At 51.3% G+C, this 115,343-nt stretch carries 99 protein-coding genes, 6 pseudogenes and 1 riboswitch (2 of these 106 cut by a window edge); of the genes and pseudogenes, 76 read left to right on the top strand and 29 right to left on the bottom strand.

What is annotated here, in order from left to right:
* The 3 genes from ABV298_RS21720 to ABV298_RS21710 form a co-directional block, all read right to left on the bottom strand.
* A protein-coding gene (locus tag ABV298_RS21720) for a M20/M25/M40 family metallo-hydrolase (RefSeq protein ID WP_353718259.1) crosses the window boundary here: on the bottom strand, window positions 1-934 show its 5' portion. It extends 290 nt beyond the left edge of the window; 934 of the gene's 1,224 nt are visible here — the first part of the coding sequence; its start codon is at window positions 932-934; its stop codon lies beyond the left edge, outside the window.
* 61 nt (window positions 935-995) lie between these two features.
* A complete protein-coding gene (locus ABV298_RS21715; protein WP_353718258.1) occupies window positions 996-1,307 on the bottom strand; it encodes a MerR family transcriptional regulator in 312 nt (103 codons plus the stop codon).
* Window positions 1,308-1,348: 41 nt separating this feature from the next.
* A complete protein-coding gene (locus ABV298_RS21710) occupies window positions 1,349-1,777 on the bottom strand; it encodes an SRPBCC domain-containing protein (RefSeq protein WP_353718257.1) in 429 nt (142 codons plus the stop codon).
* A 486-nt stretch (window positions 1,778-2,263) separates the two neighbouring features.
* Between ABV298_RS21710 and ABV298_RS21705 the strand changes: the two genes are divergently transcribed.
* A complete protein-coding gene (locus tag ABV298_RS21705; RefSeq protein WP_353718256.1) occupies window positions 2,264-3,223 on the top strand; it encodes an acyltransferase in 960 nt (319 codons plus the stop codon).
* 1 nt (window position 3,224) lies between these two features.
* On the opposite strand, the gene ABV298_RS21700 is transcribed toward ABV298_RS21705, so the two are convergent.
* Both ABV298_RS21700 and ABV298_RS21695 read right to left on the bottom strand, forming a co-directional pair.
* Window positions 3,225-4,337 carry an alpha/beta hydrolase gene (locus ABV298_RS21700; protein WP_353718255.1) on the bottom strand — a complete coding sequence of 371 codons (1,113 nt, stop codon included), beginning with the start codon at window positions 4,335-4,337 and terminating at the stop codon, window positions 3,225-3,227.
* Window positions 4,338-4,499: 162 nt separating this feature from the next.
* Entirely contained in the window at window positions 4,500-4,709 is a 210-nt protein-coding gene (locus ABV298_RS21695; protein ID WP_353718254.1) for a hypothetical protein, read from the bottom strand.
* A 136-nt stretch (window positions 4,710-4,845) separates the two neighbouring features.
* Between ABV298_RS21695 and ABV298_RS21690 the strand changes: the two genes are divergently transcribed.
* Complete coding sequence (locus ABV298_RS21690) at window positions 4,846-5,019, top strand: hypothetical protein (protein WP_353718253.1); 174 nt, start codon at window positions 4,846-4,848, stop codon at window positions 5,017-5,019.
* Between the two features lie 6 nt (window positions 5,020-5,025).
* Here ABV298_RS21690 and ABV298_RS21685 read toward each other — a convergent pair whose 3' ends face one another.
* Window positions 5,026-5,490 carry a response regulator gene (locus ABV298_RS21685; RefSeq protein ID WP_353718252.1) on the bottom strand — a complete coding sequence of 155 codons (465 nt, stop codon included), beginning with the start codon at window positions 5,488-5,490 and terminating at the stop codon, window positions 5,026-5,028.
* 385 nt (window positions 5,491-5,875) lie between these two features.
* On the opposite strand from ABV298_RS21685, the gene ABV298_RS21680 reads away from it, so the two are divergent.
* From ABV298_RS21680 to ABV298_RS21650, 7 genes are all read left to right on the top strand, one after another.
* Window positions 5,876-8,167 carry an Rv1355c family protein gene (locus tag ABV298_RS21680; protein WP_353718251.1) on the top strand — a complete coding sequence of 764 codons (2,292 nt, stop codon included), beginning with the start codon at window positions 5,876-5,878 and terminating at the stop codon, window positions 8,165-8,167.
* 6 nt (window positions 8,168-8,173) lie between these two features.
* Window positions 8,174-8,866, top strand: a complete 693-nt coding sequence (locus ABV298_RS21675) for a hypothetical protein (RefSeq protein WP_353718250.1) — start codon at window positions 8,174-8,176, stop codon at window positions 8,864-8,866.
* Window positions 8,857-11,034: a 7TM diverse intracellular signaling domain-containing protein gene (locus tag ABV298_RS21670; RefSeq protein ID WP_353718249.1), complete on the top strand. Its 2,178-nt coding sequence runs from the start codon at window positions 8,857-8,859 to the stop codon at window positions 11,032-11,034. Before ABV298_RS21675 ends, ABV298_RS21670 begins: the two co-directional genes overlap by 10 nt.
* Window positions 11,031-12,122, top strand: coding sequence for a hybrid sensor histidine kinase/response regulator (locus tag ABV298_RS21665; protein ID WP_353718248.1), 1,092 nt, complete (start codon window positions 11,031-11,033; stop codon window positions 12,120-12,122). Before ABV298_RS21670 ends, ABV298_RS21665 begins: the two co-directional genes overlap by 4 nt.
* Window positions 12,123-12,128: 6 nt before the next feature.
* Window positions 12,129-12,518, top strand: a complete 390-nt coding sequence (locus ABV298_RS21660; protein ID WP_353718247.1) for a response regulator — start codon at window positions 12,129-12,131, stop codon at window positions 12,516-12,518.
* Between the two features lie 389 nt (window positions 12,519-12,907).
* Window positions 12,908-13,096 (top strand): hypothetical protein, encoded by a 189-nt coding sequence (locus ABV298_RS21655; RefSeq protein ID WP_353718246.1) that lies wholly within the window; start codon window positions 12,908-12,910, stop codon window positions 13,094-13,096.
* A 143-nt stretch (window positions 13,097-13,239) separates the two neighbouring features.
* Window positions 13,240-13,389 (top strand): hypothetical protein, encoded by a 150-nt coding sequence (locus tag ABV298_RS21650; RefSeq protein WP_353718245.1) that lies wholly within the window; start codon window positions 13,240-13,242, stop codon window positions 13,387-13,389.
* Between the two features lie 22 nt (window positions 13,390-13,411).
* Here ABV298_RS21650 and ABV298_RS21645 read toward each other — a convergent pair.
* The 4 genes and pseudogenes from ABV298_RS21645 to ABV298_RS21630 all read right to left on the bottom strand — a co-directional run bounded on the left by ABV298_RS21645 (window position 13,412) and on the right by ABV298_RS21630 (window position 18,242).
* Window positions 13,412-14,117 (bottom strand): annotated as a pseudogene (locus tag ABV298_RS21645) (L-ribulose-5-phosphate 4-epimerase).
* A gap of 6 nt (window positions 14,118-14,123) precedes the next feature.
* A complete protein-coding gene (gene araA, locus ABV298_RS21640) occupies window positions 14,124-15,614 on the bottom strand; it encodes an L-arabinose isomerase (protein WP_353718244.1) in 1,491 nt (496 codons plus the stop codon).
* On the bottom strand, window positions 15,614-17,278 hold the full coding sequence (locus tag ABV298_RS21635; RefSeq protein WP_353718243.1) for a ribulokinase: 1,665 nt from the start codon (window positions 17,276-17,278) through the stop codon (window positions 15,614-15,616). Before ABV298_RS21635 ends, araA begins: the two co-directional genes overlap by 1 nt.
* A gap of 262 nt (window positions 17,279-17,540) precedes the next feature.
* Complete coding sequence (locus ABV298_RS21630) at window positions 17,541-18,242, bottom strand: NUDIX domain-containing protein (protein ID WP_353718242.1); 702 nt, start codon at window positions 18,240-18,242, stop codon at window positions 17,541-17,543.
* Between the two features lie 219 nt (window positions 18,243-18,461).
* Between ABV298_RS21630 and ABV298_RS21625 the strand changes: the two genes are divergently transcribed.
* The 14 genes from ABV298_RS21625 to ABV298_RS21560 all read left to right on the top strand — a co-directional run bounded on the left by ABV298_RS21625 (window position 18,462) and on the right by ABV298_RS21560 (window position 37,309).
* Window positions 18,462-19,049, top strand: a complete 588-nt coding sequence (locus tag ABV298_RS21625) for a sigma-70 family RNA polymerase sigma factor (RefSeq protein WP_353718241.1) — start codon at window positions 18,462-18,464, stop codon at window positions 19,047-19,049.
* A gap of 72 nt (window positions 19,050-19,121) precedes the next feature.
* Entirely contained in the window at window positions 19,122-20,147 is a 1,026-nt protein-coding gene (locus ABV298_RS21620) for a FecR domain-containing protein (protein WP_353718240.1), read from the top strand.
* Between the two features lie 168 nt (window positions 20,148-20,315).
* Window positions 20,316-21,809 carry a TonB-dependent receptor plug domain-containing protein gene (locus ABV298_RS21615; protein WP_353718239.1) on the top strand — a complete coding sequence of 498 codons (1,494 nt, stop codon included), beginning with the start codon at window positions 20,316-20,318 and terminating at the stop codon, window positions 21,807-21,809.
* Window positions 21,730-23,931 (top strand): SusC/RagA family TonB-linked outer membrane protein, encoded by a 2,202-nt coding sequence (locus ABV298_RS21610; RefSeq protein WP_353718238.1) that lies wholly within the window; start codon window positions 21,730-21,732, stop codon window positions 23,929-23,931. The genes ABV298_RS21615 and ABV298_RS21610 overlap by 80 nt, the downstream gene beginning before the upstream one ends.
* Before the next feature lie 15 nt (window positions 23,932-23,946).
* A complete protein-coding gene (locus tag ABV298_RS21605) occupies window positions 23,947-25,686 on the top strand; it encodes a RagB/SusD family nutrient uptake outer membrane protein (protein WP_353718237.1) in 1,740 nt (579 codons plus the stop codon).
* Window positions 25,687-25,720: 34 nt separating this feature from the next.
* Complete coding sequence (locus ABV298_RS21600; protein WP_353718236.1) at window positions 25,721-26,950, top strand: metallophosphoesterase family protein; 1,230 nt, start codon at window positions 25,721-25,723, stop codon at window positions 26,948-26,950.
* Window positions 26,951-27,098: 148 nt separating this feature from the next.
* Complete coding sequence (locus ABV298_RS21595; protein ID WP_353718235.1) at window positions 27,099-27,680, top strand: sigma-70 family RNA polymerase sigma factor; 582 nt, start codon at window positions 27,099-27,101, stop codon at window positions 27,678-27,680.
* Window positions 27,681-27,768: 88 nt separating this feature from the next.
* Window positions 27,769-28,848 (top strand): FecR domain-containing protein, encoded by a 1,080-nt coding sequence (locus ABV298_RS21590; RefSeq protein ID WP_353718234.1) that lies wholly within the window; start codon window positions 27,769-27,771, stop codon window positions 28,846-28,848.
* A gap of 197 nt (window positions 28,849-29,045) precedes the next feature.
* Window positions 29,046-32,489, top strand: coding sequence for a TonB-dependent receptor (locus ABV298_RS21585; protein ID WP_353718233.1), 3,444 nt, complete (start codon window positions 29,046-29,048; stop codon window positions 32,487-32,489).
* A 27-nt stretch (window positions 32,490-32,516) separates the two neighbouring features.
* Complete coding sequence (locus ABV298_RS21580) at window positions 32,517-33,914, top strand: RagB/SusD family nutrient uptake outer membrane protein (RefSeq protein WP_353718232.1); 1,398 nt, start codon at window positions 32,517-32,519, stop codon at window positions 33,912-33,914.
* Complete coding sequence (locus ABV298_RS21575; protein ID WP_353718231.1) at window positions 33,878-34,117, top strand: RagB/SusD family nutrient uptake outer membrane protein; 240 nt, start codon at window positions 33,878-33,880, stop codon at window positions 34,115-34,117. The genes ABV298_RS21580 and ABV298_RS21575 overlap by 37 nt, the downstream gene beginning before the upstream one ends.
* 119 nt (window positions 34,118-34,236) lie before the next feature.
* Complete coding sequence (locus ABV298_RS21570; RefSeq protein ID WP_353718230.1) at window positions 34,237-35,079, top strand: endonuclease/exonuclease/phosphatase family protein; 843 nt, start codon at window positions 34,237-34,239, stop codon at window positions 35,077-35,079.
* A 130-nt stretch (window positions 35,080-35,209) separates the two neighbouring features.
* Window positions 35,210-35,881, top strand: coding sequence for a DUF4369 domain-containing protein (locus ABV298_RS21565; protein WP_353718229.1), 672 nt, complete (start codon window positions 35,210-35,212; stop codon window positions 35,879-35,881).
* Between the two features lie 18 nt (window positions 35,882-35,899).
* Window positions 35,900-37,309 carry an amidohydrolase family protein gene (locus tag ABV298_RS21560; RefSeq protein WP_353718228.1) on the top strand — a complete coding sequence of 470 codons (1,410 nt, stop codon included), beginning with the start codon at window positions 35,900-35,902 and terminating at the stop codon, window positions 37,307-37,309.
* Window positions 37,310-37,392: 83 nt separating this feature from the next.
* Here ABV298_RS21560 and mtgA read toward each other — a convergent pair whose 3' ends face one another.
* The gene (mtgA, locus tag ABV298_RS21555) at window positions 37,393-38,079 is read right to left on the bottom strand and encodes a monofunctional biosynthetic peptidoglycan transglycosylase (protein WP_353718227.1); all 687 of its coding nucleotides are present in this window, start codon (window positions 38,077-38,079) and stop codon (window positions 37,393-37,395) included.
* Window positions 38,080-38,203: 124 nt separating this feature from the next.
* On the opposite strand from mtgA, the gene ABV298_RS21550 reads away from it, so the two are divergent.
* Complete coding sequence (locus ABV298_RS21550) at window positions 38,204-39,490, top strand: DUF2851 family protein (protein WP_353718226.1); 1,287 nt, start codon at window positions 38,204-38,206, stop codon at window positions 39,488-39,490.
* Here the strand turns inward: ABV298_RS21550 and ABV298_RS21545 are convergent.
* The 4 genes and pseudogenes from ABV298_RS21545 to ABV298_RS21530 form a co-directional block, all read right to left on the bottom strand.
* Window positions 39,480-39,677, bottom strand: a complete 198-nt coding sequence (locus tag ABV298_RS21545; protein ID WP_015811882.1) for a hypothetical protein — start codon at window positions 39,675-39,677, stop codon at window positions 39,480-39,482. The two genes, ABV298_RS21550 and ABV298_RS21545, sit on opposite strands and share 11 nt — an antisense overlap.
* 84 nt (window positions 39,678-39,761) lie before the next feature.
* Entirely contained in the window at window positions 39,762-41,177 is a 1,416-nt protein-coding gene (locus tag ABV298_RS21540) for an HD domain-containing protein (RefSeq protein WP_353718225.1), read from the bottom strand.
* Between the two features lie 233 nt (window positions 41,178-41,410).
* Window positions 41,411-41,782: a globin gene (locus ABV298_RS21535; RefSeq protein WP_353718224.1), complete on the bottom strand. Its 372-nt coding sequence runs from the start codon at window positions 41,780-41,782 to the stop codon at window positions 41,411-41,413.
* An 83-nt stretch (window positions 41,783-41,865) separates the two neighbouring features.
* A pseudogene (locus ABV298_RS21530) lies at window positions 41,866-42,640 on the bottom strand (AMP nucleosidase).
* A 50-nt stretch (window positions 42,641-42,690) separates the two neighbouring features.
* On the opposite strand from ABV298_RS21530, the gene ABV298_RS21525 reads away from it, so the two are divergent.
* On the top strand, window positions 42,691-43,140 hold the full coding sequence (locus tag ABV298_RS21525) for a type I restriction enzyme HsdR N-terminal domain-containing protein (protein WP_353718223.1): 450 nt from the start codon (window positions 42,691-42,693) through the stop codon (window positions 43,138-43,140).
* Window positions 43,141-43,226: 86 nt separating this feature from the next.
* Here the strand turns inward: ABV298_RS21525 and ABV298_RS21520 are convergent, their stop codons facing one another.
* Window positions 43,227-43,835, bottom strand: a complete 609-nt coding sequence (locus tag ABV298_RS21520) for a YceI family protein (RefSeq protein WP_353718222.1) — start codon at window positions 43,833-43,835, stop codon at window positions 43,227-43,229.
* Between the two features lie 41 nt (window positions 43,836-43,876).
* Complete coding sequence (locus tag ABV298_RS21515) at window positions 43,877-44,335, bottom strand: MarR family transcriptional regulator (RefSeq protein ID WP_353718221.1); 459 nt, start codon at window positions 44,333-44,335, stop codon at window positions 43,877-43,879.
* A 261-nt stretch (window positions 44,336-44,596) separates the two neighbouring features.
* On the opposite strand from ABV298_RS21515, the gene ABV298_RS21510 reads away from it, so the two are divergent.
* Genes ABV298_RS21510 through ABV298_RS21500 form a run of 3 tightly spaced genes read left to right on the top strand, consistent with a single transcriptional unit; the run spans window position 44,597 to window position 47,782 of the window.
* A complete protein-coding gene (locus ABV298_RS21510) occupies window positions 44,597-45,172 on the top strand; it encodes a Maf family nucleotide pyrophosphatase (RefSeq protein ID WP_353723224.1) in 576 nt (191 codons plus the stop codon).
* Window positions 45,173-45,181: 9 nt separating this feature from the next.
* The gene (locus ABV298_RS21505) at window positions 45,182-46,711 is read left to right on the top strand and encodes an alpha-amylase family glycosyl hydrolase (RefSeq protein ID WP_353718220.1); all 1,530 of its coding nucleotides are present in this window, start codon (window positions 45,182-45,184) and stop codon (window positions 46,709-46,711) included.
* Window positions 46,712-46,771: 60 nt separating this feature from the next.
* The gene (locus ABV298_RS21500) at window positions 46,772-47,782 is read left to right on the top strand and encodes an SMP-30/gluconolactonase/LRE family protein (protein ID WP_353718219.1); all 1,011 of its coding nucleotides are present in this window, start codon (window positions 46,772-46,774) and stop codon (window positions 47,780-47,782) included.
* Here ABV298_RS21500 and ABV298_RS21495 read toward each other — a convergent pair whose 3' ends face one another.
* Complete coding sequence (locus ABV298_RS21495) at window positions 47,783-48,319, bottom strand: hypothetical protein (protein ID WP_353718218.1); 537 nt, start codon at window positions 48,317-48,319, stop codon at window positions 47,783-47,785.
* A gap of 11 nt (window positions 48,320-48,330) precedes the next feature.
* Window positions 48,331-48,849, bottom strand: coding sequence for a hypothetical protein (locus tag ABV298_RS21490; protein ID WP_353718217.1), 519 nt, complete (start codon window positions 48,847-48,849; stop codon window positions 48,331-48,333).
* Window positions 48,850-49,063: 214 nt separating this feature from the next.
* Here ABV298_RS21490 and ABV298_RS21485 point away from each other — a divergent pair, with 214 nt between their 5' ends.
* Entirely contained in the window at window positions 49,064-49,567 is a 504-nt protein-coding gene (locus ABV298_RS21485) for a GtrA family protein (RefSeq protein WP_353718216.1), read from the top strand.
* On the opposite strand, the pseudogene ABV298_RS21480 reads toward ABV298_RS21485, so the two are convergent.
* From ABV298_RS21480 to ABV298_RS21465, 4 genes and pseudogenes are all read right to left on the bottom strand, one after another.
* A pseudogene (locus tag ABV298_RS21480) lies at window positions 49,568-50,750 on the bottom strand (acetyl-CoA C-acyltransferase).
* Window positions 50,751-50,876: 126 nt separating this feature from the next.
* The gene (locus ABV298_RS21475) at window positions 50,877-51,128 is read right to left on the bottom strand and encodes a DUF6814 family protein (RefSeq protein ID WP_353718215.1); all 252 of its coding nucleotides are present in this window, start codon (window positions 51,126-51,128) and stop codon (window positions 50,877-50,879) included.
* Between the two features lie 39 nt (window positions 51,129-51,167).
* Window positions 51,168-52,704: pseudogene (locus ABV298_RS21470) on the bottom strand (MFS transporter).
* Window positions 52,705-52,835: 131 nt separating this feature from the next.
* Window positions 52,836-53,129, bottom strand: coding sequence for a hypothetical protein (locus ABV298_RS21465; RefSeq protein ID WP_353718214.1), 294 nt, complete (start codon window positions 53,127-53,129; stop codon window positions 52,836-52,838).
* 288 nt (window positions 53,130-53,417) lie between these two features.
* Here ABV298_RS21465 and ABV298_RS21460 point away from each other — a divergent pair, with 288 nt between their 5' ends.
* The 15 genes and pseudogenes from ABV298_RS21460 to ABV298_RS21390 all read left to right on the top strand — a co-directional run bounded on the left by ABV298_RS21460 (window position 53,418) and on the right by ABV298_RS21390 (window position 72,132).
* Window positions 53,418-54,155, top strand: coding sequence for a carbohydrate-binding family 9-like protein (locus ABV298_RS21460; RefSeq protein WP_353718213.1), 738 nt, complete (start codon window positions 53,418-53,420; stop codon window positions 54,153-54,155).
* 280 nt (window positions 54,156-54,435) lie between these two features.
* Complete coding sequence (locus ABV298_RS21455) at window positions 54,436-55,539, top strand: lactonase family protein (protein ID WP_353718212.1); 1,104 nt, start codon at window positions 54,436-54,438, stop codon at window positions 55,537-55,539.
* Window positions 55,540-55,841: 302 nt separating this feature from the next.
* Window positions 55,842-56,384, top strand: coding sequence for an RNA polymerase sigma-70 factor (locus ABV298_RS21450; protein WP_353718211.1), 543 nt, complete (start codon window positions 55,842-55,844; stop codon window positions 56,382-56,384).
* 69 nt (window positions 56,385-56,453) lie between these two features.
* A complete protein-coding gene (locus ABV298_RS21445) occupies window positions 56,454-57,491 on the top strand; it encodes a FecR domain-containing protein (protein WP_353718210.1) in 1,038 nt (345 codons plus the stop codon).
* Window positions 57,492-57,622: 131 nt separating this feature from the next.
* Window positions 57,623-61,078 carry a SusC/RagA family TonB-linked outer membrane protein gene (locus ABV298_RS21440; protein WP_353718209.1) on the top strand — a complete coding sequence of 1,152 codons (3,456 nt, stop codon included), beginning with the start codon at window positions 57,623-57,625 and terminating at the stop codon, window positions 61,076-61,078.
* Between the two features lie 14 nt (window positions 61,079-61,092).
* Window positions 61,093-62,082, top strand: a complete 990-nt coding sequence (locus tag ABV298_RS21435; RefSeq protein WP_353718208.1) for a SusD/RagB family nutrient-binding outer membrane lipoprotein — start codon at window positions 61,093-61,095, stop codon at window positions 62,080-62,082.
* Window positions 62,015-62,668: a SusD/RagB family nutrient-binding outer membrane lipoprotein gene (locus tag ABV298_RS21430; RefSeq protein ID WP_353718207.1), complete on the top strand. Its 654-nt coding sequence runs from the start codon at window positions 62,015-62,017 to the stop codon at window positions 62,666-62,668. Before ABV298_RS21435 ends, ABV298_RS21430 begins: the two co-directional genes overlap by 68 nt.
* A gap of 245 nt (window positions 62,669-62,913) precedes the next feature.
* Window positions 62,914-64,137 (top strand): aminotransferase class V-fold PLP-dependent enzyme, encoded by a 1,224-nt coding sequence (locus ABV298_RS21425; protein ID WP_353718206.1) that lies wholly within the window; start codon window positions 62,914-62,916, stop codon window positions 64,135-64,137.
* Between the two features lie 51 nt (window positions 64,138-64,188).
* Window positions 64,189-65,440 (top strand): annotated as a pseudogene (locus ABV298_RS21420) (amidohydrolase/deacetylase family metallohydrolase).
* A gap of 106 nt (window positions 65,441-65,546) precedes the next feature.
* Window positions 65,547-67,277 (top strand): c-type cytochrome, encoded by a 1,731-nt coding sequence (locus ABV298_RS21415; protein ID WP_353718205.1) that lies wholly within the window; start codon window positions 65,547-65,549, stop codon window positions 67,275-67,277.
* 127 nt (window positions 67,278-67,404) lie between these two features.
* On the top strand, window positions 67,405-67,836 hold the full coding sequence (locus ABV298_RS21410; RefSeq protein ID WP_353718204.1) for a cytochrome c: 432 nt from the start codon (window positions 67,405-67,407) through the stop codon (window positions 67,834-67,836).
* 117 nt (window positions 67,837-67,953) lie between these two features.
* Window positions 67,954-69,429: a cytochrome c class I gene (locus tag ABV298_RS21405; protein WP_353718203.1), complete on the top strand. Its 1,476-nt coding sequence runs from the start codon at window positions 67,954-67,956 to the stop codon at window positions 69,427-69,429.
* A 38-nt stretch (window positions 69,430-69,467) separates the two neighbouring features.
* Window positions 69,468-69,935, top strand: coding sequence for a RidA family protein (locus tag ABV298_RS21400; protein ID WP_353718202.1), 468 nt, complete (start codon window positions 69,468-69,470; stop codon window positions 69,933-69,935).
* 297 nt (window positions 69,936-70,232) lie between these two features.
* The gene (locus ABV298_RS21395) at window positions 70,233-70,844 is read left to right on the top strand and encodes a sigma-70 family RNA polymerase sigma factor (protein ID WP_353718201.1); all 612 of its coding nucleotides are present in this window, start codon (window positions 70,233-70,235) and stop codon (window positions 70,842-70,844) included.
* Between the two features lie 109 nt (window positions 70,845-70,953).
* Window positions 70,954-72,132 (top strand): acyltransferase, encoded by a 1,179-nt coding sequence (locus ABV298_RS21390; protein ID WP_353718200.1) that lies wholly within the window; start codon window positions 70,954-70,956, stop codon window positions 72,130-72,132.
* 21 nt (window positions 72,133-72,153) lie between these two features.
* On the opposite strand, the gene ABV298_RS21385 is transcribed toward ABV298_RS21390, so the two are convergent.
* Window positions 72,154-72,537: a hypothetical protein gene (locus ABV298_RS21385; RefSeq protein ID WP_353718199.1), complete on the bottom strand. Its 384-nt coding sequence runs from the start codon at window positions 72,535-72,537 to the stop codon at window positions 72,154-72,156.
* A complete protein-coding gene (locus ABV298_RS21380; RefSeq protein ID WP_353718198.1) occupies window positions 72,527-73,024 on the bottom strand; it encodes an ImmA/IrrE family metallo-endopeptidase in 498 nt (165 codons plus the stop codon). The genes ABV298_RS21385 and ABV298_RS21380 overlap by 11 nt, the downstream gene beginning before the upstream one ends.
* A 294-nt stretch (window positions 73,025-73,318) precedes the next feature.
* On the opposite strand from ABV298_RS21380, the gene ABV298_RS21375 reads away from it, so the two are divergent.
* The 7 genes from ABV298_RS21375 (at window position 73,319) to ABV298_RS21345 (ending at window position 85,079) form a co-directional block, all read left to right on the top strand.
* On the top strand, window positions 73,319-74,416 hold the full coding sequence (locus ABV298_RS21375) for a FecR family protein (RefSeq protein ID WP_353718197.1): 1,098 nt from the start codon (window positions 73,319-73,321) through the stop codon (window positions 74,414-74,416).
* Between the two features lie 206 nt (window positions 74,417-74,622).
* Window positions 74,623-78,057: a SusC/RagA family TonB-linked outer membrane protein gene (locus ABV298_RS21370; protein WP_353718196.1), complete on the top strand. Its 3,435-nt coding sequence runs from the start codon at window positions 74,623-74,625 to the stop codon at window positions 78,055-78,057.
* 21 nt (window positions 78,058-78,078) lie between these two features.
* Window positions 78,079-79,641 carry a SusD/RagB family nutrient-binding outer membrane lipoprotein gene (locus tag ABV298_RS21365; RefSeq protein WP_353718195.1) on the top strand — a complete coding sequence of 521 codons (1,563 nt, stop codon included), beginning with the start codon at window positions 78,079-78,081 and terminating at the stop codon, window positions 79,639-79,641.
* 169 nt (window positions 79,642-79,810) lie between these two features.
* The gene (locus ABV298_RS21360; protein ID WP_353718194.1) at window positions 79,811-81,085 is read left to right on the top strand and encodes an amidohydrolase/deacetylase family metallohydrolase; all 1,275 of its coding nucleotides are present in this window, start codon (window positions 79,811-79,813) and stop codon (window positions 81,083-81,085) included.
* A gap of 17 nt (window positions 81,086-81,102) precedes the next feature.
* On the top strand, window positions 81,103-82,890 hold the full coding sequence (locus tag ABV298_RS21355; RefSeq protein ID WP_353718193.1) for a CocE/NonD family hydrolase: 1,788 nt from the start codon (window positions 81,103-81,105) through the stop codon (window positions 82,888-82,890).
* A 53-nt stretch (window positions 82,891-82,943) separates the two neighbouring features.
* Window positions 82,944-83,876 carry an RraA family protein gene (locus tag ABV298_RS21350; protein WP_353718192.1) on the top strand — a complete coding sequence of 311 codons (933 nt, stop codon included), beginning with the start codon at window positions 82,944-82,946 and terminating at the stop codon, window positions 83,874-83,876.
* 96 nt (window positions 83,877-83,972) lie between these two features.
* On the top strand, window positions 83,973-85,079 hold the full coding sequence (locus tag ABV298_RS21345; protein ID WP_353718191.1) for a bile acid:sodium symporter family protein: 1,107 nt from the start codon (window positions 83,973-83,975) through the stop codon (window positions 85,077-85,079).
* A 288-nt stretch (window positions 85,080-85,367) separates the two neighbouring features.
* On the opposite strand, the gene ABV298_RS21340 is transcribed toward ABV298_RS21345, so the two are convergent.
* Window positions 85,368-85,871, bottom strand: coding sequence for an N-acetyltransferase family protein (locus ABV298_RS21340; protein WP_353718190.1), 504 nt, complete (start codon window positions 85,869-85,871; stop codon window positions 85,368-85,370).
* A 142-nt stretch (window positions 85,872-86,013) separates the two neighbouring features.
* Window positions 86,014-86,109: riboswitch (TPP riboswitch) on the top strand.
* Between the two features lie 71 nt (window positions 86,110-86,180).
* On the opposite strand from ABV298_RS21340, the gene thiS reads away from it, so the two are divergent.
* From thiS to ABV298_RS21280, 12 genes and pseudogenes are all read left to right on the top strand, one after another.
* The gene (gene thiS / locus ABV298_RS21335) at window positions 86,181-86,423 is read left to right on the top strand and encodes a sulfur carrier protein ThiS (protein WP_353718189.1); all 243 of its coding nucleotides are present in this window, start codon (window positions 86,181-86,183) and stop codon (window positions 86,421-86,423) included.
* Between the two features lie 38 nt (window positions 86,424-86,461).
* Window positions 86,462-88,369, top strand: coding sequence for a phosphomethylpyrimidine synthase ThiC (thiC, locus tag ABV298_RS21330; protein ID WP_353718188.1), 1,908 nt, complete (start codon window positions 86,462-86,464; stop codon window positions 88,367-88,369).
* Window positions 88,369-89,805: a thiamine phosphate synthase gene (locus ABV298_RS21325; RefSeq protein WP_353718187.1), complete on the top strand. Its 1,437-nt coding sequence runs from the start codon at window positions 88,369-88,371 to the stop codon at window positions 89,803-89,805. The genes thiC and ABV298_RS21325 overlap by 1 nt, the downstream gene beginning before the upstream one ends.
* The gene (locus ABV298_RS21320; protein ID WP_353718186.1) at window positions 89,799-90,566 is read left to right on the top strand and encodes a thiazole synthase; all 768 of its coding nucleotides are present in this window, start codon (window positions 89,799-89,801) and stop codon (window positions 90,564-90,566) included. Before ABV298_RS21325 ends, ABV298_RS21320 begins: the two co-directional genes overlap by 7 nt.
* Window positions 90,556-91,675: pseudogene (gene thiH, locus ABV298_RS21315) on the top strand (2-iminoacetate synthase ThiH). The gene ABV298_RS21320 and the pseudogene thiH overlap by 11 nt, the downstream one beginning before the upstream one ends.
* 125 nt (window positions 91,676-91,800) lie before the next feature.
* A complete protein-coding gene (locus ABV298_RS21310) occupies window positions 91,801-92,844 on the top strand; it encodes a HesA/MoeB/ThiF family protein (RefSeq protein WP_353718185.1) in 1,044 nt (347 codons plus the stop codon).
* A 5-nt stretch (window positions 92,845-92,849) separates the two neighbouring features.
* Entirely contained in the window at window positions 92,850-93,656 is an 807-nt protein-coding gene (locus ABV298_RS21305; protein WP_353718184.1) for a helix-turn-helix domain-containing protein, read from the top strand.
* 73 nt (window positions 93,657-93,729) lie between these two features.
* On the top strand, window positions 93,730-94,671 hold the full coding sequence (locus ABV298_RS21300) for a nitrilase family protein (protein ID WP_353718183.1): 942 nt from the start codon (window positions 93,730-93,732) through the stop codon (window positions 94,669-94,671).
* A gap of 99 nt (window positions 94,672-94,770) precedes the next feature.
* Window positions 94,771-95,910 (top strand): ATP-binding protein, encoded by a 1,140-nt coding sequence (locus tag ABV298_RS21295; RefSeq protein ID WP_353718182.1) that lies wholly within the window; start codon window positions 94,771-94,773, stop codon window positions 95,908-95,910.
* 116 nt (window positions 95,911-96,026) lie between these two features.
* Window positions 96,027-96,911 (top strand): sulfite exporter TauE/SafE family protein, encoded by an 885-nt coding sequence (locus ABV298_RS21290; protein WP_353718181.1) that lies wholly within the window; start codon window positions 96,027-96,029, stop codon window positions 96,909-96,911.
* Window positions 96,912-96,969: 58 nt separating this feature from the next.
* On the top strand, window positions 96,970-97,437 hold the full coding sequence (locus ABV298_RS21285; protein ID WP_353718180.1) for an NADH-quinone oxidoreductase subunit A: 468 nt from the start codon (window positions 96,970-96,972) through the stop codon (window positions 97,435-97,437).
* Window positions 97,438-97,764: 327 nt separating this feature from the next.
* Complete coding sequence (locus ABV298_RS21280) at window positions 97,765-98,052, top strand: helix-turn-helix transcriptional regulator (protein WP_353718179.1); 288 nt, start codon at window positions 97,765-97,767, stop codon at window positions 98,050-98,052.
* Here ABV298_RS21280 and ABV298_RS21275 read toward each other — a convergent pair whose 3' ends face one another.
* Window positions 98,053-98,796, bottom strand: a complete 744-nt coding sequence (locus ABV298_RS21275; RefSeq protein ID WP_353718178.1) for a hypothetical protein — start codon at window positions 98,794-98,796, stop codon at window positions 98,053-98,055.
* A gap of 129 nt (window positions 98,797-98,925) precedes the next feature.
* Between ABV298_RS21275 and nuoB the strand changes: the two genes are divergently transcribed.
* From nuoB to carB, 5 genes are all read left to right on the top strand, one after another.
* The gene (gene nuoB, locus ABV298_RS21270; RefSeq protein ID WP_353718177.1) at window positions 98,926-99,456 is read left to right on the top strand and encodes an NADH-quinone oxidoreductase subunit NuoB; all 531 of its coding nucleotides are present in this window, start codon (window positions 98,926-98,928) and stop codon (window positions 99,454-99,456) included.
* 8 nt (window positions 99,457-99,464) lie between these two features.
* Window positions 99,465-100,007: an NADH-quinone oxidoreductase subunit C gene (locus ABV298_RS21265; protein ID WP_353718176.1), complete on the top strand. Its 543-nt coding sequence runs from the start codon at window positions 99,465-99,467 to the stop codon at window positions 100,005-100,007.
* Window positions 100,008-100,104: 97 nt separating this feature from the next.
* The gene (locus ABV298_RS21260) at window positions 100,105-101,784 is read left to right on the top strand and encodes a hypothetical protein (RefSeq protein WP_353718175.1); all 1,680 of its coding nucleotides are present in this window, start codon (window positions 100,105-100,107) and stop codon (window positions 101,782-101,784) included.
* 72 nt (window positions 101,785-101,856) lie between these two features.
* Window positions 101,857-103,698 carry a hypothetical protein gene (locus tag ABV298_RS21255; protein ID WP_353718174.1) on the top strand — a complete coding sequence of 614 codons (1,842 nt, stop codon included), beginning with the start codon at window positions 101,857-101,859 and terminating at the stop codon, window positions 103,696-103,698.
* A 207-nt stretch (window positions 103,699-103,905) separates the two neighbouring features.
* The gene (carB, locus tag ABV298_RS21250; protein ID WP_353718173.1) at window positions 103,906-106,749 is read left to right on the top strand and encodes a carbamoyl-phosphate synthase large subunit; all 2,844 of its coding nucleotides are present in this window, start codon (window positions 103,906-103,908) and stop codon (window positions 106,747-106,749) included.
* Between the two features lie 77 nt (window positions 106,750-106,826).
* On the opposite strand, the gene ABV298_RS21245 is transcribed toward carB, so the two are convergent.
* Both ABV298_RS21245 and bshA read right to left on the bottom strand, forming a co-directional pair.
* Window positions 106,827-107,084, bottom strand: a complete 258-nt coding sequence (locus ABV298_RS21245; RefSeq protein WP_353718172.1) for a DUF4834 family protein — start codon at window positions 107,082-107,084, stop codon at window positions 106,827-106,829.
* A 124-nt stretch (window positions 107,085-107,208) separates the two neighbouring features.
* Window positions 107,209-108,351 (bottom strand): N-acetyl-alpha-D-glucosaminyl L-malate synthase BshA, encoded by a 1,143-nt coding sequence (gene bshA / locus ABV298_RS21240; RefSeq protein ID WP_353718171.1) that lies wholly within the window; start codon window positions 108,349-108,351, stop codon window positions 107,209-107,211.
* Between the two features lie 181 nt (window positions 108,352-108,532).
* On the opposite strand from bshA, the gene ABV298_RS21235 reads away from it, so the two are divergent.
* The 8 genes from ABV298_RS21235 to ABV298_RS21200 all read left to right on the top strand — a co-directional run.
* The gene (locus tag ABV298_RS21235; protein WP_353718170.1) at window positions 108,533-109,414 is read left to right on the top strand and encodes a geranylgeranylglycerol-phosphate geranylgeranyltransferase; all 882 of its coding nucleotides are present in this window, start codon (window positions 108,533-108,535) and stop codon (window positions 109,412-109,414) included.
* Between the two features lie 88 nt (window positions 109,415-109,502).
* The gene (locus tag ABV298_RS21230) at window positions 109,503-110,198 is read left to right on the top strand and encodes a hypothetical protein (protein ID WP_353718169.1); all 696 of its coding nucleotides are present in this window, start codon (window positions 109,503-109,505) and stop codon (window positions 110,196-110,198) included.
* A gap of 138 nt (window positions 110,199-110,336) precedes the next feature.
* Complete coding sequence (locus tag ABV298_RS21225; RefSeq protein WP_353718168.1) at window positions 110,337-110,906, top strand: phosphoribosylglycinamide formyltransferase; 570 nt, start codon at window positions 110,337-110,339, stop codon at window positions 110,904-110,906.
* 3 nt (window positions 110,907-110,909) lie between these two features.
* Window positions 110,910-111,821 carry a hypothetical protein gene (locus ABV298_RS21220; protein WP_353718167.1) on the top strand — a complete coding sequence of 304 codons (912 nt, stop codon included), beginning with the start codon at window positions 110,910-110,912 and terminating at the stop codon, window positions 111,819-111,821.
* 24 nt (window positions 111,822-111,845) lie between these two features.
* Window positions 111,846-112,889, top strand: coding sequence for a hypothetical protein (locus ABV298_RS21215; protein WP_353718166.1), 1,044 nt, complete (start codon window positions 111,846-111,848; stop codon window positions 112,887-112,889).
* Window positions 112,890-113,090: 201 nt separating this feature from the next.
* Window positions 113,091-113,732 (top strand): porin family protein, encoded by a 642-nt coding sequence (locus tag ABV298_RS21210; protein WP_353718165.1) that lies wholly within the window; start codon window positions 113,091-113,093, stop codon window positions 113,730-113,732.
* 89 nt (window positions 113,733-113,821) lie between these two features.
* On the top strand, window positions 113,822-115,219 hold the full coding sequence (locus tag ABV298_RS21205; protein WP_353718164.1) for a glycosyltransferase family 39 protein: 1,398 nt from the start codon (window positions 113,822-113,824) through the stop codon (window positions 115,217-115,219).
* A gap of 86 nt (window positions 115,220-115,305) precedes the next feature.
* On the top strand, window positions 115,306-115,343 hold the 5' end (the start) of the coding sequence (locus tag ABV298_RS21200) for a DEAD/DEAH box helicase (protein WP_353718163.1). 1,297 nt of this gene lie beyond the right edge of the window; 38 of the gene's 1,335 nt are visible here — the first part of the coding sequence; it begins with the start codon at window positions 115,306-115,308; its stop codon lies off the right edge, out of view.

Here is a 115,343-nt window from a genome sequence, read left to right as displayed (position 1 = left end):
CCGTCACAAATTCCGGATCGGCCGTTTCCTTGTCGAGACTTTCCAATAAATCGGATATCAATGCGAGTATCCTCGCTTCTCCTTCGTAGTTGATCTTCTCAGGATCGTCGGATATTTTGTGGTAATCCCCATGACTGCCGGTGAAGAACTGCACTACCGGAATGTTTTTCAGGTAAAAGGAGGTGTGGTCCGAAGCCCCTACCCCGGACGAGTCAACGGTATATTTCAGGTTCTGCCGTTTAGCCAGGTCCGGGATCAGCTTTCCCCAAACGCTGCTCGTGCCCCAGCCGGAAACGATGATGCCCTTCCGCTCATCCAGCCGTCCGATCATATCCATATTGATCATCGCTGAAAAAGTATTCAGAGGCAATGTTGGCTTCTCTACGTAGTGCTTGGAACCAATAAGGCCCAATTCTTCACCGGAGAATGTGATAAACAGGAAGTTGTGCTTTTCCTTCACATTATTTCCCGCAAAATAGCGGGCCAGTTCCAGCACGCCAGCGGTTCCGGAGGCATTGTCGTCGGCCCCGTTGTGGATTTTGTTCTTACTGTCGGGAGATAGCGAGCTTCCCTGAAAACCCTTGCCTAAATGGTCGTAATGCGCTCCGATCACAATGGTCTTCGGCGCGCCGTTATCGAGAAACCCGGCCACGTTCCTGCCTGTGAGATCATGTGCTTCTCCATCGATACCGAATGTAACTTCGAAAGGCTGGAAATAGCCTCTGGTACCGGCAGGTTTCAATCCCGCCGCCTTGAATGCTGCGACAATGTAATTAGCGGCCCTTATCTCCCCCAGGCTGGCCGTCCCTCGCCCTTCCAGATCGTCGGAAGCCAGGAATTCGATGTGTTTTCGAATAGCTCCGGCCTGAAAACGTTGCCCGAATGATTCCAGGACAAAGGCAACCGCCAATATCGTTGAAAAAAGGTATTTCATTTTGAAACAATCACTCCGGTTCCGGCTTCTGTGCCCCATGTCTGTTGTGAATAACCGGCGGTCAGAGCACTTCGTGAATATCTGTTAAAAACTTCCTTACGCGCATCAGCCGCTGGATCAGCAGCTGGGCTTCCTCCTTACGGCGCAGCTGTTCGCGCGTGCCCTTGATGGTACGCCCCTGCTTGTCGCGCTGGTGCATGATTTTCCGGATGATCTCGATATCGCGCTCGGTGTAGCGCCTGCGGTTCCGCGAATCGCGTTTGGGATTGAGCTGCGGAAATTTTTTCTCCCAGAACCGGAGCGCCGACGGTTCGCAACCTACCATTTCGGCAACTTCGTTGGTGTCGTAATATAGTTTCGTATTGGGTTCCATAGTCCTCGATGCGGTTACTACAAAGATAATCGCCCGGGCTGTTAAACCCTGTTTTCCGACAGATTTTTGATTTTCCCCAGCGCTGCGCTTGCAAACTGTTCCGAAGAAGCATGGTAGTCGCGGCCGTCGGGCAGCACCGAAAAGTCTCCGATTTCCAGTTCCAGCCAGGTACCCGTTCCCTCCTCAGTCAGCCGGTAACTGTATGTGATATTGTAATGCGAGGGCGGCAGTTCCCATTTCGAAACGTAGAGCGAGAAAACAAGCGATTCATTGGGTTCGTATCCGGTAACCGTAAGGCGCGTCATTCCCGACCAGTCGATCACTTTTCCATGTTCCAGGTAGTAATCCTCGAAATCGGCGGGAAGATCGTCCCATTGTCGGATGTACTTGGGCGCGACCAACACCTCCCACACCTTTGCCACAGGGGCTTCGATGAATATTTTTTTGCTGACGGTAAGCTCCTGTGCCATAAACCTGTATTTGTGTTTCAATTTATGATTCAGGCAAAAAACCATGCCGCGTGCCGGTTATCACTATCCCCCTGTTGTGAAGGAAAAACACTTTTCAGTATCTTTCGTTTTCAATTGCGATCAAGACACACAACCGGCTGTAATATGTACGCACACAACGCACTATCAATCAGGACACTGCACCCATACCCCCTCGTTAAGGCACCCGATATTTTTCAACACCTGACACGGTTCCTGAAATAACTGTGTCAAATCATTAAGCAACAGACAGTCAATCTACAATTCTGATCGGTATGGGGCAGGAACATCGCCTTAGCCGCGCGACCAACGAAGCCAAATTAAACAGCATCCAGGTTTTGAGGGGCGTCGCCGCATTATATGTCACGATTTATCACCTGAAGGACGTCATGAACGAGGGTGACACTTTCCGGAAGGAAACCGACTTTATTTTCGGGTCGGGGCCGGCCGGCGTAAGCCTCTTTTTTTGTGATCAGTGGTTTTATTATGGTGTATATCACCCGCAATACCGTACTTTCGGGGCGGAACGTTCTGCGCTTTTTTCTCAAACGGCTGATCAGGATCTGGCCTGTATATGCGATCGTTACCCTGGCCTACTGTTTTCTGCAAAGCCGCCTTTCGATCAGTCCCGAGTGGCCGTCGGAACTTGTCAAAAGCCTCCTTTTCATCCCGTTGTCCGATACCCCGGCGCCTTTCTACGGCTATGCCACGCTCAATGTGGGATGGAGCCTCAATTATGAGATCTACTTTTACCTTCTGATAGCGGTTTCGATGTTTTTCCAAAGGCTTCGCTGGTATGCGTTTTTCCTGATGATCGCCGTTACGCTGGTGGGCATTCCTACCTATTACGGTGTTTTCACCTTCAAGGCCGATAAAATGGCCGATCTGGGCGCTCCCTACCTCAACATGGTCACCAATCCGATTATTTGGAACTTCGTATGCGGCGTATTTCTGGGACTGGCGTATTACCATCGTGCGCTTCACGAACGCATCGGCGCGTTCCTTGCCGTCAGGATGATGGCTCCCGCCATTCTTTGCCTGGCGGTCTGGCAGTTTCTGTCGGGCTTTCTCGGCGGTTTCGGGCCTTTCGAATGGGGGATCGGGTCTATGGCGATTTTTGCGGTATTCGTTTTCCACTACCAGCACCGCATTCAGAAATTCCCCTCCTGGCTTGTCAGGCTGGGCGATATGTCGTTTTCCATATATCTGCTGCACGTTCCGGTTGTAGTTGGCCTCGGTTTTCTTTTCCGGAAAATAGGGTTCCCCGTGTACAGCGAAGGCACCGCGATGTTCTTTCTTTCGCTGACCCTTACCCTCGTGGCTTCACGGTTGTCGTACGAATACCTCGAAATAAGGCTTACCTCCTACCTCGGCCAATGGATGAATGCCGGGAAAAAACTCGCGGTGCCGGAGCATATGGGCCGTTAGGTCAGTGCAGCGCCACGTCTTCCACCGTCTTGTAGGCGTCGTTCGTAATTTGCCGCGGGTCCTGCGACCACAACCGTTTCATAAACTGCGCATAGCGGCTCACCACATATTCTTCGGGAAAGCTCAGGTGATGACCTTCCAGGTTTTCGTAATTCAGTTCGAACGGTATTTTGAATTTTTTCAATTGATCGGACGCCATTTTTGCCCCTTCCATCGGCAGATAAGTCGGGCATGAAAGAAATGTCCCTCTGTAATAGGGCAGCACATTATCGCCTATCCGTTGAAAAAACACCGTCGGCATGGCATTCGAAGCATTGATATAGTCGCTTCTGAATATGCCGTACCCGAGTTGTGTAAGTAACGCCCGCACCCGGAACGGGCTGTTCTCGGCTTGTGGGTCGAGCCGGCCCAATGCTTTGGTAATACCCGGTTGAAGCGCCTCGAAATCGGCCTCGTTCATATACACGAGTGCGGTTACGGTGATCGCTCCCGCACTGCTGCCTGCGAGCATGATCTGCCGGGTGTCGATGCCGAATTCCTCCGCACGATCTACGAAATAGTGAATGGCCGCGTAAGTATCCTGCACCGACCGGTAGACGGCCCGCACGGCTTCCGTGCTGTTGCCCCCACAGGCATTCTGTTCGCTGGCGCCGTTGAACCCGAGCCGGTAATTGATCGCCGCCGCCGCGTACCCCCTTTGGGCCAGCCCGCGGGCCTTCCCCATTTCGTTGCCCAAATCACCAAAAAGGAATGCCCCTTCATGGACCGTCAGCACAAACGGACGGTATTTAAGGGAATCGTTCGCCGGCGCGACAAACTCGTAGTTCAGATCTACTTTTTGTCCGCGGTAATCCGTTGCAGTCGCAAATACGCCTTTGCTGATGTCCAGGCTGGCATCGTCGAAAATCCGGTCGGCGCCGAAACGCGCGGTGCGGGCAAGCAGGGAATCCGGATTTTTGGCGGGGATCGTATCGATAATCACCGTATCCGGCTTATTGGGGACCGTTGTGTCGCAGCCACCGTCGACAGGCCCCGGCTCGGGAGCCGGGTAGCGGCAACTGATACCTAGCCCGATCAGAACAACCAAAGTATATGTCCGGTAAAGTGGCTTCAAGTTTACAGAGATTAATATTGCTGGTACTGGCTGATTCTATTCAAACTAACGCAGCAAAGCCGGACGTCGATAGTCCGGCTTTGCTGCATTTCTTCCGGGGCTATTTGCATGCGAAATTAATCGCTTTTCGCTTCGGATGTAACCGGCCCCTGTGCGATCGACTCAATTATTTATGTTTTTTCTGATCCTGCTCGAATCTGTGCGGGTATCCTGTTCGGGCTGATGGTAAAAATATCCCTCCGTTTTGTTCTTTTTGGCCACATCCGACTGCTCTGTTTTTTGATCGGACGCCTGCATGCGCCGCCCGCATGAAATTACCAGCAGGAACAGGATAACACCTGCCGCGGTCCCGATGATTATGCTCTTTTTCATGATTGATACCGGTTTTGTTTGTCGATTTTCAAAAACCGCTCATTTACAAAAACGATACCAGAGCCCGGAAACCGGCGACGCGAACACTTCTGGTATGGTTTTTACAAAATCCGGGAATCACCCACTATATGAAGTCATGGATATTATCATTCTTTTGAAAGTAATCGGTAACCTTCTTTTCGCGGCGATACTCCTGCTGGCGGTTGCTTTCTCTATGGCATTTTCGCTGCTGACGTACATGTTCCGCGGCTCCCGGCCGTCGCTGGCGGGCATCAGGGACCTTTTCAGGAAAATGCACCCGTCCCGCTGAGCCTGTCTAGGAAAGCAGGTTCTGTCGGAGAAGAAATTCCAGCTGCCCGTTCACATCGATCAGCTTTTCGATCAGTTCCTTGTTTTCTTCCCGCAAATGGAAGATCTCGTAGGCGTTTTTAATGATGATCCGTAATTGCTGTTCGTCCCAGGGCTTGTTGAGATAGTAATAAATATGCCCCTTGTTCACGGCGTCGATCACCGCTGTAATGTCCGTATAGCCCGTCAACAGGATACGTACGGGGTCAGCGTAATTTTTGAGGACCTCGATCAGGAAATCGACGCCGGTCATTTCGGGCATCCGTTGGTCGGTGATGATCACATGTACCACATTGTGCTTCAGAAGTTCCAGGCCTTCCCGCCCCGAGGTAGCGATTAAAATATTAAAGTCTCTCCTGAAAGCGGCCTTGAATGAGTTAAGGTTGTTGATTTCATCATCCACGTACAGTACGCTTATTTTTCCTTTTTCCATCCTGAATACTTGGTGCTTGGCGGGATCAGCCGGTCGTCGACCCCGAACTAATTGATAATATTATAATATTAATTCTATATTCGCATCACCAGCCACAGCACTTTTGATAATTTTTTAAGCGATGCATAGGCGCAAGCTTCTGCTAATAAGGGAATTTTTGGCCCAAACGTCCAAATATTTTGCCCTCCATTGAACCAGAGGTTAGTTTTACAAAAATAAATTCAGCAATTTGTGTAACTATTGAAGCGAGTAAAAGCGTGAATATACGAGATTCACGGGGCCCGGTAGCGGGTCCGTTGAATTTATACGAAGATCGACAATAATTTTGTGATTTGTTTAATCAGGGCGAGCCCCGTTGAAAGATAGCCTTCACAATTATTCTAAAATGTACCACGACACAGAGAATAACCATATCTACAAACCGGTTTTCATCTCCAAAGAGCGCTACGCAGATAAAGAAAAGTTTCTTTCGTTCATCGAAGACTATCGCGGCAAAACCATCCTGGATTTATTTGCTTCCCAGAAAAAAGAACTCATACGTATCCGTAACCCCAGAAAACGGCTTACCGCCGCTGAGGTTGAACAGCGTTACAGCGAATGGGCTGCTGGCAGGGATACCGACACCGAAGGCCACTGGATCTACTATCCCTGGTCCGGGCGCCTTTTGCATGTCGTAGCGGAAGCGGAATTCATTGAACTCAGGACCAGCCGGAACCAGTTTAAAATCACGCCCGCCGAGCAGCAAGAACTTTCGGGGCGTTCCATTGGCATTATCGGCCTGTCAGTCGGGCACTCGGTCGCTTTGAGCATCGCCACCGAGCGAATATGCGGCAGGCTGAAACTGGCTGATTTTGACACCATTGAACTAAGTAACCTTAACCGTATACGCACAGGGCTGCACAACATCGGCATTAACAAATGCATTGTTACCGCCCGGGAAATTGCCGAGATCGACCCTTTCCTGACGGTTGAATGCTTTCCGGAGGGCATTGACAAAGCAAACCTGGACGGGTTTCTGCTCGATGGCGGCAAACTGGATATCCTCATCGACGAATGCGACGATATGGCACTGAAAATCAACTGCCGGCTCCGCGCCGCCCAGCTGGCCATACCGGTCGTCATGGAAACGAGCGACCGGGGAATGCTCGACGTGGAACGGTTTGACAACGAACCGAACCGGCCCATTCTCCATGGGCTCCTGCAAGGCCTCCCGCTGGAAAAATTCGAACATATCTCCGAAGAAGACAGGCTTCCGCTCGTGCTCCGGATCGTGAATGCGGCCAACGCATCGAAAAGAGGCAAGGTTTCGCTGATGGAGATCGGACAGAGCATTGGAACATGGCCGCAACTTGCCAGCGCGGTGACCTTGGGCGGAGGTGTCGTCAGCGACGTGTGCCGCCGCATCCTGCTCGATCAGTTTAGCGAATCGGGCAGGTATTATGTCGATCTTGAAGAGCTTGTGGGCAACAAATCGCCAAAGCCGGAAACGTCGGATCCCGGCAATCCTTTCGAACCGTTCGATTTGAACGATGCTATTCGCGTGGCCGATTCGTTGGCTGCCGGGCAACCTTCCGGAGTAATCGACGAAGCTATTTTAAAAGAGATTGTAAACGCGGCATGCCATGCCCCTTCAACCGGAAACGACCAGCCGTGGAAATGGCTTTACCGGAACGGCAGGCTGCATTTGTTCCATGACCGCTACCGCTCCTACTCTTTCGGTGATTTCGACCAGATCGCATCGAACATCTCGTTTGGGGCTGCGTACGAGAACCTGGTCCTGAAAAGCAATGAAGCAGGGCTGCGTATCCGGGCGGAATTGTTCCCGCTGGGGCAGGAATCTACGCTGATCGCGGTCATTACGTTTGCAGATAACGGTGCGGCCGCAAATACATCACCGGTTTTTTCGCCACAATCGGTCGCGGTGATATTCGAGCGTTGCACCAACAGGAACCCTTCTACCCCAGTACCAATTTCTGCCGAAGAATTTGAAGCGTTACGGACGGCCGCCGAAAGCGTGGAAGGTGCCCGGTTCCACTATTTTGACGACAGGGAACAAATGCTCGCACTCGCAGAAATTATCGGAGAATGTGACCGGATAAGACTTTTAAACCCCAATGGCCACCGGGATTTTGTTGAAAGGGAAATGAAATGGTCCCCGGCCGATGCTGAAAAATCCAGAGACGGGATCGATATCCGGACGTTGGGCATGACCAAAGGGCAAATGACGGCACTTTCGATCATCCGGGACGAAGAAGTTGCCAAAGGCTTAAAAAGCATTCAGGGAGGCGGGGCACTGATCGACGTTGCCCGGACCACGGTGAAGACTGCATCGGCCCTGGGTATGATCACAATGCCGAGATACGACTATCCGGATTTCTTTTGGGGAGGAGTATCCATGCAACGGCTTTGGCTGAAAGCAGAAGAATTGCAATTTGCGATCCATCCGTTAATTTCCCCGTTTTATATATTCCCCAGGGTGACCAGGGGCAATGGGACCGGCCTGGATGAAGCGGAAAGCTTAAAATTGCAGGATTTGCGGGAAAAATTTATGAAACTCGTTCCGTTTGAAGATAATCTTGCAGAGGTGTTCCTGTTCAAAATTGCCAGTGCACCAAAACCAGAGATAAAAAGTTACAGATTACCACTTGAAGAGACACTTTTTATCGTAAACCTTTGATAATAAATGGTAGCTCGCATTAAAGGATACCGCGCATCAGACGACATCGAGACCAGTCTCAGATACGCGGAAGGTCACCGAAAAGTGTTAGAGGCTTACGGGATAAAACAGGTTACTTCGGCCGTACATAACTGGCTCGAAGATCCTAATACGTATGTACTGATCGTTGAATCGGAAGACGGCAGCAAGATTTACGGAGGTACCCGTGTACAGGTACGCTCGCCAAATCTTAAAATGCCGATGGAAGATGCCATCGCAAAAATCGACAAAAGGATTTACAGCTATGTGGACGCCATCGGCGATTACAACGTAGCCGAATTTTGCGGCCTTTTTAATTCAAGGGAAGTAGCCGGATACGGAATAGGCAGTTTATACCTGTGCAGAATCGCAATGGCCGTTTCCGGCCTCGTCGGGATTAAGCATCTCCTTGCATTATGCTCCCCGATTACATTACTGATGAGCGAGCGGATCGGTTTTGAGGTGCTAAAAGATCTGGGAAACAATGGGACTTTTTACTATCCCAAAGAAGGACTTATCGCGACCTCACTCATCGCCAGGGACCTGGTAAACTTGCCTGTCGCAACGGACGAGGAAAGGGAAAAAATTTTTAGCCTCAGAGAAAATCCAAAGCAAACGGTGACTGAAAACGGGCGCAGAGGGGAATTAACAATCATTTATGATATCGCCAGATGGTTATAAAATTTTACAGGATATTATTTCTTCTATTTACCTTTCTGGTTTTCGGCAAAGCATCCCGTGCCGGTGAAATCGTCTTTTCGGGTAGCGATATCTCCATTGGTCAATACGTTGATATCCTTGAAGACTCACTGGGAACCCTGACTTTCCAGCAGGTAAGATCGTCCGGCCGCTTCGTCCCCAATCAGGAGCAGACGCCCAATTTCGGCCTCAGCAATTCCGCCTTCTGGATCAGGTTTACACTCAGAAATGAAACGAAAGACCCCAATATTTTTTTCGAGCTCGCCAACGCGCGTATTGATTTCTGCACGATTTATAACGAAGAAAACGGTCAGATCCGGCAGGAAAGGATCTCTCTGAACGAACCTTTCGCCGCCAGAGAAGTACAGCATCAGAATACGGTGTTCAAACTGAATATCCCGCCGGGGCAATCGAAAACATACTATCTCAAGGTCCTGGGGAGTGAGCAAATCGTACTTCCGCTGTTTGTGCGAAGTGAGATGGGCTTTTTTCGATTTGCGTTGAAGAACGAGGTCATCGCAGGGATACAGATGGGTATCCTCACTGTAATGATGCTGTACAACTTCTTTCTGTACTTCTCGATCAGGGAAAAAAGCTATTTGTATTATGTGCTGTATATTCTCTTCATCGGGTTGACGCAGACGACCATCACGGGCTACACATTTAAATACATCTGGCCCGATTTGCCGATGTTCAACGTCTATGCAATACGGATTTTCCCGTCCCTGGCGGGAAGTTTTGCTGTGCTGTTTATGCAGAATTTCCTGCATAGCAGGGAAAATTCGCCGGTGATACACAAAGTACTGACCCTCATTTTCGTCTCCTACGGATTTGCAATACTTTTTAACCTGTTAGGAATGCAAAGGCTTAGCTACCGGGTTATCGACGTAACCGGAGTTGCCGCCTGCCTGCTTGTTCTGGCGGTTGCGATCCAGCTTTCACTCAGAGGTTACCGTCCGGCTAAATTCTATCTTGTGGCCTGGATAATGTTCCTGATCGGTATCGTGTTGTACACACTCCGTAATCTCAATATCCTGCCTTACAACATGTTCACAAATTACACACAGCAGGTAGGGGCAACCATAGAAGTTATTTTGCTATCTTTTGCACTTGCAGATAAAATCAACATTCTGAAAAAAGAGAAAGAAGCTTCGCAGGCCCAGGCGCTACGTATTTCCATGGAGAACGAAAAAATCATTCTGGAACAAAACGCTTTCCTTGAAAAAAGCGTGAATGAAAGAACCGCGGAGTTACAATTTGCCAACAACGAGCTCAACCTTACACTTACCAAACTAAAAGACGCCCAGACACAACTGATCGACTCGGAAAAAATGGCGTCGCTCGGTCAGCTCACGGCGGGTATCGCGCACGAGATCAATAACCCGATTAACTTCGTCAGTTCCAATATCCGGCCGCTAAGGAGAGACATCGACGATGTGTTGGAAATCCTGGACTCCTACGACGGCATCCGGGAAGTCGGTTCGCTGGAACAACTTCAGGACAAGGTGAAGGAAATCGAACGGCTTAAAGAAGACCTCGATCTGGATTATCTCAAAACGGAGCTCGGCACGTTGCTGAAAGGCATGGAAGACGGCGCCCACCGGACTGTCGAGATCGTGAAGGGCCTGAAGATATTCTCGCGGGTGGATGAAACCGACCTTAATCTGGTCAATATCAACGAGGGAATCGAATCCACACTCATTATCCTCAACTACCAGATGGGGAATTCAATTACGCTCGTAAAGGAACTCGGCAACATACCGAGCATCGAATGCTACGCAGGCAAGCTCAACCAGGTTTTTATGAATATTCTCACCAACTCCATCTATGCCTTGCAAAAGGAAAAACACCAGAGCAAAACACCGACTATCTGGGTGAAATCCTGGTTGAAAGATCCCGAAACCGTGGCGATATCGATCCGCGACAACGGTCCCGGCATGACACCGGAGGTCCGCGCGAAGATTTTCGAACCCTTCTTCACCACAAAGCAGGTCGGCGACGGTACCGGACTCGGGCTTTCAATTGTCTTTAAAATTATCGAAGTTCACAGCGGTAATATTCAAGTTAACACGGAGGTAGGTGAGGGAACAGAATTCCTGATCACGCTTCCGGTTAAAAGAAAAGCCCGCCCAATCCCTGATTTTCAATGAGCGAAAAAGCGATAACCATTCTGTACATTGACGACGAGGAGCACAATCTGCATTCGTTCAAGGCTTCCTTCCGCAAGCAATACGATATCACGATCACCTCCTCGGTAGTGGAAGCAGAGCAAATGCTGGAAGAGAAGGATTTCTGTATCATCCTGGCCGACCAGCGGATGCCGGTGATGACGGGCGTCCAGTTTTTCGAGAAAATCAGGGTCAAATTCCCGAAACCGATCCGTATCCTTATCACAGGGCATACGGACATCGGCGCGGCCATCGACGCGATCAACAAAGGCGAAGTTTTCAGGTTCATCGACAAACCCTGGGATTATAAATATGTCGAAAATGCCATTTCCAATGCTTACGATATTTACAAAACCCGCGAAGACCTGAAACAGCGGAACATCGAATTGCAAAAGGCGAACGAAGAGCTGGATAAATTTGTGTACAGCGCCTCGCACGACCTGCGCGCGCCGCTGATGTCGGTGCTCGGCATTGTGAACCTCGCATTGCTCGAAGAGGACGTCAAATCGCAGAATGAATATCTGGAACTAATCCGGCAGTCGGTGAAAAAGCTGGATACGTTCATCATCAACATCATCGACTATTACAAAAATGCCCGCGGTGTGCCCGTCGTCACCGATATCAGCTTCGAGGAGCTGGTAACGGAGGTGCAGGCGACCATTCAATACCTGCCCGAATACGGCAACCTGAAAATGACCACCGATATCCAGCAGGACGGCGTGTTTCATTCGGACGTGATGAAGCTGCGGATCATTTTCAATAACCTGATCAACAACGCGATCAAATTCCAGGATAAATCCAAGCCGGACCCGTTTGTGCACCTGACCGTGAAATCGACGCCGTCGGAGGCCAAAATCATAGTAGAAGACAACGGAACAGGTATTAAGGAATCCGATCAGGACAAAATTTTCAAAATGTTTTACCGTGCAGGCGCGACCAACAGCGGCTCAGGGATAGGACTTTACATTGTACACGAGGCGATCTCGAAATTAGGAGGAGAAATCAGCGTAACTTCAAAAATCGGCCAGGGTAGTATTTTTGAAATTAACATTCCTTCTATTAACAAATAACCCGACATGGAGCCACTGCTTAACTTCTTTTTGATAGATGACAGCGCATTCGACCTGTTCATCTACGAAAAGCTATTGATCAAAAGCGGCATTACAAATTCGGTCAAAACTTTCAATTCGGCGCGCGACGCCCTCAAACACCTCATCGGCCAGGCCGGCAGCCTGCCCGATACCGTTATCCTGCTCGATCTCCAAATGCCCGACATGAACGGCTTCGAATTCATCGACGAGTTCGACAAGCTTCCTGAAAGTATCCGGCAGAAAATCAGGATATTCATGCTTTCATCGACCATCGACACCCGCGACATCGAGAAAGCCCGGGCGAGCCGGCACATCATCGACCTGCTACCCAAACCGCTCGAAATCCCGTTTCTCAAAAAGAAACTGGCTCTTTGACTTTGTAGTATAATTTTTGCTATAAGTTTAAAGTAGCTGGATAAAACTGTAACAATATCGGGTACGCTTCCGGCTACACCAGCCTGGAATCGCCTTAAAGACAAGTTTTTGGCGTATCAGGGCAATAAACAGGCTTCTACAAACTGACTGTCAAGCAAATAAACCGGCAGCCGGGCAGAACCGGACCTCCACAAATTGTCCTATTATGTAACAATCCTGACGACTGTCGCGTCGAGTAATGCGTCGAAGGGTCCTCATTTTCCGAACCTTACTATAAGGTTTCGAATCAATAATATAATTTTTTAAATATTGAAAGGGTTCAGAAAGAGGCAGGTACATCTTTATTGGGTACCCATCGACAACCAGTGTAAACCTTAACACAATGTTTAATGAAAACTGATAGCAAAACCCTGGCCGAGATTTTGAAATTGCACGCACAGTACGTTAAAGAGGTTGAATACAGTGGTATCAAGCCCTTGTCAATGGAGATTTACAAAACAAACTCCCATAATTTTGTACGTTGGATCCAGGACGAATTTCACCCCGGAAAGAAGTTGCGTAAAGAGGCACTTTCCTGATCAGCAAAAAGCACTCATTATACTCAACGTTCTTAACGATGGCTGCCGGTGAATGGGAACACCGGCAGCTTTTTTTATAAAGGGTTGTTTGCTAAATTTGGGTAGATAACGGGCCGTTTGCCCCGCGTAGCACAAACAATAACATGATTTTCACGATTTTCAATCTGCTTAAAGGCCGTTTTTCCAAAGAAGCCTTCCGGGAAGCCAAGTCCAACGAAAAAGCGATCACCCGCCAGGAGGCATTGCAGCAAATGCGCAATATCGCCAGCCGTCGCTCGTCCAAAAAAGACTGACCTCGCGCTCGTCCCGGGCTGCCTAGCAGCCTTGCCCATAGTAGGCGTCTTTACCATGCTTCCTGAAATAATGCTTGTCGATCAGACTTTGCTTGATCGTCGTCGCGGCCGGATTAATCTGCAATGTGAGATAGGCCATTTTCGCGATCTCTTCCAGCACGATTGAATTATAAATGGCTTTGCCCGGGTCTTTTCCCCAGGTAAACGGGCCATGACAGGCTACAAGCACCATTTCCACTTCTTCATAACTCAGATTTTCCTTTGCAAACAGGTTCAGGATCTGGTTTCCGGTTTCCAGTTCGTAGTCGCGCAGGATCATTTCATCGGACATCACTTCCGTTATCGGGATGGACGCCGTAAGATGGTCGGCATGCGTGGTCCCGAGGTTCGGGATAGGCCGGATCGCCTGTGCCCACGCTACGGCATAGGTGGAATGCGTATGGCACACGCCCCCGATCGCCGGGAAGTGTTTGTAAAGCAGCGTATGCGTTTTCGTATCCGATGACGGCCGCATATTCCCCTCCACAATCCTATTGTCGAGGTCCACAACCACGATGTCGTCGGCTTTCAGTCGGTGGTAGGGTACGCCGCTCGGCTTGATGGCTACTACGCCTTCCGCCCGGTCGATACCGCTTACATTTCCAAAGGTTACGATCGCCAGGTCTTCCCCCCGGAATTTCCATATTGGCTTCGTAAACCTGTTCTTTGAGGTATTTATATTTTGACATTCCGGATTATCTGTAATAAGCTTCGCTCCACCGCAGTTCGTTTTTCAGCTGCCGCAGCGTCGTGTTTTTGTCGATTACCACGAGTTCTACGCCTGCCATTTCGGCGAATGTCTCGATGTGCCCTGTGGTGAGGTTCTGGCTGAAAGCGGTATGGTGCGCGCCGCCGGCATAAATCCAGGCCGCACAGCCGGTTTGCATATCCGGCAGCGGTTTCCAGAGTACCCTCGCGACGGGCAGTTTAGGTAACGGCTCTGTTGCCTCGGTCGCTTCCACTTCGTTCACGAGCAAACGGAAGCGGTTGCCCATATCCACCAGCGACACGTTTAAAGCAGGGCCGGCAGGGGCATCGAAAACAAGGCGGACGGGGTCCTCCTTCCCTCCTATGCCGAGCGCGTGGATTTCAACCGACGGTTTGCCTTTCGCGATGCTCGGACAGATTTCAAGCATATGCGAGCCGAGCACAAGGTTGTTGGAAGGGTTGAAATGATAAGTATAGTCCTCCATAAACGAATTGCCGCCCGGCAGGCCGCTGGCCATCACTTTCAATGCGCGAACCATCGCCGAGGTCTTCCAGTCGCCCTCGCCCGCATACCCGTATCCTGCGGCCATCATGCGCTGCGAGCCTATTCCCGGCAGTTGTTTCATGCCGTGGAGATCCTCGAATGTGTTGGTATAACCTTTAAAATTTCCGTCCCTGAGAAAGTACTTCAGGCCCAGCTCGATTTTCGCGGCATCCCGCAGAGCCTGGTGCCGCGAACCGCCCGCTTCCAGGCCGGAAGCCAGCTGGTAAACGTCCTGGTATTCATGGACCAAATCCGAAACTTCCGCATCCGAAACCTGGTCGATAACGGCCACCAGATCGCCTACGGCATAGGTATTGACCGAGAAGCCAAAGGTCATTTCCGCAGCCACCTTATCGCCGTCCGTAACCGCCACTTCGCGCATATTATCCCCGAAACGAACGAATTTCGCCCCTTTCAGGTCATGATGCCCTGCCGCTACCCTGGCCCATTGGCCCAAACCTTCTGCTACCTCCGGCTGCTGCCAATGCCCTACGAGCACTTTACGGCTCAGGCGCATGCGCGTCATCATGAAACCAAACTCCCGGTCGCCATGCGCCGACTGGTTCAGGTTCATGAAATCCATATCGATTTCCGCCCAGGGAATATCGCGGTTGTACTGGGTATGCAGATGAAGCAAAGGCTTCTGCAATATCTGCAAGCCACGGATCCACATCTTAGCCGGTGAGAAAGTATGCATCCATGCCACTATCCCAATGCAACGGGCCGCGCTGTTGGCCTCCTGAATGATGTTATAAATTTCGTCCGGCGTTTTTACAACCGGTTTGAAAACCACCCGCACGGGAACTTGCGGGGCTTGATCGAGGTAACGGGCGATGATCTCCGAATGCTCATCGACCTGGCGTAGTGTTTCGTCGCCGTACAAGTGCTGGCTTCCGGTAACAAACCAGACTTCAAACTGTTTTAAATCAAGCATCAGGTGAATTGTAAATGTGCTTTTTGTAAAAATTCGTTTTCGATATAGTTACCTGCTTCGAGGTATTTCTGATAAAGCTGCCGATACACCGCAGATTGCGCTTCCCTTGGCTGATACACCGCATCGAAACCGGAACTCATCGCTTCCTGAGCTTCCTGCAACGTATCGTGTACGCCAGCCGCTACCGCCGCGAACATCGCGGCGCCCAAGGCACAAGCCTGCTCTGATGCAGCTACCTTAATGGGCATATCGAGCACATCGGCCAGCGTTTGCATTACAAATGCCGATTTTTTAGCTACCCCTCCAATCGCGATAACCTGGTGAATGGGCACGCCTTCGTTCCTGAAACGCTCTACAATAGCCTTGGAGCCGTAGGCAGTTGCTTCCACCAATGCCTTGAATATGCGCGCGCTGTCGCTGGCGAGGTTCAACCCCAGCAGTCCGCCTTTCAACGTGTGTTTTGCGTCCGGTGTGCGGCGACCGTTCAGCCAGTCGACAGCAATAATATCATTGGGCGTAACCGGAAGCCCCGAGGCTTGTTCCGCAAGGTACGGAATCAATTTCCGCGATAGTTCAGCGGCTTCTGCGTCGCCCAGCAGTGCACGCACCGGTTCGATAACGATCCTGGAAAACCAGGCGTAAATATCGCCGAAAGCCGATTGCCCTGCTTCCATACCCAGCATGCCCGGCACGATGGAACCGTCAACCTGCCCGCAAATGCCTTTAATCAGCAAGTGCCCAACCTCCTCATTGGGGGCCACGAGCATATCGCAGGTGGAAGTACCGATCACCTTGCAGAGTGAATACGGCTCGATCAGCGCGCCTACCGCGCCCATATGCGCATCGAATGCGCCTACGCCGATAACCACCTCTTCCGGAATGCGCAGCTTAGCGGCCCATTCTTTTGAAATGGTACCCATTGGCTGGTCGGAGGTTTCGGTTGTAGTGAAAAGACGCTCGCGAAGGCCGTCGAGCAGCGGATCGAGCTCTTTGAAGAACGCATTGGGCGGCAGGCCTTCGAATTCCTGATGCCAGAGCGCCTTGTGGCCCGCGGCGCAGCGGGAGCGTTTTAATGTGAGCGGGTCGGTAATGCCGGTCAGTTCGGCGGAAATCCAGTCGCAATGCTCCACCCACGAGAATGCTTGTCGGCGTACGGCTTCGTCCGCGCGCAGCGTGTGCAGGATTTTGGCCCAAAACCATTCCGACGAATAAATGCCACCCACGTATTTGGTAAAATCGATATCATATCGATGCGCCAGCCTGTTGATCTCCCCGGCCTCCTCATTGGCCGTGTGATCTTTCCAGAGGACAAACATCCCGTTCGGATTATCGGCGAATTCGGGCAGCAGTGCCAGCGGCGTTCCGGCGCGGTCCACGGCTACCGGTGTGGAACCCGTCGTGTCCACCGAAATACCCCGTACATTTTGCCTAACGCCCTCCGGAGCCTGGTCCAATGCGCCACGCACGGCGCTTTCCAGGCTTTCGAGGTAATCAAGCGGATGCTGCCGGAATTGCGAGATGCCCGCATCGCAATACTTGCCCTGTTTCCAGCGCGGATATTCCTCCACGGCCGTCCCTACCTGTGCCCCGGTATCCGCATTGACCACCAATGCCCTCACAGAATCGGTACCGAAGTCGATACCAATGACGTAGTTCTCTTTCATAAATGTCGGTTTAGGATGTTATCAAACCAATTTGACGCATTTATTTAACTTATCACCTAACAAATATAAATAAAATTGCTTTTGGTGTAATATTGACACAATTTAAATTTTGAATGAGTGAATGACCGAATGAGTGAATATTCAGTTATGGTCAAGTATAGCCATGAGTTGTGTGGCATGGAAATAATCATCACCGCCCAAAACAATTCCTGACAAAGCTTGACTATTCACTCATTCACTCATTCAATCAATCATTGGCTCATTAGCTCTTCATCGAATCCGGCATGAAATTCCAGAACGAATGGAATTTTGTCTTGTACCGCTCGGCATCGAGTTTGTAGAGCGTCGCTTTCTTCGTGGCGCTATTGTTGTTTTTCTGGCCGGTGTCGATGAGCAGGCCCGTCGAAAGCAGTTTGCGGCTGAAATTCCGTCTGTCGATGGGAATATTGTAAATGGCTTCGTAAAGTTTCTGGAGTTGCGGGATGGTGAAGCGTTCGGGGAGGAGCTCGAAGCCGATCGGGTGCAGCGCGGCCTTGTATTTGAGGTGTTCGATGGCCCGGAGCACCATTTGTTCGTGGTCGAAGATGAGTTTCGGGCGTGCATCGAGGGTGATCCAGGACGCATTGTGGCTCTTGACGGCCTCCGAATCGTGGTCGTCGATTTTGATCAACGCAAAGAAAACAACCGAAACGGTGCGCTCCCCCGGGTCACGGTCGGCCTTGCCAAAAGTTTCGAGCTGTTCCACATAAATGTCTTTCAGGCCCGTGAGATTGTACAGGATACGCGCCGCGCCATTGTCAAGGTCCTCGTCAGCATTCAGAAAGCCGCCCATCAGCGACCATTTGCCCTTTTCCGGCTCGAAGTTCCTCTTAATCAGCAACAGTTTGATGTCCTTGCCGTCAAAACCGAAAATAATACAGTCGATAGCCACGAGGATCCGGGTGGCCTGGGGATAGTTATTCATTAATGTGGTCTCGTAGAGGCATTGTCTTTCAATGCAATAATTCAACTACTAGTTACAAAATATTTTCGCGGACAATCCGGGAAAATGTTAAGTTTATATTAAGAAAGTAAAAAAAAGAACGAGATTACTTAATCTGTCTAAAGAGTTAAGTCACAAATTTAAGTACGAATTTTGTACCGCTTCGCAGCGAAATAATCAGATTATTAAAAGGCTATCTTCATGATGAACAACTTTTACGCCACCTGTTCCGATGAAAATATCCTTGCGCTGATCAGTGAACAGGACGATGAGCTGGCCTTCGCGGAACTGTACGACCGTTACTTCAAAACCCTCTTCAACTACGCTTACTCCAAAGTCAACGACCGGTTCACCGCGCAGGAAATCGTGCAGGAGCTTTTTGTGAATATCTGGCAGCATCGTCGGCAAAACCGGGTGGAATGCGGGCGGTCGTTTCTGTTTACAATTGCTAAACGGCTGATAATATCTTTCTACCGGAAGGAATACACCCGCCAGCACCACTACGGACAATGGAAGATCCAGCGCAGCGAAGTTTCCGAGTTCGCCGACCAGCCTACCCTCGCCTCCGACCTGCAAAACCGGTACGAAAAAGGGCTCCATTTACTGTCGCCCAAGTGCCACGAAGTTTTCGTCATGAGCCGCCAGGGATTTTCGAACCGGCAAATCGGCGAGCAGCTGGGCATTTCCGAAAAGACTGTCGAACAGCACATCACCAAGGCCCTGCGTATTCTCAAAGCGCATTTAAAGGAGCATATGACCTGCGCTCTGATCCTTTTTTCTTCTTTTTAAAAAAAAATTCAAAAACGACTAAGGGTCTCCTCTCCGGCGCGCGACTTCCGGGATGACAACATCCCAGATCCCATGAAGCCGAACGGCATACCGCCCGAATTACTCGAAAAATACCTGTCCGGTGAATGCACCGACGCGGAAAAAGAACTCGTCGAAGCCTGGTATGCGTCGCTCCAGGGCGAGCCGCGTTATCTGGATCATTTGCCGGATGCGGAACAGGACGAATTACGGCATGAAACATTCGGGAATATCCGGCGGGAGCTGAATTTGACGGAAGAGCGGCCGGTGCGCCGGTTACCGTGGCACTGGCTGGCGGGAATAGCGGCCTCTATACTCGTTACGCTGGGTATTTTCCTCGCGGGAAACCTGAAAACAATGCGATTGCCCGAGGTTACCGTCAAGGGTCAGAAATCCGATCCGCCGAAAGCGTTGCCGGTAACCACTTTTGAAAATACCGGCAAACAGATTGTCCGGCACCGGCTTCCCGATGGCAGCGTCGTGAGCATGCATCCGAAATCCACCATCAAGTATCGTACCGCATTTGCCGACAACAAACGGTTTGTGATGTTTTCGGGAGAAGGTTTTTTTGATGTAAAAAAAGACAAAACACGTCCGTTCAACATCGCCAGCGGCGACATGGTCATCCGAGTGCTGGGTACGAGCTTCAATGTAAAAGCGATAGAAAGCCAGAAAAAATTCCAGGTGGATGTCGTGACAGGCAGTGTTCAGGTGACCGCGGCGGGCAAGGCGTTCGACAGGCAGGAAGTGGTTCTGAAACCGCAGCAGCAGGCTTTATTCGAACTCGATTCCAAAAAACTGACCTATAAAACATTACCTCCGCAAACGAGAAAAGAGCTTTACGAGCCCGTAACCATCGTATTTGAGGAAACGCCGCTGAGCAAGGTGATCGAACAGCTCGAAAAACGCTTCAACGTGTCGATCGCGCTTACAAATCCCGGCCTGGCCAGATGCGGCCTTACCGCCAACTTCGAGTCGCAGGCTTTCCCCGCTATTCTGGAAATTCTCTGTACCTCGCTCGAAGTAACCTACACTATTTCAGACAATAACATCACCATCAACGGAGAACCCTGTGAATAACGAACATACCCACCCATGAACTTATGAAAAACCCGTCCGTACCGCCGTGAAAAAGGCCGGAAGTGTACCACCACTACCCGGCCCCGAAATGCCATCCTTTTTCTTCGTACCACCGTTTCAAAAGGATGTTTTTATCCAATAGTGCCTAACCATCAGACAATCAAAATTATGCAAAAAACAGTACGTAACAAGCCGGTCGACTGGCGAAAAATTATGCGCATTGGACTGCTTCAATGGATTCTTGCCGTCTCGCTTGCAGCCGGCAGTTATGCGAAGGAAACTGCGGCCCAGTCTGTGCTGAGCAAGGACCTTACGCTCACGCTCCGCAATGTTTCGCTCAAACAGGCCCTGAACGAGATCCAGGCCCGTGCCAACACCCGCTTTGTTTACAGCAGCCGGGTCTCCGTCAAGGAAAACGTCACGATCGAGGTAAAAAACCAGAAACTTTCCAAAGTGCTGGACCAGCTGCTGGCTCCTCGCGGTATCAATTACAAACTGATCGACAACCAGATCGTGCTCGCCAAGACGCGCGTCAGCCGCGAAGAGTCGGTGATCCCCGAGCTGGAAGAAAAGTTACAGCAATATGTGCTGCCTACCGAAATCCGGGTGCGCGGAACGGTGTCTTCGTCCGACGGGCAGGGTACCCTACCGGGTGTCAGCATTGTCGTGAAGGGAACCTCGCAGGGTACCACTACGGACAGCGAGGGAAAGTACGAAATCACGGTTCCTAATGTGGAATCGGCATTGGTTTTCAGCTATGTAGGTTATATTTCACAGGAAATCGTGGTGGGGACCCACACCGCAATCAATGTGACCTTGCAGGCCGACAACAAGGCATTGTCCGAACTCGTGGTGGTGGGTTACGGAACGCAGAAACGCGTGAACCTCACGGGAGCGGTTTCACAGGTACAGGCAAAAGACCTGGAAAACCGGCCTTTGAACAATATGTCTCAGATCCTGCAAGGGATGGTGCCCAACCTGAACATCACATTCAGCACCGGCCAGCCGGGTAAAGGCGGCGCACTGAATGTGCGCGGCGAAACGTCCATCAGCGGCAGCGCACCTCCGCTGGTCCTTATCGACGGTATCCCGGGCGACCTCAACCGCATCAACCCGGGCGATGTGGAGTCGGTTTCCGTTTTGAAAGACGCCGCCGCTTCGGCGATTTATGGTGCCCGCGGCGCGTTCGGGGTAATTCTCGTAACTACCAAATCAGCGAAGAACGGTAAGACCTCCGTTTCCTACAGCAATAACTTCGGCTGGTCGAAACCTACCATCCACACCAACTTCATGACCAACGGTTATGAATATGTCAGGATCAATGACGAAGCATTCACCCGCGCAACGGGTAACAGCTACACCCGCTATTCCGAGGAAGATTACAAGGAAATCGAGGCGCGTCGTTTCGATAAAACCGAAAATCCGGCCCGTCCGTGGGTAGTGGTAAAAAATGTGAATGGAAAGGACATTTACAACTACTACGGTAACTACGACTGGTGGAACACGATCTTCGACATGAAGCAGCCTTCGCAACAGCACAACCTGAACCTCTCGGGGGGGTACCGACAAGGTAAATTACTTTTTGTCGGGTTCGCTGTTTTCGAAAGATGGCATCATGCGCATCAATACCGACAATTTCAAGTCGTACACCCTGCGCAGTAAAATCAATGCGCAGCTCACGCCCTGGCTGAAAGTAAGCAACAATACCCAGTACTTCGATTCGAGATACAAATATCCGGGCCTGGAAGGCGGCGCCAACTCCAACTTCGTAGCCATTACCGTGCATGCATTGCCCATTTACGCGCCGCGTAACCCCGACGGCACGCCTACTTACAATACGCTGAAAAACAATTACTCGATCGGCGACGGCTTGTTTGCCAATCTCCTTAAAGGCGTTGCGGGTGGCGAACAGAGAGTGCACGAACTTACGACAATTAACACGGTGGAACTGAGCCTGGCCAAAAACTGGAACCTGACCGCGAACCATTCGTATTCATTCTATATTACCGACGACTGGTACCGTTCCGCTGTTGCCACCTATTCCATTCAGCCGGGCATCATGACCACCGTTCCGAACTACAATACCGATCAGTTGAAAAAAACATTCTGGTTCGACCCTCAGAACGTAGTGAACGTGTTTTCATCTTACAACCATACTTTCGGCAAGCATTACGTGAGCGCAATGGCGGGTATCAACTACGAAACGCGCAAACATCAGGTACTGGCGGGTTCCAGGAAAAACCTGCTTTCCGAAAGTCTCAACGACCTGAACCTCGGTACCGGCGAACAGCTCGTGAATGGCGGCGCCTATGAGTATGAGCTCTTCGGAGCGTTTTTCCGCGCGAACTACGATTACCTGGGTAAATACCTGCTGGAAGTGAATGGCCGCCTGGACGGAACTTCGCGCTTTGGCAGCGGCCGCCGCAATGGCTTCTTCCCCTCGGTGTCGGCCGGATGGCGCATCAGCGAAGAAAACTTTTTCGAATCGGCACGCAATGCGGTCAACAACCTGAAAATCCGTGCTTCATACGGAACGTTGGGCAACCAGCTGCCTCCGAAATTCAACGACAACCCCGCATCGTCGAGCTTCTACCCTTACATCCCGATGATGCCCACCGCGCAGTCAAGCTGGATCACCAACGGCCAGAAATTGCAATATGTGAGCAGCCCGGCGCCTATTTCGGCAGGACTCACCTGGGAATCCGCGACGACCTCGAACATCGGTCTGGACGCGACGTTGCTGAAAAACCGTCTGAATATCTCCTTCGACGGCTACATCCGCAATACCACGGGCATCCTGGTACCGGGGCAGGTGCTGCCGTCGGTTTACGGAGCTACGGTGCCTACCCAGAATGCGGGTAACATCCGGACCAAAGGTTTCGAGCTAACCCTCGGCTGGGCCGATCGCTTCAACATAGGCGGCAGGCCATTCTCCTACAATGTGTCCTTTGTCGTGTCGGATTCGAAATCGAAGGTTACCAAATACGACAACCCTAACAAGACGCTGTCGAACCCGTACATTGGCCAGGTAATCGGTGAAATGTGGGGTTACCAGATCGACGGCATGTTCCAGAGCAACGAGGAAGCCCAGGCATACAAGGTGGATCAGACCATCGTGAACAAACAACGACTGAGCGCGCCGGGCGACTGGAGCAAATTGCAGGCCGGAGACCTGAAATTCGCCGACCTTAACGGCGACGGCAAGATCGACCAGGGGGCGAACACATTGGGCGACCACGGCGACCTGAAAAAGATCGGGAATAACCGCGCACGCTACCGGTACGGGATCAATATCGGCGCATCCTGGAACGGCTTCGACTTTTCGGCGCTGGCGCAGGGTATTCTCCGGAAAAACTGGTATCCGGGCAACAATGCCGACAAATTCTGGGGCCCCTATTCACGTCCTTATTACTCGTTTATTCCCGAAGATTTCGGCAAGGATATCTGGACGCCTGAAAACCCGAATGCGTACTTCCCTGTATTGCGGGGTTACACGGCCCTCAACGCGGGCGGCGACCTGAACGCGGCCAACGACCGCTACATTCAGAATGTGGGTTACCTGCGCCTGAAAAATGTCGTGATCGGCTACACCGTTCCCGAGAAAATCAGCAAAATGGTCCGCATTCCCAGAGCCCGTATTTACATCAGCGGTGAAAACCTGCTGACTTACACACCGCTCCGCTCGAAATATATCGATCCCGAAGCATTCGACGGCGACGCAACCAACGGGCGTACATACCCTATGTCGAAAACCATTTCAGCCGGTTTAAACATCACATTCTAAAAGGCATCCATACCGATGAAAAAAATACTTAGCATTATAGCCATAGCCGCAGGTCTTACAGCCTGTGACCTGGAACAGCTTCCGCAGGACGCGATTTCGCCGGAGACATTCTTCAATACTGAGAACGACCTCCTGCTGTACACCAACTCCTTCTACAATGCATTGCCCGGCGCCGAGGACGTGTACAACGAGGACGTCGATAATATTGTTAAAACCAGCTTGCGCGACGAGTTACAGGGAACCCGCGTGGTACCGGCTACCGAAACCGACGCGAATGGCTGGCGTTGGACCGATTTGCGCAATATCAACTACTTCCTGGCAAACTCGGGTAAATGCCCCGATAAAAAGGCCGTCGCCAAATACAATGGCCTTGCCCGCTTCTTCCGCGCTTATTTTTATTTCAAAAAGGTGAAGCGCTTCGGCGATGTGCCCTGGTATTCGACCACCATCGAACTGGAAGATCAGGAGTTGCTCACCAAGGCCCGCGACCCGCGCACGCTTGTAATGGACTCCGTCATGGCGGACATCGACTACGCGATCGCCAATCTCGATGCCAGCCGTCAGGTAAACACCGTCACGAAATGGACCGCGTTGGCACTCAAATCGCGCATGGCATTGTATGAAGGTACTTTCCGCAAATACCACCCGGAATTTAACCTGCCCGATGCCGACAAATTCCTCGATGCATGTATTTCCGCTTCGGAAGAGCTGATGAAAAACAGCGGTTACACCATCTACAAGGCCACGCCGTCCACAGCTTACCTGAAACTTTTCTCGGCCGACAATGCGATTGCCGATGAAATCATCCTGGCGCGCGATTTCAGCGACGAATTGCAGGTTTATCATAACCTCAACTATTACACGATGACGGCTTCATATGGCCGCCCGGGTCTGGAAAAGAAGCTGGTGAACAGCTACCTGATGGCCGACGGCTCGCGGTTTACCGACAAGAAAGGTTACGAAACCATGCAGTTCTTCGAAGAAGTCCAGAACCGCGATCCCCGCCTTACGCAGACCATCCGCACGCCGGGATATACGCGCATCGGCGAAACGGCCCAGCTCGTGCCGGAATTCGGCGCCACCGTAACGGGTTACCAGCTGATCAAATTCGTATCGGCTCCGAAGTGGGATACTTTCAATAAGGACATTACCGACATGCCGATCTTCCGCTATGCCGAAGTGCTGCTGAACTATGCCGAGGCCAAAGCCGAAAAAGGCACGCTGACCCAGGCAGACCTCGACATTTCGACCAAGCTCACCCGCGACCGCGTGGGAATGCCGAACATCAATATGGAACAGGCCAACGCAAACCCAGATCCGTACCAGGCCGCGCAATACACACAGATCAGTGGTAAAAACCTGGGCGTGATCCTCGAAATCCGCCGGGAACGCCGCATCGAGCTGGTGATGGAAAACTATTTCCGCTGGGACGATATTATCCGCTGGAAAGAAGGACAGGCTTTGACGAAGCAATTCAAAGGCATGTATTTCCCTGGACCGGGCCAATACGACCTCGATAAGAGCGGAACGATCGACGTGGTGATTTACGAGGGCACGAAACCCGACATCAAAGGTGCTCAGTTGCTGAAACTGGGCAGCGACATCGTGCTTGAAAATGGCGTAAAAGGCGGCAACATTGTCGTCAATGGCCATATTACCAAGAAATTCATCGAGAACCGGGATTACCTTTACCCTATTGCCAAGCAGGAGCGCCTGTTGAACCCCAACCTGACACAAAACCCTAACTGGGAATAATGCCTTGTCCGACTATTCCTAACCCTTAATTTCTATGCTTTCAGACAGAAGGTCGTTTTTGGAGAAAATGTCCCGGATCGGGACACTGAGTTTGTTGCCCCTCGCCGGTTCGCAGGCAGCCCGTGCGGCCGAAGCTTCGCCCATCGCCGAGGAGAAAAACCATTTCGTAGCCGGCCCTTATTTACAGAATATGGGCCCCAACGAGGTCACGATCATGTGGATCACCCACAAGAACTGTTTCAGTTGGGTCGAATACGGTGCGGGTACTTATACCAGCAAGCGCGAGTTTGGCTACAACAACGGACTTATTGAGGCGAACAACCGGATCAACAAGATCACGCTGACCAACCTGACACCCGGTACCGAGCACAAGTACAAGATCGTGTCCACCGAAGTACTGGGTTACAAAGGTTCCAAAGTAGAATTCGGTGAAACGATTTCCAGCCCGATGTATGGTTTCAAAACCTGGGGCCAGAGTGAGGACGAGTTCAAAATGGTAGTGTTCAACGACATCCACGACCGCCCCCAGATCATCCCCCAGCTTTTGTACCGCCATGGTTATACGGGTAATACCAAAGATTACGATTTCGTGGTCTTCAACGGCGATTGCTTCGACTGGGTGACCGAAGAGCAGCAAATGGTCGATCACCTGATCAAGCCGTCGGTCGATATTTTCGCGACGGAGTTCCCCTTTCTGCTCACGCAAGGCAACCACGAATGCCGCGGGAGCTTCTCGCGGCACATTCCCGGGTATTACGCTTATCCCGATAACAAATATTACTTCGCATTCACCCGCGGGCCGGTCCGGTTTGTGGTGCTGGATTCAGGAGAGGACAAAACGGACGACAGTGTGGAGTACGGCGGTTTATCGGCATTCGACCGTTACCGCGAGGTGCAGAAGAAATGGCTTGAAAAGGAAATAGAATCGCCGGAATTCAAAAAAGCCGATTTCCGGGTGGTATTGATCCACATTTCACCTTACCATTCCGGCGACTGGCATGGCACGATGCATTGCCGCGCTTTGTTCGGGCCGGTTTTGAACCGGGCTAAAATCGACCTTCAGATTTCCGGGCACACGCACCGTTACATGACGCACGAGCCCGACGCCGACCATAACTGGCCGATCGTCATCGGCGGCGGCCCGCTGGAAGGCAAACGAACGCTCATCAAGCTCCATGCGACCCGTAAGCACCTGGACCTGAAGATGATCCGTGACGACGGCGAGCTCGTCGGCAAATTCCTGATTCCGAAGAAAAACAAGTGACCCGTTCGGACGGCAGCAAGTCGGCAGATTTGCTGCCGTTTTTTGGATAAAATATTATCCCAACGTTAAATAAACCGGCCCCGCCTACCCCCGATTTTTGCCAATTGATAAAAATGGTACATTTGCTTTTGCACGTAACCCATTTTCAGTGGAACAGGACCCGGTACTTTGGCAGAAGTTCAGGGAAGGCGACCCGCTTGCCTTCGAACAACTCCTGCGCAGTTATTACCGGCCATTGTTCGATTACGGCAGGCGCTTCGTCACCGATCGCGATCAGTTGAAAGACATTGTCCACGACCTCTTCCTGCATTTGTGGGAACGCCGGGCGTTTCTGGGCAAAACCGATCAGATCAAGCCTTACCTGCTCACCAGCCTCCGTAACCGGATCTTTAAAGACAGCGGCAAGTCCGGGATTTTCCTGACGATGGAACACGCGCCGGAGGATTTCCATGAAACGGCCAACTCCATCGAAAGCGAACTTATCCTCACCGAGTCCGCGGCCGAAAAATTGTCCCGCATCCGGCACATTATCCGGTCGCTTACACCCCGGCAACAGGAGATCATCCATTTAAAATTTTACCAGGACCTTCCCAACGAACGCATTGCGGAAATCCTCAATATTTCGCGCCCGGCGACAGCCAATCTGCTGTACGAGAGCCTGAAAATGTTCCGCGAGAAATGGCTTTTGCTTGCGGGGCTGCTGCTCCTTTTCCTCGTGGAAGGGCATTAATCAATTTTTTCGAAAATTTTCCCGCATTCTTCCATGATCCTGACGGTCGTACGGGATTATACTTTCAGAACACCATCATTCACGACCGATGCATCCTTTTTACCATTACAACCTGGAAGATTTCCTTACTGACGACGATTTCCGGTTGTGGGTTAAAAACGGCCAGCCGCGTAACGATTTCTTCTGGGCCAAGCTGCGCTCGGAATACCCCGAAAAGGCATTGCTGATGGACCAGGCTGCCGAACTGATCCTCACCTGGGAAAAACAACCCAGCGAACTCACGCATGAAGAGCTCGACCACGAAGTGAACCGCATCCTGAACGAGTCGGTGCGGACGATACCTGCCAGAAAGGCCCGCATTGTTCGAATGCGCTGGTGGTATGCCGCGGCAGCGGTGCTGATACTCGCGGGAATCGGTTGGGCAATGTCCGGCGACGGGCTGTTTTCGAACAACCGTTTTACGTATAAACGCTATGTTTCCGCCTCGCGGGTGCCATTGAAAGAGGTGGTGAACCGGGGCAAAACCCCTATGACGCTCGACTTGCCCGACGGCAGCCGCATCAGGCTCATGCCGGAGGCGGCGGTGAGCTATGCGCCGGTTTTTACCCGTCAACATAAAAGAGAAGTTTATCTGACCGGGGAAGCCTTTTTCGAAGTAAAAAAAAATAAAGCCAACCCGTTTTTCGTATATGCCAACGACCTCGTCACTCGGGTGGTAGGAACGAGTTTTACCATTAAATCCTCTGCCGAGCGCGTGGAAGTGATTGTCCGTACGGGAAAGGTGGCGGTAATGCAGGCCAGGGACCTTGCGGGTAGCGAACCGGTGAATGAAATGCTGTTGACTCCCAATCAGCGAATCGTGTTCACTGCTCAGCGGCCGGTCATGGCCCGTAGCATAACGGGCAATCCGGTCGCCATCGCGTCTCCCGCTACCAGGCCCGATTTTACGTTCGATAACCAGCCGGTGGGGGAAGTGTTCAAATTATTACAGGAAACCTACGGGATACCCATTTTGTACGACTCCACAAAGCTCGAAAACTGCTACCTGCGCGTAGCATTGCGCGACGAGCCTTTTTTTGACAAGTTAGGAATTATCTGCTCTACCATCGAAGCAAGTTACCAGGTAACCGACGGACAGGTCGTTATCACGGGACCAGGCTGCGAATAACCACGTTGTTCCTTTCACCCAAAACCAACCCCCTCCACTTTATGGCAAAACGTTGACCCCAGATTCATTAAAAAGCCGGCAATGATTGCAGCATTACCGGCCTGATTCTCCCGGTTCATTTCAGACAGAAGGACAGTTCCGTCAAAATCGGAGCACGGGAGGGCTTTGTCCAGAATTCATCAAAACCATTCCAATTTATGAAAAAATGTAGTCGACCACTAACGTACCTGGTGACTGTGATGAAAATTGCATGCATACCATTTTTACTGACCCTGCTATTCAGCAGCCTGTCGATTGCCAGCAATGGTCTGGCCCAGGAGCTGCTGCAACGCCCGGTAACGCTCAAAGCCGAACGGCAGGAGCTGCGGCAGGTACTTACCACGCTCGAAAAATCGACCGGCGTGCGTTTTTCCTACGTGCCTTCGCTGGTGCGCAACCAGAAAGTGAGCATCACGGCCGAAAACCAGCGTTTATCGGCCGTTCTCGACCAATTGCTCATGCCTCTGAATATCCGCTATTCGGTTTCCAGGGAATATATTATCCTCAACCGCAAGCAGTCCAGGGACCCGTCCGACGACCATGATGCCAGCCTGCCGGACTTTTTCGGTAATGACGGTCCCGCAGACCGCGTAATCCGCGGAAAGGTGACCGCCGCCGACACCAAAGAGCCGCTGCCCGGTGTGAGCGTCGTCGTAAAAGGCACCCAGCGCGGTACCTCAACGGAAGCAGACGGAACATTTGAAATAGAAATCCCGAATGGCGACGCACAGCTGATTTTCAGTTTTGTGGGTTATATCGCCCAGGAGGTAAACGTTGGAAACCTGTCGGAACTCGATGTGACTTTACTTTCGGATACCAAATCATTGCAGGAAGTGGTGGTGATCGGTTACGGAACAGCCAAGAAATCCGACTTGTCGGCGGCGGTAGCTACGGTTCCGGATATGGACCAGATCAAAAACCGGCCGGTGTTGAACGTCGGCAGCATGATTCAGGGCAAAGTGGCGGGCGTAACGGCGATCAGCAACGGCGGCCACCCGAATCAGACCCCCAATGTCACCATCCGGGGCACCGGTTCGCGCGGTACTGAAAGCGTGCTATACGTCGTCGACGGCGTGCCCAACGCGCCCTACAACCCGGCCGACATCGAATCCATCACGGTTTTGAAAGATGCGGCCTCGGCGGCGATCTATGGCGCGTTTTCGGGATCTGCCGGGGTAATCCTCATTACGACCCGCCAGGCCGCACAGGGCAAGCCGAGCGTCGAGTATAGTGGTTTCGTGGGAATGAAGCAGGCCTGGAAACTGCCGCAATCACTTACTGCCCAGGACGAAGCGAAGGTGTCCAATCTGGCTTATACCAACGCGGGCCTCGCACCGCTCGACGGCTGGGACGCGACTAAAAATCCTTATGCACAGGTAACCCGCACCGACTGGATCGACGAAATCTTCCGCACCGGACTCATTCAGCGCCATAATCTGAGCTTCAATGCGGGTACCGACAAGTTTTCAACCCTTTTGCAAGGCCGTTACGAGCGCGACGAAGGCACGCTGATCAACACTTATGCGCAAAATTTGTCGGTCCGCTTCAATGCGATGTACAAGTTCACCGACAAGATCAAACTCCGGCAGGAGCTTTTTTACAATAACAACGATAACCGCGGCACCGAAACCACGAGTGGTTACAGCGGCACTGTGCTTTCGGCCATCTACATGCCCCGTTCCGCGGTCCCTTACTATGAAGACGGCAGCTTTGGCGGTGTAGGCCCTCGCGACTCACAATACCTGGGTATTCACGGCGATGCGATCAGCCCGGTAGGCACGCTGCTCCGCAACCGTCCATTTAATAAAAGCAATGATATGCAATCGGTTACCGAACTGGGGTATTCCGACATCATTCCCGGCCTTAGCTTCCTGACGCGTTTCAGCTACCGGCAGAACAGCTCGCTCTGGAAGAACTTCGAACCGAAAAGGACCGAACCCGGCAAACCGAACAACCAGAACACCCTCTCCTACGCCACCAATCGCGGCTACCACTGGATATGGGAAAATACAGCCAATTACTCCCGCGTGTTCGGCCGCCACAATGTGGGAGCGATGCTATCTATGACCGCGCAGGAAAATGGCAACCGTAACTTCGGCATCGCTGCCAGGGGTTTCGAGAACGAAGCCGACTGGGCGCAGTTCTTCGTCAATGCATCCATTTTTGATCAGAACAGGCCAACGGACGACGAATGGAAAGACCGTAATGCGTCGTACGTCGGTCGCCTTTCATACAGCTGGGCCGACCGTTATTTCGTAACCGCCAGCTATCGTTACGATATTGCCGGCCGCCTTGCCCAGGGTTATCGTGCGAAAGGTTATCCGGGATTTACCGGTGCCTGGAAACTGAGCTCCGAGCCATTCTTTAATGTAAAAGGCCTTGATCTGCTGAAACTTCGCGCGAGCTGGGGCCGGATCGGCAATATTGGTTCCATTGGCAGATATTACGGTTATCCCAATCTTACGCCCAACAGCACCTACCAGATCGGCAACGGAGCGCCTATCAGCAACGGCTTGTATGTCGCCTCGAGGTTCAACCCCGAACTGTCCTGGGAAACTTCCCAGCAAACCGACTTCGGTCTGGATATCAGCCTCCTGAAAGAAAAACTGACTATCACGGCAGACTATTTCAACAAACTGACCTACGATCTTATCAAGCAACAGGATACCGAATGGACGAATACCAACGGCTACGGCGCACCCTTTATCAACCAGGGCAAAATCCGCAATACCGGTTTCGAATTTGCGGCAAACTGGCGGGATAATATCGGCGAGTTCGGCTACGAGATCGGCGGTAACTTCGCCACGCTCAAAAACCGCGTCGACTACATCGACGAGAACCCGAACTCGGTCTGGACGCACGGCGACGCGTGGAGAAGCATCCTGGTGCCATTCCGCTCGACGGTTGGCCAGCCTTATTTCTCCTACTGGCTCATTAAGAACGCGGGTATCTTCCAATCGGACGAAGCCGCCGCGGCGTATGTAGGCCCTACCGGCGAACGTATCCAGCCTAATGCAAAGGCAGGCGACCTGAAATTTGTGGACGAAAACGGCGACGGCAAAATCGACGACGGCGACCGCGTGTACATGGGCAATGCATTCCCGAAAATCACCTATGGTATTACTGCGAATGCAAACTGGAAAAACTTCGATTTCAGCATCTTCTTCCAGGGGGTCGGCGGCGTTAAGCTCTTCAATGCGTTCAAACAATCGACATTGAATGGTGCCGAGCAGGGTTACAACCGCTGGGACAAAATCCTCGACGCATGGTCGGAAACCAATACCGGTTCGGATATTCCCAAAATCAGGGCGAACGATCCCAACAAAAATTTTTCCACCAATTCGGACTGGTATCTGGAAAACGGAAACTACCTGCGTTTGAAAAACCTGATCGTCGGTTACACATTCAAAAGCAAACCCGGCAAACCCAGCCTGCGCGTGTACGTGAGCGGCGACAACCTGCTGACATTCACCAAATACTCGGGCATGGACCCCGAGATCGGCAGCCAGCTGATCGACGGCCGCTATACCGCACCGGGCCTCGACGGCGGCCAATATCCTGTCGCCAGGGTTTATTCGGCCGGCGTGAAGCTCAAATTCTAACACCCAAATTCGACCAAACAAAGACTCATGAAAGATATCATAAAAAATGCGGGTCTCGCCATTGTTATGGCTGTTGGCGCATCCGCATGTACCGAAAGCTGGGTAGACACCAAACCGAACGGTTCGCCCACCACGGCGTTCTTCTGGAAAAGCGACGAAGATGTAAACAAAGCCGTAGCCGCCATGTACGCGCCGATGGGCTATGAAAACACCTGGGGAAGGAACCTCTTCTGGATGCAGAATGCGAGCGACGACGTCGTGACCGGCCGCGTGCGTGCCGAGAGCGATAATATCAAAAACTTCAATATAACCGGTCGCGAAGGTTCCATAGCCAACTGCTGGAACGATGTATACTGGATGCTGAACAAGGCCAATCAGGTAATCCAGGGCGTGCAAACAGCCACCGGCGTTTCGGATGCGGTCAGGAACCGCGCGCTGGGTGAGGCTTATTTTATCCGTGGATTCGCCCATTTCTGGCTTGCCTATTCATGGGGGCACAAAGATCTCGGCGTTCCGTTCGACGGTCCGGAGAATCCGGAATTCGGCAAACGCATCCCGCCGCAACTTCCCTCCGTAACCGACAACTACGCACAGATCATCGGCGATTTACAAAAAGCCGCCGATCTGCTTCCGTTATTCCAAACCTACGGCCCGGGCGACCAGGGTCGCGCGCATAAGGCGGCGGCATGGGGCTATATGGTCAAAACCTACGCCTATTGGGCGCAATACGATGCCTCCAAATGGGCGCTGATTCCCGAATTGGCTGATAAGATCAAAAACGAAGGCGCCCGCGCACTCATAACAGGCAAAGCCACGCCGGCCGCGAATTACCAGGCGGTGTTCACGATCGAAAACAACTGGAGCAGCGAATACATCTGGTCGGTGAATTCCGGTATCCAGGGCGGTTCGATCTTCCCGGGTGTGGCATTGGAAAACAAAGGCTGGGGTGTGTTCAATGGCTGGGGCTATTTCCAGCCTACGGAAGAATTGTATGAAGAATACGAAGCCAAAGACCCGCGCCGCGAGGTGACGATCCTGAAATTCGGCGATAAATTCACGTATTTCGGCAAAGAGCGGGCGTATTTCTCCACCAACAGCCTCTCGGGCTTTCAAATCCGCAAATACATGGAACCTTACAGCTACGGCAGCAATGAAGACGCCGGCAGCAACACGATGATCAACCAGAACGGCGACGGCCCGTCGACGCGCCTTAACCTGCCGCTGATGCGCTATGCCGAAATCCTGCTTTTCAAAGCGGAGGCCTTGATCAAACAGGGTAAAAATACGGAAGCAGCGGGGCCATTGAACGAAATCCGCGCCCGCGTCGGGCTGGCACCCATCGCATCGCCTACTTTGGCGGACCTTAAACACGAACGGCGTGTCGAGCTTTGGCCTGCGAATGGACCGACCGTTTCGCCGACCTGAAACGCTGGGGTGATTACGACAAAATCAATATGCCGCTCCACGGCCGTATCCATGACAATAAAACCGACCCGAAATCAGCTTACAAAATCCAGGAGATATGGCCTGCCCGTAAATTCGATGCGGCGAAACACATGGCCTGGCCAATGAACCCGGACGAAATTTCGCGCAGCAACGGCGCTTACAGACAAACGCCAGGCTGGTAAAACGTTCGGCACCGCGATTTTTCATCATGAGTTAACATTAATCGCATATTTTTGATTTGAAAACAGGAGACCCTTCGGGGTCTTTTGTTTTATAGTTTATCAATCATCATTCATACCCAATGAAAAAATTTGCCCTTTACCTATTGGCAATGCTGTCGGTCACAACGGCTTCATTTGCACAAAAAACCGCAACTATCAACGTAGCTTCCTACAACCTTCGCTACAACACCCCTAACGACGGCGTGAATGCCTGGCCCAACCGTAAGGAAAATGTAAAAGGACTGATCCGTTTTCACGAATTCGACATTTTCGGCGTGCAGGAAGCGCTCGTCGGCCAATTGAAGGACGTTGCCGAACTCACCGAATTCGCATACTACGGAAAAGGTCGCGACGACGGCAAGGAGGGCGGCGAGCATTCGGCTATTTTTTACCGGAAAGACCGGTTCAAACTGCTGAAATCGGGGGATTTCTGGCTCAGCGAAACGCCGGACAAACCGGGACTCGGCTGGGACGCCAAGTGCTGTAACCGCATTTGCTCATGGGCTCAATTCGAGGATCTGAATACGAAAAAGAAGTTCTTCTTCTTCAATGTGCATTTCGACCACCAGGGCGTGGAAGCACGCAGGCAGTCGGGATACCTGATGGTGAAAAAAATCAAGGAAATCGCAGGTAATGCTACAACCATCCTCACCGGCGATTTCAACTCGACACCCGACACCGAACAGATTAAAACCATCAGCGAATTGCTGAACGACACCCACAATGTAACCAAACAACCCCCTTACGGCCCGGAAGGCACATTCAATAGCTTCAAATTCGACGCGGCAATGAAGACCCGGATCGATTATATTTTTGTAAGTAAAAATGTGAATGTGCTGAAATACGGCGTACTGACCGACTCGAAAGAACAACGCTATCCGTCCGATCATCAGCCTGTGCTGGTAAAGGTGGAGATTAAATAAAACTTCGGCTAATAGCTATCGGCAGTCGGCTTTTGGCGATTTGAAAGAAATTCGATCGTTGATGGCCGGCTGCCTTTGTTTTGTATATAAATGCTAAATTAGAAGCCGTTACGAAACACTTCCGCTCCCGATGTTCAAATCGCTCCTGCTTCTTCTGGCGCTCATTCCGCTGGCCGGATCTTCGACGCAAAGCGTCAAAATCAAGATCATCGCCCCCAAAGCCTGGAATGACAGGAAAGCCATTTTACTGACGCGGGAGAAAGGATTCGCGGCGGTGGTGCATTCGATCAGGCTGGGTTTTGATACCACACATCTCCACATGGATGCCGACATGCTGCCGGATCTCTATCAATTCCAGGTATCACAAAAAAAAGGCGCTTTGACATTTTTTTTCGACCCGGGCACGGAAATACGGCTGGATACCTCCAATCTGGCAAAGTCGACCGTAAGCCGTTCCAAAAGCAACGAGGAATGGCGACAATACGAAACACTGATCCAAATTCCGTCGGACGAACGCCTGGATGCGTGTATAGCCGCAGAGGCGAGTGCCAGAAAACGAAATCTGCCCGATAGTGTCCGGTACTGGGTCGGGCGGCAAGCGGCCGAACGTGAGAAACACTGGGACGAGATGGCCGGTTTTATCGCTGCCCATCCTAAATCGTATGTCAGCTTGTACCTGCTGAAAGTCAATTGGTTTGCACTCAAAGGCAGGGGACTATTTGAAAAGCTCGACCCATCGCTGGCTTCTCACCGAAACTATCGTTTTTTGAAAGACCGGAACCGGGCAGTTGTAAGGAAGTGATTTAAATCAGTGACCCACATGCGATTCCATGCCGCCATCACATTCAGTTTTACCCGTCACGGAAAATTTAAGATATTCCCCAAACGGATGATAGTGAAGCTACGGGACCTCTTTCCGCCCGCTGTCTGCCAGTTTGCTTTCGTACTTCTCGCAGCCGGTTTTGCCGGATGTGGCAGAGAAACTGACGGCACCGGAGGCCTGGCCCGCATCAGAGAAATCAATCAAAAGGAAATCGTTTCAAAACAGGGAATATTCGCCATAACCGGGGCGACGGTCGTCGACGGAACCGGCCGGCCGGCTGTTGCCGATGGCTGCGTGATCGTTAGCAACGGGACGATAACCGCCGTAGGAAAAAGGGGCGACATTGGAATACCCGGCGATGCGCAAATAGTGAATGCAGCCGGTCTTACGCTCCTGCCCGGGTTCATCGATTCCCATTTTCATCTCGACGGCGTCCACGGCTTGCCTGCCCGGTTTCTGCAAAACGGCGTCACCTCGCTCCGCGACCCGGGCGCGTGGATCGAAATGTATGACGGCGAAAGAAACAGCGGCCAGCCGGTTCCTCGCCTGTTCCTCGCAGGCCCGCATCTGGACATGTTCCCGCCTGCCTACCCGCGCGATGCGTACGTGGTCAGGGACGCCGACGAAGCGGTGCGGGAGGTCAATCGCCTGGCCGACCGGGGAGCTTCGGTGATCAAAGTGTATTATCGGCTGCCTCCCGCCATCATCCGCGAGGTTTGCAAAGCTGCCCATGCACGCGGTTTGCCGGTAACGGCGCATCTGGAAACAACCGAGGCCAGGGAGGCCATCGAGGCCGGGTTGGACGGCGTTGAGCATATCACCTCGTTCGGACTGTCGCTCGTGCCGCAAATCGAAGGCGAGAAATACCGCCAGATGGTTATGGCCGATAATAATGCCCGGAAACAAGGCCGTTACGAAGTTTGGAAAAATATCGATCCCGACGACCCGATGACCGACTCCCTGGGTATTTTTTTAAGAAACAGGGGCACATTCGTAAGCCCAACCCTCGGCGCATTCGAATACCAGGCAGCTGCCGGTCAGCCGTTCGACACCGCCCGTTTGGAAGGGTTCATCAAAATGAAGAAAATAACCGGCAAATTGCACCGGGCCGGGGCGAGGATAGTAGTGGGCTCGCATTCGATGATCCCTTACGCCGAAACCGGATGGGCTTTTCAGCGGGAAATGGAGCTGCTGGTCGACAGCGGGCTAAGCCCGGCAGAGGTGATTTCCGCGGCTACGCTTCAAAATGCGCGTTTCTTCCGGATCGACGATCGCCTGGGCAGCATTGAAAAAGGGAAACAGGCCGACCTCGTCCTCATTAAGGGAGATCCTTTGAAAAACATCTCGGTTACCCGCAACGTCAGCAAGGTGATGCTGAATGGGGTTTGGGTTAAACAGGCCGAATAATTCACATTGTTTCAGGCATTCGGGCCGGCGCCCCGCAGCCGGATGGCACCGGGGAAACCCGAGGCGTTATCAAGGTATATCAACTACAAATCAGCCAGGTACTTCTGCCCTCCCAGATACCGCATTTGCCGGACGATCTGATTGGTACGCTTGTTCACATACGCAGACGGATTTTTGATGGAGAAACGGATCGGATTGGGTAATACCGCGGCAATACGGGCAGCTTCATAGCGTGTAAGGCGCCTGGCGGATTTGTTGTAATAACGCAGTGAGGCTGCTTCGACCCCGAAGGTCATTTTTCCCATTTCAGCTACATTCAAATACACTTCCAGAATACGCTCCTTGCTCCATAACACCTCGATCAGGACTGTAAAGTAAGCCTCGAGACCTTTACGAATGTAACTGCGGCCGTGCCAGAGGAAAACATTTTTAGCGACCTGCTGCGAAATAGTGCTGGCACCGCGGGCACGCTTGCGGTCCTCGGTCATGGCATTATAAATCTGATCGAAATCAAATCCCCAGTGATTGGGAAAATTCTGGTCTTCGGAAGCGACCACCGCCAGGGCTGCTTCTTTGGAAATGTTTTCGTAGGGCTCCCAGTCGTGGTAAATCTCCGTGTCTTCTCCGGCCCTGAATGCATCGATCTTTCTCGAAATCATATAAGGTGTAACCCAGATCGGCAAAAACCTCAAAATCACCACCCAAACGATCGAAATTACAAAAAAAGCGAGGAGGATTCTGAGCGCAATAAATTGCAGACGGCGGAGCATAAAAATTTTTTACTTCTACAAATAGAAACCAAGTAATAAAAACAGCGTACAAAGAACAGAAACTAATCAGGTTTAGGCAAAGAATTAGGTGCCTTAATCGCCAATTTTTTCATTGACGCCGCTTATGAATGAAGATCTCCTCAGTTTTATCTGGCGCTTTCAGTATTTCGAAAAGAAAGCATTGCATACCGACGAAAATTTGTCGCTCTCCATTATCCGGCCGGGCCACAAAAACGCCGATGCCGGCCCCGATTTTTCCGAAGCCCGGGTCCTGATCGACGGCGTGCTGTGGGTTGGAAGCATCGAGCTGCATGTGAAGGCCTCGGACTGGTATTTCCATGAACACGAGCAAAATGGCGCATACGACGGCGTTGTTCTGCATGTGGTTTGGGAAAATGACCGTGAGGTAATCAGGCACGACGGCACGCCTGTACCCACACTGACATTGAACGGGCTTGTGAAAGCATCCATACTGGAAAGATACCGACGCTTGCTCGACGAAAAAGAAGCGGTACCATGCCACCGGCAGTTTGCCACCGTAGACCACATTCGCAAATATGCCATGCTCGACCGCGCGCTGCTCGAAAGGCTCGAACGCAAAGCGTCGGAAGTTCAACAGCTACTGGAAACAAACGGGCAGGACTGGGAGCAAACCGGCTACCAATGGCTTGGGCGGCATTTCGGGTTTAAGCTCAACGATGCGCCTTTTCAACGGCTGACTCGTATTATTCCATGGAAAGTTATCCGCAAGCATACAGAACGGTTGCTGCAAATAGAGGCGCTGCTGTTTGGCTGCGCCGGACTGGTCCCCGACGACTCAGAAGACATCTACGCACGGCAGCTTCAACAGGAGTTCCGGTTCCTTGGTGCCAAGTACAGATTACTGGATAATGTGATGCAGCCTCATGAATGGAGGTTCGCACGCTTACGGCCGGCTGGTTTCCCGACCGTCAGGCTGGCGCAATTCGCGAAACTACTGTCCAATACCGGCGGCTTTTTGAACCGGATTGTGATTTCCGATCATTTCGACGAGGTACGGGCGCTGTTCAGGATCGGGCAATCGGCCTACTGGCGGGAGCATTATACATTCGGCAAGAAATCCAGGGCGCAGGTTCCCCCCTTGGGAACGGATGCCGCGCATTTGCTGATCGTGAACGCCGCGGTGCCATTGCTGGTGGCCTATTCCAAACAAAGGCAGCAACCTGAACTCCTCGACAAGGCGATTTACTGGCTTTCCGAAATCCCGGCCGAGGACAACCGTATCACGCGCGAGTGGGCTTCGCTGGGAATGCGGGTAAAAACAGCCGCAGATTCCCAGGCGTTGATCGAATGGTTCAACAATTATTGCACGCCCAGGCAATGCCTCGAATGCCCCGTAGGCGCGGCCCTGGTGAGGGAACCTAACCCTTAACCAGGTTCACACCCGTCAGCAGGAACACGGTGCCCACCAGAAAAGGTACGATCGATTCCCATTTGGAAACCGTGAGTCCCAACACGGGCTTGTCCGACAGGAAGGCGACGCAGGCAAAAAGCAGCACCGCTATTCCCAAAATAGTGAGCAGCGAACCGAAAAAACGTTTAAACTGGGCGTTTTCCATGAAATGTGTCTATGAGGAGATTAAAAGTTCGCAAAAATATCAAATAAGGATTGTCAACGACGGCTGCCCAACAAAAAATGTGCCTTAGGTTCGTTTCAGTCCCATTTTTTCCCCTTCGCGGATCATGAATGCAAAAGCCGGCTCGTACTCGTTGGGAATAATGCCTTCCAGAATCGCTTCCCGCACCGCTTCTTTGATAATACCCACCTCGCGCGCGGGCTTCAGGCCGAAAGCCTCCATGATCATTTCCCCCGTGATGACCGGTTGGAAATTGCGGAGCTTGTCGCGCTCTTCGAGGTCTTTGAGCTTCTGTTCGACCAGGTCGAAATTGCTGATGAAGCGCCTTACTTTTTCCGGGTTCTTGGATGTAATATCCGCCCTGCACAGGTTCATCAGCGCTTCGATATCCTCTCCGGCCTCTACGAGCAGGCGCCGCATGGCCGAATCGGTGATTTCGTCTTTCGAAAGCACGATCGGACGCAGATGCAACCTGACCAGCTTTTTCACAAACCGCATTTTTTCGTTCAGCGGCAGTTTCATTCGCCGGAAAATGACCGGCACCATGCGCGAGCCTACTTCCTCATGGTTATGGAACGACCAGCCGTTACGCTTATCGAATTTTTTAGTCGCGGGTTTTGCGATGTCGTGCAAGATCGCCGCCCAGCGTAGCCAAAGGTCGTCGGAAACCTGCGAAACGTTATCCAGCACTTGTAATGTATGGTAAAAATTGTCCTTATGCCCCTTGCCTTCGATATGCTCCACGCCCTGCAATTCCACCATTTCCGGAAAAATGATCGCGAGAAGGCCAGCATGATAGAGTAATTTGAAACCGTAGGAAGGGGTTTTGGAAAGGATAATTTTATTCAATTCATCGGAGATCCGTTCCATCGACACAATGCCGATGCGGTCTTTCATGTTAACGATCGCTTCGAAAGTGTCGGGCTCGATATCGAAATTAAGCTGACTCGCGAACCGGATCGCACGCATCATGCGCAACGGATCGTCCGAAAATGTAATTTCCGGGTCGAGCGGCGTGCGGATAATTTTCTTTCGGAGATCGCTCATCCCGTCGAACGGGTCGATCAGCTCCCCGAAAGTGCCGGCATTAAGGCTGATTCCCATCGCATTGATGGTAAAATCGCGGCGGTTTTGGTCGTCGGCGAGCGTACCGTCTTCCACGGCCGGCTTACGCGACTCCGAGCGATAAGATTCTTTGCGGGCGCCTACGAATTCGATTTCAAGATCGCCCTGCCGGATCTGCGCAGTACCGAAATTTTTGAAAACACTCACAAAAACATCCTTTCCAAGCCGTGCAGCCACCATTTCGGCCAGCTCGATGCCGCTGCCGATAGAGACGATGTCGATATCCTTGCTGTTTCGTTTGAGTATCAGATCTCTAACGAACCCACCGATAATATAAGCCTCCACACCCAGCTCTTTCGCGGCCGCGGCAACTATTTCCAGAACCGGGTATGGTGTCAATTGCTCTTTGAAATTCATGCCGCAAAGGTAGGGAATTCTTGTTCGACATGAAGCGGTGGGCTGCATCCATGTCACATGAACCATTTCAAAAGATACCTCCGAATCAGGATATTTCTCTCAAAACTGCCGTAGTGTGCGCTTTACAAAAACCCTCATGGATATTCTGTTTACTAAAATACGATGTTCCGCAGAACAGAACATCATTTAGACGTCGGAATATCAGGAAGGTAACACCTTGTAGAATAACGTTTCTAGCTATTCACCATAAAAAACGCCGTCCGGGGAAACCTGTCAAACAGCTCGTCCTTCAATTCTTTGCTCAGCGGCAGCGACTCCACGGCACTGGCCATGCATTGCAGCCAGGCTACGGCATCGTCTTCGGTGATGGTGTGCGGCATGTGGCGGGCGCGCATCATAGGATGTCCGTAAACCTCCGAATAAAGCTGCGGGCCGCCGAGGAATTGCGTGAGGAAAAGACGCTGCTTTTCCTTGATAAGGTCTTTATCGGTTTTAAAAAGCCTCGAAATGAGCTCGTGCCCGAATACCAGGTCGTAAAATTTATCGGTGAGCTGCCGGAGCGTCGCGTCGCCGCCGATGCGCTCGTATAATGACTGATGTTCCATAAAATAACCGGCCGGATTCAATGCCGCCGGAATTAAAACTGCGAACCTGCCGGCGGAGGTTCCCGCAGCAGGAATGACTATTGTCAGTTTTCGAACCGCAAATGCTTTACCGATTCCCCGGAGCGCGCGAGTTCAGTCAGGGCGTCGATGCCTATTTCAAGGTGCTGCTTTACGTAGCTCGCGGTCACTTTTTTTATCGCTCTCTTCGGTTTTGACGCCTTCGGGCACCAATGGGTTGTCCGAAACCAGCAGCAATGCTCCGTGCGGGATGGAATTCGCAAACCCTACGATGAATATCGTCGCGGTTTCCATATCGATGGCCATGGCGCGGACGGCGCGAAGGTATTCCTTGAACTCGTCGTCGTGCTCCCAGATACGGCGGTTAGTGGTGTAAACGGTGCCGGTCCAGTAGTCGAGCTTATGCTTTTTGATGGCAGCGGAAACGGTGCTTTGTAAGCGGAAGGAAGGCAATGCAGGGATTTCCGGCGGCATATAATCGTCGCTGGTACCTTCGCCGCGTATCGCCGCAATGGGAAGGATGAGGTCGCCGACCTGTGTTTTTTTCAACCCTCCGCATTTACCTAAAAACAGCACCGCTTTGGGGTTGATGGCTGATAATAAATCCATTACCGTTGCCGCCATGGGGCTTCCCATTCCGAAGTTGATGATCGTAATATCCTTGGCAGTGGCAGTTTGCATGGCCTGGCCCGTTCCGCGAACTTCCACCCCGAACTTCTCGGCAAACATGGTCACATAATTTCCGAAGTTGGTGAGCAGGATGTAACTTCCAAACTCTTCGACCGGCGTTCCGGTGTAGCGCGGGAGCCAGTTTTCGACGATCTGTTCTTTGGTGGTCATGAATTCAGCAGGTTTGTTGGCGAGGCAACCCGGGTTGATTATCTTCGTTCATGGAATCATTGAACCTTCCCGGATTCGCCCACAAAGTTAAGCAGGTTAACGGGAAACCGCATATTTTCGATATTATCCGCAGGAAATTCGTCACGCTCACGCCGGAGGAATGGGTGCGCCAGCATTTCATCCATTTGCTCATCACACATTATGGTTACCCCAAATCGCTTTTTGCGGTAGAAACCGGCCTGCAATACAATACACTCGCCAAGCGTACCGACATCATGGTGCTTTCCAACAATGCATTGCCGTTCCTGCTGGTGGAATGCAAGGCGCCGTTCGTACGTGTAACGGACGCTACTTTTGCCCAGATCAGCCGCTATAATTTCACATTACAACCCCAATACCTGGCCGTTACCAACGGAATGGCGCATTACTGCTTCCAGGCAGTGAACGGACAGATACATTTCATGGACGATTTTCCTAAATACCGCGATTTTAACCAATGACAAAAAAGAAACCCACCCGAAACGGGCAGGTCCTTTCAACATTCAGGTCATACAAAATGCAGGGCGGTTGCAACCGCCGGCGGTAATTATTTCGCAGCAACCAGTTTCACGTCGATAGAGAAATCGTCGTGGATCATTTTGTCGCCGAGGTTATCGAAGAATGACTTCGAGTTGTATTTAATGTCGTATTTCGAACGGTCAACAACCAGTTTACCGGTAGCTTCCGCGCCGGATGCGGTAGTTTTAACAGTCACGGGGAAAGTAACAGGCTTGGTAATACCTTTGATAGTCAGGTCGCCGGTGACATCATAAACGCCGGTAGCTTTCGGTGTAGCTTTTGTTACCACGAAAGTTGCTGTCGGATGTTTCTCGACGCCGAAGAAGTCGTCGGATTTCAGGTGACCGATCAGTTTGCCGTTGTATTCTTTGTCGGTAAGGTCCGTACAAGTGATGCTATTCAGGTCGGCAACGAATTTACCGCCGGTCAGTTTTGCGCCGTCGAGGATGATCGTTCCTTCTTTCAGGGAGATTTTACCTGTGTGCTCGCCAGTAACTTTTTTACCCAGCCAGGTCAGCTCGCTTTTCGCGGTGTTCACTTTCAGACTGGTTGCCTTTTTATCAGTGTCCGCTGAAACAGAAGAAGATACAAACAATGCTACGGCAAGAGACGCGACAAAAAATTTAATTGATTTCATTGTAGTTTTGATTAAAAATTAAATTGATTTATGGATTTGTGTTAATTGTGTTCTTCGCGGAGCTTATCGAGCAATGCGCTGATCTGCTCGGCCTCTTCCTCGGAAATAATATTGAACCGGTTCTCCCAGTCCTCGATAAACGGATCGAGTACTTTCAGCAGTTCGAGCCCTTCTTCGGTAATCACGACATCCACGGCACGACGGTCGCTTTCACATGAAGTCCGTTTTGCCAGGTTCTTCGCCAGCAGCTTATCGACGAGCCGGGATGTGTTGGAACTTTTGTCGAGCATGCGCTCGGTAATGTCGCTCACCTTGATCGGATTGCCTTGTTGTCCCCTCAATATCCTCAGCACGTTATATTGCTGTGGCGTAATGTCGTGTTCCTTGAATGATTCAAGCTGCTTATATTCGAGCCATTTGGTGGTATACACCAGATTTAACGCCAATTTTTGGTACGGGCTCCGAAATTTTTTCTGCTTTATATCAGTTTCAATAGACATAGCCAGTTTTGTTCAATGTAATAATATGTATATACATTTAATGTAGAAACATTTATTAGCGCAAGAATAGTTCAGTCGGAAGAAAAATATTTTCAGAAATTTTACCAGTTTCACCGAGACCCGACACAACTAATTTACGTCAAGCAAATTAAGCCATAAACAATAGTTAACAATCAATGACAATATCTGACAATCAATGACAACACCTGACAATCAATGACCAAAATCCTGACCACACCTGCCCAGCGACAGCCACCCAACATGATCGAACTCCAAAAACCCCTGATCCTCGCTTCCAACTCTCCAAGAAGAAAACAGTTATTGCAAGAAGCCGGCTTCACATTCACCATCGAAGTGCTTCCTACCGATGAAAGTTACCCGTCCGATCTGCCTGCCGGGCAAGTAGCAGGCCATATTTCAAGGGAAAAGGCCGGGCAGTTCCATAGCATCCGCTCCGACTCGCTGGTACTCACTGCCGACACGGTGGTAATCGCCGACCACCATATTTTGGGTAAACCGGCGGACGCCCCCGACGCATTCCGGATGATCAAAATGCTCTCAGGCAGAAGCCATAAGGTGGTGACGGCGATAAGTTTGCTGTCCGACGGCACTATCGAAACCGTCGCCGACGCCGCAGAAGTTTACTTCCGCAACTTGGAAGATTGGGAAATCAACCACTATATTGACGAGTATAAACCCTTCGATAAAGCCGGCTCCTATGGTATTCAGGAATGGATCGGGATGATTGGCATTGAAAAGATCGAAGGCTCGTTTTATACGATCATGGGCTTGCCTGTCCATATCGTTTACCAGATATTGAAACCGCATTTCCGCTAACGTTCCGTCATGCCCGCAGACAAGCCCACCAATATCCCAAAAGTTTGTTATGAGATATTTGTCCGTTCGTTCTGCGACTCGAATGGCGACGGTATCGGCGACCTCAACGGCATTATCTCGAAACTGGACTACCTGGCCGACCTCGGTATCGAGGCGATCTGGCTCACGCCGATCCACCCTTCGCCCAGCTACCACAAATACGACGTCACGGATTACTACGCCATCGAGCCCGAATACGGCACCATGGACGATTTCCGGCGGCTTCTCGCAGGTGCGCACCGGCGGGGCATGGCCGTTTACCTCGACCTGATCGTGAACCACACCAGTACATTGCACCCGTGGTTCAGGGAGGCCCGCAAAAGCAAGGATAACCCCTACCGTGAATTTTACTGGTGGATGACCCAGGACCAGATCGATCACCTGGGCATTTCTGAACGTGAAACTTCCGACGACTCGCAGGTGGTTTACCCCTGGCACACCAATCCGGGCGACGATGAGAAATACTACGGCCTGTTTTACAAAGGAATGCCCGATCTTAATTATCATTCGGAGGCACTGCGTGAGGAAATCGCGAAAATTGTGCGTTTCTGGCTGAACGATATCGGCGTCGACGGCTTTCGCCTGGATGCGGCGCGACACATTTATCCCGAGTGGGACCGGGAACAGAGCGTCACTTTTTGGGACTTTTTCTCCAAAATCGTGGCGAAGGCCAATCCCACCGCATTTACCGTCGGGGAGGTGTGGGCCGACACCGAGGAAGTTGCGCCTTATTTCCGGCACCTCAACGCCACCTTCCATTTCGATCTCAGTTTTGCGCTCCAACGTATGCTCGTAGCCGGACGCGACGAACAGCTCATTGACAAGCTGATAGCCAGTTTCAATTTATTTCAAAAATACAACCCGCTATTTGTCAATGCAATCATGCTCACCAATCACGATCAGGAGCGCATCGGCAGCGTGGTCAATGGCAATACCGCGAAGATCAAGCTCGCGGCAAGTATCCTGCTCACATTACCCGGCCAGCCCTATTTGTATTATGGTGAGGAGATCGGAATGCTCGGTTCCAAACCCGATCCCTATATCCGCGAGCCGTTTCTCTGGACGGCCGACCCGGACGATCCACAACTGGCCCGCTGGATCAAACCTCAATTTACTACCCCGAAAACAGTGGCGCCCCTATCGGCACAAATCCACGACGAATCCTCTGTTTTCAATCATTACAAAAGCCTCCTGCATCTGCGCAAAACGGAGCCCGCGCTGGCCCAGGTACTTGCGCCCAACCTGCAACCTGTACGTCTGGGTAACGACGAGCTGCTGGCCTATTTCCGGCCGCATGCCGACCGCTCGCTGATGGTCATTCATAACCTCGGGGAGCATGAAGTTGAATTTACAATACCGGAAGATAAGTCGCTGTTTACGGAAGTGCTGTTTTCGACAGATCCTCCGCACGAAAAGCAACTGACCACAAACCGGTTATCCCCACATTCCAGCATCATCCTGGCCCCGGCAAGGGTCTCCGCAAAACCCGAAAACCAGTAGGGAACCGTCGTTCCGGTTCTTTTTAGCTAAATTCCTTTCGGTACCGCTAATGCATTCCCTATGAAATCCGGTATTATCTCCCTTTGTCTGATTGTCCTTCTGACCTCTACTGCTATGGCGCAAAAGTCGTATCCCACTATGGGCAAGATCATTTATGAAGACCCGTCTTTTGAAAAACTGTTGTCGAAAGACGCCAGAATCGAGGTGCTGGCCTCTGGGTTCGAATGGTCGGAAGGGCCGGTTTGGGTGAAGGAAGGCGGTTATCTGCTGTTTTCGGATGTCCCCAAGAACAAAGTTTACAAATGGGACGAAAAAGAGGGACTATCGGTGTTTCTGGAACCGTCGGGTTACACGGGTCGTGGTGTTTACAGCGACGAGCCCGGCAGCAATGGGCTGATCATCGACAATAAAGGCCGCCTGGTTTCCTGCGAGCATGGCGACCGCCGCATTTCGGCCATGCCATTGAGTGTGGGCGGCAAAATCACATTAGCGGATAACTTCGAGGGCAAGCGTTTCAACAGTCCCAACGACATTGTGCAGCACAGCAACGGCGATTATTACTTCACCGATCCGCCGTATGGCCTGGCAAAAAAGCACGAAGACCCGACCCGCGAAATCCCGCATTTCGGCGTGTACCGCATTCATAAAGACGGTAAAGTAACCATGCAGGTAAGCGACCTCAGCCGTCCTAATGGCCTCGCATTCTCTCCGGACAGCAAGACGCTCTACGTAGCGCAATCCGATCCGGAGAAGTCGATCTGGATGGCCTACCCCATCGACGCGAGCGGTAATGCAGGCAAAGGGAAGCTGATTTACGACGCCACAGCCATGGGCAAACGCGGCGTCCCCGGCCTGCCCGACGGCCTCAAAATTGACAGGGACGGCAACCTCTGGTCGTCGGGACCGGGCGGCATGCTCATTATCAGCCCTGCCGGCAAGCTGCTCGGCCGGATCGAGATGGGCGAGCTGACTTCCAACTGCGCCTGGGGCAACGACGGCTCTACATTATATATGACCGTCGACGGCTACGTGTGCCGGGTAAAAACCAATACCAAAGGGGCGGGCTGGTGATCAGTTGTTCTTCCGGTATTCGCGGAGCGTATTGTCGACATCGCGTTTCACACTACCCCAATCGGCTTTGCCGTTACGGTAAATGCTGGTGTAGGCTTTGTAAAGCATCAGCCGGTCATCGCTGATCTTGTCGAGCTCCATCGCCATTACCTGCCGCGACGAAGATTTGGCATTTTTATACTCGTTCAGCAGTTTATTGTAGCGGTTTTCGAGATTGTCCAATTCGTACAGAACCACTTCCCCGAGCTTGTCCATTTCGGCATACTGGTTCAACAGGCGCTGATTATAATCGGCATTCCCTAGCGTTGTGACGCCCGCTGCCGGATTGCTGTTATCCACTACCCGGTCGTAATCTTTCCGATAAGTCGCGTCGTTCGTTTGGTAATTCCTGTCATCATCGGAAGTACGCGCGGACCGGTCTGTGGACGACGACGAAACGCCGTGCATCCGGTCGTAGCGGCGCTGCAACGCGGCGGAACAGGAGAAGGTCAAAATGGCAAATGCCGCCATCACACCCCGTATATAAAGCTTTTTCACTGATTATCCCGTTAGAAGTTATGCCTCAGGCCAATGCTGAGATTCGGGTTAAAGTAAAAGAATTTAGGAATAAATTCAAGATAGCCACCTCCTTCGACGAAAAATGAGGTCGGCTTTTGGGCAAAGAAAAATTCCAGACCGGCAGTTGCCGACGGACCGGTAGATATATTGGTGGTATAAACGGATCTAACATTCCGGTCGGGATAGTAGCGCCGTGAATTGATCTGCACGCCGGGTCCGGCGTAAGCGATCATCCGTTCGTTGAACATCGGCGCATACCACAGATAAGTCACGTTGAACATGACCCCCAGGCCGCCAAGGTCGTCGTTACTTACCTTATAATTGTCCTTTCCCTTGAACATGCCGAGGTAAGTACCAAAGCTCACATCGAGCGCATTTCTGTCACCATATTTCCTCAAACTGACCGCAATTGGCTCACCCGCTTCGAAACCTACGGCCCATTTCCGGGTTTGGCCATAAGAAACAAACCCGGATAGCAACAACGCCGATAAAACACACAACTTCTTCATAATGATAACGTTCCTGTTTAAACGAAAAGCCTGCGGCAGAGCTTTCAGGGAAGCCCGTTTAACCAAGCGGTTGCAAAAACGGTACCATTCGGGACGGGTTCTTTCGAACGCCCATTTACTCAAAATCGGGAACCCTGTTTTGTTTCCAGTTCATTTTCTTTCTAATATTGGGGCCTCAATCAGGTTCGCCGTTTTAATCTAACTAATACCGCCAGTGACCCAAATCAAGCAGAACAAGATCTTTAATCCCAAAGATATCATTGCGTATTTTCTTGTTGCGGGCACCGGTGCTTTGATCCAGTTAGTTTCCAGCAGTCTCATTCAGGACTGGTTCAATATCTCCTGGAGCGATTCCATTGTACCATCTTATATCATCGGTTTCTTCTGGGGTTTCACATTAACGAAACTTTTCGCATTCGACGCACGGCGCAGCAACCAGACGCGCCGGGAAATGGTCAAATTCCTGATGGTTTCGATGGTTTCCCTCTTCATTACGTGGGCATTCACCATCGGTTCGTCGAAAGTACTCGTCGACTACCTGGGCATGGAGGTGTACAAAGTAAAGTTCTCTTTCGCCAAAAAAGAGGTGAATGTAACCGAAATGGTTTGTTATGTGATCGGGATGGGTTTCAGCTTCGTAAGCAACTATATCCTGCACAAAACCTTCACTTTCAAAAGCACCGGTTTTTACAACCGCCTTAAAGTCCTGATCCGCTGATCATAATCTCTCCACGATCATAGCCGAAGCTCCGCCCCCGCCGTTGCAAATCGCAGCCAGGCCGTATCTGCCGTTGTTTCTTTCCAGGACAGAAAGCAGGGTCGTGATAATCCGCGCTCCGGAAGCGCCCAGCGGATGCCCGAGCGACACCGCGCCTCCGAATACATTTACTTTCTCTACGTCGAGATGCAGTGCCTGGATGTAGGCCAGCGCGACTACCGCAAATGCCTCGTTTACTTCAAAATAATCGATATCCGGGATTTTCAGGCCGGCTTTTTTCAGCACTTTTTCCGTTGCCAGAACAGGCGTGGTCGTGAACCACGCAGGCTCCTGCTCCGCATCCGCGTAGGCGACGATGCGCGCGACTGGTTTCAGATTTCCTGCATTCACCGCATTGTTTCCCGCCAGCACCAGCGCCGCGCCTCCGTCGTTGATTGTCGAAGCATTGGCTGCCGTTACGGTTCCGTCTTTGGAGAAAACGGGTTTTAACGCGGGTATTTTGTCGAATTTGACACGCTTGTATTCTTCATCTTCGGTTACCAGGCTGGCATCGCCTTTGGCGGACGTAACTTCCACCGGCACCAGCTCATTCGCAAAGAACCCATTCGCTGTTGCCTCCGCCGAACGCCGGTAGGAACGGATCGCATAGTCATCCTGCGCCTCGCGGGAAATGTTGTATTTCAAAGCGGTACGGTCGCCGCAAACCCCCATGCCGATCTGGTCGTACACATCCGTAAGTCCGTCTTTAAGCAAACCGTCGACGATTTCCCCATGTCCGTAACCATAGCCATTACGTGCCTTGGGTAAATAGTAAGGGATTTGCGACATATTCTCCATTCCCCCTGCCACTACGATTTCCGCATCTCCCAACTGAATCGCCTGCGCACCCAGAGCCGTAGCCTTCATACCGGAAGCGCATACCTTGTTTACGGTCGTACAAATCACCGAAACGGGCAGTCCGGCATAAATAGCAGCCTGCCGCGCCGGTGCCTGTCCCAGATTTGCCGAAACCACATTGCCCATCAGCACTTCATCAACCGCAGCCGGTTCAACCCCGGATTTGGAAAGCGCCCCCCCGAATCGCCGCAGCACCGAGCTTTGCAGCATGAACAGATGAAAGAGTTCCTCCAAAACTGCCAATGGGAGTACGCGAAGCGGAAAGAATAAAAACGTCAGTTTGCATGATGAATGAATGATTGAATGACCGAATAATTGAATGAGTGAATACGCGAACCCAATATAGAGAGAGATCTCGCTTTTCTTAACAAAACAAAACTATTCAATCATTCACTCATTGACTCATTGCCCCTCAAAGCTCCTCCGAGCTCTCCGGCAAATGGTCGTACTCGCCCTTCCAGGCGTAGTAGCCGAAAATCACCAGTCCGGTGCAGATCGGGATGAAAATCAGGATAATAATCGCCCATTGCAGTGTAGTATTGGTGCGGGCGATGCCTTCGGCCGCTTCGCCGATTTTATCGGCAGCCTGCATGAAAAGGAATACGATGATGACAGGCCCCGACACGATCCAGAGAAGCCCCAATATTTTTTTCAAACCACTCATTTTCTACGGTTATTTAAATGTCAAGTGTTGATTTTGATACTAATCCATCACATTATCATCGCGCCGGTTATCGATATAAACAGCCCCGATGATAAACGACAATGCGGCCACACCAATGGGATACCAAAGTCCGGAAAGTGGCGTGGAGCCCTGGAAAGAGGCGATCAGAGTGGCGATAAAGGGTACCAACCCACCGAAAACGCCATTCCCGATGTGGTAGGGCAGCGACATCGAGGTGTAGCGGATCTGCGTCGGAAAGAGCTCCACGAGAAATGCGGCGATCGGGCCGTAAACCATCGTTACAAGCACGACCTGGAAGAACACCAGCACGATGATCATGATGTATGCGCCCCGAGAGAGGGTTACGTCCCTGACAACCGTTTCGGGTGCAGGCACTTCCGCCAGCACGTCCTCGGGAATGATCACTATTTTGGACTCCTTGAACGTCATCCCGTTAGTCAGGGTTTTGGTAACGGTCGTCGTAATCAGCGAATCGGCTTTATCTTTCACGAGTGTCCGCTCCACAACCGGTTCGGACTCGCTCAAAAGCATTGTTTTCTGCATTTCTTTCACATTGGTGGCGTCGAGAAAGTACTGGTAGATCGGCCGGTAGCAGATTACGCCCAGCAGCATGCCGGCCAGCATTATCCATTTACGGCCGACTTTATCGCTCCACGAACCGAAAATCACGAAAAACGGCGTCGCAAAAACGATTGCCCAGAGCAAGATGTACCGCGATTCATTAAAGTCGAGCTTGCAGGTATTTTCCAGAAAGGACTGTGCATAAAACTGTCCCGTGTACCAGACTACGCCCTGCCCCATCGTGGCCCCAAATAATGCTACAAGCACCATCTTGAAGTTCGCTTTCCTTTGAAAGCTTTCTTTCAAAGGGTTAGCGGAGACTTTTCCTTCGGCTTTCAGTTTGGAGAAAACCGGCGACTCGTGCATTTTCATCCGGATGTAAATAGAGACTCCCACCAGCAGGATCGAAACCAGAAACGGAATGCGCCAGCCCCAGTCGGCGAAATTTTTCGCACCGAGGATATTTTTAGTCAGTACAATCACTCCCAACGACAGGAACAGCCCCAATGTGGCGGTCGTCTGGATCCAGCTGGTAAAAAAGCCCCGCTTACCCACAGGCGCGTGCTCTGCTACGTACGTGGCCGCGCCCCCCGTATTCGCCCCCCAGCGCAAGCCCCTGAACGAGCCGCAGGATCAGCACGAGAATAGGCGCCGCGTACCCGATACTGGAATAGGACGGTATAAGGCCGATGAGAAAGGTAGAGCCGCCCATCAGCACGAGCGTTAGCAGGAAGGTGTATTTCCGGCCGATAAGGTCACCTAAACGACCAAACACTAATGCGCCAAAGGGGCGTACTATAAATCCTGCGGCGAAGATGGCCAGCGTGTTGATCAGCGCCGACGCGCCGGCATCGCTGGGAAAAAGCTGCTGGCCTATAATGACGGCCAGGCTTCCGAAAATGTAGAAATCATACCATTCAATTAATGTACCTAAGGAAGAAGCGGCGATTACCTGCGTAATGCTTTGTGTAACATTGGATTCGGTGGAACGCATGAGTTTAGGAAAGGTGAGGAATTGAACAATTTAGCTGAATAAGTCACAACCCTCATTTCATTACTCATAACCAACCCATAAAAAAGCCCCTGGAAATGATCCAGAGGCTGGTCTTAATTTCAAACGGATTATCAAAAATCGTCGTCGTCGTCATCGAAATCGTCGAGCCTTCTCAGCAGCTCGTCGCCGTCTTCGATCACCACTTCGCGATCGTCTATATCATCGTCGAACTCGTCGATAACCTTTTCATCGTCGAGATCTTCATCAAAGTCGTCCTCGTCATCGTCGTCATCATCTCCATACGGATCTTTTTGCGCTACCGTACGGGTCTTTTTCGTGCTCCCTTGGTAGTCAGGGAAAACAGCTGGTTCTAAAAGTGCCTCGCTGATGTCAGCAAAGGCCAGTTCTCCACTTTCGCGTATCATGACAGTGTTTTGTTAAATGGTTTCAATTTTAAACGTACGACCTAAATTATTAAAATATTCCGCTACGGTAGCTTCTTTCATGCCGAAAGATTTCATCAATAATCCACACTACAAAAATAATGATTTGGTAAAATGTAAAAACCTCTTGAAATTGCCGGAAAGAAAAAAAATCGCTGCCAATTGCGCCCGTATACCCCAAATACCGGGCCGGTACCGGCACATCTGATTGCAAATGAACACACTCGGCAATACCTGAACCGTTTTTCCAATCCTAACCCTTTTTGATGAATGCTGAAAAAATTTGTTCTCATGGGACTGCTCGCCTGCGGCCTCACGCACCGGGGGCTCGCCGCTAACCCCGTCCCCGACTCTTCGCTGACCGTGAAGAAAACCACCGATTTCAAAGTTAACGGCGAGGGCACAGCGCCCAACTGGTCGGCCGCGCAGTGGTTCAACATTACCGTGCAGAAAGGCCCCAGGCAAACCGCACCCGGCCGGCAGTTCCCGACCCGCGTCAAAATCCTGTATTCCGACAAAGGCATGTACTTTCTTTTCGACTGCGTCGACCAGAAGCTTACCTCGACCATTATGGAAGACTTCGGCGCATTGTTCAAAGAGGACGTAGTGGAAGTATTCCTTTGGCCGGACACTTCTGTACCCATCTACCTCGAATATGAACTTTCGCCGTTGAATTACGAACTCGCTATCCTGGTCCCTAACATCAAAGGCCGCGCGCAAGGCTGGAAACCATGGCATTACAACGAAAGAAACCGTGTACAGCATGAAACCAGCGCGCAGGGAGGACAGAAGAAAAGCATGGCGGCCGTGGAGGGCTGGAAAGCCGAATTCTTCATTCCGTTCGCATTGATGAACCCCATTGCCAATGCAGCGCCTAAGCCCGGCGATCGGTGGCGCGGGAATTTCTACCGGATCGACTACGACGGCGAAACGGCCTATTATTCCTGGCAGAAAACCGGCGGCAGCTTTCACGAATTCGACAAATTCGGCACGCTGGTATTCGAATAGCGATGACGTGGTAAGGAGGCACCTAAGGAGCCCAAATGCCAATCCCGACGCATTATCTATAAACAGGAAGCCCCTCCCGGGCACAATGACAAGCCGTGAGGACGACCCTCTTTCTCGCAAATCCGGCCCTCAAATAGAACGTCCGCTTACGGGCAAAGCGACAGGCCCGCCTGCCTCCCTGCCCATAGCAACCGAGAACATGCCTGACGCCGAACTCCGTCAGGAATTACCTGAAAATGTAAACCGATCAATAACCAACAAAATTCTTTCCAAACTTGTCATGAAACGGACTATTCTTTCATTCATCGTTTTATTATCGGCTATGACAGCTTTTGCCCAGAAACCCAAAAAGGAAATACTTTACCTCGGCACATATACGCAAAAAGGCGAGGGCATTTATGTATACGAATTCGACCGCAGCAACTTCTCCTTCAAGGAGTTGCAGGTATTGGCGAGCAAAACCAGCCCGTCGTTCCTCGAATTCCATCCTAATAAAAAGTACCTCTATGCAGCCAATGAGGGTAATAGCACCGTGTCGGCCTACGCCATCGATCAAACCACCGGCAAGCTCACCGCCCTGAACACCCAGCCTGCACAAGGCCGCGGCCCCTGTCATGTCAGCGTTGATCCAAAGGGCCGTTTTATTTATCTATCGAACTATGGCAGCGGCGATCTCGCAGTGTTCAGGCTGAACCAGGATGGCAGCATCGGTGCATTGGCGGACACTATCCAGGACAAAGGCCGCCCCGACCAGAAGCCGCATATGCATTCCATTATCCCGTCGGCCGACGGCAAATACATCTACGCTTCCGACCTGGGCATTGACAAGATCATGGTGTATTCTGTTGACGCGCAGACAGGTAAGCTCACGCCGGGCTCCGTCCCCTATGCCGAAGTGAAAGCAGGCGACGGCCCTCGCCATTTCGCCATTCATCCTAACGGAAACTTTGGTTATTCGGCTTGTGAGCTGGCTTCTGTTGTGAATTCTTTCAAAATCGTAAAGGGAAGCGGTGCATTGGTTCCATTGGAACGCGTTACCATGCTTCCCGCCGGCTTCACCGGGAAAAGCTACGCGGCCGACATCCATTTCTCACCTGACGGAAAATTCCTTTACGCCTCCAATCGCGGGCATGAGAGCCTCGCCATTTATGCTGTGGATGCCAAAACAGGTAAACTGACCATCGCGGGGCATGCGGATACCCACGGCAAACATCCGCGCAATTTCCTCATCGATGCGAAGGGCGAATTCGCGATCGTGACCAACCGGGATAACGACAACGCCGTGTTCTTCAAGCGCGACGCCGCCACCGGGCAATTGACTTATACCGGGAAAGAGATTAGTGCGCCTACGCCCGTGTGCGTCAAGCAACTGTTCCTTAACTAGTTGCCGGTCGACCGGGAACACCGCCGGAAATGAGCGCCAGTACATGGAAAAACATAGTTGAAATAATTTTTTCGGCAACTGGCGCTTATTTTCTATCAACTTTTTTAATTTTAGAAATCTGAACGCTATTCTTCGTTATTATTTAAAATACGCCAAAGAAAATGTTACTATTTTTATTTCTGGCACAAAAATTGACTTGTACAGATTCTAAATAAGGTAATACTTGGGCTAATCACTCCGACGCTCTGTAAGGTCATTGAATAAAGTTTTGGAATTACCCGATACCAATTTAGCCACAGTTTATGATGAACGGCCAGGATGATTTGCTTCTTATTTCCCTGATCAAACAAGGAGATAACCGGGCGCTGGATTGCCTTTTCCGGAAATATTATTACTCGCTATGCCGTTTCGCGACCTACCTCAATAACCGCAAGGACCTCGCGGAAGAGATCGTGGCCGACGTTTTTTTCAGGATATGGGAAAAGCGCGATACGCTGACGGTCGAAAAGAACGTCCGCTCGTACCTCTTCACCGCCACACGCCACACCTGTATCAACTACATGAAGCAGGAAAAATACGTCATGGAAGAGCTCAATGACGATATTATCGGGGAAATGCCCGGCCCGGACGACGAACTGATGTACCACGAGCTCGAAACCCGCATTACCGACCTCATTAACTATCTTCCGCAGAAAAGAAAGGCGATCTTCCAGCTCAACCGCTTCGAAGGTTTTACGTACAACGAAATCGCCCAAATCCTCTCCCTTTCCGCCAAAACAGTAGAAAACCAAATGGGCAAGGCTATTAAACAGCTGAAACTTCTGCAAAAAACTTATCAGGTTTAAAAAAAATTCCGAAAGGATGGGGGTATGCCCATTTTTTATTTGTCCTAACACCAGAAAGCTCTGAATTTGATGTCCGATCACACACCATGGCCCCTAATCGCCAAGTATTTGGCTGGCGAATGCAGCCCGGAAGAAAAACTGGCTATGGAATGGTGGCTGGAAGAATACGATAACCTGCTGTTGTTCCGGCAGATAGAGGCGGCGTGGAAGCAGGAAAAGGCCCCGGAAAACGACCCGGCGTTCAACCTGGAAAGCGGGCTTTCGAAGCTGCACGCGAAAATGGCGGAGCAGGAATATCCATCGGAAGAGGAAATTCACGAGCGGCCCCGCTATTTCAAAATTAGCTCGTGGTTGGCCGCGGCGGGCATTTTGCTGGCGACGGGGCTGGGTTATGTGTTCGTAAGCCGGCAACACGATTCCCGGGACACCGCCCGCGTTGCCATGGAAACCCGGACCAGCGGCGCCGAGGACGTTGTAAGCATAGAACTCCCCGACGGGACGCAGGTATGGCTCAATAAAAATAGCAAAATCGAGTACCCGAAGGCATTCAAGGATAATGAAAGACAGGTTTTCCTGGAAGGGGAAGCGTTTTTCGAGGTAGTACCGAATCCGGAGAAACCATTTATCGTAAAGAGCGACAAGGTATCGACGAGGGTTCTGGGAACGTCGTTCGATGTGAAAGCCTATAAAGGGGACGAGACTGCATCGGTGTCGGTTGCGACCGGGAAAGTTGAGGTGAGCAAGGAGATCGAGGCAGGTGAGCCCATTCGCATCACGCAACTGACTCCGCAGCAAGAGCTGGTAATCAATACTGAAAAAGACGAAACGTATATTGACATCGTTAGCACGTTCGATATCGGTGCATGGCGTAAGGAACAACTCGTTTTCCGGAATAATACGTATAGCGAAGTAATCGCCAGACTGGAAGAACATTACGGTGTCACAATCGCTCTGAGCGACAAGAACTTAAGTAATTGCCGGGTGATGGCCAACTTCAACCAGGGCGCTACATTGAAAGATGTACTCAAATTGTTAAGCATTTCGAATTCGTTCCGCTACAAGATCGACGGTACCGAGGTAACCATTCATGGCGGGGCTTGCAGATAAAATCAAAACCAGACATATACCGACATAGGCCCAAAGCATCAGCGTGTAAACAGAGCATTTACCGACCGGCATTATTATGTGCAGTTTTATATATCCCTCAATTCTCAATTTAACCTTTTCTACCCAATCGTATGAGCAAATTGTTACCTGTACAACACCGCCGTGCCGCGAGCCGGTCTTGGAAGCTACTCGTGCTGATGGTCGTTATCCTGGCGGTCGGCAGATCGGTCTTCGCGATGAATCCCCGCTCTGTGCAAAGCATCGAGGAAGTGAAGATTTCGCTTTACCTCAAAGACGTCACACTTCAAAAAGCTTTTCTGGCTATTGAGAAAAAAAGTGATTTCAAATTTGTCACAAGCATTGAGCGGATCGATAAAAAGAAACGCATTTCGGTCTCCCTTGAAAGTAAAACAGTGAAAGAGATCCTGGAAACCATACTGACAGGCACCGGACTTGGCTATACCCAGATCAACAATAATATTGTCATAAACGATAAACCGGTTTCACGCGCCGCTGCGGAAGTGCCTGTTTCGACTCCAGCCGCCCGAACACTTGCGAAAGAAGTGACCGGCATTGTCAGGGATGCCAAAGGCTCGGGTATTCCGGGGGCCAACATTCTATTAAAAGGAACAACTGCCGGAACCACCACCGATATCAATGGTAAGTTTTCAATCAATGTGCCCGACGATAATTCGGTACTGATTATTTCCTCCATCGGATATACCAGCCAAGAGATCACCGTCGGCGGCCGCTCGGTGATCGATGTCGTTTTGTTGGACGACGTAAAGCAACTCGGCGAGGTAGTCGTAACGGCACTGGGTATCGAAAAAGATGCCAAGAGCATGACCTACGCGCAACAAAATGTGGGCGGAGAGGAGCTTACGCGTGTGAAAGACCCTAATATGGTAAACTCGCTGGCCGGTAAGGCTGCGGGTGTGGTTATTACAAAAGGAACAGGCGGCCCGGGGTCTTCTTCTAAAGTGCTACTCCGTGGCAACAAATCCATTACCGGTAACAATCAGCCCCTGTACGTCATCGACGGTATTCCAATGAACAATGCCAACGGAGCACAGGGTACTACATTATTCGATACCCGTGATGCAGGCGATGCGATCTCCAACCTTAATCCTGAAGACATCGAGAACATTTCGATTCTCAAAGGTGCGTCCGCAGCAGCGTTGTATGGAAGCCAGGCGGCGAACGGGGTGATTTTGGTTACAACGAAAAGAGGCCGGAAAGGTTTTGCGTCCATCAACTTTTCCTCAACGGCTAACTTCGAAAATCCGATCGCATTGCCGCAGGTTCAAACGTCATACGGACAGGGCTATGGTGGAGTTGCCAACACCGCTGTGAACGACAGTTGGGGCCCAAAAATCACCAACGGCAGCGACAAGCACCTGAAAGACTTTTTCAACACCGGTAAGACGTTCGTTAACAGCCTTTCCATCACGAATGGCAACGACATCGGGCAATTCTATGTATCATACGCTAATACCAAGGCAAATGGCATTGTTCCCGAAAACGATTACAACCGTCATAACGTGAACCTCCGCGGAACGACACAGCTTTTCAACAACAAACTGTCTCTTGACGCATCCGTCAACTATATCGAGCAAAAAGTATACAACCGTCCGCAGTCGGGTTTCTATTACAGCCCTATTTTCAGCCTTTACCTCTTCCCGACCGGCGATGATTTCTCCAAATACAGCGGTGGCAACTTCGAGAAATGGGATCCCGCCCGCTTGATGAATGTTCAAAACTGGCCGTACATCAAAAACGAAGCAAGCTCCAACCAGAACCCATATTGGCTGTCTAAACGCAACCAGACCGACCAGTTTCGTAACCGCACGATTTATGCTTTCTCAGCCAAATGGGCGATCACAGATTGGTTAAATCTTCAAGGCCGCGCTACGTATGACAAGGTTCAGGACACTTACGAGCTACGCCAATATGCATCGTCGGACCCGACATTGGTTGGTAGCAACGGTGGCTACCGCAAGAACCTGACCAACACAGACCAACTCTATTCGGACGTTTTGCTTAGTGGCACCAAATCGTTTAGCAAAGACGTTTTCGTTTCGGCGACTCTCGGTTTCAGCAATACGCAGAATACCTTTTATGATATGAATGTGGGCAACAACGGCGCAACCAACACGCTTTCATATCCCAACTATTTCTCAGTGTATGCATTGCAAAGCCTCACGGGCCAAGGCTTCTTCAACGCAACGGAAAGTTTGCAGAAAAGGCTATCCCAGGCGTTATTCGGAACTGCCACTGTAGGTTACAAAGAAACATTCTTTGTTGACTTGACAGCCCGCAAAGAATGGTCGTCAACGGTGAACCAGTCCTTCTTCTATCCGTCCGTAGGTCTGTCATATGTGCTCACCGAACATTTAAAACCGAGTGATATTCTCTCGTTCGCAAAGGTCCGCGCTTCGTACGCCGAAGTAGGTAATGCGCTGCCCTTCGGCGTGGCTAACTGGACGCCCCCTTACTCTCTGTCGAATGATGAAAACGTGAATGGCCGCGGTACACTGCCGTTTTTCAGTGGAAGCGACACTACCAGCCTGAAACCGGAGCGCACCCGTTCTTATGAGATTGGTACCGAGTTGCGGTTCTTCAAGGACAAACTGAGCTTTAACCTCACTTATTACAATGCGACCACCTACGATCAGGTATTCCAAATCCAGGCACCGGCAGGGGCCGGTGCTTCCAATTTCTGGATCAATGGAGGTACCATCCGGAACAAAGGTTTCGAATCTACACTGAGCTACAAAGCTGACCTTGGCGGCGGCCTGACATGGACGCCGGCCTTGAACTTCTCACGAAACGTCAACCAGATTAGGGAGCTGAGTAGCTTGCTGAAAGCCGACTGGTTTGTGTTGCAAGCTGGCGGCAGTACGCGGATGCTCCAACTATTTCTGACGCGCCCGGGCATTCCGAACCTTGGGGGGCGTGAATATGGCTCTTATGGCGATCTTTTCGGAAAAACTTATCAGCGTGACGAAAACGGCAACATCAAGTACAACGAAACCACAGGACTTCCGCTCCTCTCGCCAGGCACCGATCAGTATCTTGGCAATGCAAACCCGAAATTCTTGCTCGGCTTTAACAACCAGTTTAAATACAAAAATGCAACGCTATCCTTCCTGGTAGATGGCCGCTTCGGCGGTAAAATTGCTTCAATGACAGAGCAGTGGCTGGACTTCAAAGGTCTGTCGAAAAGATCGGGCGACGCGCGTGACGCGGGAGGCGTGAATGTGAACGGCAAAACGATCCCTGCTGAAACGTACTATAACTTTATCTCTGGTAAGGGCGATGTGGCTGCCGCAGCAGAAGAGTACATGTTCAGCGCGACCAACGTGCGTATGCGCGAACTCGCACTCGGCTACACATTTCCGAAAGTTTCCAAAGCGATCAAGGACATCAGCGTTTCATTCATCAGCAGAAACCTCTTTTTCTTCTATAAAGATGCGCCCTTCGATCCCGAAGTCAGCATTACTACCGCCAACGCCATGCAGGGAATTGAAGGGTTCAGCATTCCTGCTACCCGTTCTTATGGTGTAACTGTTCGTGCAACCTTCTAATAACTATCGTTCTCATGAAATTCTTTATAGAAAAATACAAATACAGCGTACTGGCCCTGGGATGCCTGCTTTCTGTCTCGTCTTGTACAGATTACATGCAAACGCTGAACCAGGATGAAAAGCTCATTACCGACGAGCAACTCGTTCAGGATGCCAACGAAGGAGGCATCTTGCTTCCCCTGATGATGAACCGCATCGTGGCTACCACTACCGCGGTGCAAACCCAACAGAACCTGCAAGCCGAATCTTATGCCGGTTACCTGGAAACGCCTACGCCATTCCTTAACAACGAAAACACGACCACCTATTTCATGGTTGACGGCTGGAATAACACCGCCTGGAACACCTCGACCCAGAACGTGATGGACCAATGGCTGCAAATGTGGAAAAAGGGTTATGAAACCAAATATCCCGATTTATATGCAATTGCGTTGATTATTAAAGTAGCTGCGGCACACCGCCTCGTGGATACATTTGGACCATACCCTTACACCAAGTACGGTACTGCCGCGCAAGTCGCCTTCGATTCAGAAGAGGAAGCTTATACAGCATTCTTTGCCGAGCTCGACAAAGCCGTAACCGCTCTCAAAGCGGCAGAAGCAGCCAACCCGAATGCGGACAAGACGCGTTTTGCGAAATGGGACAAGTCCTCGCTCCTTGGCGAATATACCAACTGGATCAAACTGGCGAACACATTGCGTCTTCGCCTTGCCATCCGGATTTCAAAGGTTAAACCGGATCTGGCAAAAACGGAAGGCGAAAAAGCGGTAGCAGCGGAAAACGGCGGTCTGCTCACCGACATTGGGTTCTCGGTAACACCTACCACTACCAACCCCTACTATACCATGGCCAATGCCTGGTCTGATACCCGCTTGTCAGCGACGGTCGAAACCTTCCTAACAGGTTTCAGCGATCCGCGCCTTCCGGCTCTACGCCGTGCCTGCAACCGACCCAGTCGCGAGTGGGAAGATCAAGGGTATTCGTGCCGGTTCGGACAGGCCTGAAAAAAGCCGTTATCAGTTCTATTCCCTCCCAAATGTATCCACGACGTCGCCGGTAAAACAAGTGGACGTTGCGGAAAGCTATTTCCTGAAAGCGGAAGGCGCCTTGCGCGGATGGAATATGGGCGGTACGGCTCAGAAATTCTATGAAGACGGCATTCGCGCGTCCTTCAAAGCTAATGGGGCAGGCGGTGTAGACGAGTACCTTTTGAGTACCGGGACGCAGATTGCCTATGTCGATCCGAAAAACACAGCCAACAATCTCCCTGCACAAACTAAGGTAACCGTTAAATGGAGCGAGACGGATAACTTTGAGACCAAACTGGAAAAAATCATTACCCAAAAATGGATAGCGCTCTATCCCGAGGGTACCGAAGCGTGGTCGGAATTCAGAAGGACGGGTTATCCCAAACTTTATCCGGTAGCGGTGACGAAAAACCCTGATCTTCCGGCCGGAACCTTTATCAAACGATTGACTTATCCGTCGGCTGTGACCAATTCCAGCGGTGATGCCGTAAAAGCAGCCGTAGCGGCACACCTCGGTGGAAAGGACAGTGCAGCCACCCCAATATGGTGGGATGTAGATTAAAGTAGACGAGTAGTAAAAAGTGCCTTCCGGCGAATTGTTCCGGAAGGCACTTTCAGCAACCCTCTATTCGGAATAAAAAGGCTACAAAACCGACAATGACCAAAGTTTATTTTTAAAATTTTTGATTATTAAAAAAATAAACTTACAAAACAGAGTATCGGCACCTATAAAATGCATCCTTTCTCTGCTTATTGCCAAAACCGTGTCGTAGAGCCTTTAACCAACCTATTCAGCCCTTAACCATTATGATAAACCGTAGAGATTTAATCAAGCATCTGTCCGCATTTCCCCTTCTGGGCGGATTTTTGGGCCAAAGCGGCACCGCCGAAGCCGCGAGCCTCGTTGCGAAAGTGCCCATGCGCAACCTGGCCAAAGAGTTAGGTATCCGTACGTTCATCAACGCGGCCGGTACCTACACCGCTATGACCGGTTCATTAATGCAGGACGATGTGGTAGCCACGATCCAGGGCGCGTCTAAAGATTTTATGATGCTCGACGAGGTCCAGACGAAAGTAGGCGAGAAAATCGCAGCTGTTACACATGCCGAATCCGCGGTCGTGACTGCCGGCTGCTTCTCGGCACTTACGCTAGGGCTCGCAGGCGTACTCACGGGCATGGACCAGAAAAAAGTGGAAGCGCTCCCCCACCTGGAAGGCACCGGCATGAAATCGGAGGTGATCATACAAAAAGGCCACAACATCGGCTATTCGCATGCATTGACCAATACCGGCTGCAAAATTGTCCAGGTCGAAACTGCCGAAGAGTTGCAGAAGGCGATCAATGAAAAGACTGCATTGATGTGGTTCCTGCACATCCAGTCGGATAAGGGGCAGATCAAACACGAGCAATGGGTGGAGATCGCTAAAAAGAATGGTATCCCTACGATGATCGACATGGCCGCCGACGTGCCGCCGGTCGAAAACTTGTGGCGTTTCAACGACATGGGCTTCGACCTTGTGTGCGTATCGGGCGGAAAGGCCATGCGCGGGCCACAGAGCGCCGGTATCCTGATGGGTAAAAAACAATACATCGACGCCGCGCGCCTCAGTATGCCTCCACGCGGATCGACTATCGGCCGCGGGATGAAAGTGAACAAGGAGGAGATCCTGGGCATGTATGTCGCTCTCGACAATTTCGTGAAGATGGACCACAAAAAGGAGTGGAAAATCTGGGAAGACCGCGTGGCTACGATCGAGAATGCGGTAAAAGGTGTAAAAGGCGTCGTTACCGAAGTCACGGTCCCGGAGCTGGGTAATCACACCCCTACACTGAAAGTATCCTGGGACGCCGCCAAAATAAGCCTGCCTGTGAAAACATTGCAGGAAAGCCTCCGGAAAGGCAACCCGTCGATCGAAGTGATGACCGGCGAGAACAACTCGCTGACTATCACCACCTGGATGCTCAAACCGGGCGAGGAGAAAATCGTGGCATCCCGGCTCAAAGAAGAACTGTCGAAAGCAGTTGTTTAAATATGTACAGTACCATTTAACATTCCTAAACCCAAACCTTTAATCATTAGCATGCAACACAAGTCCTTCCTTATCATTCTTCTGGCATGTCTGACCGGTGTGGCTTCCCATGCGCAGACGTACAGCATACTGATCAAAGGCGGCACGGTGATCGACCCGAAGAACAATATCAATCAGGTGATGGATGTCGGTATTTTCGAAGGCAAGATCAAAAAAGTGGCGAAGGATATCGATCCGAAGGAGGCCCGCCAGGTGGTGGATGCCAAAGGGATGTATGTCACACCCGGATTGATCGATATCCACGGACACGTGTTTTTCGGTACCGAGCCAAACCATTACCTCAGTAATGGTTTGGTGGCGGTCCCACCCGACGGTTTCACCTTCCGCGTAGGCGTGACGACGATCGTCGACGCGGGTGGTGCCGGCTGGGATTCGTTTTCGGAGTTTAAAAACAATGTGATCTTCAATTCCAAAACCCGCGTACTCTCGTTCCTCAATATCGTAGGCCAGGGGATGCGCGGCGGCACCTGGGAACAGGACACCGCCGATATGGACCCGAACCTGGCCGCGGGCGTGGCTATCAAGAACCGTAATGATGTAGTTGGTTTCAAAGTGGCGCACTTCCAGGGCAAGGACTGGAAACCGGTCGACAATGCCGTAAAGGCCGGAAAACTGGCCAATATGCCGGTTATGATCGATTTTGGCGGCAGCACGCCCCCACTTCCGCTCGAAGAACTTTTTATGAAACATCTTCGTCCGGGCGACATTTATACACACGCTTATACCCTGCTCGAAGGCAATGTGAGAGAAACCATTGTGGATGAAGCCACGCAAAAAGTGAAACCGTTCGTCATCGAAGCGCGTAAAAAGGGCATCATTTTCGATGTGGGTTATGGCGGTGCGAGCTTCAACTACTCGCAGGCAATCCCGGCCATGAAGGCTGGTTTTTATCCCAACACCATCAGCACCGACCTCCATACAGGCAGTATGAACGGCTCGATGAAGGATATGCTGAGCGTCATGTCGAAGTTTTACAATATGGGAATGGATTTGCCGTCGGTAATCAGGGCCAGCACCTGGGAACCCGCCAAAGTAATTCACCGCGAACAGCTCGGCCATATCTCGGAAGGCGCCATAGCCGACGTGGCCGTATTTTCAATGCGCCAGGGCAATTTCGGTTTCTATGACAAGACAGGCTACAAGGTAACAGGCAAAGAAAAACTCGAATGCGAACTCACCATCATGGGGGGGGAAAATAGTTTACGACTTAAACGGAATAACGTCGCCGGTATATTTAAAGTAGGCTATAAGCTTTAAGCCGTAGGCTGTAAGCTGTAAATCTAGAGCCTATTGCTTATAGCTTAAAGCTTACAGCACCAAAGTTTCCTAAACCCCTCTTGCAAACAAATATGAAAACGCGTTTCAAATGGTCTTCTTCCCTGCTCGTACTTCTGGCGTTGGGATTTACGCAGCGTTCCGATCAGGACTTGCCGGTCGTCAACACTAAAAATGGCGGTTTGTTTTTGCCGGACGGGTTCGAGGCTACGGTGGTGGTGGACAGTCTTCCCGGCCGTGCCCGGCATATCGCGGTCAACGACAATGGAGACATTTATGTCAAAGCGCGCTTCGCCGACAAAGGCGAATCCGTGATCGCATTGCGGGATACCAACAAGGATGGCCGCGCCGATATTATCCGGCGTTTCGGCGGCGCAGCGAAAGAACGTGCCTACGGGACCGCCATGCGGATATACAAGGGTTACCTGTATTTCAGCTCGGAACTGGTCGTTTATCGTTATAAACTGACGCCCGGTAAACTCGTGCCGGATGGCCCGGAAGAGGTCATCCTCACCGACGATCACGCACACGGTATGCACGAGCACATCGCGAAGCCGATTACATTCGACGACAAGGGCTTTATGTATGTGCCTTTCGGGGCCAATTCGAATTGCTGCCAGGAGCAAAACCGCACGCCGGGCTCGAAGGGAATGACCCCCTGCCCTATTCTGGAAGACCACGGCGGCATCTGGAAATTCGACGCGAACAAGACCGGGCAGTTACAGAAAGACGGTACCAAATTTGCAACCGGCTTGCGCAGCGTCGTGGCGCTCGACTGGAATTTCCAGGATAACAACCTCTATGCCGTCCAGCATGGCCGCGACGACCTTTTACGCCTGTGGCCGCAGCTTTACAATGGCTGGCAGAGCGCATTGCTGCCTTCGGAGGAGTTTTTACGGATTAAAGAAGGTACCCATGCCGGCTGGCCTTATTGTTACTGGGATCAAATGCAGGCCAAAAAAGTATTGAACCCGGAATATGGCGGCGATGGCAAAATTGTGGGTCAGTGTGACCAGTATGAGAAGCCTCTGATCGGTTTCCCAGGACACTGGGCGCCGAACGACCTTCTCTTTTACCAGGGGAACCAGTTTCCGGAACATTATAAAAATGGTTCGTTCATTGCATTCCACGGTTCTACCAACCGCGCACCCTATCCGCAATCGAGCTATTTCATCGGGTTTGTGCCTTTCAAAAATGGGCAGGTTGCGGGAGAATACGAGATTTTCGCCGATGGTTTTGCAGGCCTCGATCCCATCGTAAATGTCAGCGACGCTGTATATCGCCCGATGGGCATCGCCATGGGACCCGATGGTTCGATTTATATTGCCGAGACAGAGAAAGGCAAAATCTGGAAAGTGACCTACAAAGGCAACAAGAAGAAATTCAACAAAACGGCGCTCGCCAAGATGGAACAGCGCAAAACCATGTCGCACATCCGTACGCCCGATTTTGTGAATGATAATTTAGATAAAGACAAACCCGTTGCAGGAGGAAAGGTATACAACGTGTACTGCTCGGCCTGCCATCAGCGCAATGGCATGGGCGACTCGCAACGCTTTCCCCCGCTGGCAGGTGCCGAATGGGTAACCGGCGACAAGGAGCGGCTTATCAAGGTGTTACTGAACGGGCTCGAAGGCCCCATCGAAGTGAAGGGCCAGTCCTACAATAACGTAATGCCGCAACACAGCTTTTTGAAAGACGAGGAAATTTCAGAGGTACTGACCCACATCCGAAGCAGTTTCGGAAACAATGCGAGCCCTGTTACGACGGAAGAAGTAGCGAAAGTAAGGGCATCGCTCAAATAGCAAGACATTACGCCGTTCATCTTCCAACCCCGTTTAAGCGGATATTACTCTCCGGCAATTGAGTGTTCCTTTAAAGGGGTTGGAGGAAGAATGGCAGAACCGACCAATTCACCATTTTTGTAAATTCATGCTGAAAAATAGAATTATCGCCGCAAGCCTTATCATTCTTTCCGGAATCGGCCTGGCCGGGTTTTCTTCCGGAGAGAATACGTTTATTCACAGCAACCAGGAGCCCTGGAAAGCACCGGCCTGGGCCGATACCCTAAAAAGTCCCTACCACGAAGAGCCGCTGACGCTCGCGCAGGGCGAAGAACTTTTTACATTGTACTGCTCTTCCTGCCACGGTGAAACCGGTTATGGAGATGGCGCCGCGGGAGGAGCTCTTGGCCAGAAACCCGCTAATTTTCACGATACGCTCGTGAAGGCACAGAGCGACGGCGCGCTGTTCTGGAAAATGTCGAACGGCAGGGGCAATATGCCACCATTCCAGGATGTGTTCACGGCTGAGCAACGCTGGCAATTGGTGGCGTATATCCGGCACCTGGGTAAAACAGAGTAATACTTCGGCCGTCAGCAATCGGCAGTCGGCGTTTCAGTTTAATAGCCGATTGCTGATGGCCGACAGCTAAAATCACCTAAATCCTAAAAAAACACTATGTTACATTACAGCCGCATAATGAAGTCCGGATTCGCGTCGGTGCTCGCACTGGGCATGGCGTTCCACGTCTCCGGACAACAACGGGAGGTTACAACTTCTAAGCCCAAAGCACTTCGCGACGACATCATCATTGAAGAGTACATGAAGGTAGAACCGGAAGCCGTCCGCCTTATCCAGCATCCGGTTACGGGCGACATGTATTATACCACTTTTTTCGGGGATGTGGTCAAGATCGTTATTGAAAATGGCAAACCTGTGAGCAAGAAGATACTTTCCGTGGAAGACCACGGTATTCCGCGTTTACAGGGAGCTGCATTCCACGGCAACACGCTGTTCCTCGCGGGTAACGTTAGCGTAAACAACAACAAAGGCAACAAAGGCCGGATGGTCCGTTACGAAATAACGCCGGGCGCTCCCACGCCCGGCGTTGACAAACCGGAAATGACGGTTGTTTTCAACACGGTTGAGTACGGCGCCAATAAAACTACGTTCGATCACGGCTGGAATGCGTTGGAAATCAGTCCGGATGGGAAATACATTTACGTCAACACCGGCGCGCGTACCGACCACGGCGAAGTGCAGGACAATGGAGGCGAATACCCGAATGCACGCGACAACGCCCTCACCGCGAACATTTTCCGCTTCCCGATCGATTCCAAAGACCTGCTCCTTTCGACTGATCTGGCCAAGCTGAAAGCCGATGGCTACATTTTTGCCGAAGGGATCCGCAATGCCTACGATATGGCTTTCGATGCAAAAGGAAACCTGTTTGCAGTATCCAACTCCGGTGACTACGATCACCCCGAGGATATGTTCTGGGTACGGAAAGGCCACCATTACGGTTTCCCCTGGGTAATGGGCGGCATCGAAAACCCGCAGCAATATCCCGATTTTCAGCCAGACCCCGAAAAAGACCCTTTCCTGAGCAAGTTTGCGTTCGCATTCCTCATGAAATACTTCCACAACGACCCCGATTTCCCCAAAAGACCGGAGGGCGTGAAATTCACACCTTCCGTCCAGAATCTGGGCCCGGATGCCAACGAGTACCGCGACCGCAAAACCGGCGTGGTAATGGACGGCGATACCACCGGCGTTACCGTCGGGACGTTCAATGCGCATTCCTCACCGTTGGGCCTTTTCTTCGATACCCATAATGCATTAGGCAAGGAGTTTACCGGAGACGGCTTCGTAATCCGCTACACCGGCGGCCCCCGCAACGGCGTTGTCAACCCCAATCCGCTGCGCAGGTATGGGAAAGACCTGCTGCATCTGGAAATGACTTACGACAAGAAGACCGACAATTATAAGACCAGGACCACAAGCATTATCAACAACTTTACTGCTCCTACCGACGCCTTGCTGGTTGGTAACATCCTGTATGTCATTGAATACGGCGGCAAGCAAGGCGGTAACAAGGCCGGGGGAAGTCTCTGGAAAATCACATTGCCCGCCAATGAGAAGATGGCGAAGAAAAACAGGAAGAAAACATCGTAATTACATCTCGTTCTACATATAACTTTAATTATTCTGTTATGAAATCTGAAAGACGATCTCTTATTAAAAAGCTTTTCGCATCCGTAGCGGGTATCGCGGGCATAGGTGCTGCATCCAAGGTCAAGGCCGAAGTAGCCGCCCCGGCACCACAGAAAGAGGTGGGCGACGTAACGATGTACCAGGATGTACCCCTTTTCTCAGGCCATACCAAATATGGCAATCTCGTATTTGTCGCGGGCAAGGGCGCGCACTTCGAGGGTGACATTACGGCCCATACCAAACACGTGCTGGACGAGCTCGAAAAGGAGCTGATCAAAGCAGGTTCCTCCATGGAGAAAGTACTCAAATGCTCCGTGTTCCTGCACGACCTGAACGACTACAAGGCTATGAACGAAGCCTACAAAGGCCGTTTCGGCAGCAAACCCCCATGCCGCACCACAGTAGCGGTATACGGCGGTGTGCCCGGTGACTCCCTCGTTGAAATCGACTGCATTGCGTACGTTTAACATAACGCTGGTGAAGGCCCTTAGATCTCCCCGGGGGACCAGCCCTGCTCACGGCGACACGATTTGCCACCGTGAGCAGGGCCGAAGGGCTGCCCTGTGCCAACTCTTCCTTTCTTTTCTCCAATTTCAGATATAACCATCCCTGTAAATTCAGCCGCTTATACACAAATTATCGGATTTTTATTTTGGAATAATACAATTCACCAGCATTAAATTCGCTCACTAAAAATAAAGTCGGACTTATATTTTAGATTATGGCGATTTAACAGTTAATTTGTTTAACTGACCCGATTAAAATTGAACAAGAAACAACGCATCGCTGAGGAGAATGAAGTTCTTTTAAATCTCTGGCATCAGAGCCAGGCCGGGGACAGTCTGGCTTTTTGCCAGCTTGCCGATAAACAATACCGCACACTTTTCAACTACGCCTTCAATTTCACCACGAACCGGGAGTTCATCAAGGACGCGATCCAGGACCTGATGATCCATATCTGGGAAAAACGCCAGAGCATTCAAATTCGGTTCGTTACCATTTACTTTCTCCGCGCACTCCGGAACCAGCTTATGCAGGAGTTCCGACGTAGCAACGGCTCCCATCCATTTCTGGATATCGACGAAGCCAGCCAGCTTTCCGACTACCAAACGGTAGAAACGGAAATCGAACGGAACGAGCTCCTGAGTGAAAACCAGGTCAGGATACGTGGTGCTATCGAAGAGCTGCCCCGCCGCCAAAAAGAAGCCGTCTTCCTTAAATATTTTGAAGGAATGGACAACGAGCAGATTGCGGACCTCATGCAGGTAAACCGGCAATCGGTCGCCAACTTGCTTTTCAAGGCGATGACTACACTCAAACAACACATTCATCCGATCAGCAATCTGCTGTTGCTTTGTCTGGCATTTCAGGCGTAGATTCGCTGACCAATCGGCTTACGGCGGCGCTCCGTTAAATTTAACGAAACCCCGACCTCGTGCAACCAGAGATGCCGTTTGGGTATCTTCCGGTAATAAACCATAACGCATGCATCAAGCCCCCGGCCGGACCATCTGGGTCGACTACCTCCGTTCGTTTTTAACCGTGCTGGTTGTAGCGCACCATTCGTCGCTTGCATACACGACATTTGCCCGCTTCGATAAAGTCGCCTACATACGATCTACCCACCCCGTCGTTGACACGCGCCGCTGGATCGGTCTCGATATTTTCGAAAACTTCAACGACGTGTTCTTTATGTCGCTGATGTTCCTGATCGCCGGGCTATTCGTGGTTAAGAGTATTCAGCGCAAAGGCCCCGGCGCATTCCTCCGTGACCGGTTTTTCCGGCTATTCATTCCTTTTATTATCGGCGGCACCTTGGTGAACCTCGTCGCGCATTATCCTTCCTTTATGCTCGCACATGGTAACAAAGGGTTGCATGCATATATAACAGACTTCTTTATTGTAGAGCAATGGCCTGTCGGCCCACCGTGGTTCCTTTGGGTGTTATTCACCTTTAATGCGATATTTGCTGCATGGTATTCGCTTAAAAATTCAGTCTTTGCGCGCACCTCCGGCTTGCCGGCACCGGAAGTTTACGGCCCGACCCGTGTAATCACCTACTGGTATCTTTTTACTTTCGCACTTTACGTCCCTTTTGCATTCTGGCTTGGTCCCGGCAAATGGACCGGCCTCGGGCCTTTTGACTTTCAAATAAGCCGGGCGGCCCTATATTTCGGCTACTTCCTGTTGGGAACGTGGTTGGGGAAAGTACATTTCAACGAATCACTGTTCGGTCGCTGCTCGCCACTGGTCCGCCGTTGGAAGTTATGGATTTTTCTGTGCGTTGGTACATATACGTTCCTCACGGCCATAGCACCATTCCTAACGCGATTGGTCACAGAAGGCAAACTGCCAGAATTCACCGGACACTTCATTTACTTCACCATTTATGTTTTATCCTGCACTTTCAGCTGCATTGCGTTTATGACAGGCTTCCGGGCGTTGGTCAAAAGCGGGAACGCGGTATGGAATTCCCTTGCGGAGCATGCTTACCTGATTTATTTACTGCACTACCCGTTTGTTATTTGGACGCAATATTTCTTCCTGCACGCCGCGCTGCCGGCGTTCGGCAAATTCATCCTGACCTTCCTCGTTTCACTCTCCGGAAGCTGGGCCATCAGCATTCCGCTGAAAAAAATCGGGTTTGTTAAAAAATATCTCTAAGTACTATCAAACAACCGTTCATTATCCACGCAATTTGCTATTGGATCCTTTTCCAAAAAGATATCCCAGCGCAGTACCGGCAAATGCCAGCGCCTTCAAACCGGCATCCGACCAGAACTGCGCTTCAGCCGGCTTCCTGTACGCGGCAATCAGGCAAATGTCGAAAATCAACACTCCGGAAAGCACAGCCATAAATGCCACGAACGTCTGGGTATTACGCCCGTCGCCAAAGAACCTGCCCAATACGCCGAGGTCCGTGCTACGCATATCTTTTTCGTGCCGGTTCCCCTCCCTGGTGATTTCAAGCTCCATTTGATGCGCAGCGGCCTGTTTTTCGGTGAATTGGGTGTCTGTCTGTTCCTTTTTGATAATTCCCTTTTTTGCCTGAATCCTGCTAGGCTCCATATTCAAAAGAAATGCGGTTTTTAATCACGGGAACAGACACTGCGAACAGTTCCGATAGCTGGGTAGCCGACAATCCTTCCCAATACTTGTCAAGCATGAACCTCGGAACCAACAGATTGGCCGCAAAAGTATTCGCTTCCGCTTCTTTGGAGTCCGTGGTGCCGGTATCTTCCCGGAGAAGGACCTTATAATCCGACGATTTTGCCCATTCCGCATGCAATATCCTGTGCCCCAGTTCATGGGCAATCGTAAAAGTCTGCCTCAGCGGATATTCATCCATGTTGACGAAGATAGTATCCTCCTCAAAATCGTAAAAGCCCGATATGTTGTTCAGTTTCTTTTCGAACTCCACGAACGAGACTTTTGCGCCGAGACGTTGGGCGATCTCCATCGGATTGACCGGCGGCTTCTCCAGTCCAAACTTTTGCAGCAGGCTAATGGCCTCCCCTTTTGCTCTATGATAGTCCGGAGTCATTTCGTATTTCATTGCTCGGTTCTTTATGCAATTAACTGTTTATTACAAACGCATTTTCCCCATTTGTTCCATGAAAATACTCATTGATACTCATAAAACCAAATAAATGATACCTTAAAAATCAATCAATAATCTTCCGGTCGATTCCAGTTCATTAACGGTAGAGATAACGGGAGGTGGGGAGATAAAAAAGGCGCGGTATGAATCCCACGTACCAATTTTTCAAAAAATTATTTCCAAAAAGAGAGTATCGGCGCAATGTTCTTGCATCCTTATTAAAATTAGCCATATTATTATTTGCCCGATATGCTCCATTACCGCAATTTTCTTCCGGAGGAACTGGCCGCCGATCCATCTTTCAGACGCTGGGTGCTGTTCAACAACCCCGCCGACGAAGCCGTTTGGACCGAATGGCTCGAACATAACCCGGATAAGCAGGATCTCGTGGATCGCGCCAGAAATTTCCTGGCTGCGGCAGATACGGTATTCGACCGGATCTCGGACGAGGAAGTGGCTAATGAAATTTACCGGCTATCCCATGCAATCGGTGAAAACCATGCGAAAAAATCGTCGGTTTGGCTGCGTTTCAGGCCAAACTGGTACCACATGGCGGCTTCGGTACTAATCCTGATGTTTGCCGGCTGGTGGTACAACAAGCAAACGCTTTCGCAGCAGCAGTCGGATCAATACAAGGTGATTCTGAGCCGGATCAAAGAACCGCTGATCGAGGCGGTGAATACGGGAAACGAAGCCAAACTGGTGATCCTGGAAGACGGAAGCTCGGTCCTCCTGCAACCTGACAGCCGCATTACCTATCCCCGCCGGTTCGAGGGCCGCAAGCGCGAAGTTTTTCTGAGGGGCGAGGCATTCTTTGAAGTGGCCAAAAATCCCGACAAACCTTTTTACGTGTATGCGCATACGCTGGCTACGAAGGTATTGGGGACGAGCTTCAAAGTGAGCGCGTTCGATGACCAGGAGGTGAAAGTAGTGGTAAAAACGGGTAAGGTGTCGGTTTTCCCGATGACAAAAGAAGCTATTTCCAGTCAGCATGCCGATGACAAGCTGGGCGGGATGGTGCTGACACCCAACCAACAGATCACATTCGCTCCTAACGAGTTACGGCTAACCAGAAGCCTTATTCCGGACCCTAAACTCCTGGAATTACCTATACAACGACAGTCGTTTGAGTTCAAGGGAACGCCGATCAGCGAAGTGTTCGCGGCATTGGAAAAATCATACGGCGTGAAGATCGTCTTCGACGCGGAAGTGATGCAGAACTGCTACCTCACCGCCTCGCTGTCGGACGAACCGCTTTTCGAAAAGATCAACCTGATTTGCAAGACGATCGGCGCGCAATACGAGCAGCTCGACGCAAGCATTATCATCAACAGTAAAGGATGTTAACGAAATACCTTTCTCTCAATACTTTATGACAAATTCACCCGTGCCTATGAACAGAAACCGTTACTGATCACTATTCCCAAAAAGGTCGATGATGCTGCAACACCACCGACCCGATCAATCCCCTGCTTGTGTACGCTTAACAGCATCTGAATGAGGCTGCTGTGGGAATCATTATGCCGAATTTTAACCCGACAAAAATCAAAATTATGTCAAAAAGAGTACAATTTCACCATGCTTTACAGAAAATCATGCGCATTACGCTGTATCAAGCCCTGCTCTCCATCGCGTTCGGCACTTTTGTGCATGCAAACGACGTGCGTGGACAAAGAGTGTTAGAACAAAAAGTGACTTTGCGTTTAGCCAATTCCGAGATTGACAAGGCATTGGAGAAGATTGAGAGCGTGACGAAGGTTAAATTCATGTACAATCCTCAGATCTTCAATAATCAGAAAACATCCTACAAATTCCAGGACGAATCGCTCTCCGAAGTACTCAACAAAATTCTGACCCCGCATAAAGTTACTTACGAAGTGGTCCAGGATCGCATTATCCTGCGCCGCGAACAAGCACCTGTTGAAGAAAATGCCACCAAAACCGCTCCCAAACGCAATGTAACCGGTAAAGTGACCGACGAAACAGGCGCGGGCCTACCTGGTGTGAGCGTGCTCGTAAAAGGGACGCAAAGAGGCACTTCCACCGACGCCGACGGCAAATTTTTTCTGGATATTCCCGACGGTGAAGTGGCTACTGCCGCTCTGGTTTTCAGCTTTGTAGGATACACCACGCAGGAAATCACAGTAGGTAACCAGACCAATATTGATGTACAACTGGCACCCGAGGCCAAAGCGTTGAACGAGGTGGTCGTAACGGCTCTGGGTATTTCCAAGGAGAAAAAAGCGCTCGCGTACGCAGTGACGGAGGTAAAAGGCAGCGAGTTTACACAAGCCCGTGAAAACAACGTGGCAAATGCGCTGACGGGTAAAATTGCGGGGGTTAATGCAACCGGTATGTCCACCGGTCCCGGCGGTTCCAGCCGCATTATCATCCGTGGAAACGGTTCCCTGAGCGGTAACAACCAGCCTTTGTACGTGATCAACGGTATGCCGATGGACAACAGCGTGCCGGGTGGCGGCAACGCTTCGGATGGTAACGGTAACAACACCGACCGCGGTGATGGTATCGGCGGTATCAACCCCGACGACATCGAGTCGATCAGCGTGCTTAAAGGCGGTCCGGCGGCAGCGCTTTACGGAGCCCGTGCTTCCAATGGTGTGATTTTGATTACCACCAAAAAAGGCCGCGCACAAAAAGGCATCGGCGTGGAATACAATGGTAACTTTTCGGTAGATAACCTTTCGATCATCCCCGACTGGCAGTATGAATACGGACAGGGTGTGGACGGCGTAAAACCCGCCGACCAGACGAAGGCTAAAAGCTCGGGCCGTTTGTCGTTCGGTGCGAGAATGGACGGCACGCCAGTGGTGCAGTTCGATGGTGTGGCGCGCCCGTATTCCCCACAAAAAAACAACCTGAAAAATTTTTACAGAACCGGTACCAACTACATCAACTCGCTTTCGTTCACCGGCGGTAACGAGACCGTGAACTTCCGTTTCGGATTGAACAATACCAGCTCCAACAGCATTGTGCCGAACTCTTCCTTCAATAGAAGAATCGCAAACCTGAACCTGAATGCATTTCTCGGCAAAAAACTGAGCATCGAAACGGTTGTCCAATACAACCTCGAAAACGGCCATAACCGCCCGAAAGTGGGTTATGCCGACTACAACCCGCATTGGGCTACCTATCTTGTTGCGAATACCGTCGATATCAGAAGCCTTTCTCCGGGTTACGATCCGGTGACGGGCAAAGAAGTGGAATGGAACCCGGTACCTGCCGCTCCGAACCCTTATTTCGTGATTAACAAATTCAAAAACGAGGACCAGAAAAACCGTTTTCTCGGCCAGGCCAACATCAAATACGACATCCTGGACAACCTGTTTATCAAGGGTAGCGTGAGCCGCGATTACTACAACTTCAACTACGAGTTCGTGGTGCCGACCAACAATGCGTACCAGCCGTTGGGAACCTACGAAGCGAAAAAGATATCGTCGTCCGAAACCAACGGAATGCTGACATTGAATTACTCCAAGGATTTCTCCGACGACTTCAACTTCTCGGCGCTTGTAGGCGGTAACATGCAGCGTAGCGTGTATGACCAGACGGCATTCAACGGGTCGGAATTCACCATTCCCGGCTTTTACAGCTTCACCAACCTGGCGACGTCGACGGTTGTTCCTACCTACAATAAAAGCGGTATCAACTCCTTGTTCGGTTCTGCCGACCTGGGTTACAAAGGTTTCGCTTACCTGACGCTTTCGGGCCGTCAGGACTGGTTTTCGGTCCTGAACAGCAAGAGCAACAGCATTTTCTACCCGGCCGTCGGCGGTTCGCTGATCCTTTCGGAAGCATTCAAACTGCCCACCGTGGTCAGCTTCGCGAAACTGCGCGGTTCGTGGGCACAGGTAGGCGGCGCGAACGTGCTTCCGTACCAGATCTACCAAAGCTACGCAATGGCGGTAGGCGGCCACAACGGTCGTCCAGTGCAGCAGTTGTCTTCTTCGGTTGTGCCTAACCCCGATCTGAAACCGTTGACTTCAACTACTTACGAAGTGGGTTTGGAGGCCAAATTCCTGCAAAACCGTCTGGGCATCGATGTAACGCTCTACAACCGCAAGACCACCGACGATATTGTTCAGAGCAACATCGCTTCATCGTCGGGCTACACGGCTGCCTTGCTGAACGTGGGCGAACTGAGCAACAAGGGTATCGAACTTTTGCTGACCGGCACGGCCATCAAGCAAAACAATTTTACGTGGGATATCAGCTACAATATGGCGTATAACAAAAGTAAGATCGTGCAGCTGGCTCCTAACCTCGATCAGCTCAGCATTGGTACCGGCGTTGGCGGCGGTTTGATCAACAACGTGGTAGGCGGCACCTACGGCGAGGTTTGGGGTTATAACAAACTGAAAGACGCAAACGGTAACATTGTGTACAACACTGCCAGCGGCTACGCGGTACGCGGTAATCTCGAAAAACTCGGCAATGGCACCCCTCCCTTGACAATGGGGATCACCAATAATTTCAAATACAAAAACTTCTCGCTGAATATCCTCATCGACGGTAAATTCGGAAGCGTGGTGTATTCCAACCTGTACCAGTACGCGTACCGCTTCGGTCTGCCGAAAGAAACGCTTCCCGGTCGCGAAACAGGTCTGACGGTGACCGGCGTAACCCCCGAAGGCGCGCCTTTCAGCAAAACCTGGAAGAAAGAGGATATCGATACTTACTATGACAATGACAAAAACTACACGGGAATGTTTGTCTTCGACAACGACTTCGTGAAGCTGCGCCAGGTGATTTTGAGCTACAACCTGCCTGCATTCTCGATCCTCGGCGCCAAACTGCAAAACGCTTCGGTGTCGATCGTCGGACGTAACCTTGCCTTGCTTTACAAGGACAAGCGTAACAAATACTTCGATCCGGAGTCGAGCTACACCAACGGTAACGCGCAGGGGCTGGAAGCATTCGGTGTGCCACGGACCCGCAATGTGGGTGTGAACCTGACTGTGAAGTTTTAATCATTCAAAATTTTTGTGACGATGAACAAATTCCTGAAACTATCCTATATGGCCGTCATGGCCGCCTTCATTTCGTCCTGCGATAACAACTTCGAGGAAATGAATGTAAACCCGAATGCATCCAGGGATGTCGTCCCCGGTTTCCTTTTCACGCGGACGCAGCTGACCACGGTAAGCAACAACTTCACCGGCGGCGCTTATCTGACGATCGGGCAATCGATGCAGCATTTCGCGACCTACAAGGAGGTACCTGCGGCAGGTGACAAGTATTTCAATTATACCTATTCGACCGGAAACTGGGCGTTGTTTGGCGGGGACCCCGCCACGGCCGGAGCTGTAATCGACATTGCGCAGGTGATCGACGCCGTAAAAACCTCGCCGGACGACATAAACCGGCTGTCGGTAGCACGCATCTGGAAAGCATACCTCTACCATCGCCTCACCGATCTCTATGGAGATATCCCCTACACCGAGGCCGGTAAAGCGCTGACCGATAAAAATTTCACGCCGAAATACGACACCCAGGCATTCATCTACGCGGATTTGCTGAAAGAAATCGAAGAGTCTATCACGGCCTTCGATGCCAGCAAAACCACTTTCGGCAATGCGGACCTGATTTACGGCGGCAATATAGGCCAGTGGAAAAAATTCGGGTATTCGCTGATGCTCCGCCTCGGGATGCGTCTGACGGAGGTAGATCCTGCCATGGCCGAAACCTGGGTTAAAAAAGCAATTGCCGGCGGCGTAATCACCGCCGACGCCGATTTGGCAAAGATCGATTACGTGGACGGCTCCATTACCGCGAGCCGCAACTTCATCTCCGCCGGCCTGATGAGCACCGACTATGTGAATCCCGGCGGCGACAATGTGGAGGGCGGCAAGTTTGCCAAAACGCTGATCGACCATCTGAAAACGACCCACGATCCGCGCCTTAACGTAATCTCCATCGTCTGGACAAAAGCCAACGACAAGGCGCCTTACGTTGCCGATACGACTACCGCATTGCAAAAAGGCATGCCGAATGCAGCTTTCAACGGATTGCCCGGCGATTTCGACAGCTATTCGGAGCCCAACCCGGCCACTATCCTTAAATACAACGCGCCGCTGCTCGTACTCACGCCCGCCGAAATGCACCTGTTGCTGGCGGAAGCTAACCTGAGAGGCTGGTACAGCGGCGCCACTGCCGAGGCATCCTACAATGCGGCCGTGACTTCCGGCTTGAAACAATGGGCGTTGTTTGGCGCGGCCGGTGTGATCCCGGATGCCAAAATCGCGGCTTACCTGAAAGCCAACCCGTTCAATACCGGCGGCACATTGGCGCAGAAAATGGAGCAAATCGGTACGCAGAAATGGGTGACGCTCTTTCTGGAAGACGAGTACGAAATATTCTCGAACTGGCGCCGCACCGGCTATCCCAAGCTGACCCCGACCAACTATCCCGGCAATCTCACCGGCGGGCAAATCCCGACGCGCTTCGTGATTCCGGATTCGGAAGAGCAATATAACAAGGAAAACTTCTACGAAGCACGTACGCGCCAGGGCGGTACGAACACGCTTTCAAGTAAAGTCTGGTGGGATAAATAAGCGGGGCTTATGCGCGGCCCGCTTATCCGATAAACGACCGATACGGATTGCCGACCAGAATCGGCAATCCGTATCACTTTTTTAGTATAAAAATTTTTCGACCTGTGAATAAGGAATTTCGATGTGTTTTTTGTCTTAACTGTAACAGCTTTTTCCTAAACCAAAACCCATGATCAAAAAAATATTCATCGCCACAGCCCTTTTCTGTTCTGCGGGTTTCGCAGCCCATGCCCAAAAGTACTCGATCGTTATCAAGGGCGGCCATGTGATCGACCCCAAAAACAATATCAACAGCATTATGGATGTCGCCCTGAAAGGTGATACAGTCATGCTCGTTGCCAAAAACATCGACGCCAAAGAAGGCGTGCAGGTCGTCAATGCCAAAGGGCTTTTCGTCACGCCGGGACTGATCGACATCCATTCGCACAACTTTTATGGTACTAAAATGGACCAGACTTACAGCAACGGTCCCAATGCCCTTCCCCCTGACGGTTTTACATTCCGCACGGGTGTTACCACGGTCGTAGACGCCGGCTGCGCAGGCTGGAAGTCGTTTCCTGATTTCAAGAAACAAACTATCGATATTTCCAAAACCCGGGTGCTCTCTTTCCTGAACATCGTGGGCGAAGGCATGCGCGGCGGTACTTATGAGCAGAACATAGAAGATATGGACGCTGCCGCCACCGGCAGAGTCGCGAAGGAATATCCCGAATACATCGTGGGTATCAAACTGGCCCACTTCAACGGCTACAACTGGACGCCTACCGACCGCGCCGTGGAAGCCGGCAAGCTCGCCAATATTCCCGTCATGATCGATTTCGGCGGCAGCCAGCCGGTATTACCCATCGAAGAACTTTTCATGAAACACCTCCGTCCCGGCGACATTTTCACGCACTGCTTCGGCCAGCTCAGCAGCAGAGAACCGATCGTGGATGTGAAAGCAGGGAAAGTCAAGCCGTTCGTATATGAAGCGCGCAAGAAAGGCATTATTTTCGACGTGGGTTACGGCGGTATCAGCTTCGCATTCTCGCAGGCGATCCCGGCTGTGAAATCCGGCTTTTACCCCAACACCATCAGTACCGACATCCACACGGGCAGCATGAACAACGCGATGAAGGATATGCTAAATGTTATGTCCAAATTCCTGGCAATGGGAATGGACCTGCCTTCGGTGATCAAAGCCAGCACCTGGGCTCCCGCACAGGCCATTCACCGCGAAGAGCTCGGGAACCTCTCGGTAGGCTCGCGTGCGGATGTGTCCGTACTGCGCGTGCTCGACGGCAAATTCCAGATGAACGACACCGGCACATTCGGCTTCTTCGATTACACCGGAGCCAAGGTACAAGGCAAGCAAAAACTCGAAGCCGAAGTGACCATTCGCGCCGGAAAAGTGGTATACGACCTCAATGGCCTGACCAACCCGATCGTCGTTTCGAGAAGATAGTTTAAACCTCCGATGTGATGATGCTGAAAACCCTTCGTGCCGCAATGCTGGCGGTCCTGGCCATTCTTTCGTCCGCGGGTTCCCTGTTCGCGGAAAACACGCTCAACGAAATCCGTATCGAGCGGCACAAGCCCGTGCGCATGCGCGACGGCGTGGTGCTCTACGCGGACGTGTACATGCCCGCCGCCCCGGGGCGCTACCCCACCATCGTAACGCGTACTCCTTACGGCGTGCAGCGCGACGGTGTGCACCAAACGATGATCAAGTTCGCGCAACGCGGGTATGCGGTGGTGGTACAGGATGTGCGCGGGCGCTACGAAAGCGAAGGCAAATGGGAGCCTTTCCGCGATGAGGCCAAAGACGGCTACGACACCATCGAATGGGCTGCCGCTCAGCCGTTTTCGAACGGGAAAGTGGCCACGCAGGGAGGAAGCTATCTCGGACATAACCAGTGGCAAGCCGCGAGCCTGAACCCGCCGCACCTGGTAGCGGCGTTCCCCTCACTGGCTTCCACGAATATCTATGCCAACTGGATTACCATGGGCGGCGCATTCCGCCTCAGCTTCAACTACGGCTGGGGCGTGGTGCGTATGCCCAACCGCATTATGCTGCCGCAATACTGGCACACCGAGGCCTTTACGCCTGAAGAACTGAAATATGCCAATATTCTCATGCATCTGCCTTTGCAGGATGGCGACCTTCAAAGCGCCGGGGCCATTGTACCGCATTACCGCGACTGGATCAGGCACGAAAGCTATGACGACTACTGGAAGGCGATCAGCGACGAAGAACGATTCGATAAAATTAAAGTCCCTACCTACGTCTCCGGCGGCTGGTTCGACATTTTCGTGATGGGCACCATTAATGGTTATGTGGGAATGAAAAACAAGGGTGCCACGCCCGAAGCACGCAATGGCGCACGGATGATTATCGGTCCATGGGGACACGGACCTTCACAAAAATTCGGGGATGTGGACTTCACGCCCGCAGCCTACGTCGATCAGTTCGAAACCGAGCTGTCGTTTTTTGATTACCATCTGAAAGGCATTAAAAACGCCATCGAAACCGACAAGCCGGTGCGCCTGTTTTATATGGGTGTAAACCAATGGCGCGCCGAAACCGACTGGCCTATTCCCGGCACACAGTATAGAGAGCTCTACCTGGGCGGCGGCAACGCCAATTCCGTACGCGGAAAAGGCACATTAACCTTTGAAAAACCCGCCAAATCCGCGACCGACAGTTACCGCTACGACCCGCAAAGCCCGGTACCTACCGTCGGCGGCAATAACTGCTGCGGCACCCCCACCCTCTCCGGCCCGCGCGACCAGCGCCCGCTCGAACAGCGCGAGGACGTGCTCGTGTACACGAGCGAATTCCTCGAAAAGCCGGTAACCATCGCAGGCCTGGTGAAAATGAAACTCCACGCCGCCACCGACGGCCGCGATACCGATTGGATGGTGAAACTGGTGGATGTCTACCCGGACGGCTTCGCAATGCCCGTTTCCGAAGGCATCATCCGTGCCAGATTCCGCGAGGGGCCCGATAAAATGAAACTGCTCACGCCCGACCGGGTGTACGAATATGAAATCGAAATGACGGGTACCGCCAACGTGTTCCGGCCCGGTCACCGCATCCGGGTCGATATTACGTCTAGCAACTTCCCGCAGTTCGACCGTAATCCCAATACCGGCGATCCGCTGGGGACGAGCACCAAAACGAGAGTGGCGCAGCAGACCGTCCACCACGGTGGTACCAAACTGAGCCACATAGTGCTGCCCGTTGTCACCGACCTTAGTCAACATTGATATTTTGCCTAATTTTATTCACTCAATTCAGCCGAACTCTTTTTTCTTATCCCATGAAATTACCGATTCTCTCTTTAACGACGATCCTGACCCTGACTTTCGGAAGCCTGCAAACCGCAAAGTCGCAAACCATCCCGAAAGAAGAACTGATTTTCCTGACCTCCGAATGGAAAGGCGAACGCTTTCCCGACGGTCGCCCGAAAATCTCCGACGACCTCGTCCGCCGCGCAAAGGACATCAATATCGAAGAAGCCTGGGTAGTACTCAAAAATGAAGGTTATAACTGCCAGTTCGAAGGCAACTGGAAGATCGTACACGACGACGTGGTGATCGCCGGACGCGCATTGACAGCGCAGTTTATGCCTTCCCGGCCCGATATCGAAAAGAATATCAAAGACCGCGGCGCCAAGCAGGGCCGCATCGGCAACACCAACTCCTGGCCGATCGATATGCTCACTAAAGGCGACGTATATGTGGCCGATGGCATGGGCAAAATCGTGGAAGGAACGCTGATCGGCGACAATCTCGCGAACTCTATTTTCGCCAAAACAGGCAACGGTGTGGTATTCGACGCCTCCGTGCGCGACCTCGACGGACTTTCCAAAATCCCCGGCTTCAATGCGTTCGTCCGTGATTTCGACCCTTCCTATTTAAAAGACGCCGTGGTAACCGGCATCAATACGCCTATCCGCATCGGACGCGCCGTGGTGCTCCCAGGCGACCTCGTTTTAGCCAAAAAAGAAGGGGTAATCTTCGTGCCTGCGCACATGGTAGAGAAAGTGGTGCAAACGGCCGAGTTCATCGCATTGCGTGATAAATTCGGTATTCAAATGCTGAAAGAAGGCAAATACACCCCCGGCCAGATCGACAGCCAATGGACCGACGCCCTGAAAACCGACTTCCTCAAATGGCTCGACAAAAACCCGAACGAAATTCCCATGAAGCGTTCGGAACTAGACGAATACATGAAAAAAAGAACCTGGTAGGCGAGTAATCGCGACCGGTTTTCAGCATTTCCTGTTTGGTGAAACAGACAGGAATTTTCTTTCGCATTTTTAAAATTGCATTTTAAATACATTTATATGAATATTTACAAGCTCATGTCGGGTGTCGCCGCGGTTTGTCTGCTGATCGCACTCTACCTCGCTTTCACCGGCAGCCTGCCCTCGGCCGGCCCTTTCTTTATCGCTTTTTTTCTGTCGACGGCCATTAGTTTCAGAGGCTATGAAAAACTGAAAGGTTTTACCTACACCACCGTCATTTTTGCTGCAGTGACCACGGCATTGTACTACCCGCAGCACTTCCTTTCTGTGGGTGACTTCAAACTTTCAACCCTGATCACTCCACTCATTCAGGTCATCATGTTCGGCATGGGTACTTCCATGAGTTTCCAGGACTTCGTGGGTGTGGTTAAAATGCCCAAAGGCGTGTTAATCGGCGTAATCAGCCATTTCATCATTATGCCAACGATCGGCTATACGCTGGCCAACCTCAGCGGCTTCCCGCCCGAAATCGCTGCGGGGATCATCCTCATCGGCTGCTCGCCGAATGGCATGGCGTCCAATGTGATCTCTTATCTCGCCAAAGCCAACCTAGCATTGTCGATCACCATTACCGCCATTTCCACCATGCTCGCCCCGATCGTGACGCCGATCCTGATGAGCATGCTCGCCGGCGCGTTTGTGAAGATCGACACGCTTCATATGATGTGGGATATTATCAAAATGGTAATCATTCCAATCGGCGCGGGGCTGATCTTTAACAAGCTTTTCAGCGGAAAAGTGAAATGGCTCGACGCCGCCATGCCGCTGGTTTCAATGGGCGGGATCGCATTTATCATCGTGATCATCACGGCTGCCGGTCGCGACAGCCTCCTTTCCATCGGGCCTGCGTTATTGCTGCTTGTATTGATCCACAACCTTTCGGGCTACACACTCGGTTACTGGTCGGGACGTTTGTTCCGTATGAGCGAGCGCGACTGCCGTACCATTGCCATCGAAGTAGGCATGCAAAACGGGGGATTAGCTTCCGGTATCGCCAAGGAAATGGGCAAAATGGCGACCGTCGGCCTCGCCCCCGCGATTTTCGGACCGCTGATGAACATCACCGGCTCCATTCTCGCGTCCTGGTGGCAAGGAAAGCCAACCGGCGATGAAGACACTTACGTCGAAACGGGCAGGGCCCATTGAAAACGAGACGAGGCGTAGTGTAAGCTGCGCCTCGTCTCGTTTTGTCAAGTGTTGTCAGGTATTGTCAAGTGTTGTTGATTGTTGTGAGGTGTTGTTAAGTATTGTCAAGTATTGTCAAGTATTGTCAAGTATTGTCAATTTTATTGGATAACTCTTCTCAACTAACCCTGACCATTCCTGACTAATCTTGACCATTCCCGACTAACCCTGACCACTCCTGACAATACCTGACCACTCCCGCCCCCATCCAATCAACCTCCTCCCCTTCCTCCTTCCTCCTCAAAAATATCAATCCTCCTCCAACAACAATTGCATATACACCAGATCCAGCCACTGGTCGAACTTATAGGCGACTTCTTTAAGATAACCCTTTTCCACAAACCCGTATTTCTTGTGAAATTCGATGCTTGCGCGATTGGAAGCATCAATGCACCCAATCATTGTATGTAACCCTGATTCTTTCGCACGCTGAATGAGGCTGCCGAGCAATTTGCCGCCTACGCCCATTCCCCTCGACTTCTCGTCCAGATAAATCGAATGCTCCACACTGAATTTATACCCGATTTTGGGACGGAAAATATTGTAGGAACCATAACCGATCACTTCGCCCTCCAGCTCCGCCACAATCACCGGCATACCGTCATAGAACATCTGCTCAAACCAGGCCTTTTGTTGTTCCATGGTCCGTGGTTCGTAGTCATAAATAGCCGTGGTGTTCAGAATAGCGTGGTTGATAATTTCCAACAGCGAAGGCAGATCCTTAGGAGCCGCACTTCTGATGATCAAATCCATCAAAATAAAGCAGGTCGTTATACAGGTTTATTAATAAGGGCCAAAAATACCTTATAATTTTAAAAAAATTCACGCCTAAACCGCCATCCGGCTTACGTTTTTTTCTAATTCTTTTGAAAATCCTGAATTTAGAATAGCTTTGCTTCAACTTTAGGGGTGTCCCGACATGCGGACTGAGATTATACCCTTTGAACCTGATGCAGCTAGTACTGCCGAAGGGAAAAGCAGGAGTTACTGTGCACGTATCTCCGTTTATTCTTTCCTCATAGGTCCATTCCTAAGGTTTTTACATTTAAAACTGAATCAGGAATGGAAATCACCATCAACGGTCAATCCAGGGAAATCGCGGCATCCTGCACGCTGGGGCAGATTGTGTCCGAACTTTTTCCGTCCGGCGATCACGGGACTCCCGCAAATGTCGCGGACGTGTCGCGTGTAAAAGGCATTGCGATTGCCATCAATCAATCGGTAGTCCCGAAATCCGACTGGCCCACGCGCCTGCTCTCTCCCAACGACCACGTCACCGTCATTACCGCCACGCAAGGCGGATAAGCCCTTGCAATCCCACCATTTAACCAGAAAACATCATCATGAAAACAGAAAAAACACCGGAAACCATCACCCGCGAGCCGTTCCCCAATTCGAAGAAAATATATGTCAAAGGACAAATCCACGACATTTCCGTGGCCATGCGCGAGATTTCGCTGAACGATACCCGGATACATGGCGGCCCGCGCTCGGGCGGCCCGCGTCCGGGCCAACCCGAAGCCAGCGAGCCCAATGAGCCGGTTACCGTTTACGACACGAGCGGGCCTTACACCGATCCAAATATTGAAATAGATGTTAAAAAAGGCCTTCCCGCATTGCGCGCGGCGTGGATACGTCAGCGCGGCGACGTGGAGGAGCTGGAAACGATTTCGTCCGAATACGGCAGAATGCGCCTCGCCGATCCCAAACTGGATCATTTAAGGTTCGCCCACAATGCCAAACCACTTCGGGCGAAACCCGGCCGGAACGTATCCCAGCTGCATTATGCGAAAAAGGGCATCATCACGCCGGAGATGGAATACATCGCGATACGCGAAAACCAGCGGATTGACACCCATTTGCAGTCGCTGAACGGCCAAGCGGGCGCACTGGGACACCAGCACGCGGGTCACAGTTTTGGCGCAAACACACCCAAAAGCCACATCACGCCCGAATTTGTAAGGCAGGAGGTCGCTGCGGGAAGAGCCGTGATCCCGTCCAATATCAATCATCCCGAAAGCGAACCGATGATTATCGGCCGGAATTTCCTGGTGAAGATCAACGCCAATATCGGTAACTCGGCGGTTTCTTCGACCATTGAAGAGGAAGTGGAAAAGGCCGTCTGGGCTTGCCGCTGGGGCGCGGATACGATCATGGATTTATCGACCGGCAAAAATATCCATGAAACCCGCGAATGGATTATCCGCAACTCGCCCGTGCCGATCGGTACCGTGCCTATTTACCAGGCTTTGGAAAAAGTAAATGGCAAAGCCGAAGACCTGACCTGGGAGCTTTTCCGCGACACATTGATCGAACAGGCAGAGCAGGGTGTGGATTATTTTACGATCCACGCAGGCGTGCTGCTCCGCTATATTCCGCTGACGGCCAAACGCATTACCGGTATCGTCTCACGCGGAGGGTCGATCATGGCTAAATGGTGCCTGGCTCATCATAAGGAGAATTTCCTGTACACACATTTCGAGGAAATCTGCGAGATCATGAAGGCTTACGACGTCGCATTTTCGCTGGGCGACGGCCTGCGCCCCGGCAGCATCGCGGATGCCAACGACGCCGCGCAATTCGCGGAGCTGGAAACACTCGGCGAACTGACCAAGATTGCCTGGAAACACGACGTGCAGACCATCATCGAGGGCCCCGGCCACGTACCGATGCATTTGATCAAGGAGAATATGGAAAAGCAGTTGAAACATTGCCACGAGGCGCCATTCTACACGCTCGGCCCATTGACGACCGACATCGCGCCGGGCTACGACCATATTACCTCGGCCATCGGTGCGGCCATGATCGGCTGGTTCGGCACGGCCATGCTTTGCTATGTAACCCCGAAAGAGCATCTGGGATTACCCAACAAAAAAGATGTGAAAGATGGTGTGATCACCTACAAAATCGCCGCTCACGCCGCCGACCTCGCCAAAGGTCACCCTGGCGCTCAGTACCGCGACAACGCATTGAGCAAAGCCCGCTTCGAGTTCCGCTGGGAAGACCAGTTCAACCTCTCGCTCGACCCGGATACCGCCCGCGAGTTCCACGATGAGACCTTACCTGCGGAAGGTGCCAAAGTCGCGCATTTCTGCTCGATGTGCGGGCCGAATTTCTGCTCGATGAAAATCACGCAGGATGTACGCGACTTTGCCGAAAATAATGGCCTGACTACCGAAGAAGCCGTTGCCGAAGGCATGCAGCAAAAGGCGAGGGAATTTGCCGAGAAGGGCAGCCAAATTTATCTGTGATGGAAGACCTGATCGTCATAACACACCCTGAAATGCTGCCCGGCGAAGCCGGTATCCTCAACCTGCTCTTCGCAAGCGGGCTCGCGCGCCTGCATGTGCGCAAGCCCGGGGCAAGCGAAACAGACCTGCGTGCATTGCTCGGACAAATCGAACCGCGTTTCCGGGGGCGCATTGCGTTGCATCAGCATCACGCGCTCGCGGAAGAATTTGGCATTAAAGGGTTGCATTTTACAGAAAAGGACAGGCTGGCGCAGAGCGGCGAAACATTGGAAGCATTAAAAAGCCATGGATTTACAATCAGTACTTCTATACATTATCCCGAAGCGCTTGAAAGGCTCTCCCATTGCTTTGACTATGCATTTTTAGGGCCCGTGTTTGATAGTATCTCAAAAGAAGGCTATTGCTCCAAGCTGCCCGTCAATTTCAGAATGAACAAATACAGTTTCCCGGGTAAAGTCATCGCATTGGGGGGTATTGATGCAGAAAACTTGAAATCTGCGCTGGAAATGAGCTTTGATGGCGCAGCAGTGCTTGGGAACATTTGGCAAAATCCTGACAATGCTATTGCCCAATTTGAAGATCTGAAATCATTGCAATCATATCCAAAATCAGCTCAGCATTCATCATTTCAGCAATCATCATCTCAGCAATCATCTTTCATCCCCGGGTTAAAACCCGGGGCAATAGATTTAGCATTAGAATCGGATGCATCTGCCGATACATGGATAGAAAAGCAAATTGATTGCAAAGCAAAAGCTGTCCATTGCCCCGGGTCTCAACCCGGGGATCAGAAGAAAAAGGATGGGGTTAATTTTGTAGATAAATTGCATTTCATCTCCAATGAAACTGCCACAATGTCCCATATCGGCAGCATTCGCCTGGCCCTGGAAGCGGGCTGCCGGTGGATTCAGCTGCGGGTGAAGAATCGCTCCGAGAAAGAAGTGCTGCCGATCGCCTGGGAAGCCATCCGCTTGTGCGATGGTTTCGGGGCAAAGCTGGTTATCAACGACTTCCCCCGCGTCGCCGCGGCCGTGGGGGCGTATGGCCTGCACCTGGGCCTCGCGGACATGCCCGTGCCTGAGGCGCGCTCGCTCGTGGGCGGGGAAATGGTGATCGGCGGGACGGCCAATACCTGGGAAGACATCGCCTTGCGGGTCGGCGAAGGCGCGGACTATATCGGCCTCGGGCCATTCCGGTTTACCAGCACCAAGCAAAACCTCAGCCCGATCCTCGGCATAGGTGGCTACACGGCCCTGATGCGGCAAATGCAGGCAGCCGGGTACGCCACGCCCATTATCGCCATCGGCGGCATTACGTCCGACGACATTCCGGAAATCCGTTCGACCGGCATTTATGGTGTTGCTATGTCTTCCTCGCTCATTAACGCGGCCGACCCGCAAAAAACATTTTACCAAATCCAACAAGCATTATGCTGACAATCGCAGACAAAACATTTCAGTCGAGGCTCTTTACCGGTACCGGCAAGTTCAGTTCGACGACGGTAATGGAAAAGGCCCTGCTTGCTTCGGGCTCCGAATTGGTGACGGTAGCTTTGCGCCGGGTGGATGTGCATGATCAGGGCGACGACATTTTGAGCCATTTGTCCCATAATCACATCCAGTTATTACCTAATACTTCGGGCGTGCGTACGGCCAAAGAAGCGGTTTTCGCCGCCCAGCTTGCGCGCGAGGCGCTGGAAACCAACTGGCTGAAACTGGAAATCCATCCCGACCCCAAATACCTCATGCCGGATCCCGTCGAGACGTTGAAGGCAACCGAGGAGCTCGCCAAACTGGGCTTCATTATCCTGCCCTACATCCACGCCGATCCCGTCCTTTGTAAACGGCTCGAAACAGCCGGTGCGGCGGCGGTAATGCCGCTGGGCTCGCCCATCGGCAGCAACAAGGGGTTAAAAACAATTGATTTCCTCGAAATCATTATCGAACAAAGCACAATCCCCGTGGTAGTCGACGCAGGCATTGGCGCGCCGTCGGATGCGGCGAAGGCAATGGAAATCGGGGCCGATGCGGTGCTCGTCAATACGGCCATTGCCATAGCCGGCGACCCCGTGGCCATGGCGGAGGCTTTCAAATTGGCCGTGTACTCGGGAAGAATGGCATATGAAGCCAAATTAGGATCAAAAGGTAATCTGGCGGTAGCCAGCAGCCCATTAACCGCATTTCTGGATGAGCTTTAAAGAAGAATTCGCACGGTATTCCTGGGATACCGTCAAGGAAGCTATTTATTCCAAAACGGCGGCGGATGTCGAAAAGGCATTAACAGCCCCGAAAAGGACATTGGAAGATTTCAAGGCGTTGGTCTCCCCCGCAGCCGCAGCCTATCTGGAACCGATGGCGAAGCTCAGCCGGCGACTGACGAGGGAACGGTTTGGCAACACCATTCAAATGTATGTGCCGCTGTATTTGTCTAATGAGTGTACCAACATATGTACCTATTGCGGGTTCAGTCTCGACAACAAGGTGCGCCGTCGTACCTTGACCGACGCGGAGATTTTGCAGGAAGTAGAAGTGATCAAAAACATGGGTTACGAACACGTATTGCTGGTTACCGGCGAAGCGAACCAGACTGTACACGTGCCGTATTTCAAAAGAGTACTGGAACTAATCCGCCCGCATTTCGCACAGGTTTCGATGGAAGTGCAGCCCCTCGACCAGGAAGAATATGAAGAGCTGATTCCGCTCGGACTGCATTCAGTATTGGTTTATCAGGAAACCTATCATCAGGAAGATTACCGGAAACATCACCCTAAAGGCAAAAAAGCGAATTTCAACTATCGCCTCGAAACACCCGACAGGCTCGGCCAGGCCGGTATCCACAAAATGGGACTTGGGGTATTAATAGGTTTGGAAGACTGGCGCACCGACAGTTTTTTCACCGCCCTGCATTTGAATTACCTTGAAAAAACATACTGGCAAACGCGTTACAGCCTTTCTTTTCCACGTCTGCGCCCGTTTTCGGGGGGGACTCGAACCGAAAGTGGAAATGAGCGATCGGGAACTCGTACAGCTCATTTGCGCGTACCGGATTTTTAACGGGGAAGTCGAGCTATCGCTTTCCACGCGCGAATCCGAGAAGTTCAGGAACCATTGCATTCAATTGGGTGTAACATCCATCAGCGCCGGTTCCAAAACCAATCCCGGTGGCTACGCGGTCGAACCAGAGTCGCTCGAACAGTTCGAGATCTCCGACGAACGAAGCCCCGCCGAGGTCGCCGCGATGATCCGAAGCGCCGGCTACGAGCCTGTTTGGAAGGATTGGGACGCAAGTTTAATTTTGAATGATTGAATGACCGAATGTCGGTAATCAGCCCCCCCATCAAATAACCCACTCATTCAATCATTCAATCATTCAATCATTCAATCATTCAATCATTCAATCATTCAATCATTCACTCATTCAATCATTAAACCATGACCCCCATCGAACGCAAACGGTATGCCAGGCAGATTATCATGCCGGAAATGGGCCTGGCCGGGCAGGAGCAACTGCGTGCGGGCAAAGTGGCCGTCGTGGGTGCCGGCGGGCTTGGCTGCCCGATCCTGCAATACCTGGTAGCGGCAGGAGTGGGTAAAATCGGCATTATCGACGACGACACCGTGGACCTCACCAACCTTCACCGGCAAATACTCTACGCCGCCGACGATATTGGTAAAAACAAGGCCATCACCGCGGTCGAAAAACTCTCGGTACTCAATCCGTTCGTACGCCTTACAGCCTACCCCGACCGGCTTTCTGCCGACAACGCGACCGATTTGCTCAGCGGCTACGACCTGGTCATCGACGGCTCCGACAACTTCGAAACGCGTTACCTGGTCAATGATTTTTGTGTGGAATTGAACAAACCGTTCGTATTCGGCTCCATTCTGCGCTTCGAAGGGCAGGTTTCGGTGTTCAACTACAAGGGCGGACCTACCTACCGGTGCCTTTTTCCGGATGCGGAAGAAGGTGATAATTGTGCGGAAGCCGGTGTAATGGGTGTCTTGCCGGGCATTATCGGCACTTACATGGCCAACGAGGCGATCAAAATTGTTGCCGGCATAGGCGAGCCGCTATCGGGTAAACTGCTGGTTATCAATGCACTTTCAAATACCCAATCTATCTTTGAGTTCTCCCGGTCCACAGCGGCAGCTCCTGTAAAATCTCCGGAAATGGCTACTAAACAGCCGGTTGAGGGAAATACACGCGAGATGTCCTACGACGAGTTTGAAGCTTTGCAGAAAGCCGATCCCGAACAGGTTTTGCTTGTGGATGTGCGCGAATATTATGAATTTGAGGCGGATAATTTCGGTGGCGAGAATATCCCGCTCTCCGAAATCCCGGAAAGTATCGAAACTTTTCCATCGGGTAAAAAAGTCGTTTTTTACTGCAACAGCGGCAAAAGAAGCCTGCAAGCCGCCAAATTGCTGGCACAAAGCGGCTACGATGGTCAGAGTTTCTGGGCGCAGCACTGGTAAGCACTATGCAAATCAAACCGACACCTCTCCTTTCCGACGTAGTACGGCATTTTCTGATCATAGAAAGTGATACGCAATCGGCCATGCGGATTTTTTCGGATGGGAATACCGGAGTCGTGTTCAATTACGGCAACGCGCTTTTTTACCAGCATGAAATGTATCCCGGGCTCACGTGCCTGCCCGGCTGCTTTTTATATGGCCAGCTCGACACCTATCGGAATGTTTGGGCGCAAGGCAATGTCCGCCTGCTCATTGCCGTACTCTATCCGTTCGGGGCGGCCGCGTTGTTTAAAATGCCCGCGTCGGAATTGAGAAACCAGATTGTCGGATGCGAGGAATGCTTTAAAACCGACCCGGCATGGGTGAGCGACGAGATTGCCTCCCTACCTGCTATTCACGATAAGATCCGGGCGGCAGAGCGCTTTTTGCTATCCCAATTAAAGGAATCCGGCAGCTGTGACGCGTTGATAACGCACGCCGTCCAGGCTATCCATAGTGAAAACGGCCTTGTTCCCGTCACCCGGCTCGCCGCATTGACCGGCACTACCGAACGCCAGCTTCAACGCAAATTCGAAGAACGGATCGGCATTTCGCCGAAACGCTACGCGGGTGTCGTCCGTATGCAATACGCACTCAGAATGCTCCGTAGAAAAAACGGGGACTTATCGCTCGCCGCCATCGCTTGCGAAGCCGGCTTCTTCGACCAGGCACACCTTATCCGCGAAATGAAAAACCTTTCCGGCCTTACGCCCGGCCAGTACCTCGGCCCGCAAAACGTCCTCGCGGCCAATTTGGTACGGCTTGCTCATTAGTTTCCGCCACTTGTCGGGTTTGTACAATACATGTACGATCCCAAGCATTTACTTTTGAGAAAAAAAGCCAGCTATGAAACCGATCAAAATCGCAACCGCCCAGTTCGAAAATAAAAGCGGCGATAAAGACTACAATCTCGGCGTGATCCGCCAGCTTGCCGGCGAGGCGGCCAAAGCGGGCGCCGACGTCATCGCATTCCATGAATGCTCCATTACGGGGTACACTTTTGCGCGGCATTTGTCGCGGGAACAGTTACTTGAAGTGGCCGAACTTATTCCCGACGGCCCGAGCATTCGCGCGTTGCAGGATATCGCAGCCGAGCACGACATAGTGGTGCTCGCGGGCCTATTCGAGAAAGACGCCGCCGGGAAAATGTATAAAGCCTATGTTTGCGTCGATAAAAATGGCCTGGTCGCCAAATACCGGAAGCTGCATCCGTTCATCAACCCTCACCTTACCCCGGGCGATCAATATGTAATTTTCGACCTGTTTGGCTGGAAATGCGGCATTCTCATTTGCTACGACAACAATATTATAGAGAATGTCAGGGCAACGAAACTGCTGGGCGCAGATATTATTTTCATGCCGCACGTAACCATGTGCACGCCTTCGACCCGCCCGGGCGCCGGGTTTGTCGATCCGGCCCTCTGGTACAACCGCGAAGCCGACCCCACATCCCTGCGGCAGGAGTTCGACGGTCTCAAAGGCCGCGCCTGGCTGATGAAATGGCTCCCCGCACGCGCCTACGACAACGCCGTTTATGCCATATTTTCCAATCCTATCGGTATGGACGACGATCAGCTCAAAAACGGTTGCTCCATGATCCTCGATCCGTTCGGGGACATCATCGCCGAATGCCGGAAGCTTGGCAACGACTTCACCATTGCCACCCTTACCCCCGAAAAACTGCAACAAGCCGGCGGCCACCGCTACATCCAGGCCCGCAGGCCGGAACTTTACAGGGACATTATCGGACAAGGGCACGTTTCCGAGCAAAGGGTAATCTGGCTATAATGTAATTCGGTGGATATTCAATGAATTTAGCTAAATTTATTGAGCGTATTCAATAAATTTAGCTAAATTCATTCAGTCAATTCAACCAATTTAGAAAAAATGAACTTTCCCAGACATATTTTTTCACAGATAACTGATAAAACAGCTTCGAACAAGGTACTGATTGTCTATGGTGCCCGCCGCGTGGGAAAAACGCATTTGATGAGGACTGTGGAAAAACAATTCACCGGGAAAACGTTATTTCTCAATGCCGAGGACCTCGACACGGTTACGTTGCTGTCGGACAGGCGTGTGGCAGCGTTCCGTCGTTGGGTGGCTGACATTGAACTCCTTATCATCGATGAAGCACAGGTTGTACCTGAAATAGGCAAATCCCTTAAACTGCTTATAGATTCGTTTCCGAAACTGACCATCCTGGCCAGCGGCTCGTCGGCATTTGAGTTATCCAATAAAACCGGCGAGCCATTGGTAGGGCGACAGATTCGTTTCCAGCTTTTCCCGATCGCCCAAATGGAGCTATCGAAAGAGGAAAATTACCTCGTGACCAGGCAGCAACTGGAAACACGACTGATTTACGGCAGCTATCCGGAGGTTTTAAAAAACGAAACTGCCGAAGCTAAAAGCGATTATCTGAAAGAACTGGTCAGTGCTTATTTGCTGAAAGACATCCTGATGTTCGAGCAGGTTCGTTACTCGCATAAAATGTTGCAACTGCTGCAATTGGTTGCTTACCAGGTCGGGCAGGAAGTTTCTTATGACGAGCTATCCAAAACACTGCAAATCGACCGCAATACCGTTGAACGGTACCTGGATTTGTTCGCGAAAGTGTTCATTATCACGCGTATCGGCGGGTATAGTAAAAATCTTCGCAAGGAAGTGACCAAATCATCGAAATGGTATTTTCTCGACAACGGCATCCGAAACGCCCTGATTAACAATTTCCTTCCCATGAACCAGCGCACGGACACCGGCGCATTGTGGGAAAACTACCTTGTCGCGGAGAGACTAAAATACAATTCTTACACCCGGAAAATACCCCTTACACACTTCTGGCGTACCTACGACCAACAGGAGCTCGACTGGCTGGAAATAGCCGACGATCAATTGAGCGCCTATGAATTCAAATGGAAAGACACAAAAGTAAAATTTCCGAAAGCATTTGTCGAAGCTTATCCCGATGCCGCCAAACACTGGATTAACCAGGAAAATTTCATCGACTTTGTTACAGGTGAAATATAGAATCAGAGGTCACCGTGAGACACTTTAAGCAAAATTTAATAATCTATCAATTACGTAGATTAAATAGTTTTGCTATTTTTGTAAACGCTTTATTCCAAAATTCTAAAATTCACGGTATGCTCGCCAAAGTGCTCTCGCTCAAACTGCCCTCATCACCGACCTGGTACATTGTTCCGGCTGCCGCCATTCTCCTCCTGCTCGGGCTGCTTGCCACAAATGGCGTTATTAGTGTAGACACAGAAGCGATAACCGGCTTCCTGACAGGCGAATTTGCCTTGTACGTATTGGTAGGACTGGCTGCGCAGCTGGTGGACGGTGCCCTGGGAATGGCCTACGGTGTTACCTCCAACTCGTTTTTGCTGAGCCTTGGGGTTACACCCGCCGTGAGCAGCGCCAGCGTTCATTTTGCAGAGATGTTTACAACCGGCGCCTCGGCGATCTCGCATTTCCGTTTCAAGAATATTAATAAAAAGCTGTTCAAAGGCCTGCTGATACCCGGCGTGCTGGGTTCCATTACCGGCGCATACCTGCTTTCCGACATCATCGACGGCAACTTTATCAAGCCGTTCATCGCATTTTATATGCTTGTGCTGGGTCTGATCATCATTCGTAAAGCATTACAAAAAACCTTCGTCAAGAACAAAACCAGGCGCATCAGCATACTGGCAGCGGCCGGCGGCTTCCTCGATTCGATCGGCGGAGGTGGCTGGGGGCCCATCGTTACTTCCACCCTGCTCGGACAGGGCCGCGACCCGCGCTACACCATCGGGTCGGTAAACGCCGCAGAATTTGCGGTGGCATTCGCCAGTGGCATCACGTTTATGCTTTTTACCGGTGTCGACAGCTGGAAAGTTGTGTTGGGACTGATTGTCGGCGGCTTAATGGCGGCACCTTTCGGCGCTATGATGGTGGGCAGAATCAAGCGGAAGCCCCTGATGCTCCTCGTGGGTACACTGGTGATCGGACTGAGCGTCCGTACCATTCTGCTCAGCATTTTATAGTTTACTGCACGATATCCGGCACGTTTTGCCTAGTTTTGCATAAAACAGGCACATTATCATGCTTTCCGACTTCGGTTATATATTACTCTTCATCATCGCCGGCCTGGTCCTGCTCGGTGTCGTTCTAACCGTCGCGAAACTGCTACGCCCGCACAATCCCAATGAAGAGAAGCTGAGCACCTACGAATCCGGCGAAGAACCACTCGGCAATGCGAATATCCAATTCAACGTGCGGTTTTATGTGGTTGCCCTGATATTCGTGCTATTCGAAGTAGAATTGCTTTTTCTTTTCCCGTGGTCGGTTGTTTTCGGGAACGAAGAGTTGATCGAACAAACCGACGGCCAGTGGGGCTGGTTCGCTATGGGGGAAATGACCGTTTTTATCGGCATCCTCATTTTTGGCCTTGCCTACGCCTGGGCGAAAGGCTATCTCGACTGGGTACTTCCCAAACCCCGGATTCCTGAGGTAAAATCCCCTGTCCCCGCCGACCTATACGCCAAGGTGAATGAGCGTTATAAGAAGTAAATGGATGCAGATGCTTGTATCGGGAAGACAACTCATAACGCTATGTCGCGGAGCTGGTCATTGCGGGAATTTATAATATGGCTTCCAGCTCTTCCACCGTTTCCTCCCCAACTGCCTTGCAAGACTCCTGAGTACTCGTTCCTTACATATATAATATCCTGACACGCAGACCTCTAATGAGCAAAAGGCTTATTTGTTTTATCGAATTAAATTGACAGTTACTTAAAAATTGCCGATTTTTCAGGCTTGTTACAAAGTCCGTCATCATCAACAAAACAATATGGAGGCTTTCGCAAAAAACCTGCGCGCGAAGCGGGAAAAAAGGGTTTGTCGGCAACCCAGATGGCGTCGTCGCTCGAAATCAGCGAAGAGCAATACCACAATCTCGAAACCGGGGTCGAGGCGCCGACGGTCAATACCCTCAGGCGGCTCGCCGAAATCCTGAACAGCACGGTCCCCGACCTCCTGTCCGACCAGCCCGTTCGGGAACTCGTGCAGGCAAAGCCTCCCGGCCATTTTTCTGCGGAGTCGTTGAGTGACACCGACAAGGACACCTATATCAAAATCCTTGAAAACCAGTTGCGCGCGCTGCTTGCGGAGAAGAAAGGAGCATAGCTAGTGCATTCCGCCCCACTTTTTCATGTGTGGCCGCGGAAAGAACACTAGGCCTATTTGCGCATAAATCTGGTTCACTTTCAGCCTGGATAAATCGTCGACCGTTACGTTGTCGCCCTTCCACTTCCTTCGTCCCAGAATGGGCTGGTGGTAGGTCAGCTTGCCGCTCAGGTAGACTTTTTCGTGAATTTTGGGCAGAAAATCCATTTTATAATCGACCCCGATCCCCCCGTGCAGATTTATATTCCCGGTATACAACTTCACGGCCTGATACGCCGCCGGATTGTTGAGCAATTGCTGGGCGGAAACCGAAGCATTGCTTTTAATATTCATTCTGTACAACATAAAATCGGCGCCAAGCGGTATCGTTACGTTCCACCGTGCATTGTTCACAAGTTTTGGGCCGCCATCGGTACCGATTCCCAGCCCATGAAGATACGCCTTTCGTACGTCACGGTCGGAAGTGTAGTTGGTACTGTTCATAATGATGATCCTGGCTTCGGAAAACCATCGGTCGGATTCGGTGCGGCGGGCGAGCACCAGGTTTCCCATAAAAGATGTAAAAGGCTTTACCTGCAAGCGCGAAAGCTGGTCGCGCAATGTTTTGTTGTTGGGTAACAGGCCAAATTCGGCGTAGACCGCCATTCCGGTTTTGAAGATACGGACGGTGGAGTCGGATTGCGCGGAGGCGCTTCCTGTAAAAAATGCCGAAAGCAGGAAACTGACGAGTAATTTGTGTTTCATAAGGTTGAAGTGTTGTAGTGGTTTTGTAACGGAAACTGAAACCGATTCTTGCCAAATATGGTTAGTTTTACGTGGGAATACGCATTGAAATGCAATATCCATACCAAACGACTTCCCGGAAAGAAATAAATGAGTGAACGAATCAAAACCGGTGACGGCGGCATTATACTGACCAATGCCGAGGACCTGCTGAACTGGGCCAGGTTATCGTCATTATGGCCCATGGGTTTCGGTTTGGCCTGCTGCGCGATCGAGATGATGGCCACCTACGCGGCCAACTACGACCTGGAACGTTTCGGGATCATGCCCCGGCCTTCGCCGAGGCAGTCGGACGTGATGATCGTGGCGGGGACCGTGACCTTTAGAATGGCCGACCGTATCCGCCGGCTTTACGAGCAAATGCCCGAGCCGCGGTACGTCATTTCGATGGGAAGCTGTTCCAACTGCGGAGGGCCTTACTGGGAGCACGGTTACCACGTGGTGAAAGGCGTCGACCGCATCATACCTGTTGATGTATATGTACCCGGATGCCCGCCCCGGCCAGAAGCCCTCATTGGTGGCTTCATGAAATTGCAGGAAAAAATCCGCGGCAAACAGGAGGCGGTACCCGAATTGTTCCTTGAAATGGAAGCCGCGGATCGGAAAACCGTTTTATCTTAATTCCCTTTATGACTTTTCAGGAAATCGCCGATATTATCACCAATCGGTTCCCCGAATACACCTTTGGGGCGGATACGAAAAATCCCCAGCCGATATTGATCGTGCCAACGGAGGGCATTGCGGCTGTCTGCCGGTTTTTGCACGAAGATGAAAGGTTGTATTTCGATTACCTCGCCTGCATTACGGCCATCGACAACGGTGCCGCTGCCGACACCATGGAGCTGATCTATAACATCACATCCATTCCCTACGGCCTCAACATTACGCTTAAAACCGTCTTTCCACGAAATACCGCTGGAAATGCATTGCCATCGGTGCCGACCGTCAGTCATATCTGGCGCACCGCCGACTGGCACGAGCGGGAGGCTTACGACCTGATGGGCATTCTTTTTGAAAACCATCCGGATCTGCGGCGCATTCTGCTCCCCGAGGACTGGGAAGGCCACCCGCTCCGCAAGGATTATGACGCCCAGGAAAGGTACCATGGCATTTACGTCCGTTACGGGGACGGCAAGACGCTCGAACCGGGAAATGATCCCGACAGGGTGTAAGGTATGTTTTTAGTGTATAAGGGCAAAAAATCATACATATTTGGTTGCGAGAAAAAGCCTCGTTATTTTTCGTTACCAAATTTTAATGATCACCCGCATGCGCTTCATCATACTGACGGCCCTCTTTCTCGGTTCATTGCATTCGGCATTTGCCGTTACCGATTCACTTATTATCAAAGGCCGCGTCAATAACCTCAACGGAAGGCTTTACAGACAAGCCCCGTTCATCACGTTTTCGCGGAACAATATCCTGCAAGCACAGTCCGAATTGAGCAAACAGGCGGATTTGCAGGCCGACGGCACTTTCCGTGTGTCGTTACCGATGTTGTTCCCGCAGGAAGAAATTTACCTCGATTATGGCGGCAAGGCATTTACCACATTCCTGGGATCGCCGGGAACCGTGGAGATTACCTTCGACGGCGATTCTATCGGCAGGGCCAAAAAGCTCTTTTATTTCGCCGGGGTCAATGCCGATGCCAACAATCAATATCCACTGTACCTGGCAGCCGAGAACCAGCGATTGAACAGCAGCCGGACTTTGGGGACCGATTTTTTCAGGACGTTCTGGGATAAGAGCCCGTCCGACGCGCGATTTGCCGCCGAAGGCCGCAGCGAGCTCCGTTTGGGATCTGTTAAAGCCGCGACACAGAATACGGTTACTTCGCCGGTATTATACCACTGGATCAAGTCCGTTACGGACGAAGAGCAGTTGCAGATTTTGTTTGAACACGCTTTAAGCAACCAGTATCAGGTCGGCAAAAGCCTGCTCGACAGCCTGAAAAGGCTCGACAAAGCACCGCTTACCGGCCAGCGGGTACTTTGGGCAAACCGCTTTGGCAACTACGCGGATTTGCTCGTGGAAGGTAAAAAATTCGACAATCCGAGTCGAACCAACTCCTTGCCTGTCAAGCTGATGGCTGCATTGATCCGCGATAATTCCAAAAATCTTTCCGCCGAAGAGCGGCAGCATTTGAACCAGATCAATTCGAACGGATTGGCGGAAAAAGGCGAGCTCGATTTCATGAACAAGCTCTTCGCCCGCAATGAGATGGTTTTGAACCTCCTGTTTAATTACGAACGCGAAAGCCGCATTTATGGCGATTTGTTCGATAGCACGGCCACCGATTTTCTGAGGGTACGTTATCTCGCCAAAAACCTTTATAAATATACCTACCCGCAGCAGTTGCTGCTGAGCAACCATATCCAGTCGAGAACGGGAATCCCGCAGTTTAAGCAATCGCTGGATGAAATCGTCCGGCTTGAAGTGAAGGACAGCACCGATATCCGGAAGCTCGTGGAGTTCAAAAACGTGCGGACCGAACCCGTGGAGGCACTTCCGGGATATTACCTGAGTGCATCCAACGACAGAGGCAATGCGTGGCTCAACGGCATTCTCGACGGATTGAAGGGAAAAACCGTATACATCGCAAAATGGAATATGGATGATGCCAAAAGCCGCGAGGAGCTCGATCATATCCCGGCATTACAGGCCCGGTTACCGGACAATGTCGTCTTTTTGTACTTGCACCTAGCAGCCGACGATAACATCACTTCCGAAGCGCTTTTAAGGCAATATATCGTCAGGCACAGGCTGAAAGGCCTCCATATGTCGCTGACCGACTCCCAGGCGATGGATTTGCTGTTCCGCCTGAACCCGCTGGAACTCGCCACCTTTTCCATTGTCAGGCCGAACGGCAAGTTCGCGATGAAAAATGCGCCGGCGCCGAGCGAGACGGACAAAACCGCGAAGGCGCTTATCGAGGCTAACCGCGAGTAAGTTCCGTGGCGGCTATACCTCCCCTGGGTGCGTTTGCGTTAAGAGACAGTTGATTTGGATCCCGGATAGCCCATGTGCAGATATTTGCTGTTGTTTCTGATGCTTTCTTTCTTCGCGTCGGCCCAAAACCCCGACAGCCTGGAAGTACATAGCCGCGACAGTATCCGCTATACCAATCTGAAAGCCCGGATGTCGAAAACCAAATTCTCGCGGGCTGTCTACCGGCTGCTGTTCAGGGACGTATACAACCAGGGAAAAGTCACCGAAGTCAAGGAGATCGAAACCAACCCATTCACGCCCTACGAAGGAATGGTGATCCGGAAAATATACATCCGGCAACTCGATATCCTCGGCGAATCGGTTTACGACACGACCAGGAAAGGAAACCAGCTGGAAAGGTTTTTAAGTAAAAATCTGCATACTAATACACGGGAGGGCATTATCCGGCGCTCTTTTCTGCTGTTTTCGGAGGGCGACGATATTCAGGCGCATGTTTTAAAGGATACGGAGCGCCTTCTGCGTGCCAACCGGATGTTCGTCGATGCCCGTATCATCGTCGTACCCCGGAAGGATGTTACCTGGATGGCCGACATTGTCGTGCTCATACAGGATTCCTGGTCGCTCAACTTCTCGGGCGGGTTCAGTTCTTTCAACAAATTCAATGTCGGGCTCGAAAACATCAACGTCCGCGGGACGACGCATTCCCAGCGAACGGCCATCCGGTGGGACTCGAAGGATACTGCCAAAAACGGGAAGTTTCAGTTCCGGGCCATCTACACGATTCCTTATATTGGTAAAACATTTATCACCGCCCAGGCGAGCCTGATATTCGAACGCGATCTGAGGGAGCAATCCATCCGTTTCAATCGCCGCTTCATCACGACCGAGACGAAATATGCAGGTGCGCTGGAAGTCGGGCATTACAACACGAGGCAAGTCAAACGGGAGCTCCAATCGAAAGACTCGCTGACATTGCTCCTTACCGATTACAAATACTATGATTTCTGGATCGGGCGGGCGTTCAAATTCCCTTTTCCAAACAGCAAACTGGCGCAGAATTCACGGATCGTCACCGCATTCAGGCATAACAAGTACAATTACGACGAACGCCCGGAAGTAGCACCGAACCTCAACAAAAACTATTGGAACCGCACGGCCACACTCGTCAGTCTGGGATTTTCGAACCGGAACTATAAGCGGGACGTGTTGATCTACGGCTTCGGCCGTACGGAGGACGTCCCGGTCGGTAGCCTCTTTGCGCTGACGGTCGGCCGCGAGAATACCGAATTCGGTGCGCGCGGCTACGGAGGCATCCAGTTCGCGACAGGCAAATACCTGCCCCACAACCTTGGTTATTTCTATGGGCTGGCCAATCTGGGGTCGTATTCAAAAAACGGGAAAGCGCAGCAGGGTGTCATCAACGGGGAGGTAACCTACATCAGTAATCTGATCCCTTTCCGGTACAGCTTCTTCCGGCAGTTCGTCAATATCCGGTTTGCCAAGGGCATTAACCGCGACCCGCTCGATTACCTCAATATCAGCGGCGACAGGGGCATACGGGGCATTAACAACGACCGGCTCATCGGCACAAAAAAACTGACTATCGGTACCGAAACCGTATTCTTCTCCGACAAAAGCCTTTTGGGGTTCCGGATCGCGTATTTCGTATTCGCCGATTTAGGGTTGGTCAATGGCGTGCCTCACCTTTGGGAAAGTCCGTTGTACCAGGGTTACGGGCTCGGGTTACGTCTGCGCAACGAAAACCTTACATTCAATACGCTGCAGGTACGATTCGGTTATTACCGCAATATTCCCGAATTGTCGTCCCCCACCCGCTTCGCCGCTTCCGGCAATGTCCCGCTGCGTTTGCGCGACTTCGACATCTCCGCTCCGGCCATTGCGCCATTTCAGTAGCTGAAAGAAATTTCACAATTAGCTGTAATACAAATGTTTATCATGCCAATTTCAAATTTTTACAGTTATTTCAACTCACAACCTCTCCATTTTCGGATATGAGGATTAACTTTGTGGAATTTTTGGACGTACCCCTGCTCAAAATCGTCAGGCAACTGCCAAAAGTTGTTCAAGTATTTCCTTCATTTCTACAAATTACCATTTACTGTGCCCAAAAATACGAATATCAATTCCGTTCTGATTATCGGTTCAGGTCCCATCGTTATCGGTCAGGCGTGCGAGTTTGACTATTCTGGCTCTCAGGCGGCCCGCTCGTTACGCGAAGAGGGGATTGAGGTAGTTCTGATCAACTCCAATCCTGCAACAATCATGACTGACCCTATCAGTGCAGATCATGTATATCTGTTGCCACTGGAAAAGAAGTATATTGTTGAAATCCTTGAAAAACACAAGGCGATGGGCAGGCCCATCGACGCCGTACTTCCTACCATGGGAGGCCAGACGGCGCTGAACCTGGCAATCGATTGTGACAAGGCAGGAATCTGGAAAAAGTACGACGTGGACATTATCGGGGTGGATATCAAGGCGATTGAAACCACCGAGGACCGGGAGAAATTCCGTCTGAAAATGCTCGAATTGGGCGTAAACGTGTGCCAGGGCCGCACTGCCCGCTCTTTCCTCGAAGGAAAAGAGATCGCCCAGGAAATCGGCTTCCCACTGGTAATTCGCCCTTCATTTACCCTTGGAGGTACGGGAGGCGGATTTGTGGAGAAAGAAGAAGACTTCGACAAAGCGCTTAATAACGGCCTGCACGCGTCGCCCGTACACGAGGTACTGGTAGAGCAAAGTGTGATGGGCTGGAAAGAATACGAACTCGAATTGCTCCGCGACAGCAAGGGTAATTTCATTATAATCTGCTCGATCGAGAACTTCGACCCGATGGGCGTGCATACCGGCGACAGTATCACGGTCGCACCAGCGATGACGCTTCCCGATACGCTGTACCAGCAGATGCGCGACCTGGCCATCAAAATGATGGACGGGATCGGTAAATTCGCAGGTGGGTGTAACGTACAATTTTCGGTGAACCCCGCCGACGACAAGATCATCGCGATCGAGATTAATCCGCGGGTATCGCGTTCGTCGGCGCTGGCTTCGAAAGCGACCGGTTATCCTATCGCGAAAATCGCCGCGAAAATGGCGATCGGTTATAATCTCGACGAGCTCATTAACCCGATTACCGGCAGCACTTCCGCATTCTTCGAACCTTCGATCGACTATGTGATCGTGAAAGTCCCACGCTGGAACTTCGATAAATTCAAAGGCGCCGACCGCTCACTGGGCCTTCAAATGAAGTCGGTGGGTGAAGCGATGGGTATCGGACGGAACTTTCAGGAAGCATTGCAAAAAGCATGTCAGTCGCTGGAAATCCGCCGGAACGGCCTCGGAGCCGACGGCCGCGAGCTGCGCGACCAGGAGGCGATCAAGCACAGCCTGGCACATCCCAGCTGGGACCGTTTGTTCCACATTTACGACGCATTCAAGATCGGGCTTTCGTTTAAAACGATCCAGAATCTGACTAAAATCGACGCCTGGTTCCTACGTCAGATCGAAGAGCTGATCGAGCTGGAACACGAAATCGAGAAATACGATCTGGAAGACCTGCCGAAAGAATTGCTTTTGACCGCGAAACAAAAAGGTTACGCCGATCGCCAGATCGCGCATCTGCTCGGCACGAAAGAAAGCAAGGTTTACGACCGCCGGAAGGCATTGGGTATCAAGCGTGTTTATAAATGCGTTGACACCTGCGCGGCCGAGTTCGAAGCGAAAACCCCTTATTACTACTCAACTTTCAATACTTCGCAGGAATTCCCTGATAACGAGTCGGTTGTAAGCGACCGCAAGAAAGTAATGGTACTTGGCTCGGGCCCTAACCGCATCGGTCAGGGTATCGAGTTCGACTATTCCTGCGTACACGGTGTATTGGCTGCCAAAGAGGCGGGTTATGAAACGATCATGGTGAACTGTAACCCTGAAACGGTTTCTACCGACCCGGATATTTCCGATAAACTATACTTCGAGCCGGTGTTCTGGGAGCATGTGTTCGATATTATCGAACACGAAAAGCCGGAAGGCGTAATCGTACAACTGGGTGGCCAGACTGCCCTGAAAATGGCCGAGAAGCTGGACAAATACGGTGTAAAAATCATCGGTACCAGCTACCATTCGCTCGACTGGGCCGAAGACCGCGGACGTTTTTCATCGTTACTCGAAGAGCTCGGCATTCCTTATCCAAAATTCGGGACTGTAAGAAGCTCGGATGCAGCCGTGGAACTTTCCCGGATGTTGGGCTTCCCGCTGCTGGTCCGCCCGAGCTACGTTTTGGGTGGTCAAAGCATGAAGATCGTCATCAACGAGAAGGAACTCGAACAGCATGTGGTGAAAATCCTGCACGATATTCCCGATAACAATATCCTCCTCGACCATTTCCTGGAAGGTGCCCTGGAAGCGGAAGCAGACGCGATCTGCGATGGTGAAGACGCTTACATCATCGGCATAATGGAGCACATCGAACCTGCGGGCATCCACTCAGGCGACTCGCACGCCGCATTGCCGCCATTCGACCTGACCGAGGACGAAATCCGCCAGATCGAAGCACATACACGTAAAATAGCACTGGCGATGAATGTGAAAGGGTTGATTAACGTACAATTCGCCGTGAAAAACGGCGTCGTGTATGTGATCGAAGCTAACCCTCGCGCTTCGCGTACCGTGCCATTCATTTGCAAGGCCTACAAGGAACCTTACGTGAACTTCGCTACCAAATTGATGCTCGGCGACAAGAAGGTGAAAGATTTCAATTTCAAACCTGAGAAAAACGGCTGGGCGATCAAGATTCCTGTATTTTCATTCAACAAATTCCCAAATGTGAACAAGGAACTCGGCCCCGAAATGAAATCGACCGGCGAAGCGATTTACTTTATCAAGGACCTGGAAGATGAGTTCTTCCAGAAAATTTACGGCGAAAGGAATCTTTACCTGAGCCGCTAAAAATAGCCGATCGACGCAGAAAGCCCGGGGACGACCCGGGCTTTCTGTCTTATAGCATAAAAGAAAAACGCCACTTTCTATTTCACTTCCTCATAATCGACATACTCTCCGCCTTTGAACCTGGACGATTCGTTGCCGTTAGGCGGTGTGCTATCCACCCGGATGCCGCCCGGCTTCGTACGGGCCCGCTCCTGTTGCTGCTGCGCGCGGTATGCTCTCTCCTGTTGCTTGATCAATTGCCTGCCTACCAATAAGTGGAAAAGGAAGCGCCGGAAAAACGGCACGAATGCGATCAGGAGCAGGAATATGAATAATATATTAAATACCAGTTTCATCTTTCAACAATTTTTTACCTCAATCAATAACGTAAACCTAGCATAAATAGCACACGAATATAAGTAAAACCGCATGAAAGACGAAACCGGGCATCGAGCGGCGCTTTACGGTTACCAGCGGTTGCTACGCCAGATCGACCGCCTTGCTGTTTTCTACCACGCGTTCGTAATACGCTTCATAATGCGGCAGAATCTTCGCTACATCGAATTCACGGGCCCTTGCAAGCGCGTTCGCTTTGAATGTCGGCAGGTTGGCGTCGTCCAGAATGTATGCCGCATGCCTGACCATATCCTCTACATCACCCACATTGCTCAGGAAACCGGTTACGCCATGTACGTTGAGCTCGGGTAAGCCACCCGCATTGGATGTAATGATAGGCACTTCGCAAGCCATGGCTTCCAGTGCCGCAAGACCGAAACTCTCCGTTTCGGACGGCATCAGGAAAAGATCGGCCACGGAAAGGACCTCCTCTATCGCATCCAGTTTGCCAAGGAAACGCACATCCGAAAGCATGTCGAGGTCTTTACACAAGCGCTCGATCCGCAGGCGTTCGGGACCGTCGCCTACGAGCAGCAACTTGCTCGGCAGGAGCTTGCGCAGTTTCTCGAAAGTCATGATTACGTCGTCGATCCGCTTTACTTTCCGGAAGTTGGATGTGTGGACGATCAGTTTCTCGTTGTTGGGGCAGATGGCAAGTTTGAAATGGTCTTTTTTCTGGCGGCTGAAACGGTCGAGGTCAATAAAGTTGGGGATTACCTCGATGTCTTTGGTAATCTTGAAATGATCGTAGGTATCTCTTTTGAGGGATTCAGAGACGGTGGTAATGCCGTCCGACTGGTTGATACTGAACGTCACGACCGGCTCGTACGAGGGATCTTTCCCAACCAGTGTGATGTCCGTGCCGTGCAATGTCGTGATCACCGGAATATGAATACCTTGTGCGGCCAGAATCTGTTTGGCGAGGTAGGCCGACGATGCGTGAGGGATCGCATAATGTACGTGAAGCAAATCCAGGCCCGCGTTAGCCACCACGTGGACCATTTCGCTCGACAGCGCCGACTCGTAAGGCGGGTACTGGAACAATGGATAGGCGGGTATATTTACTTCATGGTAATAAAGATTCTCATTGAAAAAATCCAGCCGCTGTGGCTGGGAATAGGTAATGAAATGAACCTGATGGCCCGCTTTCGCAAGCGCTTTTCCAAGCTCGGTAGCTACCACTCCGCTTCCTCCGAAGGTCGGATAGCATACGATACCAATTTTCATAGTAAGTCAGCAAATGGTTGAATGTCCGGTCTGAACAACCGTCCGGATAACGGCTCTTTCCTGCTAACAACAAATGCATGTTTTTTATCCCACAAATGGATAAAGAAGTGAAGAATTGTCGTTAATGGGATAAAATGAATAATTTTATTGCCTAAACCTTCTTTTTCAAGCGTCAAATTGCATGAATGTGTCGGCCAGACCCAAGATCACAACGTGGGATTATGTCACCGGGAGTGCGCGGCTTGTGCGCATGACCAACCTGATCATTGTGGCCCTCACACAATATCTCACACGTATTCTGCTCATTGGCCCGAGGCATGAATGGCGATCGATCGTGACCGACCCGGACATGTTCGTGCTTTCGCTGTCGACGGTTTGCATTGCCGCCGCGGGTTACATCATCAACGATTATTTCGACATCAAGATCGACATCGTCAACAAGCCGGAGCGCGTCGTCGTGGGCCGGTACCTCAAACGTCGCTGGGCTATGGGCGCGCATCAGGTCCTGAACGTGCTGGGGGCCATTCTCGGACTGGCCGTCAGTCCTTATATATTCATTATCAATGTATTCTCGATCACACTGCTCTGGTTCTATTCCGAGCGTTACAAACGGCTGCCTTTCATCGGAAATTTCATCGTGTCGTTACTGACGGGCCTTACATTGCTGATCCTTACCGTCCATTACCCCGCCAACCGGCACCTGGTTTTCATTTATGCGGTATTCTCTTTCTTTATTTCGCTCATCCGTGAAGTGGTAAAAGACATGGAAGATATTCGCGGCGACGAGGCGCACGGCTGCCGCACATTACCGATCGTCTGGGGCATCCGCCGGACCAAAACGTTCCTGTATTCGGTGACCGTCATTTTTGTGCTCACCCTGTTTGTGATGGCCAGGGCGTTGCAGAACAACCTGCTTACGCTCCTGTTCCTGCTGCTGCTGATCCCGATCGCATTACTCTTGCTCCGCCTCTATCAGGCCGATACCCGACGAGATTTCAGGGAGATCAGCAGCCTCTGTAAGATCATTATGCTCCTCGGATTGATTACCATGATCTGGGCCTGACGCTCACTAATTTAACCGGGCCCCGCTGCTTGATTAACCCGCTGAAAAGTTATCTTTGAATAACCCAAACTAAATCGCAGCAAGCAGTATGAAAAAGTTCATTGTATGGAGCATCGCCTGTCTTATGATGCTCGGCCTGAGTGCAAATGCCCAGGAATGCGCCGGTTTTACATTCAAGGAAGGAGGCGGTTTCGAAATGAATAACTTCGACGGCAAAGGCAAACCGACCGGCAAACTCGTCTACAAAATCGCAAAGGTCTCCAAAGAAGGCGGTAACACTGTAGTTTCCATCGAAATGGAATCGTTCAACAACAAAGGGAAGTCGGAGTTAAAAAACACTTATCAAATGAAATGCGACGGTAATGTGCTTACGATAGATGCCGCTTCGCTGATCAACGAGGAACAAATGAAGTCTTTCAGGAATATGGAAATGAAATTTACCTATGACAATATCGAATATCCTTCGAAGCTCTCGGTAGGTAGCCAGTTGAAAGACGCGTCGGTAAAGGGCGAAGGTAAATCCGGCCCCATGCCAGTGAATTTTAACATGACGATCAAAAACCGGAAGGTCGATTCGCAGGAAAAACTGACGATTCCGGCCGGAAACTTCGATGCTTACAAAATCAGCTCCGACATGGATATGGAAATGGTAATGGGCTTCCCCGTGAAAATGAATATGCAGACAATCTCGTACCGCGTACCGGGTGTCATCTGGGACCTGAAAACAGAAACTTACAGGAAAGGAAAACTGATGGCGTCCAGCGAACTCGCGAAAATCTTTTGATTTTAACCCCCATAATATTAACATTTACCTAAAAGAACGGCTTCCGGTTCGCCCGTAAGCCGTTCTTTTTTATAGCTTTGTCGGGATATTTTCCATCCGGACTCCTATTCTGTCAACATATATCAACTACACTTACTAATGAGAAGAATTGCCATTTTTGCCTCCGGCTCGGGATCGAATGCCGAAAAAATCTGTGAGTATTTTGCCAACAGGGAAGATGTGGACGTGTCGCTGATATTCACGAACAATCCCATGGCCGGAGTGATTAAAAGGGCACTTAAATTACAGGTCCCAGTCGTTTTTTTTGACAGGAAAACCTTTTATCAGACCGGCAAGATCCCGCAAATCCTGCAAAACGAAGGCATCGACCTTGTCGTGCTGGCAGGCTTTATGATGCTCGTACCGCCGGTGCTCGTCCAGGCATTTCCCAATAAAATGATCAATATCCACCCCGCATTGCTGCCGAAATACGGCGGTAAGGGCATGTACGGACATTTCGTACACGAAGCCGTCGTGAATGCAGGCGACACGCAATCGGGCATTACGATCCACTATGTAAACGAGCATTACGACGAGGGCGACATTATTTTCCAGGCAAGCTGCGACATAGCGCCCGGCGATACGCCTGAGGAAGTGGCGCGCAAGGTGCACGCGCTCGAATACGAGCATTACCCGCGCGTGATCGACGAAATCCTCACGCGCCGCTAACCCATGCTTTTCTTCCTGCTCGCCGTCATTTTTACCGTTATGCTCTACCTGATCATGCGCGCTTACCCGCGTTATCAGGTAGATTCCTTTCACGCGGTGGTTTTCAATTACTACTCCTGCGTGCTCACGGGGCTTGTCCTGACGCCGGACCCCGCCGTGTTTATGGAGGTGCGATGGACGGCCGAAGGCACAGCCCTTACCATGGCGCTTGGCGCAATGTTCGTAACGGCATTCCTGCTGATCGGCCTCACTGCGCAAAAAGTGAGTGTAACGGCGACGTCGCTGGCGGGGAATATGTCGTTGGTCATACCGGTGCTTTTCGGGCTGTTTGTTTTCCGGAACAACAATAAGGTTTTCACCGGGCTCAATTACCTGGGCCTCGCACTCGCTCTGGTGGCGCTGGCGCTCGGCGCGATCCAGCGGTCGCGGGAGCCGGCAGGCGCAGCGAATACAGCCGGTCCCAAACAGACACTCTGGATTTTCCCGATTCTGACCTTCTTTGCGAGCGGCACCAACAATACGCTCATCAACTTCCTGTCTTCCAGATACTATCCCGCGGGCCAAATCACCGTTTTCATGATCATCGCATGCCTGGGGGCGGTCGTCATCGGAACTTCGATCCTCGTTTACCGCATGGTAGTTCATGGTCACAAGCTAAAATTCCGGAGCGTACTGGGCGGGTTGATTCTCGGCGTGCCCAATTTTCTGTCGCTTTATTTCCTCTTGCTGGCCCTGGCGGCTTTCGGTAACAGTGCGGCTTATGTATTTCCGATCTACAACATCCTGACGATGCTCGTGTCGGCCCTGGCCGCCTGGGTTTTGTACAAGGAGCGGTTGAACACGTTGAACAAATGGGGACTCCTGCTGGCCGTGGCAGCGATTGTATTGATTTCCTACCAGGAATTGAACTTGTAATCCCGCCGCGCCGGTTACCGTATCATGACCGACACCGCCATTTTGAACATTCCTGAGAGCGAAAGACCGCTTAACAAAAAACAGAAAGAATTCAATACGCTTTCGGGCGCCATCGAAGCACTGGACCGGCAGATCGCCGAATTGCAACAGGCTTACGATGAAATGCTGAGACGAATGCCGACAGAACTCGATCCGCTGGTCGCGGAATACCAAAGTTGCCGGGCCGACATAGTGAACCTATGGGACCGGGCCTACGAAGCCGGACACTTCCGTAAGGCCTATCAAACCAAACTCGCCTACCTGATTACCGAAAATGCCTTTGATCTGGTCAAAAATCACGGCTTGGATTATCTGAAACCGGTTTTTAACAGATACAGTCCGGTGGATATCGAGGTACTTCTGGAAGAGGACCGCGCAAGGAATGCATCGCGTATCGAAGACCCGGCCTTCTTGCTGGAAAGTATCAATGAAACGGAACCAGAAGTCGCATTTCATGAATTATCGGAAGCGGAGCAGATGCGCATCAAAGCGGAGAGAAGGGACCGGCGCCCGGAAGAGCACGGAACGCATCGGGAGAGAACCACGAAGTCTGTCCGCTGCGTGTACGTGGAGCTCGTGAAAACCTTTCATCCGGACCGGGAAACCGATGAAACCGAAAAACAGCGCAAAACCGCGACCATGCAGCGCATTACGCGGGCTTATCAGGACAATAACCTGCTCGGCTTGCTGAAACTGCAAATGGAGCTCGAACAACTCGACCGGGCCGGCCTGGCAAACGTCGACAAGAACCAGCTGGGTTATTACAACAAACTCCTGAGGCAGCAGGTAGAAGAACTCGCTCAGCAGAAAATGTCCGTCCAGCAAGAGATATCCGCTATTTGCGGCCTTCCTTTCCGGCACGCCAATTCGATGGTGACGGTTATCGCGAAATTTAATGCCAATATCAACGAGCTGAAAACGGAAATCAGAAATACCAGGAAAATCTACAATCATTGGCAGGTGCCCTCCCAGCTTAAAGCCTATCTCAAACCTTTCCAAATACCGCACGAAGGCGATTTCGACGAGTGAGAACAGGCCGCATTTGCGTGGGAAACGTATACAATACGTAGAGGTTTTTCCACGAAATTCATCACATCTTCAAATATGATTTTATACATATTGCGGCAGACAACGCTAGTGATTAACCGATTATACGAAACGGCGCCAAAGCCGCGTATTTGGCATATAATTTATGCTGACTATCCACGACGCACCCAAATTTCCATTTAAATGAAAAATTGTATTTTTTTGCTGCTTGCGATCGCCTTTTGTAGCTCGCGGGCACAAGCGCAGGAAAACGTTTCCATCGGCCCGATCGTCGGGATATCCATTGCCAATTTCCGTGGCGATGTTATCAATACGGACTGGAAACCCGGTTTGACCATAGGAGGTTTTTACAATTACAGCTCCGAATCAGGATTCGGTTTCAGCGGACAGCTCCTTTTTACGCAGCTTGGAGCGCAAATCAATAATAAAACCAACGAAATTAACCTGAATTATATTCAGGCACCGTTGCTGGCCACTTTCTTTTTCGGACGTTATGGCGACCGGCTGCGTCCAAAAATATTCCTCGGCCCCAACCTCAATTTCCTGGTAGGAGCGCGCGACAAGAACGGCAACAATATCAACGGAGATTCCAACAACCGCGTTTATAATCCTTTTGATCTCGGACTTACTTTCGGGGCGGGCCTGAACTACCGGTTGCAGGAGAAGATCTGGCTGAATTTCGATGCCCGGTACGGTGTCGGGTTGCTGGATGTGACTCGGCTGGACAATTCGAACATTAAAAACAACAACTGGGGTATCAACGTTGGGCTGAGTTTCCCGCTGGGTACTTACAACAAAAATACCGGAAGACTACGTACGCGCTGACACACTATGATTCGTAAACAGAAGGGCATCCATTTTGAATGCCCTTCTTTATTTACTTTTGCTTCCGGTAGGTTTAATGTATGCTGCCTATGCTTCAAAAGGATTTGTTAAAAATTACCCGATGGGGCCTTGGGACCGCCTTAGTAATCTGGATGATCGGCTGGCTGATGCTGATTCCCGAAGACTTGTCGGCGCAGATTGCCGCCATCGCCGCGGAAACGATTAAAAGCGGGCGTTTGGTCGAAGAGACGGGCATATCCGGGCCGATCATCTCGCTTTCCGTCGGCGCAATGCGGATATTCGGGTCCAACCAACTTTCGCTGCATATCCCGGGGTTCCTTGCTCTCCTTTTCAGCCTCTTCTGTACCTATCGTCTTACCAGAAACCTTGCAGGTCGCGAGTCGGCCATTCTCTCCGTTTTAATATTAGCCACCGCCCAGGCTACTTTCCTCGTCAACAACGATCTTGGCGATGCGAACTACCTGGCGGCTTGCTATGTGTTTACATTGTGGCAGATCAATTTATACCTCGAAAAAAAGAATTTCCTGTACCTGTTCCTCGCGCTCGCAGGCGGGGTTGCGCTCGTATTCGTAAAAAACACATTTCCGGGCGGTGCCGGTGAATGGCCGGCCAATCCCGTCCTGACCTTGCTTGTTACATTCTCGCCCTGGACCATCTTCTTCATCCTCGCCATTGCCGACCTGGCCCAGCGGCTGGCGTTTCCCGAACACGACGAAACACAGAAACATGAGCTAATCTGCCTTTTAGCGATCGTAATGCCTTTCATCTTCGCTTACCTGAACCCGTTCAGGGCCACTTTCGATGTGTATATGGCATATCCGCTGGCCGCGGTGGTAACCTCGTCATACATTGTCCGGCGCCTGGAAAGCGACCCCGAAATCTTTTCCGGGCTTATCGCGTATGTGCATGCGGTGGCCGCATACGCTTCCCTGGCTTTGCTTTTCTGCCTGGTGTGGTTTTCGTTCCCGGCCGACAACTACTACGGGCTGGTCCATTTTATGGTGCTGCTGGGGGTACTTACCTGGCTGATCTTCTTTTCGCCTGTACGGAACAAGCTGATCGTTGGCTGCGTCGTTTTTGCGATAGGTGCCAACCTGGTGCTTACAACCTATTTTTACCCCAACATTTATGAATACCAGGCGGCCGCGAAACTGGGCATTCTGGCAAGGGCCAACGGCGCCCGCGAGAACCGGCTGTTCAGCTATCAGGCCGGGACGCCTTACAGCCTCCGCTTTTACGCAGGTGTGCGTGTAACGGAAATCGATGATTTCGGCAAACTGGTTGGCATGAAAAACTGTCTCGTTTACACCCACCAGAACTTGCTCGGTGAATTCAGGGCAATGCGCCCCGATCTGAAGATCGTCGGGACCTGCGAAGAATACCCGCGGCCGATTCTCGATTTTCGCTTTCTCGATCCCGCCACGCGCGCATCCTATGTCACCTCAAAAGTGTTGATCAGGCTATGAAAACCGGCGCACCGACAGATTAAGCAACTTACATAATGCGTTCAAGAGGATTAACCCTAACTTTGCAATCCTTTAAGCATTGCATTATGACTTTTGAAGATTTAAATCTCTCCAAACCGCTTCT

This window comes from Dyadobacter sp. 676, assembly GCF_040448675.1.
Taxonomy (GTDB): domain Bacteria; phylum Bacteroidota; class Bacteroidia; order Cytophagales; family Spirosomataceae; genus Dyadobacter.
This window is presented reverse-complemented; position numbering and strand designations above follow the sequence as displayed.

What these genes read in the sequence shown, in the direction of transcription:
- ABV298_RS21715 (WP_353718258.1), bottom strand. Translation starts at nt 1,307, where the DNA reads ATGGAACCCAATACGAAACTATATTACGACACCAACGAAGTTGCCGAA.
- ABV298_RS21710 (WP_353718257.1), bottom strand. Translation starts at nt 1,777, where the DNA reads ATGGCACAGGAGCTTACCGTCAGCAAAAAAATATTCATCGAAGCCCCT.
- ABV298_RS21695 (WP_353718254.1), bottom strand. Translation starts at nt 4,709, where the DNA reads ATGAAAAAGAGCATAATCATCGGGACCGCGGCAGGTGTTATCCTGTTC.
- ABV298_RS21690 (WP_353718253.1), top strand. Translation starts at nt 4,846, where the DNA reads ATGGATATTATCATTCTTTTGAAAGTAATCGGTAACCTTCTTTTCGCG.
- ABV298_RS21685 (WP_353718252.1), bottom strand. Translation starts at nt 5,490, where the DNA reads ATGGAAAAAGGAAAAATAAGCGTACTGTACGTGGATGATGAAATCAAC.
- ABV298_RS21680 (WP_353718251.1), top strand. Translation starts at nt 5,876, where the DNA reads ATGTACCACGACACAGAGAATAACCATATCTACAAACCGGTTTTCATC.
- ABV298_RS21675 (WP_353718250.1), top strand. Translation starts at nt 8,174, where the DNA reads ATGGTAGCTCGCATTAAAGGATACCGCGCATCAGACGACATCGAGACC.
- ABV298_RS21670 (WP_353718249.1), top strand. Translation starts at nt 8,857, where the DNA reads ATGGTTATAAAATTTTACAGGATATTATTTCTTCTATTTACCTTTCTG.
- ABV298_RS21665 (WP_353718248.1), top strand. Translation starts at nt 11,031, where the DNA reads ATGAGCGAAAAAGCGATAACCATTCTGTACATTGACGACGAGGAGCAC.
- ABV298_RS21660 (WP_353718247.1), top strand. Translation starts at nt 12,129, where the DNA reads ATGGAGCCACTGCTTAACTTCTTTTTGATAGATGACAGCGCATTCGAC.
- ABV298_RS21655 (WP_353718246.1), top strand. Translation starts at nt 12,908, where the DNA reads ATGAAAACTGATAGCAAAACCCTGGCCGAGATTTTGAAATTGCACGCA.
- ABV298_RS21650 (WP_353718245.1), top strand. Translation starts at nt 13,240, where the DNA reads ATGATTTTCACGATTTTCAATCTGCTTAAAGGCCGTTTTTCCAAAGAA.
- araA (WP_353718244.1), bottom strand. Translation starts at nt 15,614, where the DNA reads ATGCTTGATTTAAAACAGTTTGAAGTCTGGTTTGTTACCGGAAGCCAG.
- ABV298_RS21635 (WP_353718243.1), bottom strand. Translation starts at nt 17,278, where the DNA reads ATGAAAGAGAACTACGTCATTGGTATCGACTTCGGTACCGATTCTGTG.
- ABV298_RS21630 (WP_353718242.1), bottom strand. Translation starts at nt 18,242, where the DNA reads ATGAATAACTATCCCCAGGCCACCCGGATCCTCGTGGCTATCGACTGT.
- ABV298_RS21625 (WP_353718241.1), top strand. Translation starts at nt 18,462, where the DNA reads ATGATGAACAACTTTTACGCCACCTGTTCCGATGAAAATATCCTTGCG.
- ABV298_RS21620 (WP_353718240.1), top strand. Translation starts at nt 19,122, where the DNA reads ATGAAGCCGAACGGCATACCGCCCGAATTACTCGAAAAATACCTGTCC.
- ABV298_RS21615 (WP_353718239.1), top strand. Translation starts at nt 20,316, where the DNA reads ATGCAAAAAACAGTACGTAACAAGCCGGTCGACTGGCGAAAAATTATG.
- ABV298_RS21605 (WP_353718237.1), top strand. Translation starts at nt 23,947, where the DNA reads ATGAAAAAAATACTTAGCATTATAGCCATAGCCGCAGGTCTTACAGCC.
- ABV298_RS21600 (WP_353718236.1), top strand. Translation starts at nt 25,721, where the DNA reads ATGCTTTCAGACAGAAGGTCGTTTTTGGAGAAAATGTCCCGGATCGGG.
- ABV298_RS21590 (WP_353718234.1), top strand. Translation starts at nt 27,769, where the DNA reads ATGCATCCTTTTTACCATTACAACCTGGAAGATTTCCTTACTGACGAC.
- ABV298_RS21585 (WP_353718233.1), top strand. Translation starts at nt 29,046, where the DNA reads ATGAAAAAATGTAGTCGACCACTAACGTACCTGGTGACTGTGATGAAA.
- ABV298_RS21580 (WP_353718232.1), top strand. Translation starts at nt 32,517, where the DNA reads ATGAAAGATATCATAAAAAATGCGGGTCTCGCCATTGTTATGGCTGTT.
- ABV298_RS21570 (WP_353718230.1), top strand. Translation starts at nt 34,237, where the DNA reads ATGAAAAAATTTGCCCTTTACCTATTGGCAATGCTGTCGGTCACAACG.
- ABV298_RS21565 (WP_353718229.1), top strand. Translation starts at nt 35,210, where the DNA reads ATGTTCAAATCGCTCCTGCTTCTTCTGGCGCTCATTCCGCTGGCCGGA.
- ABV298_RS21560 (WP_353718228.1), top strand. Translation starts at nt 35,900, where the DNA reads ATGCGATTCCATGCCGCCATCACATTCAGTTTTACCCGTCACGGAAAA.
- mtgA (WP_353718227.1), bottom strand. Translation starts at nt 38,079, where the DNA reads ATGCTCCGCCGTCTGCAATTTATTGCGCTCAGAATCCTCCTCGCTTTT.
- ABV298_RS21550 (WP_353718226.1), top strand. Translation starts at nt 38,204, where the DNA reads ATGAATGAAGATCTCCTCAGTTTTATCTGGCGCTTTCAGTATTTCGAA.
- ABV298_RS21545 (WP_015811882.1), bottom strand. Translation starts at nt 39,677, where the DNA reads ATGGAAAACGCCCAGTTTAAACGTTTTTTCGGTTCGCTGCTCACTATT.
- ABV298_RS21540 (WP_353718225.1), bottom strand. Translation starts at nt 41,177, where the DNA reads ATGAATTTCAAAGAGCAATTGACACCATACCCGGTTCTGGAAATAGTT.
- ABV298_RS21535 (WP_353718224.1), bottom strand. Translation starts at nt 41,782, where the DNA reads ATGGAACATCAGTCATTATACGAGCGCATCGGCGGCGACGCGACGCTC.
- ABV298_RS21525 (WP_353718223.1), top strand. Translation starts at nt 42,691, where the DNA reads ATGGAATCATTGAACCTTCCCGGATTCGCCCACAAAGTTAAGCAGGTT.
- ABV298_RS21520 (WP_353718222.1), bottom strand. Translation starts at nt 43,835, where the DNA reads ATGAAATCAATTAAATTTTTTGTCGCGTCTCTTGCCGTAGCATTGTTT.
- ABV298_RS21515 (WP_353718221.1), bottom strand. Translation starts at nt 44,335, where the DNA reads ATGTCTATTGAAACTGATATAAAGCAGAAAAAATTTCGGAGCCCGTAC.
- ABV298_RS21510 (WP_353723224.1), top strand. Translation starts at nt 44,597, where the DNA reads ATGATCGAACTCCAAAAACCCCTGATCCTCGCTTCCAACTCTCCAAGA.
- ABV298_RS21505 (WP_353718220.1), top strand. Translation starts at nt 45,182, where the DNA reads ATGCCCGCAGACAAGCCCACCAATATCCCAAAAGTTTGTTATGAGATA.
- ABV298_RS21500 (WP_353718219.1), top strand. Translation starts at nt 46,772, where the DNA reads ATGAAATCCGGTATTATCTCCCTTTGTCTGATTGTCCTTCTGACCTCT.
- ABV298_RS21490 (WP_353718217.1), bottom strand. Translation starts at nt 48,849, where the DNA reads ATGAAGAAGTTGTGTGTTTTATCGGCGTTGTTGCTATCCGGGTTTGTT.
- ABV298_RS21475 (WP_353718215.1), bottom strand. Translation starts at nt 51,128, where the DNA reads ATGAGTGGTTTGAAAAAAATATTGGGGCTTCTCTGGATCGTGTCGGGG.
- ABV298_RS21465 (WP_353718214.1), bottom strand. Translation starts at nt 53,129, where the DNA reads ATGATACGCGAAAGTGGAGAACTGGCCTTTGCTGACATCAGCGAGGCA.
- ABV298_RS21460 (WP_353718213.1), top strand. Translation starts at nt 53,418, where the DNA reads ATGCTGAAAAAATTTGTTCTCATGGGACTGCTCGCCTGCGGCCTCACG.
- ABV298_RS21455 (WP_353718212.1), top strand. Translation starts at nt 54,436, where the DNA reads ATGAAACGGACTATTCTTTCATTCATCGTTTTATTATCGGCTATGACA.
- ABV298_RS21450 (WP_353718211.1), top strand. Translation starts at nt 55,842, where the DNA reads ATGATGAACGGCCAGGATGATTTGCTTCTTATTTCCCTGATCAAACAA.
- ABV298_RS21445 (WP_353718210.1), top strand. Translation starts at nt 56,454, where the DNA reads ATGTCCGATCACACACCATGGCCCCTAATCGCCAAGTATTTGGCTGGC.
- ABV298_RS21440 (WP_353718209.1), top strand. Translation starts at nt 57,623, where the DNA reads ATGAGCAAATTGTTACCTGTACAACACCGCCGTGCCGCGAGCCGGTCT.
- ABV298_RS21435 (WP_353718208.1), top strand. Translation starts at nt 61,093, where the DNA reads ATGAAATTCTTTATAGAAAAATACAAATACAGCGTACTGGCCCTGGGA.
- ABV298_RS21425 (WP_353718206.1), top strand. Translation starts at nt 62,914, where the DNA reads ATGATAAACCGTAGAGATTTAATCAAGCATCTGTCCGCATTTCCCCTT.
- ABV298_RS21415 (WP_353718205.1), top strand. Translation starts at nt 65,547, where the DNA reads ATGAAAACGCGTTTCAAATGGTCTTCTTCCCTGCTCGTACTTCTGGCG.
- ABV298_RS21410 (WP_353718204.1), top strand. Translation starts at nt 67,405, where the DNA reads ATGCTGAAAAATAGAATTATCGCCGCAAGCCTTATCATTCTTTCCGGA.
- ABV298_RS21405 (WP_353718203.1), top strand. Translation starts at nt 67,954, where the DNA reads ATGAAGTCCGGATTCGCGTCGGTGCTCGCACTGGGCATGGCGTTCCAC.
- ABV298_RS21400 (WP_353718202.1), top strand. Translation starts at nt 69,468, where the DNA reads ATGAAATCTGAAAGACGATCTCTTATTAAAAAGCTTTTCGCATCCGTA.
- ABV298_RS21390 (WP_353718200.1), top strand. Translation starts at nt 70,954, where the DNA reads ATGCATCAAGCCCCCGGCCGGACCATCTGGGTCGACTACCTCCGTTCG.
- ABV298_RS21385 (WP_353718199.1), bottom strand. Translation starts at nt 72,537, where the DNA reads ATGGAGCCTAGCAGGATTCAGGCAAAAAAGGGAATTATCAAAAAGGAA.
- ABV298_RS21380 (WP_353718198.1), bottom strand. Translation starts at nt 73,024, where the DNA reads ATGAAATACGAAATGACTCCGGACTATCATAGAGCAAAAGGGGAGGCC.
- ABV298_RS21375 (WP_353718197.1), top strand. Translation starts at nt 73,319, where the DNA reads ATGCTCCATTACCGCAATTTTCTTCCGGAGGAACTGGCCGCCGATCCA.
- ABV298_RS21370 (WP_353718196.1), top strand. Translation starts at nt 74,623, where the DNA reads ATGTCAAAAAGAGTACAATTTCACCATGCTTTACAGAAAATCATGCGC.
- ABV298_RS21365 (WP_353718195.1), top strand. Translation starts at nt 78,079, where the DNA reads ATGAACAAATTCCTGAAACTATCCTATATGGCCGTCATGGCCGCCTTC.
- ABV298_RS21360 (WP_353718194.1), top strand. Translation starts at nt 79,811, where the DNA reads ATGATCAAAAAAATATTCATCGCCACAGCCCTTTTCTGTTCTGCGGGT.
- ABV298_RS21355 (WP_353718193.1), top strand. Translation starts at nt 81,103, where the DNA reads ATGATGCTGAAAACCCTTCGTGCCGCAATGCTGGCGGTCCTGGCCATT.
- ABV298_RS21350 (WP_353718192.1), top strand. Translation starts at nt 82,944, where the DNA reads ATGAAATTACCGATTCTCTCTTTAACGACGATCCTGACCCTGACTTTC.
- ABV298_RS21345 (WP_353718191.1), top strand. Translation starts at nt 83,973, where the DNA reads ATGAATATTTACAAGCTCATGTCGGGTGTCGCCGCGGTTTGTCTGCTG.
- ABV298_RS21340 (WP_353718190.1), bottom strand. Translation starts at nt 85,871, where the DNA reads ATGGATTTGATCATCAGAAGTGCGGCTCCTAAGGATCTGCCTTCGCTG.
- thiS (WP_353718189.1), top strand. Translation starts at nt 86,181, where the DNA reads ATGGAAATCACCATCAACGGTCAATCCAGGGAAATCGCGGCATCCTGC.
- thiC (WP_353718188.1), top strand. Translation starts at nt 86,462, where the DNA reads ATGAAAACAGAAAAAACACCGGAAACCATCACCCGCGAGCCGTTCCCC.
- ABV298_RS21325 (WP_353718187.1), top strand. Translation starts at nt 88,369, where the DNA reads ATGGAAGACCTGATCGTCATAACACACCCTGAAATGCTGCCCGGCGAA.
- ABV298_RS21320 (WP_353718186.1), top strand. Translation starts at nt 89,799, where the DNA reads ATGCTGACAATCGCAGACAAAACATTTCAGTCGAGGCTCTTTACCGGT.
- ABV298_RS21310 (WP_353718185.1), top strand. Translation starts at nt 91,801, where the DNA reads ATGACCCCCATCGAACGCAAACGGTATGCCAGGCAGATTATCATGCCG.
- ABV298_RS21305 (WP_353718184.1), top strand. Translation starts at nt 92,850, where the DNA reads ATGCAAATCAAACCGACACCTCTCCTTTCCGACGTAGTACGGCATTTT.
- ABV298_RS21300 (WP_353718183.1), top strand. Translation starts at nt 93,730, where the DNA reads ATGAAACCGATCAAAATCGCAACCGCCCAGTTCGAAAATAAAAGCGGC.
- ABV298_RS21295 (WP_353718182.1), top strand. Translation starts at nt 94,771, where the DNA reads ATGAACTTTCCCAGACATATTTTTTCACAGATAACTGATAAAACAGCT.
- ABV298_RS21290 (WP_353718181.1), top strand. Translation starts at nt 96,027, where the DNA reads ATGCTCGCCAAAGTGCTCTCGCTCAAACTGCCCTCATCACCGACCTGG.
- ABV298_RS21285 (WP_353718180.1), top strand. Translation starts at nt 96,970, where the DNA reads ATGCTTTCCGACTTCGGTTATATATTACTCTTCATCATCGCCGGCCTG.
- ABV298_RS21275 (WP_353718178.1), bottom strand. Translation starts at nt 98,796, where the DNA reads ATGAAACACAAATTACTCGTCAGTTTCCTGCTTTCGGCATTTTTTACA.
- nuoB (WP_353718177.1), top strand. Translation starts at nt 98,926, where the DNA reads ATGAGTGAACGAATCAAAACCGGTGACGGCGGCATTATACTGACCAAT.
- ABV298_RS21265 (WP_353718176.1), top strand. Translation starts at nt 99,465, where the DNA reads ATGACTTTTCAGGAAATCGCCGATATTATCACCAATCGGTTCCCCGAA.
- ABV298_RS21260 (WP_353718175.1), top strand. Translation starts at nt 100,105, where the DNA reads ATGCGCTTCATCATACTGACGGCCCTCTTTCTCGGTTCATTGCATTCG.
- ABV298_RS21255 (WP_353718174.1), top strand. Translation starts at nt 101,857, where the DNA reads ATGTGCAGATATTTGCTGTTGTTTCTGATGCTTTCTTTCTTCGCGTCG.
- ABV298_RS21245 (WP_353718172.1), bottom strand. Translation starts at nt 107,084, where the DNA reads ATGAAACTGGTATTTAATATATTATTCATATTCCTGCTCCTGATCGCA.
- bshA (WP_353718171.1), bottom strand. Translation starts at nt 108,351, where the DNA reads ATGAAAATTGGTATCGTATGCTATCCGACCTTCGGAGGAAGCGGAGTG.
- ABV298_RS21235 (WP_353718170.1), top strand. Translation starts at nt 108,533, where the DNA reads ATGAATGTGTCGGCCAGACCCAAGATCACAACGTGGGATTATGTCACC.
- ABV298_RS21230 (WP_353718169.1), top strand. Translation starts at nt 109,503, where the DNA reads ATGAAAAAGTTCATTGTATGGAGCATCGCCTGTCTTATGATGCTCGGC.
- ABV298_RS21225 (WP_353718168.1), top strand. Translation starts at nt 110,337, where the DNA reads ATGAGAAGAATTGCCATTTTTGCCTCCGGCTCGGGATCGAATGCCGAA.
- ABV298_RS21220 (WP_353718167.1), top strand. Translation starts at nt 110,910, where the DNA reads ATGCTTTTCTTCCTGCTCGCCGTCATTTTTACCGTTATGCTCTACCTG.
- ABV298_RS21215 (WP_353718166.1), top strand. Translation starts at nt 111,846, where the DNA reads ATGACCGACACCGCCATTTTGAACATTCCTGAGAGCGAAAGACCGCTT.
- ABV298_RS21210 (WP_353718165.1), top strand. Translation starts at nt 113,091, where the DNA reads ATGAAAAATTGTATTTTTTTGCTGCTTGCGATCGCCTTTTGTAGCTCG.
- ABV298_RS21205 (WP_353718164.1), top strand. Translation starts at nt 113,822, where the DNA reads ATGCTTCAAAAGGATTTGTTAAAAATTACCCGATGGGGCCTTGGGACC.